The following is a 115,343-nucleotide window of genomic DNA, read 5'->3' as shown; positions in this document are numbered from 1 at the left end:
CGGAGCATATCTTCCGCTCTATGTCAACCACAAAATAAATTTTTCGCCTGAAATGAAACTTTTTAACGGTATAGAGCGTCCAATAAATTGGAAACATAAATAATGAACAGGAGGTTTTCTTATGAAAAAGAAATTCACTATGATGATACTTCTCACTGCCATTACCGCATCCCTGATCGCAGGCTGCGGAATCAAGGGATCCGGCAACGGTAATTCCGCTTCCCAGACCACCGGAAAGGAAGACGCGGAGGACGCTTCTGAATTTACCGGAACCCTGGACGAGGTAAAGGATTTCATGTTTGTCGTAACCGACGCTTCCGGCAGCTCCTACGCATTTACCTTCGAAAACGAAAAGCCGGAGGGCTTAGACAAGGTAAAGGTTGGAGATAAGGTCACCGTAACCTATACCGGAACCATCTCCGAGGTAGATCCCTTTATGGGCGAGGTGCTTTCCGTCACTGCAGCGGAATAAACGAAAAACATGGAAATGTAAAAGACCGTTTTAAGAACCAAACCGTCCTTAAAACGGTCTTTTACATTTCCATGTGTCTTCTCTTGTAAAACTAAAAAAGAAGGTATCAAATTCTGCGGAAATATGTTATGCTGAACAGGGATGAAAAAGGGATTTATGTAAAGGAAGGGATTTATGTTAGAACAGTTTCGCAGGAAATATATCGGAGACAGAAATTTTTATAAAAACTACATCGCACTGGCGTTGCCGATGATCCTACAAAACGCAGTTACAAACCTGGTTAGTTTTCTTGACAATATTATGGTTGGACAGCTTGGTACAGAGCAGATGTCCGGAGTAGCTATTGTCAATCAGCTGATCTTTGTATATAATCTGGCCATATTCGGGGCTGTATCGGCAGCCAGCATTTTCGGCGCCCAATATTTCGGAAAAGGAAATCACAAAGGGCATATGTATTCGTTCCGTTTTAAGCTATATGCGGCTTTAACGGTTACAGCACTTACCATTTTATTATTTGTAACGAAAGGAGAAAGCCTGATTTCTCTTTATCTCACAGATACTTCCGGAAGCGGTGCGACAGGTGCTGCATTGCAGTATGGATTAGAGTATCTGATCATTATGATAGCAGGCCTGATTCCCTTTGCTGTAAATCAGGCTTACGCGACCAATATCAAGGAGACCGGTCAGACCCTGATTCCTATGATCGCAAGCTTTGTAGCTGTCGGAAGTAATGCCATTTTGGACTATCTTCTGATTTTCGGTATCGGACCATTCCCGAAGCTTGGCGTACAGGGTGCAGCTCTGGCAACGGTTATCGCCCGTTACATAGAAGCCCTTATGATTATCATCTGGGCGCACAGGCACAGAGAGAAAAACCGGTATCTCAAAGGAGCGTATACCGGCTTTGGTATTCCCGCAGACGAATTAAAGGCTATCATCATCAAAGGATTACCGCTTATGATGAATGAAGTTCTGTGGGCTGCAGGAATGACAGCCGTAATACAGTGCTACTCGATCCGCGGCCTGGAAGTAGTTGCCGGACTTAACATTGCTACAACCATCACCAATCTGTTTAACATCATTTATCTCCAGCTTGGCGCCTGCATCAGCATTGTGGTTGGACAGTATCTGGGTGCCGGTAAACTGGAAAAAGCAAAGGATGCGGATAATAAAATGATTGTATTCAGTGTTTTTTGCTGTGTGATTGTAGCTGTATGTATGCTTTTTATCGGCAGATTTTTCCCACAGATTTACAATACCTCTGAGGAAATCCGCGCACTGGCAACCAAATTTATCGCAGTATCCGCAATCATCATGCCTTTCTGTTCCTTTAGCCATGCGTCCTATTTTACACTGCGCTCCGGCGGAAAAACAATGGTCACCTTCCTGTTTGATTCTGTTTTCACCTGGATTATCATTGTTCCAACTGCCTTTTTACTGGCGCACTTTACAGGACTTGGTATCGTAACTGTGTACTTCCTTGTTCAGGCAACCGAATTGATCAAGGTTGTAATCGGTTATTTTATGGTACGCAGTAATGTATGGCTGGTTCAGATGGTATAAAAAAGTGATTTTGTGAACAGGGTGGAAAAAGGGCGGCTTGCCGCCGCCCCCTACGTTAATATTCTGTACTCAACAAAAAATCTGCAATGTGCATACTCTTAATTCCCTGGTAATTGCCTCCGGCAAATTCATCGGTTCTCAAAACATACTTCGGATAGTTATCCCGAATTTCCAGCAGTCGTTCATATTCACGCTTTTCTGTTTTTTCGGATTTAATCTCCTGTGTGACCTGCACATATAACCGATCATTCTGCTTCTGCGCCACAAAATCGACTTCACCATCCGGCGTTTTCCCAATCGTCACGTCATATCCTCGTCTGCAAAGTTCCAGATATACCACATTTTCCAGACTGGAAGCGACACTATCCGGTGTATAGCCCAGCACACTGTAACGCAAAGCAGTATCGGCAAGATAAAACTTCTCCTGCGTTTTCAGAATCTCCTTTCCGCGCAGGTCGTAACGGGAGCAACGATGAAGAAGGTATGCTTTTTCCAGCTTTTCCAGATAACTGTACACTGTTTCATTGTCGATTGAACGATGCTCTGATTTCAGATAATCAGAAATTGATTTTGCTGAGAATGAATTTCCCACATTCGCAAATGTGTATCGAACCACCCGTTCCAGCTGGTCGATCTTACGAATCTGGTTTCTCTTTACGATATCTGAGAAAATTGTAGAATTATAGATATCCCGGACAATCGTATAAACCTCATCCTGTGAATACTCTCGCAGATGTGTTGCAGGAAAGCCGCCCAAGCGGATATAGTCTGCCAGCTCAGCATGGATATCCTTTATCTGTGTATACTGCTTTTTGAATTCCAGATATTCCCGAAAAGAAAGTGTATAGATACGGAAAGAAACATATCGTCCGGTCAGGTAAGTCGCTATTTCTGAAGACATCATTCTGGAATTAGAGCCTGTCACATAAAGGTCAACATCATAATCCGTTGCCAGGGAATTCACTACTTTCTCCCAGCCGCTAATTTCCTGAACTTCATCCAGAAAGAGATACGTTCTCCCATTCGGACTGAGCTTTTCCTTGACAGCTTTGAACATATCCTTCGCTGTCATATCCTCATACTCCATGGAATCAAAACGCATACTCACAATCTGTTCAGACGGAATATTCTGTTCCTTTTGCAGCTTTTCTATCATCATTTTAAGAATTGTAGATTTTCCGCAGCGACGAACACCCGTCAACACTTTTACAAAAGGTGTATCCGTGTATGCCATAATCATATCAACGTAAAGCGGTCTGTTTATCATAGGAATCACCTCCATGGTTCCATGATACCGCAGGCGCATCAAAAAATCAATAGGTTTTGCGATTACAAACCGCAATTTCTATTGATTTTCGTTTGTTTTTCGGATTATATCGAATTCTGTTCCTTGTGAACCTCACATGACTAAAGTCACGTGCTTCTCAGCCGCCTTAAGCGGCAAGACTTCATATCGGTGGATACGCCTGCGACTTAGAATCGGCGCGGTTACGCGCTTTTTCTGGCCGGATACGGTCAGTTTCCACATCTCAGGTAGCCCACTGTATATCTGCCTGTATCTATGCTGCCTTCTGGCTCGCCAGTTCTGCACTGAGCAGCCGTAAGTCTGCATAGACACATGAGGTTCTACGCTTTACTGAAGGAACTTTTGCCTCCAGTAAAGACCTTTCCGTTTCCGAAAAGGGTTTGAGTAATTCCCGTATAAAATATCTTGCTCCAATATTGTATGCCGCAGACAGATCGCAGTTATACTGTTTTCCTGTCTGAAAGATACAAAGACTGTGATTCTCCGGATTTCGAACTACCGGACCACTTCCATCATATGCCAGCCTGCTGGTGTTGCGGGCGCTGATCCTGGATACGCGGATTCCTTGCCGGTGCGCCTGATGCTCGCACTGCTTCTGGATATCCCGTTTTCTCCATAAATGAAGCCTCTGCTTTTTATTTCCGCTGATCTTGCCCTGCATTTCCAGATACTCAAAAACGATAACATCTGCATGATTTTCCGCAGCGTAGGCTGTAATGGCCGCCGCTGTCTTCCGGGCCAGCTCCATATTCAGCCGCTTTGCGTAAGCCCAGCGGCTCTGTGTCTGTCCAGAGCCATGCTGTCTCTGAAATCTGCGGATTCTGCCCAATACATGATGCAGCCGGTCTTTATCACTGGGGAAGTCGACAAACTTCCGTCCCAGGACAGTTCCGTCTGCCTGCATGATGGTGCAGACCGCGTCCGTGTTAATTCCCAGATCCACACTGCAAATGGTCTGTTCTTTGATATCTGTTTTGGTAAGGCTTACTTCTTCCGTATAAGAAAAGCGCAGAAAGTACTTGTGATGTCGTTTCTCCAGAGTAGGAGCAGAGGCCTTTTCCCCCACCCAGTTTTTTCGCAGATATTCCATATCCGTATGGAGCAGCTTTACCCGGAACCATTTCCAGTCATGGCCGTCATACAGCTTCAGATACGCCGCGTCCTCCTGCGGTTCTGCCTCCCGGTACATGACGTCACGGTAAAATACCGGCATGGCATGATTTTCCGAAACCAGCTTCGGTTTCCCGTAAGGAGTCCATTTTCCCATAAATCAAGTCTTGTTTCATAGGAAGCGACGCTTCCAAGCGCATGCTGTATCGCTGCCCTTCGCAGGTAAGATGGCATCTTCGGAAAATGCAGGTCGAAATCATACCTTGCATGGTTCTTTTTCGTCTCATGCACCAGATGTTCCGCTGCATTAAACCGCTTCTTTGCGTTATCAATCTGGGAAAGTCCTTCCCAGCTTTCCGCGTACACCTGAATCAGATAACTGACTGCAGAGCGGTAAATCCGCAGCGTATGGCGGATGGGAATATTCTGTTTTTTTATTTCCACGCCATAACTGGATGTAATCCGCATGATAAAACCTCATTTTCTAGTTTCTTCGCTTTTCTTTTTCTTTCTGCCCCTCCATGTATGCCAGTACCTGTTCCCTGCTCCCTGCTCCGATCACTGACTGTCACTGCGCAATAAGATGGATTCCACAGATGCCCGCCCCACAACTGCTGCTTTAATTCCGGATGTACAAGAAACATTTGTCTTGCCAGATTTCCTTTCATGATTTTTATCATATCAGAAATAAAAAACTGTGGTTTACAATCCACCAGCAAATGGATATGATCCGGCATAACCTCCATGGCCAGAATCTGAAAGCGGTATTCCTCTGCCAGCTTTTGCAGCATTTCCTTACATTCTGTATCAAGGCCATCTGTCAACACCTTTTTCCGGTATTTTGTACACCAGACGAGATGATATTGCAAAGAGTACACATAACCTCGACCATATGAAAGAGTGTTTTCTCTGATAGTAAATATATCTTTTCCCATATTTATATCTTACCATATGTAGCATAAAAAGTAAACATCAGTTCTGTTTTTTAGTCAAAAATTTGCACGCCTAACTCATCACTGAAGTAACGAGAATGCGACGTGCAGTTATTCAAAATGCTTGCATTTCAGATTGCTAATTTGATAATATTTTGATAAAATTAAGATAAAATATATGCCATGAAAGGAGTGCTTTTATATGATCCAGATTCGACCTGTCTCTGACCTACGAAACAAGTTCCCGGAAATTGAAAACCTTGTAAGTGACGGGAACCCGGTTTACCTGACCAAAAACGGCTACGGTGCCATGGTGGTTCTAAGTCTTGAACAGTACGCCAGTTTAACTGACAACATTGAAGCAAAGCTCGATGAAGCAGATTATCAGGCTTCCATAATAGAAGAACGCCTTTCCCATGAAACGGTCTTCCGCAATGCAAGGAGCGCAGTATAACGTCTGGATAATCCCCTCTCGTATGAGCCGTATCCCTCCACAAAGAAACGGAATTATCCATAATCAGAAAGGATACACCATGCCATCCTTTCCGATTATATTTTTTCTATTCAATTCTTCCCCTCTCCAGATACTCCGCCAGCTCCTCCCTGCTCCTTGTGATATACTCATACGTCACATACAGCGGCGCAATCCGCTCTACCAGCCCTTTTACGCCTGCCGCCGTAAAGGGTTCATGCTTATCGATCCGAAAAATGTGCTCATAAACCTTACAGAACCGCTCCATCGGATCAGGAGAAAGATCATGTGGCGTCTGAAGCCATTCTTTCACATAATCACCGGTCAGGGACTGCTGGAGATGTAAGCCTTTGATATAGGGAATCATATCTTTCTGCCGGTCCAGCATCCGATGCAGGGCTTCCACCGCTTCCTCCTGGGTCTGCAAATCCAGATCCGTATGGAGGTAATGTCCAGTATCCAGCATGAAGCCCTTTTTCTCATAATGCACCTGGCTAATCAACGCCCGGGTGTCCTCCGGATCTAAAAAGGTCAGGCCCGGCCACCAGAGGTTTTCCATCAGGAACCAGAAGGAATACTCCTGACCGTCCAAAAGCTCATTGATAAAAGCTGCCGCTGCGTCTATCACTTCCCGATCCGTATGCTTTCCCTGATAGGTAAAGCCCTCCTCATCGTCCACCTGCACCACATGAAAGACCACATACTCCGCGCCCACTCGCATAGCGTAGTCCAGATCCTTCCGATAATGCTGTATCAGTTCTTTCCTGTCCTGATTTACCCAATCCCCGACACAGCAGCAATGGATTCCGGTCACCATACCCGGCACAATCAGTGGACACTTTTTCGGCGGCAGATAGACATCCGGAGCTTCCGCCGTAGAATAAGGAAGCGGCATAAGCTCCAGCCCGTCGCAGCCATGTTCTGTATAAAATCTGTGCAAGTCCTCCGCCGATGTAAAACGAATTACATCGTCATAGGAGGTCGTAAAATTCATCTGAAATTTCATCGTCTATTTTTCCTCAATATATATTCGATACCCAGTATTTCGTACTAGTATAGCACATCTGATAAATCATTTTTTCTTTTACACGTTGATATTATTCTGAAAAATGTATATACTATAAGTAGGAATTTCCCTACTTTTCATGTTTTTCAGGAGGTGACATTATGACTTCAAACACTTTTATCGACAATGCAAAAGTTATGGCAAAGGGACAAATCACAATTCCAAAGGACGTCCGTGAAATTCTCGGAATTTCCAATGGGGATCGCGTTACCTTTGTTGTAGAAAATGGTAATGTCCGACTTATTAACTCTGCTGTATATGCCATGCAGATACTCCAGTCTAAGATGGTCGGTGAGGCTGAGGCTTCCGGCCTTACATCAGATGATGCAGTTATGGATTTAGTGAAAGAAATCCGTGCAGAAAGTGAGGCATAATGAAAGTTCTGATTGACAGTAACATTCTCATATCAGCAGCTTTAAATAGCAATGGCACACCTTACCAAGCTTACTTAAAAGCAGTTACTTTTCCTAACCATGGTCTTATATGTGAACAGAATATCGACGAATTACGGCGTATTTTTAATCGTAAATTTCCAAATCGTATAGCAGCGTTAGAACAATTTCTTTCCATCGCTTTAATGACCTTGGAACTTGTTCCTACTCCTATAGAGGAATACCATGCAGAGAATAAAATTCGCGATGTCAAGGATCGTCCTATTCTTCGTGCTGCTATTCACGCTAATGCAGATGTTCTTCTTACCGGAGATAAAGATTTTCTTGAATCAGGGCTTCATACTCCTAAAATTATGACTGCATCTGATTTTCTTACAGAGCTGTAATAAAATAGCACTGTAATATCTTATTACATCATTGTTCAAGCCCCGTGTACATTTCACTGCCGTACACGGGGCTCATTTTCCTTACAGATACTCCACCCGAATCCCGGCTGCCTTACCGTATTCCTCTCTCTTTTCCACATCCATTTTTTTCTCTGTCATTTTTCTCCATCTTCGATATACTCCGTTGTAAAGCCTGATTCCTGACAATAGGCATCCACCTTTGAACCCCGGTAGCACCGGATCCGCGCTGCCTTATTGATGATCCACTCCCCGATATATTCCGGGTCATGCCGGATCTCGAGGACCTGGAGACGGCTGCAGCCGTGGAAAACCCACTTTTCGATACGCCGGATATGCGTGGGTAAGCGCACCTCGGTAAGCTGCGTACACTTGAAAAATGCTTTCTCGTCCAGAATCTCCAGGGACTCCGGCAGCTCCAGGCTTTCCAGTCCGCAGAAATAAAAGGCCTCTTTTCCGATTCTTTTCAGTCCCTCCGGGAAACGGACCCTTTTCAGTTCTTTACAGCGGAAGAACGCCCTGTCGCCTATCTCGGTGACTGACGGCGGCAACAGGATAACCGGCAACAGTACACATTCGGAGAACGCGTCCTTCCCGATGCGTTCTACTTTACAGTTTTTGGTAAACAGAATCTTCTCAAGCCTCCGATCCTCCCGGAAGGCACTGTTCGGAATGGCCTGCAGATTCTGGGACATATAAGCCTCCCGAAGCTTCGGACAGTCCGCAAAGCAGCCCTCACCCAGCCGCTCCACCGAATGGGGCAGCCGCGCCTCTCTCAGCGCAATGCAATGGCGGAAGCTGTCCTTTCCAAGCACTTCCATCTTATTGCCCAGGAGCAGCCGCTCGATCCGGATATTGTCCTGAAACGCCCCTGCGCTGATCATCCGATAATGATCCGGCAGCTTCAGTTCTTCCTTCTTCCAGTAATTGTCCGCCAGCCTGCGGTTCATGATGTCTTTTTTATCAATTCCAGCTATCTGCTGTGTCCTGTTACCCAAAGATTTTCCCTCAAACTTCCTGTCTCAAAGGCGCACCAAAACCCACAGACAGTTTTCGGGCTGTCTGTGGGTTTGTGGCGCATTATGTAAACTTAATGTGCGGCTTACCAGTACTTCGGATAATTGTTGTTCTTCTTCATATCCTTTGCCTTCTGCCACCAGGTATTCTTGCCTGTATTGCCGGTGTTGCCGCCGATGTGGTTCAGCATATCCTCCCACAGCTTGTCGGAGGTGGGCTGGGCCTCAGTGTAGGCCGTCACCGTATAGGTCTTTGTCGTACCGTCCTCCGCAGTGACTGTATAAGTCTTCGAAGAAGACAGATCGACCTTCTCGCCGCTGACCGGGCTCACGCTGACTGCGCCCTTCAGGGTAATCGCAGGCTTCAGCGCCGTTAGATCCGTGCCGTAGGGCAAGGTGACGGTAATCGTGCCGGTTGTATCATTAATGGAGCCGCTCACGCCATTTACGATAAATGCGCTGATGGCCGGGCCATCTGTAGTCACAGTATCCGCATTCACGAAGGTACAGGACACACTGATATCGTAAGCAGGCATCTTGAACTGCTTCGTCTTGGTGTCAATCTTTACAACCTCATAAGGCGGTCCACTCTGGGAATACCGCAGTCCGTCCGGCTTGATCTGCTTTCCGGTATCCGGAGTCACGGTCACTGTGACCAGTTCTCCTTCCTTCGCCAGTTTCTTATCGACAGAAATAGTTCCGCCGGGAGACTGGGACGTCTCGATGGTATAGCCGGTCTTGTCCGGATCAAAATCCGGAATTGTGATCTTCAGCGAGTCGGAAATCTTCACGTCGTCCGCCTTGTCATCATTTTTTACCTTGATGTAGATGTCTTTGGCTCCCGCTGTTAAAGACTTTAAGGAAATGGTGACTGCCTTATTAGCTTTCACTGCGACACCGACACCGTCTGTGTTGATCTTCGGCTCCGCCGCGCCCTTCTCCACCACTGCGTAGTAATAAGAGCCTGCACTGCTGGACGTAAAGTTCACGGTTGCCTCCGTATCGCTGAGGCGGTTCACGGCTCCCGCGGTCAGAAGCGGTCTGTCATCGTAAAGGATCTTCACATTGTAATCCTGATGATAATCCGGATTCTGAGCGGTAATCCTAAAGGTTTTGGTAACTCCCACACTGATGGGATTGCTGATTCCTTCGGACCATTTATCATCGCCGTCTGTATCGCCATAGCCGCCGTCTATTTTAGCGGTCGCCTTGTCCGAATAGGTCAGACGCAGCTTATAGGCGTCGGAGCTTCCCAGCTTGAGCGCTTCGTCCTTGGTCATCTGCGCCGGAGTCAGCTGCACGGTAAATGTGGTAACACCGCCCACTTCATCCTTATCCGCCTGCTTCACCAGCTTATTGTCTGAAGTCAGCAGTTCTACTTTACTCAGTTTACACTCTTCACTCTGGTACTTTGGGTTCTCCTCAAATACCGCCTGAATCGTCATCTGACCACCTGATACCACCGGCATCTCAAAGGTCGTCTTCGCGCTTGTCGCGCTGGCAAAGTCCACCGTCACACCGGTTTCCGGTTTGGTCAGCTTCCATTCTTTGAAGAGATACTTTGCGGACTTCGGAACCGCTTTCAGGGTGATGGTCTGCCCGTCATAGAGGGTGGTTCCCGCTGTGATCTCTGTTTCGCCAATGCTTGCGGTAGCGCTTCCCATGGTACTGTCGTTGGATTCTACCGTCAATGTACATGCGGTCTTTGGTTCAAAGCTTGCGATAAAGGTCATGTCTTTGGCTACTGTCAAATCTACTGTCGGGCAGATGTAACGATTTCCCTTTGTATCTACCTCCTCGCTCCAGGTTACCCCAGCAAGTTCTACTGTTGTATCATACAGGTTCCCATTTTTATCCAACCAGCCCTTCAATGCATATGCTTCTGGATTATAGTTCTTTAAAACAATCTGATATGTAAAAGGATGATAATAATCCTCTGCCACACCGCCTTCTCCGTCATTTGTCAATGTAATATCGTTATAGCCTGTTCCAATTCCTCCGGCTGCTAACTGTATTGTGCCTCCATTTCGATGTGTTATACCCACCTTAAGCTTGGTGCCATCATGTACATAAACTGCAGTTACAGAAAGATCGCTTTCTGGCATTTCAAACATAATCGTATCAGATTTTTTCTGTTCTTCTGTAAGTTTCAATACATCAACGTTTTCCCAATGATCAAATCTGTAATCATGGAGTCTTTTATCGCTTCCTATTCCATCATTCTTTGCTGTTAATGTGATTTCCGTTCCCTTTTTTATACTTTCTGCAGTATCTTTTTCATTTGCTAATGCTACCACATAACAACCAGCTGCATTTTCTTTTGAATCTTTTACGGAAACCGCCGTTGTAATCTTAAACCGTGGCGATGTATCCTCCTTAAATTCCATCTTTGTAAGCTTTACTTTACTACGCGGCATTTTAAAAGAAAATCCATCTTTCGCTGCATTAATCGTTACCGGAACAACTTCTCCTTCTTTATCTTTCAAGCGAACCTCTACCTCTGACAATTCTTGTCCTTCTGGTAGATTTATCGAAACTTTAATGGTATCTCCAGCTTTTAATGTACTTGTTCGTTCTAGATTAACTCCCTTTTCTACGCCGTTATCATAGATTTTTGCAATTCTCTCTCTATTCTTATTAAATCCTTGATACTCAAATTCAAACGGCATATCTACTTTTAAAACATATTCTTTTATGCCACCCTCTCCATTTTTCACCTTAAAATGATATCCTTCTTCTGTTACCTGTTCTCCATTCGTAGTAAAGCTACCATCCTCATTTGCACCTACTCCTGATGCTCCATACGCATATCTTGGAGTAAATGTAAGATTTCCGGCTAATGAAGAATTGTAATTTTGTGTTTCCGGCTTTATGGTAATTACATTGTCGCCATCAAACAGTACTTCTTTTTTTCCAATTCCGGTCACTGCAACAAATCCTGTTGTACTAGAAGGACTAACCGTTTTTACAATATATTCATTGTTCGGAATTTTTATCTCATACGAATATTTAGCCAAGTAATAGTTATTGTTCTGATCAGTAAATCCTGCTCCAAACCAGTGAGTTTTACTTTTTATATAAAAACCTTTTTTTTTCACATATTGATAAAGATTCTCCGATGGCGTTAATGGTCGTATTCCTCCATTACTTGTATATAAATTGGTAGAATTTCCCGTAACCTTCAGTAAATCTGTGTACGCAGGCCCATTTATAGTTATGGGAAATGACATGTCATTCGTATCTCCACCTTCTTGAATTGTGACCACTACTTTGCCCGCATTTTCTGCCGTATATCTGTCAAACTTATTTGAAGTAATACCAACATGCTCCTTTTTAAAATCATCCGCCGTTAATTCCTTTGTTATAAGCTGCACTTTAGCTTTAAACGCACCGTCACTGCTTGTTAAACATCCATCATCGTCCACTTTGCTTGACAAATCCAAAGCAATGTTTATCTTATCGTCAGATGGTAGTTCTGCCTTTACCGAAAGTGATATGCTTGACACCATACAGATAAGCACCGCTGGGAGTACTATAATCTTTTTCTTCCACTCCATTTTATTCCCTCCTTCCTTCTACTCCTTTACTACCTGGTGATCCGTAATCGTATTATCCTCCTCCATCTGCTCCCAGAGCTGCTGGGAATGGGGCTTTTCCAGGGTTACGATCACAGTGTAGTACGACGTTTCCGTTCCATTGGTTACTGTATAGACTACCGGATTCCGCAGATCCACCACTTCTCCGGGAGCCGGGCTCACGGTGCAGCCGTTGCCCACGGTTACCTGAGATACCACATGGCTTACGTCGGTTCCCGCCGGAAGGGTCAGAAGAATAGTTCCCGCCCCATCGTCGATGACCGCATTCACTCCCAGGATACTGAATTTACTGATTTTCGCCGACTCGATGACCGGCGTGTCCGGGGTATCCGGCTTATCCGGCGTGCCGCTCTTGCCCGTGGGCCGCTTTCCATCCGCGTCCAAAATGTCCACGGAATAAACCTGGGTAGCCAAGCCGTTGCCAGATACGGTGTAGGTGACCGTCGAAGAGAAGTTCTGGGACACGCCCGACAGAGGACTGCACACATTGGTGCCCTCGCTCACGACGATCTCCGGAGCCAGGGAGGTCACGTCCGCGTCGGAAGGTACGCCCCGTACCTGAATGGTTCCCGCCTCATTGTCAATGACGCCCCGATACACCACGTCGTCGATGGTGACCGCAAAGCTCTCGATGGCCGCGCTCTCCTGAGCCTCCACCTTGATCCGGTATCGCTTTTCGTGTTCGCCGTCCTGGGCTTTCACCAGCACGGTCGTCCAGCCGCTTAAGTTTACTTTGGTCTTTCCGTTCAGAATATCCGCCGGCTCCGTAGCCGCTCCGTAAGAGATCGTACCCTTGATATAGAGATTCTCCGTATCCACACCCGGGCCCACGCTCAGCAGAATATCCGTAGCTACCGTATCCTCCGTCACCTTCCGGCCCGTGATCTCCACATCCCGCAGGATATTCGCGTCCTGAAGCTGCAGGCTGTCCGCATCCAGATTGGTTCCGGCCGCTTCCAGAGCATCGGAAAACTTTATGGTCACAAAGTATGACTTTCTCGTCTCGCCGTCCTCCGCCAGCACCGTAAAGGTCACCGGCGCATTCGCGGAAAAGGTCAACGGAAGATTCGGGGATTCCAGGCTCGCGTAATCTGACAAGGTCAGCTCCGGCGTCATATTGTTCAGAGGCGTACCCGTAGGCAGGGTCACTGTAATCTGATCACCTTCTATCACGCCCTCCTGTCCTTCCAGCACGAAGCTCTTGATATCCGCCTCCTTGCTTAAAGGTCTCGAGAAATTCTGCTGATGATAATAGAGGGAATAGGGATGTCCGGCTCCTCCGTTTTTCAGAAAGCCTAGATACCACTGTACCGTATAACAGCCCTGGTAGGTGGCCATGGCATTTTTCGGCACGCTCATGGTGTGGGCGAAATACTCGCCGTCCGCGTAAGCCAGGAAGGCCGTCAGGGCGCTGTTTCCCTTGCCGTCGCTGAAGCGGGGATCTGTGTGACAGTCTACGCCCGCCGCGCTCAGGGCACAGATGGCCTGGGCCGCGCTCTCACTGCTCTGATAGCCAAAGCCGCCGAAAGTGAAGTCTGGCTGCATGGGATCCACGGTGGCTGCCTTGCCCTGACCCAGGAAGAGGCCGATGCCTTCTTCCAGCTTGGCCTTTACCCGTTCCCCGTAGACCGGGTCGTCCTGATAGGGCGCGATGGACTGCATGAGCATACCCACCATATCCACGCCGAAGCCGTCACTGCCGTACTTGTGATCCAGAATCGTCTCCAGAAGCTTTTCTCTGGTCCAGACCACATTCTTCGGAATCGTATACTCGCCCATATCCAGAGCGATCAACGCGAAAATCGGTCCGTTGATGGTATAACCGCCGGAATAATTGTACAGACATGCCGTCAGATCGGTGATCACATTGCCCTTGGAATCTACAAAGGGATTGTCCTGCGTCGTGTACTCATCCAGTTTACTTGCATTGATTCCCATGGCGGTCAGCATCATAATCGTGCGGTCAAAATCGGTCATGGCCACGCTGGAGCTGGTGTCCAGCTTCCGCAGTCTGGCGTGCAGATCGAAGTTGGCCGGAAGCGCGTCCGGGGAAGCGCTGCTCACGATACCGCCCTTGGCGAAGCCCAGATTCATCCATTCCCAGTCATCCGACGCCGAGGTCGCATAGCGGGCTATGATGTTATTCCGCAGCTTCTCCATCTCTTTCTGATGTACATTTTGTCCGGTCGTTACCAGTTCTACGGTCACCCGATACTTATTGGTAACGCCGCTCTGGGATGTGACCGTATAGATCACCGGGTCGCTTCCGCTGAAATCCACGGCCTGTCCGGATTCCGGATAGACGCTGGCAAAGTCCGAGACTTTGACAGTCGGCGTCAGCTTCTTCAGGTTCGTACCGTCCGGTACCTGCAGCTTTATGGTTCCCCTGTCCTGATTAATCTCCGCCTGTATGCTTCCGTAGGAAAAGGAAAGCAATTCGTTCTCCTGGGAGACGGGCGTCTCTGTCAGTATCACCGTGTAAGCGCGGGTATCGCCGTTCTGGGCTGTCACCGTATAGGTCAGATTCTCCCCGAAGGCAAGGCTGTCCGGCTTCTGGGTCAGCTTCGCGTCCTCGGAGATCTGAATCTCCGGTTCTACTCCGGTCAAATCGGTACCGTAGGGAAGGGTCAGGGTAATCTTATCTCCGTTTATGATCGCTTTCTCTCCGTTAATGCTATAAGAGAGGATATCACACTCGGAGGAATCTCCGGTCACGGTGCGCAGGGTGTACTTCTCGCTGTACTGATCCAGACTCAACAGAATTTCCACCGGACTGCTCAAGTCCACCGTACTTCCCTCTGGCTGTCCGCCGATGGTCGCTCGGGCGGCTGTATGTCGTAACGTCGGAGTCAGAGCCGTCAGGTCTGTCCCCAACGGTAGTGTCAGATTTATCTCTTTTGTGTTCTCGTTGATCTGACCATGGAAGGTGTGTTCTCCTAGGGTGACACTCAGATCCTGAATCTGCAGAACCGGGTCGCCCCGCTTGATCTCTACAATCCAGGTTCTGCCCAGATCCTGATTGAACACATAGTTTCCCGTTCCATTATAGATTTCACCGGTCCAGGGAGCCGCCGGTGTCAATCGATAGAGCAGCTGTCCTTTAGTCAGGGAACCGGCAAAAAAGTTCGCCGATACCTCGCCCTCGGTATCGATCACTGCTCCCGATGGGTCGGGAAGATTGGCACCCTCCGGAACTGTCAGAGTCACATGGGCGGCTCCATCCACCACGCCCTTGTAATCGCCCAGCTGAAAGCCAGTCAGTTCCGGAGCGGCTATCCGCTCCTCCATCTGGTCGCAGAAGCTTTCCACGCAGCCCAGCCACGCTTTCATCTGCTCCGCATTCAGGAAACTACCTTTCCTGTGTTCGTTCTCCATATAGCTTTTCATCGCTTTCTGGAGCGTCTCTACTGTATAAAGCCCCTGGGATTGTCCATAGGCAGGAATCTCGTTTCCCGCTATAAAAAACCAGAAATCATAATTTCGCAGATAGTACATCATCGGCTGATAGGCTGTCTGATAACCGCCTATCTCCACCTGTCTGTCATCCACGGCCTGCTGGATTTTATCCAGTACGGCAATCATCCGATCCCGGCACGCAATGATATCCGGGGCCGTATCTAAAAATGCCTGTTTCTCCTTTTCCGACCAGTTCGAGATGTCACTGTCCCGCGCCGAACGTGCCATCAGCCAGCAATACCCTCTCTCCCCGCGATCAGAAGTCATCACATAGGGCACAGGCGAAGAAAAGTCCGCCTGTGCCTTCTGCTCCACCGGAGTATAGGTATATGTAATTCCCTTCTTTTCCATCTGGCAGCTTTCCAGCGGCATGACGGGGGATTCCCCGTCAGCCAGCTGAAATACATTGATAAAGTCTGTGGATGTGCTTACTACAAACTGATGGTTACGATAACTCATTCCTCTTGAAGAAACACCATTCCACAATGCCAGAGAAGTGATTGAATTCCCCAGGAAAAGACTGACAGCTAAAAGGAGTACGATTCCCTTTTTCCAAAGCTTTTTCATATTCGCCTATACTCCTTTCGCGTAGGTTTTACCAGGGATGTGTTGTATAATCTACTGCATAAAACCATGCAATCTTACTGTCCGCTGCCAGCTGATAGCTTGCAGCACCTATCGGAGCTGTGTACCATTTTTCCGGCTTAATACTGGAATCCGGATTATCGGTATACATCCATCCGCTCAGAGAGCCCACAGAGAACTCACCCAGGCCATTGATCTCTGCTACATAAGTTGTGCTCTCTCCCAAAGTTGTGTCTGTACTAATTAACCCATTGTCTACACACCACTGTAAAATAGTTTGAAGAACCTTCATATTAGTCGTTCCAACCGGGAACTCCTTCTGTGTATCTTCATCCTCGTAATACATACTTACTGCATCCTCAATTTCCTGTGCCTGCGCAAGGGCTGTTTCATCTGCATCCTTACTATTTCTCAATTCCTGGAAATCGATCCAGAAAGTACTTGGGGAAGCTACGAATACATCAGAAGCTACAAAGCTTGCTTTTACTGTATAAACATACTTTCCAATCGTTACTTTCGCTGTACCCTTGGATAAATCTACAGTTGCAGTACCGGTTGTTCCATTTTTTAATGTGTATGTGAGTGGCGTTGCTTTCGTATCAGTTGGCTTCTCTACATTATCTTTCTGAATATAATTCGTAATAGAAATCCAATCGATCAGGTTATCTTTATCCTGTGTATAATACGGATTTCCTGCACAGGGATCATCATTTACAAATCTGGTAATAGCAGCATCAATTTTATTGATCTTCGCAGAAACTACATATCCATCATTTGTCGGTACACTGGTACCTGCCTTTATATTGGCCGCTAAAATATAATCTTTAGCATTTTCACCGGTTCCAATAGTGATTGTATATGCTTTATTCCTCAAATCTAAATTCGCAGAATATACACCACTGTTATTTGTGAACTTTACATCTGTGTCTTTTGTAGCGACAGCAGCTCCTGTGATCTTCACCTCTACAGAACTTAAATCATCTAATTCTGTTTTATTCGCAAACTCTGTTCGAATAAATGTCAAGCCGCCATCATCATAAGTTTCTTTATATGTATCTTGATAAAACTTGGCTTCCTGACCTCCAATAGTAACTGCTACACCTGCCGGTGCTGTTACTTCTGTCTGTGCCTTTGGCTGTGGAATACTTGTTGCCGCTTTTGCGGTCATACTTGTCAGATTAAGCGAGAATACCATCGCTACTGCTAACATCATGCCTAACCATTTACTGATGTTTTTTCTGGCTTTGTTCATTTCAAAGCTCCTTTCGTAATTGTGTGGAATTTCTGTTACTTACTATGAAATTCCTGATTAATAGTTACTTCATATACCATTTACTTAGTGCAATGGCATCACCCCCTCCTTCCTTTTTGAATTTATATAAAATACTTTCATAGAACCCAAAGTATTTAATACACTTATCTACTCCACATCCAGCCGAAAGTAATAAGTCCTGCTCTGCTCCCCGGCCTCTATCACCACGCAGGCGTCCTCCACGGTCAGGTTGACTACCCACCGACCACCCAGGTCGGTCAGGATGCAGTTGCTGGCGTCGGATACCTTCGCGCCGTCGGAGAGCTCCAGATTCAAAGTGGTCTTCTCGAAGGGGAAGTCTATGGGCAGAGTGGCGCAGATCTCGTAGCGTTCCTCTCCGTCCTCCTCGACTTTCTCAATGGTTCCCTCGGTGTCGCCGATGATGACGGAGGTAATCTCCGGTTTCGCCTCGGCTTCTTTTTTCTTCCCGGCTCCCTTCGGAAGCAGGGTACTGATTCCATAAGCAGCCACGCAGAGGATCAGGATGACCAGAACGAGGATTGCTCCCCGGATCCTACGGTCAGTCTGGCCGGGCTGTGTATGTTTCTTTTTTTTCGTTGTTTTATTTCCCATAATTCTGCCCTCTTACTCGCTTCGAATCGCCTCGTTGGGGCTGATGTTCATGGCCTTGTGCGCCGGGATCCAGGCCGCGATCAGGGCTACCACGCCTGCGAACAGGACGCTGCCCAGGATCAGCCACCAGGTGAAGGCACAGCGGATCTCCATGCCTGCCAGGCTGGCCAGCACCCGCGGGATCAGCTGCTTCAGCAGGAAGCTCACCAGCAGGCCCGCCAGTCCGCCCATGAGGCCCACCAGAAAGGCCTCCGTCAGAAACATCCGGGCGATGTCGGAGAATTCCGTTCCCAGAACCTTCAGGATACCCACCTCCCGGGTCCGTTCATTGATGGACATCATCATGGTATTGGCCACACCGATGCCGGAAATCAGCAGGGATACCAGGCCCAGCGCACCCAGGACGCCCTGGAGCTGTCTGGACTGCTTCTTCACGGTCTCCAGCATATCGTTCTGGGAGTAGGTGTCGAAGCCCGCCTGCTTGATCAGGTTCGAGATCCGCTGAACATCGCTGACCTTTTCCGCCTTAACCCAGACCAGATCGTAGGCGTTCGCCAGGGCCGGATTGGTGCTGCCTCCCCGGGTACTGGTGGAGCTTCCTGTGCTGCTTCCCACGGCTGCCCGCTCCGTGTCTTTGCTGTTACCGCCGGACGACGTACCGCCCTGGGCTGCTGCGGTTCCGCTCTGGGTTCCTGTGCTGCCAGTGGGATTCGTGGTATTCGTGTTGGCTCCGGTACTGCCGTTCGCAGCCGCATTGCCGATGGCTGCCGTGCCGCTCTGGGCGCCTGTGCCGCTGGCTGCCGTGCCGGAGGCCGTTGTGCTTCCGCTACTGCTGTCTGTGGCTGTGCTGCTTCCTGCAGATCCGGCGCTGCTGCTCTTGTTCTTCTGCGCCGCCTGATCCTCCTGGATCTTCTTCCACTCCTGAAGTCTGGTGATATCCAGGAAGCCGGAGGTGGAATAGGTGTAATTCTGGCTCTCGCAGACGCCTACGATATCCAGGTTATAGAAGGTGCCCGTGGTGGTGGCCCGTCCCTCGCTGTCGCCCTTCTGGTTGCCGTTCAACTGGTCGTAATCGAAGGTCAGCTTGATGGGGGAATTCAGCACATCCACCAGGGGATTGCCGTCCGCGTCCACTGCGTCGGCCCAGTTGTTGTTCGGGTCGCCGAAGGACGCTCCCAGATCGTCTGTGACCATGAGCTCCGGATGGAGCCGCAGGCCTTCCGTGGGCGCTCTCCCTTCCGTCGGTGTGATCTGAAAACTTTCGGCGGTACTCAGGTCGATGCCGTACAGCTTAATCATACCGATATAGCTGCCGCTCTTTAAGTAACCGGTCAGCTGCTCCACCGGGGTCACGGCCTCCACGCCCTCCAGATTTTTCAGGCTGGTCACGGCCTTATCGTTCAGGATGGCTGTCTTCTGCTTGTCATCCACCTTCTGCACCGGGGTCACATCGATCTTGGTCAGGCTTCCCATACTCTCCACAGTCTCCTGATGAAGCTGTTCATAGCCGATACCGATGGAAATCAGCATCACGATACTGGCCACGCCGATGGTCATGGATACTGCTGTCAGGACGGTACGGGTTCTGCGCCGCCAGAGATTGATGCAGCCGGTCCGCAGGAGATCAGAGATCCTCATCCCTTGCCGCGTTTCTTGTCTCTTCATCATAGATTTCCTCTTCTTCGCCTTCTTCTCTGTCCCCATTCTGCTTCTTCTTATATACCAGGAAGTACCACAGGAGCAGTGCTGCCAGTACGATCAGCAGAAGAATCAGGAGCCAGATCCACCAATGGACGCCGCTCTTGTGCTTCGTCTGGGTATCGGTGCTCAGGGTTTCGGTGGAAACTGCGTCCGCCTCCGCCGCGTCCAGGGCCAGGGGTACGCTCTCAGTGAACTGCTCGCCGTCAGCGTCCTCATACTGGACTACCAGAGTTCCGGTGTAATTGCCGGATTTGTTCGGAATCACCTGGAAATCGGCGTTCAGGGTGCCTGCCGCCAGGATATCACCGCCGAAGTAGGCGTCCTGCATGGACACGCCGTCCATGCCCACGATACGCACATTGTAGGCGCGGGAGCGGCCCAGGTTCACGATGTTCAGGGATACCGCTACAGGCTCGTCCTGTACCGGGGTTCCATAAACCACCGGAGTATCAATCTGAAGATCCATCTCCTGCTTAATCGGAATCTGGATGGTGGAGGTGGCGTTTCCGGCTACGGCTCCCTCGTTTTCACTGGTCTCGTAGGTCAGGGTGATGGTCGCCGCGCTGGGACCCACTGCTGCGGAGGCCCGGGCGGAGATATGGTATTCGATCTCCGCAGTCTGGCCTGCCGGGATGCTGCGGACATAGGCTGCGTCCGCATAGCCCGCAGTCAGGATCAGGCTGTTGCTGTCAGAGAGCTTTAAGGTCGCTACGGTCTTGTAAATGGCGTTCTTCGCCGCGTTATTTTTCAGTGTGACCTTCAGAACCGCGTCGTTGCCTGCGGTCAGATTTGCCACTTCGTTGTCGTCCATGTAGAGGGCGTAGCTGTCTACCATCAGGGATGCCGCGGTATTCGGAGTGTAGCCGTTAGTAATATAGACATAGCCGGTGAAGGTACACTCGCCATAGACGCCGTTCTCCTCATAGGTGGCACGGAAGGTCACAACCTTGTTTCCGGTGGTGGCGTAGGGTGAGATCTTGAAGATCCAGTCTACCTGCTGGCGGTCGCCGTTGGACATATGTCCCAGCTCACGGCCATAGTTGATATCCTCCGCCACAAAGGGGAAGGTCTCCAGATCGCCGGTGACCACCGGAGATACGGTGACATTATCCAGGTTGCCGCCCTTGTTGACGATGGGCATGCTCATAACGATGGTCTCTCCCGGGCTCCCGGTGGGGGATGCGATGGCGGTATTCTCACGGCCTGCCACGTTCAGGGGCCCGATGGCGCTGGTGACGCCGGACATATCGCCGTTGTCGGTGACAGTCATGAATACGTTCAGGGTGAATTGCACGTCCTCGGTAATGTCGGAGCCGTTCACGCTGTCCTGTCTCCAGACAGTGGCGTTGACCTTAAAGTTAATGGGGTAGACGCCTTTCTTTGCGAATTGGGACACGGAAAAGTCGTACCAGACTTCGGCGGTGCTGTTGTAGCTCATGTCGTCTAGGTGACGGACGCGGCTTGCCTCTTTGACATCGAAGGGCCAGGTGTCCTTGGTGCTGTCCTTCGGAATATCCGGCTGGATGGTAATGTTGCGGAGCACATATTTCTCACTGGGGAGGTACTCTCGGTTCACGGCCAAGGTCAGGACTACCTGTACGGTCTGACCCGGTACAGCCTTGGGTGACTGGGCTCCGGCATCCATCAGGAGCAGGGCGTTGGCATTACTGGGGGTCACCTTGATATCGGTATTGGGCTTCTCGGTGGTGGTGCCACCGGAGGTGCCGCCGCCTTCTGTACCGCCGGTGGTATCCTGAGCGGCGGGCTTGGAAGCATTATCCTCTTCCTGGGTGGCCACCTCGCCCGCCGCGTCTTTTTGTTCCTCGGTCTGGGCACTTCCAGCGTTCTTCGTCTCTGCTGCGAAGGTGCTCATGCTGCTTCCGCAGGCCAGGCACAAAGCCAGGGCCAGGGGAAGCAGACGTCTTATGACTGGTGCTTTCATTCTCTACTTTTCCTCCCGTAAGATATTTTTCATTACAGTTTCTTTATGAAATCAAAATCTTTTCTATTTTTCCGTCCTTTAACCGGATTTCCCGGTCGGTGTAACGGATCATATCCTCGTCATGGCTGACCACCAGGAAGGTGGCTCCCCAGCGCCGGAACAGATCGGTCAGAAGCTCCATAACCTCCGTACCGGTCCGACTGTCCAGATTTCCTGTGGGCTCGTCGGCGAAGACGATGCCTGGCCTGGTGATAATCGCCCTTGCGATGCTGATACGCTGCTGCTGACCGCCGGACAGCTCCGTGGGCCGGTGCTCCGCGTGGTCGGCGAGGTCTACCATTTCCAGGGCTTCCATGGCTTTTTTCTTCCGCTCTTCCAATGGCACGCCCCGGATCTCCAAGGGGATGGCCACATTTTCCCAGGAATTAAACTGGGGGAGCAGGTTATAGGCCTGGAAGATAAAGCCAATGTGCTCCCGGCGGAAACGTCCCCGTTCCCGCTCGTTCATCTGTTCCAGATGTTCGCCCAGAAGTACTACTTCGCCATCCGTAGGGCTTTCCAGGCCTGCCAGCAGGCTTAAAAGTGTGGACTTGCCGGAACCGCTCCGGCCGCTGATGCAGACAAACTCGCCCTCCCGGACATTCAGATCCACGCCATCCACGGCGTGGACGCTGTTCTCGCCTACCTGGTAATGCTTCTGCAGGTTGTTGGTTTTGATTACACTCATAGGGTCTCTCCCTCCGGGGCTTTCGTGGAAGGCGGCAGCGTGTAACGCCTTACCTCTCCGGTCAGCCCAAATTTTTTCTTGATTCTCAAAAGCTTCCTGACCCAGGGCTCGCCCACAAGCCACAGCACCAGCGCCGTGCAGACGCCGTGGCTCAGGTCAAAGAAGAAGCTCGAGACGTAGGCGGCCCCGGCTGCCTTCCAGCTGAATGGCCGTACCCAGCCAATGATGTAGTACAGATTCATGATCCAGCCGTAGAGGAAGCCGCTTAAGAAGCCGTAGACGCACAATGCGATGGACCTTGGCCGCCTCCCTTTTGCATTGGCCTCCGTCTCTCCCACCGGGCCGAAGACGCCAAGCTTCCGAAGGACGCCTGCCAGAAATCCTAAGAGCCCCCAGCAAAACATCTGCCAGGGCGTCCAGGGTCCCTGCCCGAACAGGAAGTTACTTAAGATGGCCGCCAGGGCTCCGGTTAGGTAACCTGCCTCCGGACCAAAAGCCAGGGCCGTAATGATAATGATTGCGCTGACCGGCTTGAAATTCGGCAACGGAATCAGGGAAAAGGCGGCCCGGCCTACCACGCACAGGGCGGCCATCAGGGCAATGGGCGTCAGCTCCCTGGCTTTTACCTTCTTTCGGTCGAAGACCAGGTAGAACGGCAGAGCCGAAACAATCAGAAACACAAAGGACAGAAACAGATCGGAATTCTGAATCAGGGTGTCCTGAAGCGTCCATTCTGACTTGATATGTAAGGGCGGGCGGTGGTTCATGAACCAGGCGTAGGCCATCAGGAGTGCCGGGAGTACTACCGTAATCACCAGGGCAGCCTTGCGGGTGCCGGGGCTTACGAAGATGTCCCGAATGCGGCGTTTCTCTGCCTTCTGCTCCGCTGGTTCTAGGTCTTTCTGCTGTATGCTGCTTCGCATCCGGCGATCACCTCCCCGCATGTGATTGCTCCGGGAATGTATCCCTCGGCAATGAGACCCGCTGTAGTCGTGTAGAAGCGGTTGCCGGTGAAGAAGGCGTGGGGCTCTTCTTCGCTGGTAATGCGCCCGTCAAAAAGTAAAGCGCAGCGGTCGGCGTAGGAAGCCGCAAATTCCAGGTCGTGGGTAACCATCAACATCGTGATGCCTTCGGCTGTCAGCTTTTTCAGGATAGCCGCCAGCTCCTGCTTCAAGTAAGCGTCCAGGCCCTTTGTTGGTTCGTCCAGGAGCAGGATGTCTGCATCCTGGAGCAGTAGTTTCCCGATGGCGGCCCGCTGCAGTTCCCCACCGCTCAAGTCAAAGGGGTGGGAGGTGAGCTTGTCCGTCAGTTCCAGCTTTGCCGCCATGGCTTTGGCGCGGTCAGTAGCGTCTCCCTGACCTCCCTGCCTTGCCGCGTCCAGAAGGTCTTCCCAGACACTATCATAGGTAAAGAGGGCCTGGGGGCTCTGGGGAAGCATGGCCAGCCGTAAGGATTTATCCTTTTTCACCTTTCCCCGTAAGGGCTTCCTTAAGCCGCATAGGATACGGAGCAGAGTACTTTTACCCGCGCCGTTGCCGCCGAGCAGGGCCAGAAATTCGCCCCGCTCCAGGAATAAGCTTAAGCCCCTTAAGACGTCCTTTCCCTTTTCCTCGTACCGGAACCAGAGTTCGCTTGCCTCCAGGGCAGGGGCTTCCTTTTTTTCCCGGTGAGAAACTTTCGCGCCACCTGTAGCGCCTGTGGATGTACTCTGCATTCTTTCTATGTAGGTTCCCTTTTCCACTCCGCTGCCGGGTAAGAGCATGCCATTCTCTGCTTCCACATTTTCAAAAGGAAGCTCTAACTCCCGCAGGATGCGCCTGGCGTCCCGGATGCTTAGGGGCAGCTTTTTTCCCTTGGGACAGATGCCTTCTTTTTGCAGCTCTCCGAAGATCCTTGCTGCCCCGGGCAGTCCCAGATAGATACGGGAGGCTGCCGGATCCCTCTGCAGGGCAAAGGTCAGGTTTTCCGGCGTGTCATCAGCCAGAATTCCCCCCTGCTTCATCAACAGCACCCGGTCTGCCCTCTGAAAGACGTCTTCCAGCCGGTGCTCGCAGAGAAGCACCGCTACCCCCAGCTCCCGGTTGATCCGGGCTACGGTATCCAACAGGTTCCTGGCTGCCAGCGGATCCAGCATGGAGGTGGGCTCGTCCAGAATTAAAAGCTTCGGGTTCATGGCCATAATCGACGCCAGGTTTAACATCTGCTTCTGGCCGCCGGAGAGCTCCGAGGTTTTCTTCCGGAACCATTCCTCCATCCCGAAGAAGCTGGCCATCTCACTAACCTTCCGCTGAATCATATGGGTCGGAAGCGCCATGTTTTCCAGCCCGAAGGCCAACTCGTGCCAGACGTAATCTGTGACAATCTGGTTGTCCGGGTTCTGCTGTACATAGCCAATCTCCATGGCCGAGGTCAGCTCCGGGACTTCGCTCAGGGGCTGTTCCCGATAGTAGACGGTACCGCCCCGAGCCCCTGCCGGGGTCAGTTCCGGCTTAGCCTGCCGTAAAAGCGTTGTCTTACCACAGCCGGACTCACCGCAGACGACCAGGTATTCCCCCTCCTCCATGGAAAAAGAGACTTCATCTAAGGCCCGTCTTGCCGCGTCAGGGTACGCAAAGCTTACTTTTTCAAACCGTAAGAGCGCCATACAAGGGCCTCCTTTCCTTCTAAGATGGCTGGCAGGAAAGCCAGTACGCCGAACAGAAAATAGAGGACGATACCGCTTTCTCCTGTTATCACCGCATCCATACGCGGGTAAAATTCCATATGTCCGTGGCCAAAAGCCCTGGCTATCACGCAGACGCCGGAAAGCATCAGCACACCGCACAGGAACCGGAAATCCCTGGAATCAAAATGGAATAAATGAAAGGTCGTACGACGCTTCAGGCCATACCCTCTCGCTTTCATGGAATCCGTCTGCTCCACAGCCCCCTCCAGGCTCCAGCCCACCAGGGTCGAGGTATGCCGGATGGCTGTGCCCAGCTTGCCGGCAAAGTTCTTTTTCGCCGGGCGAAGCATTTCCTGACTCTCTTTGATCTCGGTAAGCTGACGGTTCAGCTTCGGGACAAGCTGCAGGGCCATGCTGATCAAAAGCGCGCTGGACGGCGCTATTTTCCCAAAGAGATATAAGAACTTCTCACTGGTCATGACCTCACTGTAGCAACCAAACCAGAGAATCAATGCCGCTAGGGACAGGCCCGCCGTGATACCGTAAGCGATGGCCTCCAGGGTAATCCACTGGTTCAGGAACATCCCGAGCAGGGTCACGCCGCGGTGGTTGATCAGCGGGTTCGCCACGGCCACCAGCAGGAACATGGGGATTACAAAACGAAACTGCTGCCCGGCTCCTTTCCCGCCTTTCAGACACAGGAGAAAGCTAAAGGCTCCCATCAGCGATACGACCATCATCACCGGGTGGAAGCAGACCAGGGTCAGGCCGATGACTGCCACGAAATAGATCAATATGCAGATGGGATGCAGGTTTTCAAAGTATCGCATATGAGGTTCCTTTTATCTCTATCAGTCGTGATTTTCTTTCCATTCTTTTCCATAACCGTAAGGATCGCCGTTTGGAAGGTCACAGCCCAGGTCGCAGGTGTAATTCCACTCAATAACATCGCCCGCGGATACGGTGTACTGACCGCAGCCATAGTTGGGATACCAGCTGTTCACACAGTACATCCAGCCCGACCAGCGTCCTCCATCAAATTCATAGAGATTATTGATCCCCTCGATATACTGCCCGCCGTTGGCTCCGCTGTATTCCATCTGGAGCTTGTAGGTGTCGCGAATGCGGCAGAGCAGGTCAAAGACTGTCTCGCCCTCCTCAAACTCCATGGTGATAACCGGAAGGATACAGCCGCTGGCCGGGACGATGCCAGCCCATTTAGGATCTTTCGCCATACCGTTTGCTACGGCAGTATCACAGCGGATCGTAAATGTCACGGTGTTTTTCTTTGTGGTATTCTGTTCCTTTCCGGAATTACTGTTGTTTTTTCCGCTGTTATCGTTACGATCCGGGAGCGGGATATCTACATTTCCACTTGTGTTGTCCTTCTTCGGAATCTCCACGGTGGACTGTCCGGAATTATCCGCTGCCTCACTGGTGCTTTCCTCATGGCTTGCCTTTTCGCTTTTTACGTCTGCGCTGTCAGAGGTTACGCCGTATAAATCCTGCACGGTGGTATTGTCCGTATACTGGGAGATATCCTCCCGGCCGTTGACGCCCGCTTTTTTCTTATCACCGCTCAGCTTCTGCTTCAGCCAGTCCATAGGGCTTTCTTTCTTGGCAGCCACCTCTTCCTCAGTGACTTCGCCGTCGCCGCCAACGTAGTCGATGTCCAGGGTCTGGGAGCTGCCACCCAGGCCGGAGCTGGATGAACCGCAGCCGGTAACCGGAAGCGCCAGGGCCAGTACAAGGAGCCAGAGACTCATGGTACGGACAAAGTGCCTTTTATTTCTATGTAAGTTCAGCTTCATTCTCATTTCCTCCCGTTGTTATTTTGGGTACATTTTGGGGGATCAAAAAAGGTAACAGAAACAAAACCCGTTCTGGATTTTTTTCTCTGTTACCTGATAGTTGTTTTATACGAACATGGCCACTTTTATATTTCATAGCCCTACCCTGTATCCCTGTCTTTCCCTGCTGACTATTACAGTACCGTATAAATGTTCGGGACATTACCCTTTTGAACAAAGACAGGACACCATATTCTATTTTATCTTTTTCTTTCCATCCCACCAAAAAAAATCTCCAATATGCCTTTTGGAAATCAAGGTATTTCTCGCAAATGCCGTATTCTGACTCGGAGCTTCCAGCCTACCGGCCGCCCTTCTCGGTTTCCCAATGGTTCTTGCGGCTTTCGTATCTCCACACAGCAGGGATTAACTGTCACGGATTCTAACCGTATTCCGGGAGCCGCTTTTGTCACTGCGTCTCCGCTCATTTGCTGAATGACTGTATTATTTGGTTTTTATCGGCCATAATAAAAATATATAAATATAGCCGTGTAGCTTTCTTAGATTATTTCAATCCAGGAAAACTCTACAGTGGTTATATTACCTGTTGTTCACAATTTTGTCAATCTTTTTCGGCATTTTTGTTAGTTTTACCTTGGCTTTTGGTTGGTTTTTCTGGTAAAGACATACAAAAGTGCTAATTTGCTTGTTTTTCCGCCGTCAGAAAAATAGGCAACTATTATATTAGGAGGAATACTTTATGCGAACCGGACCAAATATCTATAAACGTAAAGACGGCCGTTGGGAGGCACGTGTGCTGCTTGCACGTAAACCGGGTGGAAAATCCCGGTATAAATATCTATATGCCTCCACTTACCGGGAAGTAGCGCGGGCAAAAACCAACTACGAAAGCGCCCTGTCTGCTTCGATTAAAATCACGCCCATGAGCAGTCTCTCTTTTTCCGAAGCCTCAAAGGAATGGCTGGAAGCTTTTCAGAAGAAATGGAAACCAGCCACTTATAATAAATATGTGAATTGTCTGAAAAAATATATTTTACCGGAGTGGGAAGCTGTAGCTGCGGCAGGTATTACGCAGGAATGTTATGATGCACTTATTTTCCATCTGGAAGAAACTCTGTCCGGCAGTTCACTCAGAACTATAAATACGGTCATTATCGGCTGTCTGAAGCACAGCCTGAAATGTGTTCCGATTCTCTGTAAAACTCCGACCGAGAACCCGAAGAATACCAGATTGGTTACGCTTTCAGAACAGGAGGCTGCCAGATTGACAGAGGCGCTTTGTGTACGTTCAGATTTATCCGCCGTCGGAATACTACTAACACTCCATAGCGGCATACGAATTGGTGAGTTGTGTGCGCTTCGCTGGGAAGATATCTGTGTAGAACAGCAGATTCTCCATATTCGCCATACCCTACAGAGAATTCAGGTTCCGCACGCAGCCCCGAAACAACCGATGACCCGTCTGCAGCTTGGCTTGCCGAAGAATAAACGGGAACGAGAAATCCCTATGCATCCTGCTATTTTCCAACAGCTTCAGAATCTTAGCCGAATTTATCCACCGTCAACTTATCTACTGTCCGGAACAGAAAAACCGGTGGAACCGCGCACGATTGCAAACCGATTTAAACGGATTCTAAAAGATACCGGAATCCGGGATATTCACTTTCATGCACTCCGCCATACCTTCGCGACCCGCTGTGTAGAATCCAATATTAATATTCCGGCACTTAGCGAGATGTTGGGCCATTCTTCCATTAGAATTACGGTAGATCGGTATGTACATCTGTCGCGTAAATTCAAGCAGGAGCAAATTGAAGCGGTGTCGTTTACGGACATCGTTTCTAAGAATCCGCCTGGGAATTCCGGCCTGGTTTCAGAAGCGTCAAGCCGTCAAGAATCTCGTCAGGGAGCGAGCGGATGACCGGTATTTCAAGGGGAAAACGGGACTGCTTTCCTGGATTGAAATAATCTAAGATATTTTTTCCTATTAAATAATACGAATTCGTACTGAAAATGTCAAAAAAAAGAGTGCCTGAAAAGATTTTTCTTTCCATGCACTCTTTACTGGTTTTTATTGCTTTGTGTAAAGATTTATTTGCTTATCAATGTTGCGTCCGCCATACATCACACGCAGAATCTCAACTGTTTTCCTATATCATAAGCCATAATCCTTACGTATCGCATCAAATACCTCTTTTACATTTTTGGTGCGTCCCGCCTGCACATCTGCATATCCCTTTTCCAATTCTTCATGGAACTCTGCTTCCGATAATGTGCTGATATCAGCTGGTCTTGCAGATGGAATTTTTACTTCAAACGGAAGTCCTCTCTGTAAGATAATCTGTTTATAAAACATATTGATTGCATTAGAAGCCGGAATTCCAAGGGTAGATAAAATGCTTTCCGCCTGCTCTTTCACATCCGGTTCTATTCTCGCATATAAATTCGCTGATTTTGCTGCCATATAGAATGTCTCCTTTCTTATGCTGCATTTTCTTCTACCCTTATTATACGCAAATGTCCGCACAATAGCAAGTCATTTTTCGGCCTCACAAATCCCCGCCATCACATACTCCGCGCATGGCAGGGCAATGGAATTACCCAGGACCCGATACTACCAGCCCCTTACGGGGACTTTATAACACGAAAAGCGCCTCCGAAGAAGCGCTTTCCTTCGCCTGCTCCTGCTGGGTTAATGTATCTTTTCCGCTATCCTCACCTCCATCCCTTTACTTTAGTGTCCCATATGTTTTGCCACTCTTTCTCATTCACTATCGCATCAAACACAGGCTCAAGAAAAGTCTGGATTTCCGTAATAATGAACAATCCACCTTTGAGTATTAGCGTATCCTCACACCCAGATTTTGATAGCTTTCTCAAAAATTCTTCCTGCACAAAAAGCTGCAAGCATTGCTGATAGCTGATACCGGAAGCTTTTGCTTTATTTCTCAGCTTTGCCAGAACGGAAGCTGCAATATCTGCCATTACAACCACACTCCAATCAATTCTTTAACCTTTTTCTGCACACGCAGTTTTTTGGCATACATCATAAGGTTTGGTATATTCTTTTTCGGGTCATTAACATACCCTTGTATTGCTTTATTGAAAATTTCTTTATCCATTTTACTCATATTTTTCAGGACATCGCAAATTGTTCGGTCACGGTCATAAATTCGCACTTTTGTAAAATCAATCTCACCTGTTGTTTCACCAATCGTAACCAAATCGGACTCAAGGCGATATACTTTAATGAATGGATACTCTATATTGGTTCGTAATTTTGAAGCATTCCTGTCTATGGCAAAATTCCACTCAGCGGGGTTTCTATCGCTGTATTCATAATAGAATAGAGCAGTTTCCATACAAAGAACAGCATCGGGAAACAATCTATTAATGATAACTATTTCTTTGGCTTCGCAGTTTTCAATCCAGTGATAATAACCTCGTCTTATTCTTTCAATAAAACCCTCATCTAAAAGTTGTTTAATGTCTGCATAGTATAGCTTAGCTTCAAGAAGCTCGGCAGTAGTCATTACATAGTGATGCCGATTGAACAGCTTTCTCACATTTTTAATATCATTTTCACGAAGCATTTGTCCACCTCTATTTAATTGCCTCAATTTTTTTATTGGTTGGGTACTTTACTATATTGTATGCAATTTCCATATAGAAAATCAATAGTAAACTGCCCACTTAAAAATAAACAAGTGGGCAGTTTACTATAATAGAAATATGCGATATTTCCGATGCTTCTCTGGGGTAAAAAATAAGCGTACCACTATTTCTAATGATACGCTTATCGTATTTAACTGTTAATCAAGGTCTATGAATACCCTTACAGTGGTATCTCTCCACTAATTTTTCCTTACATACTGTCCGTTAGCCTTTCGATAGGCTGCTGCCTGCTCGAAACTAAGCGGCAATTCAAAGGAAAGAGAACTCCTACTTATTTGCGATCGCTGCCTGTGCTGCTGCCAGTCTTGCAATCGGTACACGGAACGGGGAGCAGGATACATAGTCCAGGCCAATCTTATGGCAGAACTCTACGGAAGACGGATCTCCGCCATGCTCGCCGCAGATACCTACATGCAGGTTCGGATTTACCGGCTTGCCAAGCTTGATAGCCAGCTCCATGAGCTTGCCTACGCCTGTCTGATCCAGCTTCGCGAACGGGTCGTTCTCCAGGATCTTTTTGTCGTAGTACGCGTTCAGGAACTTGCCTGCGTCGTCACGGGAGAAGCCGTAGGTCATCTGAGTCAGGTCGTTGGTACCGAAGCAGAAGAAGTCCGCATCCTTCGCGATAGCGTCTGCGGTCAAGGCTGCTCTCGGGATCTCGATCATGGTACCTACCTCATACTTCAGGTCGATGCCTGCTGCCGCGATCTCAGCGTCTGCAGTCTCTACTACTACCTTCTTTACAAACCTCAGCTCTTTCTCCTCACATACCAGCGGAATCATGATTTCCGGTTTTACATTCCAGTCAGCGTGTGCCTTCTTTACATTGATAGCCGCGCGGATGACAGCTCTGGTCTGCATCTTCGCGATCTCCGGATAGGTAACAGCCAGACGGCAGCCTCTGTGGCCCATCATCGGGTTGAACTCATGCAGGGATGCAATGATGTTCTTAATAGTCTCTACAGACTTGCCCTGTGCCTCTGCCAGCTTCTCGATGTCAGCTTCCTCAGTCGGAACAAACTCATGAAGGGGCGGATCCAGGAAACGGATGGTAACCGGGCAGCCCTCCAGAGCCTCGTACAGCTTCTCGAAGTCTCCCTGCTGATAGGGCAGGATCTTCTCCAGTGCTGCTTCTCTCTCTTCTGCGGTATCGGAGCAAATCATCTCACGGAATGCAGCGATTCTGTCTTCCTCGAAGAACATATGCTCGGTACGGCACAGACCGATACCCTCAGCGCCCAGCTCGCGTGCTTTCTTCGCATCCGCCGGTGTATCCGCATTAGTACGAACCTTCAGGGTTCTGAACTTGTCAGCCCATGCCATAACGCGGCCGAACTCGCCTGCGATCTTTGCGTCCGCGGTCGGGATCTGTCCATCGTAGATATTACCTGTAGTACCGTCGATGGAAATCCAGTCTCCCTCATGGTACTCCTTACCAGCCAGTGTAAACTTCTTATTCGCCTCGTCCATAGCGATATCGCCACAGCCGGATACACAGCAGGTTCCCATTCCACGGGCAACAACTGCTGCATGGGAGGTCATACCGCCACGAACGGTCAGGATACCCTGTGCGACCTTCATTCCTGTGATATCCTCCGGAGAGGTCTCCAGACGAACCAGAACAACCTTCTCGCCTCTCTCATCCCATTTTTCAGCATCCTCTGCGGTAAATACGATGCGTCCGCATGCTGCTCCCGGAGAAGCTCCCAGACCCTTGCCGGCCGGTGTAGCTGCCTTCAGCGCTGCAGCGTCGAACTGCGGATGAAGCAGAGTATCCAGGTTACGCGGGTCGATCATAGCTACAGCCTCTTCCTCTGTACGCATACCCTCGTCTACCAGGTCGCAGGCAATTTTCAGAGCTGCCTGTGCGGTTCTCTTACCGTTACGTGTCTGCAGCATGTACAGCTTGCCGTGCTCTACGGTAAACTCCATATCCTGCATATCTCTGTAATGATCCTCCAGGATCTTGCAAACCTTATTGAACTCCTCAAATGCCTCCGGGAACTTCTCGCCCATCTCAGAGATGTGCATCGGAGTACGAACGCCTGCTACTACGTCCTCGCCCTGTGCATTGGTCAGGAACTCACCGAACAGTCCCTTCTCACCGGTAGCCGGGTCACGGGTGAAGGCTACGCCGGTACCGCAGTCGTCGCCCATGTTACCGAATGCCATGGACTGTACGTTGACTGCCGTTCCCCAGGAATAGGGGATATCGTTGTCACGACGGTATACGTTCGCACGGGGGTTGTCCCAGGAACGGAATACAGCCTTGATTGCTCCCATCAGCTGCTCCTTCGGATCATCCGGGAAGTCTGCGCCGATCTTCTCTTTATATTCTGCCTTGAACTGGTTTGCCAGCTCCTTCAGGTCTTCTGCTGTCAGCTCTACGTCCTGCTTAACGCCCTTCTTCTCCTTCATAGCGTCAATCAGTTCTTCGAAGTACTTCTTTCCTACTTCCATTACAACGTCAGAGTACATCTGAATAAATCTCCGATAGCAGTCCCATGCCCAGCGGGGATTGCCGGATTTCTCTGCGATTGCGTTTACTACGGTCTCGTTCAGACCCAGGTTCAGAATGGTGTCCATCATACCCGGCATGGATGCACGAGCGCCGGAACGAACGGACACCAGCAGCGGATTCTCCGCGTCACCGAACTTCTTGCCGGTGATCTCTTCCATCTTGCCGATATACTCGTTGATCTGTCCCATGATCTCATCGTTGATTTCCTGTCCGTCCTCGTAGTACTGGGTGCAGGCTTCTGTCGTGATTGTGAAGCCCTGCGGTACGGGGAGTCCCAGGCCTGTCATCTCTGCCAGATTTGCTCCCTTTCCACCCAGAAGATTACGCATCTGCGCATTACCTTCTTTGAATAAATAAACCCATTTTGCCATTGCCCTGTTTTCCTCCTGTTAATTATGTTTAATCCCGGCTATCTATGCGTTCTCTCCCAATGCATAAAAATAGCGCGGGATCTGTGGTCAACGACCAAACCCTGCGCACATGTATAGTGTAACACACTCGTAATATTTGTCAAGCTTATTTCGTGGATTTATCATAAACTTTACCCGAATTGCGGAACTGTTTTTGTTTATTTTTTAACTATCTCACAGGAATCCACATATTTGGATTCGGCGGATTGTTCTTATCAGAAAAAGGAACCGTGAGTCTGACCTCACTGTAAGAATCAGAAGCAGGAAAAATGCACCTCTGGCTGACGTTAGTCAAGGGTGCATTTTTCCTGTTTCGTCCTATATGAAATTAGAATGTGAATTTATCAGCAAAGTACGCATCCAGCTCGTCGATCTTCACACGTACCTGCTCCATGGTGTCACGGTCACGGATGGTCACTGCGCCATCTGTCTCGGACTCGAAATCGTAGGTCACGCAGAACGGGGTACCGATCTCGTCCTGACGACGGTATCTCTTACCGATATTACCTCTGTCATCAAACTCGCAGTTATACTTCTTGCTAAGCTGTGCGAAGATCTTCTCCGCGCCCTCGTTCAGCTTCTTGGACAGGGGCAGCACGCCGATCTTCACCGGTGCCAGCGCCGGATGGAAATGAAGCACGGTACGCACGTCGCCGCCCTCCAGCTCCTCCTCGTCATAAGCAGCGCACAGGAACGCCAGAACCACACGGTCTGCGCCCAGAGACGGCTCGATAACGTAGGGGATGTATTTCTCCTTGGACTCATCGTCAAAGTAAGACATATCCTGTCCGGACACATTCTGATGCTGGGTCAGGTCATAATCGGTTCTGTCCGCAATACCCCACAGCTCGCCCCAGCCAAACGGGAACAGGAACTCAAGATCCGTAGTCGCCTTGCTGTAGAAGCACAGCTCCTCCGGAGAATGGTCGCGGGCGCGCATCTCGTCGTCCTTCATGCCGAGGGACTTCAGCCAGTCGATGCAGTACTGCTTCCAGTAAGCGAACCACTCCAGGTCGGTTCCCGGCTTGCAGAAGAATTCCAGCTCCATCTGCTCAAACTCTCTGGTACGGAAGGTGAAGTTACCCGGCGTAATCTCGTTACGGAAGGACTTACCGATCTGACCGATACCGAACGGAATCTTCTTTCTGGAGGTTCTCTGTACATTCTTAAAGTTTACGAAGATACCCTGCGCAGTCTCCGGACGGAGATATACGGTATTCTTCGCGTCCTCGGTTACGCCCTGGAAGGTCTTGAACATCAGGTTGAACTGACGGATATCGGTGAAATCATGCTTTCCGCAGGAGGGGCAGCAGATATTGTGCTCGTCCACATAAGCCTTCATCTCCTCCGGGGACCAAGCGTCCACGGAGCCCTCGATCTCGATGCCATTATCAGCCATGTAATCCTCGATGAGCTTATCAGCGCGGAAACGCTCCTTACAGCTCTTGCAGTCCATCAGCGGATCGGAGAAGCCACCCAGATGTCCGGAGGCTACCCAGGTCTGCGGGTTCATCAGGATAGCGCAGTCCACGCCTACGTTGTACGGATTCTCCTGTACGAACTTCTGCCACCACGCGCGCTTCACATTGTTCTTCAGCTCCACGCCCAGATTACCGTAATCCCAGGTGTTCGCCAGGCCGCCGTAAATCTCAGAACCCGGATATACAAAGCCTCTTGCCTTTGCCAGAGATACAATTTTGTCCATTGTCTTTTCCATTTGCTTTTCTCCTCTTCGCTTATTTATAAATGATATATGACAGTCCGCCGTCTGCGACAGCCGCCTGCTTTTTGCCTGTTACGCTTACATTGCCGCCTGCGGATACCGCAAGAATCGTGCCCGGCGTCTGTACCTGCACCGTCTCATCAGTCTCCAGAACCAGCACCTGCGCCTCGTCCGCGCTGTCCAGGGCGTCCAGTGAGGTCTGCGCCCCGTCCGCACCCAGCAGTTCTCCGGTCAGTTCATAGCCCTCAGCCCGGGCCTCCGCCACCGTTCCGGTGAACAGGGTCATCTCCATGTAATCTTCATAGTACTCGCTTCCGTCAAAGACCAGCTGCAGGGTCGCAGTCCCGTCCTTTACTTCGAACTTCTTAAGCGTCACATGGTCGGCGGCAAAGTTCTTATTGTACTCGGCCAGTTCCGACTCTATCTCGCTCTGAAGCTCCTCGGAATCGTAGAAATCCTTGTCAAATTTCTCCACAATCGTGTCGGTTATCTTTCCTTTTTTGTCCAGCGCAATCGTACTCTCCGCAGGGACAGACCCGCCGCATCCGGCCAGAACCGATAACATACAGATCAGGAGACAGAAACAGACTGATTTTCTCATCTATACTCCTCCCACTTCTCTTCTAAGGCTTTCACCTCAGGGAATCCCATATAGTATAGCGTCTTTTAACTGATTTTTCAACCGAAAATTCCATGGGAATTTCATATTGCACAGGAAACGCAGGCTTCCAGAATGTCAAGAGACTTGAAATGCCCCTCCATGTACTTCTCCCGGTACCGGTGCAGCACGAATCGCAATTCTCCCAGCACCTGCTCCGACACTCGGAAGGTGTAGAGCTTCTCGATGGAAGAGGCGGCGATATACTGTAGGGTGTACCGGGTGGATTCACAAATATCGAGCTCCTCAAAATCCGGCGGACACTCGCCGTTCACCACCAGTACCTTCAGTTCATATATGTAACGGATCAGTTCGTCGGGAACACTTGGTTTACATAAAGCCCGCAAGGATTGATACAGCAGCTTCAGCATCTGTATTTCGTCGTTGGCCTCCCTGGTATAATATTCCGCCAGCTCGCAGAAATAGAACCCGTAGCAGGCTCCTTCAAAATCCGCGCTGAGCTCGTGGAAGTAGTTGGAGGCCTTCGCCTGCATCAGATTGTAGGAGGTACGGCCCTCATAAACCGAGAATTCACCGAAGACAAAGGAATTGCAGACCGCCAGAAGGGGACTGTTCTGCCGCCTGGCCCCTCTGGCAAAGGCCGTGATTTTGCCCCGTTCCCGGGTCAGAAGGATGATGCGCTTGTCATAATCCCCCTGAGGGTAGGCCGCCAGCACCAGGCCGGTCACTGTGATCATCTGTCCCATAGTCTTCTGCCCTCCGGCTTTCTCCTTTCTCCCCGGCGGAATTTTCCGCCCGCTCCCGGGTAATCCCTTTGTATCTTAAGTAATCTTCCACCGTTCCGGTCAGTTCAAACTGTTCCCATGTCATCTGCTTCGCCCCTGTTCTAATGTAACTTGGAATCTATTCTTAATGTATCCAGATTCCCCACAGGTATGCCCGCAAATAAATGGTAACAGAAGGGTTCGTCATTCCTTACATTTCCAAATCTTTCTTATCATAACCGAAGTTCTTAATCAGGAAATCACTGTCCCTCCAGTCCTTCTTCACCTTGACCCAGAGCTGCAGATTTGTCCTCATCTCCAGCATATCCTCGATCTCATAGCGGGCCGCGCTGCCAATCTTTTTAAGCATACTGCCCTGCTTTCCGATGATGATGCCCTTGTGGGAATCCCGCTCACAGATAATCGTGGCGTCGATGTCCATCACCTTCCCGTTCGGCCGCTCCTTCATTTTGTCGATGGAGACCGCGATGCCATGGGGAATCTCTTCGTTCAGGCAGCGCAGGGCCTTTTCCCGAATAAGCTCCGCCACGATCTGTCGCATGGGCTGATCGGTCACCGTATCCTCATCGTAGAATTTCGGTCCGTAGGGCAGATATTTGAAAATCTGCTCGATGAGGGTGTCTGTGTTATCGCCGCTCAGGGCTGATACCGGTACGATCTCATCGAATTCGTGAAGCTTCCGATAAGTATCGATGACCGCCAGCAGTTCCTCCTTTTTCACGGTGTCGGTCTTATTGATGACCAGAATCACCGGCGTGCTCACCTTTTTCAGCTGCCCGGCGATATGCTGCTCGCCTGCGCCCACGAAGGTGGTGGGCTCCACCAGCCAGAGGATCACATCCACCTCTTTTAAGGTCCTCTCCGCTGCATTGACCATGTACTCCCCCAGCTTGTTCTTGGCCTTGTGAATACCCGGCGTGTCCAGGAATACGATCTGGCCCTCGTCGCAGGTATAGACCGTCTGAATCCGGTTCCGGGTGGTCTGGGGCTTATTGGATGTGATGGCGATTTTCTGTCCGATCAGTTTGTTCATCAGGGTGGATTTTCCCACATTGGGCCGGCCAATCAGGGTGGCAAAGCCGGATTTGCAATTCTTATTCTCCATATTTTTCCTCCTTAGTGGAACAGACTCTCCGTCACCTCAAAAAGTTGCTTCTGACCCTCCAACTTTTCCTCATTTCCAATGACGCAGATATGGTTCTGGGAAAGCATGGCCTTCAGGTAGGGGGCCAATGCGCGAATCTCTTCGACGCCGCAGCCCAGGACCTGGTCACGCTCCTTCTGTACCTGCTCTTCTGTTACGCCGGTCATCCAGGCACTTAAGGAACGCATGCCCTTCGCTCTGGCGTTCAGCGGCGTATCCATGGAGCTGATGGTTCCGATGATATACTTGGTCATATCGCGCTCGGACACATCGAAGTGTTCGGTGTAGTCCACGCTCTTTTCAAAGATCTCATTGGTCTTCAGAAGATTCGGGTCGCGGTAGGATACCAGATAGCCGTTGCCGGTGCGGGTGTAATTGTTCATGCAGCCGTAAGCGCCGCCCTTTACACGCACATTGTTCCAGAGGTAATCGTAGCTCATGATGATCCGCAGTACCTTTAAGGTGCCCGTGTAGGGAAGTCCTGCTGCCCGGAAGCTGCCGGCCCGGGCCACATACTGAATCTGGGCGGAGGTCTTCAGACCCTCGTTCTTATGCTCCGGAACCAGCGCCCACACCTTCTGCTCCGCGCCGGTGTTCGGATACAGCGCTTTTACAAGCTTTTCGACCTCCGCGTCCAGTCCCGCCAGGCTCTTCGTCCCACCAGTGTAGCTGACCAGCAGATTCTCCGGGCAGAACAGAATGTGTGTAAGCTTTGTAAGCTTCTCCGCTGCCATTTCCCATTTCTCTTCGAAGTCCGCGTCCAGCTCCTCGATGAAATGATAGAAATCCACGCCCTCCGTCATATCGGAAAATGCGGAGCTGGAGGAGAAGTAGGACATGGCGCGCAGGGCCGCCATGGAATGACCGGCGGTCTGGAAGGCCATCTGCTGCCGGGACTTGGTCTCCGCCAGGATTTCCTTCAGGCGCTTTTTATCGTGAAGCTTCGAGGTCAACAGCATTTCCTTTATCATGGCAAAAGCCACCGGGGTCTCCTCGTAAAGGGCCTTACTCTTCACCTCGAAAACTGCCGTGTAATCCTTAGGGTTCTGCACGCTGTCGTAGCTTCCCACGCTGCAGGAGATACCTCCCGTGTGCAGGTTCAGCTCGTTGGAGAACTCGCCGTAGGTGTAATGCTCCGTATCCACCTGGCCCAACGCTGCCTTCAGAAGACCCAGATAGGGAATCAGCTCCACCGGAATGCCGCCTGCCTTAAATACCAGATCCACATAGCCGATGCCATTGGTGAAGATGTCGTGGTAAAGCACATCGGTGTCTCCGGCCTTCCGAAGCTCGTTCTGGAAGGGCTGCGCCTTCTTGTCGATGTCGGCTCTGGCCAGCAGCGGAATTTTCGCCAGATCCTCCTGGGGCGACGGCTCGCTCTGATACTCCTTCAGATGCCTGGTAAATGACGCAATCTGCCGCTTCTCTTCCGCGCTCAGGCTGTTCTTGTAAGCCTCCAGCTTCTTTTTCAGCTTCTCGTCCTGCTCCGCGGTCAGGCCCTTCTTCGGGCGGATCAGCACCAGGGAACCGTGGGGGTTATCCAGCAGATAGGTCTTAATCAGGCCTTCAAAATAGCCCTTATCCGCCTGTTCCTTCAGAAATGCGAAACTGTCCAGGGCCTCCAGGTGCAGAAAGGCGCTGTCATCCTTGTAAAGCCAGCTGTCGAAGGCCTGCAGGCCGTACATCAGGCCCGCCGGATAGTTGCCAAAATCAGCCTCCCGGTAGCGGAATTCAAAATAGTTGATACCGGCGCGCAGGGCCTTTTCATCCAGGCCCTCATCCGCCAGCTTCTTTAAAGTGCTCTCGATTACTTCTACAAATGCGTCTTTTTGATCTTCATTCGCGTTTTTCGCGATAATTGAGAAAATAGGCTGTTTGACGCCATTGTCATAGGAGCTCATAATGTCGTGACCGATGCCGGCGTCCAGAAGCGCCTGCTTCAAAGGCGCGCCCGTAGCGGACAGCAGCACATATTCCAGCACCTGCATGGCCAGATAGAGCTTCGCGTCCAGGGTGTCGCCCACGGATTTATTGTAGGACAGATAGGTATTGTCTTCCTCGCTCTCCTCCGCGGAAATGGAATAATCCTTCACGATCTCCCGCATTTTCTCAAAGGGAGCCTGGGTCCGCACCTCGGAATCAATCTCCAGATAGTCATAGTGGCTCAGGTACTTTTCATCCAGCCACTGAAGCTTCTCGGCCATATCACAGTTTCCATACAGGAAAATATAGCTGTTGGAGGGGTGATAATAGCGGCCGTGGAAATCCAGGAATTGCTGCCAGGTCAGATCCGGAATGAACTCCGGGTCGCCGCCGGACTCATTGGCATAAGTGGTGTCCGGATAGAGGGAATTCAGGATCTCCCGCTCCAGTACGCCCTCCGGGGAGGAAAACGCGCCCTTCATCTCGTTATAGACTACGCCGTTCAGGGTCAGGTCACCGTCCTCGCTCTCCATCTCGTAATGCCAGCCCTCCTGGCGGAAAATTTCTTCTTTTTTATAAATATTCGGATAGAACACCGCATCCATGTATACATGAATCAGGTTCTGGAAGTCCTTGTCGTTGCAGCTGGCGATGGGATACACGGTCTTGTCCGGATAGGTCATGGCATTCAGAAAAGTATTTAAGGAACCTTTCGCCAGCTCCACAAAAGGATCCTTCACCGGAAACTCTCTGGAACCGCACAGCACGGAATGCTCCAGGATATGGGCCACGCCCGTATCGTCCGGCGCCGGGGTCCGGAAGCCGATATAGAATACCTTATTCTCATCGTCGTTGGATAAGAGGCACACCTTCGCCCCCGTCTTTTTATGCTTCAGGTAATAGCCCACGGAATGAAGCTCTTCGATCTCACGCTTCTCCACAAGCTCATAGCTCTGTAATTCTTCTATGGTCATGATCTTTCTCCTGTCTTTCTATTTGCCCCGCCGAAAGGCAGGCATTTGTTATTTAGTATATCACCTTTACACCTAATTTAAAAGTAGGGTTTGGGATAAAAAAACGCGGCACAGCCAAAACTGGCTATGCCGCGAAGCTTCTTTCTGAATTACAGGTTGGTCTCGAAGAAGGTCTTGATAGCGTCGAATGCTGCATCCTCATCCTCGCCGTCTACAGTAACGGTAACCTCTACGCCCTGCTTTACGCCCATGGACATAACAGCCATGATTCTTTTTGCGTCTGCCTTCTTAACGCCGCTGTCCAGAGTGATGGCACTCTTATACTTAGCAGCTTCCTTTACCAGAAGTCCTGCGGGTCTTGCGTGAAGTCCCAGTTCATCCTGTACTACATACTTAAACTCTTTCATGATAGATTCTCCTTTTAATTAGATAAATTTATAGCGGTAAACCGGACTGCCTCCGGCCGACTATCCTTATAAAGTATCCGGGACTTATTCTGCCTCGCGGATCTTCTTACGCAGCTCCAGGGTAAATACCGGAGATACGGACAGCTCGTCGATACCCATCTGGATAAAGCGGCGTGTCAGCTCCATATCTGCTCCCAGCTCTCCGCAGATACCACACCATGCGCCGTGTGCGTGAGCGCACTCGATGGTTCTCTGGATCATCCGAAGCACTGCCTCGTGATGCGGATCGTAGATATCGTCCAGAGACTGATTCTGACGGTCGATAGCCAGTGTATACTGGGTCAGGTCGTTGGTTCCGATGCTGAAGAAGTCTACTTCCGGCGCCAGCATATCCGCGATCATAACGGCTGCCGGTGTCTCCACCATGATACCAAGCTCCACATCGCCAAACGGGATGTCTGCCTGACGCAGCTCATTCTTTACTTCCTCTACGATCTCTTTGATCTTCTTAACCTCTGCCACAGAGATGATCATCGGGAACATGACGGAAGCGGTACCGTATGCGCTTGCGCGGTAGATAGCGCGCAGCTGGGTCTTGAATACTTCCGGTCTGTGCAGGCAGATACGGATCGCACGGAAGCCCATAGCCGGGTTCTCTTCCTTCGGAATCTGGAAATAATCAGCCTGCTTGTCTGCTCCGATGTCCAGGGTACGGATGATAACCTTCTTGCCGTTCATCTTGGAGATTACGTTCTTGTATACCTGGAACTGCTCCTCCTCGGTCGGGTAGGTGTCGCGGCCCAGATACAGGAACTCGCTGCGGAACAGGCCGATACCCTCGGAGTCATTCTCCAGTACAGAATCCACATCCTCTTCGCTTCCGATATTGGAATACAGATGGATGTGCTTGCCACTCTTGGTTACGGTCGGCAGACCCTTCAGGCTCTGAAGCAGAAGCTTACGCTCTTCCTCGCGCTTCTTCTTCTCTGCCATAACGGCTGCTGTCACTTCATCCGGCTCGATGTAAATCTTGCCTGTGAAGCCGTCCACGATACCGTTCTTGCCGGTCAGATCCGGATCCAGATCGATATCTGCAGTAACGATACAGGGGATATTCATCATACGCGCCAGGATAGCCGTATGAGAGTTTGCGGAACCCTTCTGGGTAACCAGCGCCAGAATCTTGTCCTTCTCAAACTGTACAGTCTCGCTGGGCGCCAGATCCTCTGCCATGATGATCACCGGCTCCGGCATCGCCTCAGCGCTTACCTGTGTGCCGCTTAAGATGGCGATCAGACGGTTGGAAATATCGTTGACATCTGCCGCGCGTCCGCGCATATAATCGTCGTCCATGCTCAGGAACAGCGCTGCACACTGCTCACCGGTCACGAATACGGCGTACTCTGCATTGACCTTATCATTCTCAATCATGCCTGTGATGCCTTCCACGAAGTCCAGGTCCTCCAGGAGCATCTGGTGAGCCTCGAAGATCTCAGCCTCTGCCTCTCCTACGTCCTTCATTGTCTTCTCTTTCAGCATCTCCAGCTGTTCTTTTGCTTTCTCCTTCGCAGCCATATAACGCGCTACTTCTGCTGCCGGATCCTCAATTGTCTTCTTATCTACAACCTGCTTTGCTTTTTTATACACAAAAAGCTTTCCTATTGCTACTCCGGAAAATACGCTCTTACCCTGACGAGTTTCCATGAAACAATTCCTCCCTGATTTCAATTTTCCCAAATACCCAACTTCCATACAGGCGAAAAAGAAGCCAAGTTTCACGGAAAATAACGGGTATCTTCTGTGCCCCTCATTTTCGCGAAACCCGGTCTTCTTTCAAATCACTTCCTGTATGGAATATGTGTTTTTTCTACATTCAAATATAACAGCTTGTAAATAAAAAGTCAATGCTGTTTATGACCGTTTCCATGGATAATTGTTCATACGCGTTGTTAATTATTTCCTTCCAGAATTCCGGCCCGGAGCAGTCTTCCGCGCACTGCGCTTCCCAGCAGCACCGCGATAACCATTTTTACCAGGTCACCCGGGATAAACGGGATCACGCCTGCCCACAGAGCTGCCTGGAAATCCATACCTGCGGAATAAGCCAGCCAGGCTGTACCGAGCGCATAGAGTACCATGGTTCCCAGCACCATGCCCAGCGCCGCGAACGCGATACTTTTCCATTTATTTTCTGTATAACGGCCCACGAAGGCTCCTGCAATCAGCGCCAGGAACAGATATCCTACCAGGTAGCCGCCGGTGGGTCCGAACAGCTTGGCCGCGCCCGCGCTGCCGCCCGAGAATACCGGAAGTCCCACCAGACCCAGAAGCAGGTAAATCAGGCAGCTTAAGGTACCCAGCTTCATGCCCAGTACGGTCACTGCCAGGTAAACTGCCATGCTGGCCAGGGAAATCGGCACCGGACTGATGGGAATGGCCATAGAAATGGGACCCAGCACGCAGATTACGGCTGCCATCACCGCCGTCAGGGTCAGCTGATAGGTTGTAAGCTTCTTCGTTCCGTTCTTTGATTCTGTATACATCTTTTTGTCTCCTTTTTCATTGGTTGTCTTTAGCAGTATACCGAATCAGTCTTTGATTGTCAACCATTTTATTTATCAGGTTTACAATTCATTTCTTCTGTGTTGCATGGGAGGGATCTCTTCCAGCTTTTCCAGACTGTCCATCTCACTTTCCAGTTCCTCTACCCAGCGCTCCTTTAGCTTCTCATAGGCCGGATCCGGAAGCAGCCCCTTCTTCTTTTTGATACGTCGCCGCATTATGTCACTCTCCGTCGCTATCTTATGACTTTTCTTTTATTATAGCATGTGCGATTCGTATTATCTATGTTTTTCATCGGTTTATTAAATCTTTTGCGTGTTGTTTTTATGGGATGCTCGGCATTTGGTGCTGTAACAGGGTGATACTAAAAAGATGATAAAGCATCACAAAAAGCCATTTGATTAGCAATATCAGCTAAATCAAATGGCTTTTTATCACGTTTTATAGCGTTATATTTGGCTATTTTGCCTAATTTTTTAGACTTACTTGTAATTTACAATCTTTCCGAAGTCCGGCTTCAGAGCTGCGCCGCCTACCAGGCCGCCGTCGATGTCTGCCTGTGCAAACAGCTCCGGTGCGGTAGCTGCGTTTACAGATCCGCCGTACTGGATACGGATAGCTGCTGCAGTTGCCTCATCGTAGATCTCTGCGATGCATGCACGGATGCCTGCGCAAACTTCCTGAGCCTGCTCTGTTGTAGCTGTCTTGCCGGTTCCGATAGCCCAGATCGGCTCGTAAGCGATTACTGCTTCCTTAGCCTGATCTGCGGTTACGCCCTGGAAACCAACCTTAACCTGCTGACGGATGAAGTCCATGGTTACGCCCTGCTCTCTCTGAGTCAGAGTCTCGCCACAGCACATAATCGGTGTAAGACCATGCTCAAATGCCTTCAGCATCTTCTTATTTACAGTCTCGCTGGTCTCTGCGAAGTACTCACGTCTCTCGGAATGTCCAAGGATTACGTACTTAACGCCTGCGTCTGTCAGCATGTTCGGGGAAATCTCGCCTGTGTAAGCGCCCTTCTCCTCGAAGTACATATTCTCAGCACCAACCTGGATGTTGGATCCCTTGGTAGCCTCTACTACCGGGATAATGTCGATAGCCGGTACGCAGAATACTACGTCTACGTCATCGTTTGCTACCAGCGGCTTTAAGGTGTTTACCAGTTCTACTGCCTCGCTGGGAGTCATGTTCATTTTCCAGTTACCAGCGATAATTTTCTTTCTTGCCATTGTTTTGTTCTCCTCTATCTTTTATATTTACCCCGCAGTGCTCATTCTGAGTAAGTTCACACTAAATTCAGGCTTCGCTTTCAGCTTGCCTTCATTAAGTGTTTACTTATCGTTAGCTGCTGCTACGCCCGGAAGCTCTTTGCCTTCCAGGAACTCCAAGGAAGCGCCGCCGCCTGTGGAGATATGAGTCATCTTGTCACCGAAGCCCAGTGTATTGACTGCTGCTGCGGAGTCACCGCCGCCGATGATGGTGGTTGCGTCTGTCTCAGCCAGGGACTTCGCTACTGCGATGGTACCCTTTGCAAGGATCGGGTTCTCAAATACGCCCATCGGTCCGTTCCATACTACAGTCTTTGCGGACTTCACTGCCTCTGCGTACAGCTCTGCTGTCTTGGTTCCGATATCCAGGCCCATCATGTCAGCCGGAATCTCGTTGGAAGGAACTACAGATACCTCGATCTCCGCGTCGATGGGGTTCGGGAACTCTTTCGCAATGGTGGTGTCTACCGGAAGAAGCAGCTTCTTGCCAAGCTTCTCAGCCTTCTCCATCATCTCCTTGCAGTAGTCGATCTTCTCGTCGTCTACCAGAGAGGTTCCTACCTCATAGCCCTTTGCCTTCAGGAAGGTGTAAGCCATTCCGCCGCCGATGATCAGAGTGTCGCACTTCTCAAGCAGGTTTGCGATAACATTCAGCTTGTCTGCAACCTTTGCGCCGCCCAGGATTGCTACGAAGGGACGCTCCGGATTGTTGACAGCGTTGCCAAGGAAGTTGATCTCCTTCTGCATCAGGTATCCTACTACAGAAGTCTTTACATACTGAGTTACGCCTACGTTGGAGCAGTGCGCACGGTGTGCGGTTCCGAACGCATCATTTACAAATACATCTGCCAGGGAAGCCAGCTCTTTGGAGAATGCCTCTCCGTTCTTGGTCTCCTCTGCACGATAACGGGTGTTCTCCAGAAGAACTACGTCGCCGTCCTGCATAGCCTCTACAGCTGCCTTTGCGTTCGGTCCTACAACCTCCGGATCAGCCGCGAACTTTACTTCCTGTCCCAGAAGCTCAGACAGTCTCTTTGCTACCGGCGCCAGAGACAGCTCCGGCTTCGGCTCTCCCTTCGGCTTGCCCAGATGGGAGCAGAGGATTACCTTTCCACCGTCAGCGATCAGCTTCTTGATAGTCGGAAGTGCTGCTACCAGACGGTTCTCGTCTGTGATCTTGCCATCCTTCAACGGTACGTTGAAGTCGCATCTTACCAGGACGCGCTGTCCTTTTACATTGATGTCATCTACAGATTTCTTATTTAACATCTCAATCTCTCCTTACTTGTCATGGATAAATAATAAAAAGAGATCCGGTCCATAAAGACCGGACCTCTTAATAGGTCTTGATTCAATACTGATTAAGCTAACTCAGCGAAGTACTTAATTGTACGAACCATCTGAGATACGTAGGAGTTCTCGTTGTCATACCAAGAAACAACCTGTACCTGAGATGTGCCGTTGCCAAGGTTTACAACCATGGTCTGTGTAGCGTCGAACAGAGAACCAAATCTCATTCCAACGATATCAGAAGATACGATCTCGTCTGTGTTGTATCCGAAGGACTCTGTAGCCTGAGCCTTCATAGCTGCGTTGATACCCTCAACAGTAGCCTCGCCCTTAACAACTGCGTTCAGGATAGTAGTAGAACCAGTCGGGGTCGGTACACGCTGTGCAGCGCCGATAAGCTTGCCGTTCAGCTCCGGAATAACAAGGCCGATTGCCTTAGCTGCTCCTGTGCTGTTCGGAACGATGTTGATTGCGCCTGCACGGCTTCTTCTCAGGTCACCCTTTCTCTGCGGTCCGTCAAGGATCATCTGGTCGCCTGTGTAAGCGTGGATGGTGCACATGATACCGGACTCGATCGGCATGTAGTCGTTCAGAGCCTTAGCCATCGGTGCAAGGCAGTTTGTTGTACAGGAAGCTGCGGAAATTACAGTATCCTCTTTTGTCAGTGTCTCATGGTTTACATTGTAAACGATGGTCGGAAGGTCATTTCCAGCCGGAGCGGAGATAACTACCTTCTTAGCGCCTGCTGTGATATGAGCAGAAGCCTTCTCTTTGGATGTATAGAATCCAGTACACTCCAGAACTACGTCTACGCCGATCTCTCCCCACGGAAGCTCTGCTGCGTTAGCCTTTGCGTAGATCTTGATCTCCTTACCATCAACGATGATGGAATCTTCTGTTGCAGATACGGTATCTGCCAGAGCATATTTACCCTGAGAAGAATCATATTTTAACAGGTGAGCAAGCATCTTCGGGCTTGTCAGGTCGTTGATTGCTACAACCTCATATCCCTCTGCGCCAAACATCTGTCTGAATGCAAGTCTGCCGATACGTCCGAAACCGTTAATCGCTACTTTTACTGCCATTTTAAATTTCCTCCTAAATATGAATTTAGATTATTCGCGGTTTTCCGCCCTTTTTCGGGACGGGCCCAACCTGCAATTATTGTACCCAATTCCATACAAAAAAGCAAGTCCAAATTCCGCAATTTCCCCGGCCTTGTGCAATTTTTGTCAAAACAGTGAATTTCCCGGCGATCTTCTTCTTGTCATTGTGTATTTTTTCAATTAAGATAGGGGTATATTCGTATCAGAGGTGAAAAACATGACCGCAGATTATCATTTACATTCCTGCTTTTCCGGGGACAGTGAAACGCCCACGGAAGATATGATAAAAAAAGGCCTGGTGCATGGGCTTTCTCTTATGTGCATGACGGAGCATCTGGATCTGGACTATCCCTATGAAGACGTGTCCTTTGACCTGGACGCGGAAGCCTATGTCCGGGAAATGCGCCGTCTGCAGGATGTCTACCGGAATCGGCTGGAGCTTCGCATCGGCGTGGAGATTGGGCTTCAGCCCCATCTGGGGGACGCTTACCGGACCTGGCTTTCGGACAAGTCCTTTGATTTTCTCATCGGTTCCACTCACCTGGTAGACCGTTTTGATCCCTATTATCCGGATTTCTGGAGCTCTTACGACGCCGCCTCCGGTGTGAACCGGTATCTGGACGTGACTCTTCAGAATATCCGGGCTTTCGATGATTTCGACGTGTACGGACACATCGATTATATCATCCGCTATGTACCGGATGGGGAGCGCATTTTCCCTTACACGCAGCACGCCGACCAGGTGGACGCGATTCTGAAGCTGCTTATCGAAAAGGGCAAGGGCATAGAGATCAACACCGGCGGCTACAAAGCCGGACTCTCCGAACCGAACCCCTGTCACGACGTGCTGCGACGCTACCGGGAACTGGGCGGGGAAATCATCACCATGGGCTCCGACGCCCACACCACAGAGTATGTGGCTTACCGGTTTGCGGACGCCAGAGAGGTTCTTAAGGAATGCGGATTTCGGTATTTTACGGTGTTCCGGGAGCGGAAGGCAGAGTTTGTTCCGCTGTAAATATGTTCTGTTATATAGGAAAAAGGCTGTTGCAAAATCGATGATTCCTCTATTTTGCAACGGCCTCTTTTTCTCATTCTTCGTAATGTCCCCTGCAGGCTGCTATCACAATAAATCCATCTTTTTCCCGATACACAATTCTTCCAAGAGTATCTTCATCCACTAATCCTCTATCAGTTCGTGCTCTGTAAGCTTTGCTTTTCCACTTTCAATATCCTCAATTACACGATCCAGATATCGCATATTTGCCTCTGAATAAAAGGATTCCGGCGTCCGCACGATGGTTCCGCCGCCCAGCACGTAGTCCCCGTCATAGAACACGACCGCCTGGCCCGGCGTCACGGCCCGGACCGGCTCCCGGAAGTCCACGCGGATGAGATCCGCTCCCTCCCGGTGAATGACGCATGGAGAACCCTTATGATTGTAGCGGATCTTGGCCAGCACCTCTTTTTCTTCAGGGAAATCAGGCTCGGACATATAATTCAGACGGTTAGCGTAAAGGGTAGTGGTAAATACGTCCTCCTGCTCGCCGATGACCACCTCGTTGGTTTCTGGGCGTATCTCCGTTACCACCACTCGGCGGCCCATGGCAAGGCCCAGACCTTTACGCTGGCCGATGGTATAGTGGATAATGCCCTTGTGGCGGCCCAGAACAGTGCCGTCGGCGGTTACGAAATTGCCCTCCTTCGAGGGTTCTCCGGTGGTCCGCTCTATAAAGCCCGCGTAATCCTGATCCGGCACAAAGCAGATCTCCTGGCTGTCCGGCTTATGGGCTACCCGGAAGCCCAGCTTCTCCGCCATTTCCCGAGTCTCCTCCTTGGAATAGGCTCCCACCGGCATCAACGTCCGGGAAAGCTGCTCCTGGGTCAGGTTATAGAGGGCGTAGGTCTGATCCTTCGCCGCCGTTACGGAATTGCGAATGGCGTAGCGGCCGTTCGGCAGCTGCTCCACCCTGGCGTAATGACCGGTGGCGATATAGTCCGCGCCGATGTCCAGGCTGCGCTTTAAAAGCGCCTCCCATTTTACATAACGGTTGCAGGCGATACAGGGATTGGGCGTCCGGCCCGCCAGATACTCCGCCACAAAATAGTCCATGACAGCTTCCTTGAAATCTGTCTTAAAATTCATCACATAATAGGGAATGTCCAGCTGGGCCGCCACTCTCCGGGCGTCGTCCACCGCGGACAGTCCGCAGCAACCGCCGTTTTCTTCCTGGGTGAACTCGTCCTCGTCCTGCCAGATCTGCATGGTGGCTCCGATAACCTCGTAGCCCTGTTCCTTCAGGAGATAGGCCGCCACGGAGGAGTCCACACCACCGGACATTCCTACTACTACTTTTTTCTTAGCCATATTTTTATAATTCCTTCTTACTGTTCTCCTTTGTCACATTGTGAAAAAGCGATTCCTAAACATCTGATTTTCCATTTGTAACAAAGTTCTGTATACAAAAATGTGCGTCACACAGGAAGAGACCTGTTCTCTTTCTGCGCAACACACATTTTCTATGCTAAGGCAGGATCGGTTTTAGTAGTCCTCGCCCTCTTCTTCCTCGCCCTCATGGATATCAGACTTCGGCTTCTTCAGACCCTCGATCTTGATACCGTGCTTCTCTGCGTAATCCCAGAGTGCTGCGTGAATGGCCTCCTCTGCAAGCAAAGAACAGTGAACTTTCACAGGGGGAAGTCCGTCCAGAGCTTCCATAACGGCCTTGTTGGTAACCTCCAGAGCCTGCTGGATGGTCTTGCCCTTTACCAGCTCGGTTGCCATGCTGCTGGTAGCCACTGCGGCGCCGCAACCGAAGGTCTTGAATTTACAATCCTGGATGACGCCGTTGTCGTCGATGTCCAGGTACATCCGCATGATGTCTCCGCATTTTGCATTGCCGACGGTGCCTACACCACTGGCGTTCTCTATCTCTCCTACGTTACGGGGATGCTGAAAATGGTCCATTACTTTTTCGCTGTACATACTTTATTTCTCCTCTATTATTTATTTTTCTTAACGAAGTCCTCATAAAGCGGTGACATGCTTCTCAGTCTGTCGATGATCCGCTTTAAGTTCTCCACTACGAAGTCCAGATCCTCTTTCGTAATCTCCTCGTTCAGGGTCAGACGCAGGGAACCATGAGCAATCTCATGGGGCAGGCCGATGGCCATCAGCACATGGGACGGATCCAGGGAGCCGGATGTGCAGGCGGAACCTGAGGAACCGCAGATACCTTCCATGTCAAGCATGATAAGCAGGGATTCGCCCTCGATGAACTGGAAACTGAAGTTCGCATTGTTCGGAAGACGGGTGGTTCTGTGACCGTTCAGTCTGGTGTACGGAATCTCCTTCAGAACGCGGTCAATCAGGTAATCACGCAGCTCGATTTCCTTATCGGTACGCTCCTTCATGGTAGCCATGGCGCGCTCAGTGGCCTTGCCCAGTCCTACGATACCCGGTACGTTCTCGGTGCCTGCACGCCGCTTGCGCTCCTGGGCTCCGCCATGGATAAAGGAACGAATCTTCACACCTTTTCGGATATACAGGAAGCCGATACCCTTGGGTCCGTTCAGCTTGTGGCCGCTGGCGCTCAGCATATCGATATGGTACTCATCTACGTTAATCGGAACCTGACCGAAGGCCTGTACCGCGTCGGTATGGAACAGAATGCCGTGCTCATGGGCAATTTCACCAATCTCTTTGATCGGCTGAATGGTTCCAATCTCATTATTTGCAAACATCACGGAAATCAGGATGGTCTCCGGACGGATGGCTTTCTTCAGCTCGTCGATCTTAACCACGCCATTTTCATCTACGGGCAGGTACGTAATCTCGTAGCCATGCTTCTCCAGCCACTCACAGGTGTGCAGAATCGCGTGATGCTCAATCTTCGTAGTAATAATGTGGTTTCCCTTGCTCTTATATGCCTCTGCAGTGGCCTTCAGCGCCCAGTTATCGGACTCACTGCCGCCTGCAGTGAAGTAGATCTCCTCGGTCTGCGCGCCTAAAGCGTTCGCAATAGTCTCTCTCGCTTCTGTGATGGCCTTTTTACTCTCGCCGCCCAGGCTGTATACGGTAGAGGGATTGCCGTAATGTTCTGTGAAGTATGGCAGCATCGCCTCTACGACTTCCGGCGCCGTCTTGGTAGTCGCCGCGTTATCCAGATAAATTAATTTCTTCATGGTGATATCTCCTTCTTTTTTAGATGCAGCAGGACGTATTTTCATCGATCCCGGCTTCTTCTTTCATGCTCCTGCTTTCTTCTACCAGCTGATCCAGCTTCATCTCGTCCACCGTCCGGTTAATGCTGTCATTAATCTTCTGCCAGACGTACTTGGTCACGCAGAACTCGGAGCCGTCGCAGGAGTTTTCCTCCTCCAGGCCCGGGCATTTCACCGCGTCCAGGCTTCCCTCCAGCGCCCGCAGGATGTCTCCCACAGAAATCTCAGACGCCGGTTTGGCCAGCTTGTAGCCGCCGCCCGCGCCCCTTACGCTCGTCACCAGTCCGGCTTTCCGCAGCTTCGCAATCAGCTGCTCCAGATAGCTCTCTGATATATTCTGTCTGGCGGAAATACTGGCGATGGAAACCGTCTCATTTTCACTGTACAGGGCTAAATCAATCAACGCGCGAAGTCCATATCTTCCTTTTGTTGACAATTTCATGTTGTCACCTCGCATTAAATTCCGAGCATTTTTGTCGGATTTCAGTTTTGATAATATCACTCAATAGGGGTTCTGTCAAGCAGGATTTTACCATATATTACTTATAATTTTCATTTGGGAGATCCACATGAAAAAAACGCTTCACCCGCTGATTTCAGGCACACTGCTCCTGACCGCCGCGGGCCTTACGACCCGTCTCATCGGCTTTTTCTATAAAATATTCTTAAGCCGCACCATCGGTGCCGAGGGCATCGGTATCTATCAGATGATTTTTCCCATCTACGGGGTCTGTTATGCGCTGACCACCTCCGGGGCCGAGATCGCCGTTTCCCGCTTCGTCTCCCGGGAAAATGGGGCCGGGCGGCGGCGAAGCGCCCGGCTTGTGCTGACGATTGGGCTTGGCCTCTCTCTTGGGCTTGCCATCCCCACTGCTTTCCTTCTCTATGCAAATGCAGCCTTTCTGGCGCGACACATTTTACAGGAAACGCAGACGGTGCAGCTTCTTCAGATTATGGCGCTCACGATTCCCTTCGGAGCCTGCCATTCCTGCATCTGCGGCTATTATTACGGCTGTAAAAAGCCGGCGGTTCCGGCGGCGGCCCAGCTTTTTGAGCAGTTATCCCGGGTGAGCGCCGTGTTTCTCATTTACCGGGTGTCCAGTGAGCAGGGGCGAAGTTTGTCTCCGCTAACTGCCGTTGTCGGGCTGGTCATCGGAGAGTTCGCGTCCATGCTCTTCTGTGTCTTTTTTGTCTCCGGCGAGTACGCTTCCCCCGGAAAATGGGCGGACGGCCCCGCCGCTCCCTCGCCCCTTTCCCTGGCCCGGCAGATGTGTTCCCTGGCTCTCCCGGTCACCGGCAATCGGCTCTGCATGAATCTGCTGGCCAGTGCCGAATCCATCCTGCTGCCCCTCTGCCTCCAGCAATATGGCCTGTCCGCGGAACAGGCCTTAAGCGTCTATGGGACTCTGTCCGGTATGGCGCTGTCCTTTATCCTCTTTCCCAGCGTCTTGACCGGGGCGCTGTCAGTCATGCTGCTGCCCTCCGTGTCCGAGTCCCAGGCCGCCGGGGAGAACGCCAAGCTCTCCCGCACAGTCCGAAAGACCGTATCCTTCTGCCTACCCCTCGGCATCTGCTTTACAGTCCTTTTTCTTCTGTTCGGGCGCTTTCTCGGCAGCTTTTTCTTTCGGAGCTCCCTGGCCGGGGATTTCATCATCACCCTGGCCTGGATCTGTCCGTTCCTGTATCTGAATCATACTCTTCACAGTATCCTTAACGGTCTTGGACGCACCGGAACCGGGTTTTTCAATAATCTGATTGGGATTTTGATTCGTATTCTCTTCGTATTGGGGTGCGTGCCGCGGTTTGGAATACAGGGATATCTGTGGGGATTACTGACTGGGCAGCTTATCGTCTGTGGGATGAATCTGGAGGCTTTAAAGGAATACCTACATAATTAATGTAAATTTTTCGTGACTTTTAAGACTCCTTGTATTATGATATAAACAGTTCGGCGCGCAGCAGAGTGCAAAGACAGGCATGGGCAAATTCATTTGACCATGGCTGTGTTTGCACTCTGATATGGACAGAACGCCTATACAGCCACAGACAGGAGCTGTGTCAGCAGCGGATAGCTCGCTTGCGAGCGGGTCCGCGGCCTGCCCGCCGAACGTCCGTCATCACAATATCTACAAACGAGGAGTTATGAAAAATGGCATTCGATTTCAAACAAAAGCTGCCCACCCCCCAGGAAATCCGTGAACTCTATCCGGTTCCTGCTCATGTGGCACAGATAAAGAAAGAGAGAGACGAAGAAATCCGTAAAATTTTCACCGGCGAATCCGACCGATTTATCGCCATCATCGGGCCCTGCTCCGCAGATAACGAAGAGTCTGTCTGCGACTATGTGCGCCGTCTGGTCCGGGTTCAGGAAAAGATCAAGGACAAAGTCTTAATCATCCCCCGGATCTACACCAACAAGCCCCGTACCACCGGCGACGGCTACAAGGGTATCATGCATCAACCGGATCCGGAAAAGAAGCCGGACCCGCTGGCAGGCATCATCGCCCTGCGCCATATGCACATCCGTGCCATCGAGGAGACCGGAATGACCGCTGCCGATGAAATGCTGTACCCGGAGAACCTTCCCTATGTAGAGGACTTCCTTTCCTATATCGCCATCGGCGCCCGCTCCGTGGAGAACCAGCAGCACCGTCTGGTATCCAGCGGCATCGACATTCCGGTAGGCATGAAGAACCCCACCAGCGGAGACTTTTCTGTTATGCTGAATTCCGTCCATGCGGCGCAGAATGGCCATTCCTTTATCTACCACGGCTGGGACGTCCAGACAGACGGAAATGACCTGGCTCATGTGGTTCTGCGGGGCGCTGTCAACGAGCGCGGCGTATCCCTGCCCAACTACCATTACGAGAACCTGCGGAACCTCTGCAATCTCTACGCCCAGAGAGAGCTGAAGAATCCGGCCTGCATCGTAGACGCCAACCACAACAACTCCAACAAGCAGTTCAAGGAGCAGATCCGTATCGTCAAGGAAGTGCTGCACAGCCGTACCTGCGCCGACGATATTCGAAAGCTGGTGAAGGGCGTTATGATCGAAAGCTATATCGAGGAAGGCAACCAGGGTATCCACGATCACATCTACGGCAAGTCCATCACCGACGCCTGCCTGGGTTGGGAGGATTCTGAAAGACTGCTCTATGAGATCGCGGAGCGGTGCTGATTTTAAAATGATTTTTCTGAGAGGAGACGTATTTTGCGGGCTCCTCTTTCCTATAGAGCAAAAAAGAGATTCCTGTGATATATTTTCCAGGAATCTCTCATCATTTATTCTATATTATCCTCTCGGATGCGCCTTCGCGTATATCTCTCTTGCCCGGGCTGCGTACATCATGGTCGTGGAAATATCGGAATGCCCCAGCATCTCCTGTACCATATGCAGATCCGCGCCGTTCTCCACCAGATGTGCCGCAAAGGAATGGCGAAGGGTATGGGGCGTAATCTCCATCTCGATACCCGCCTGCTTCACATACTGCTTCAGGAGCTTCCAGAAGCCCTGACGGCTCATGCCCTCGCCAGAACAGTTTGGAAACAACATTTCACACTTCTTATCGCCCAGCAGCTGGCCCCGTGCTTCCTTCAGATAGCGCTCCAGCGCCTTTTTGGCCTTGGGTCCGAAGGGAATCATTCGCTCCTTGTTCCGATCCCGGCATACGATATAATCTAGCTTCCAGTTCACATCGCTCAGCTTCAGGGAAATCAGCTCCGTCACCCGGATTCCCGTGGCATAAAGCAGCTCCAGCATGGCCGAATCCCGCAGTCCCTTAGCCGTCCGATCCCCCGGCTGCTCCAGCAGACGCTCCATCTCTTCCACAGACATAATCTCCGGAAGCTTCTTTTCCACCTTCGGGGCCTTCAGCTTCTCCGCCGGATCGGAACTGATGCTTCCTTCTTTCCAGAGATACAGATAAAAGCCCTTCATGGACGCGATATTTCTCGATACCGTCGCCGCAGACATTCCATTTTTTTCCAAGTCCAGAATATAGGAATTCAAGGCTGTCTCTGTCACCTCATTTGCCTCCTCCACCTTCTGCTTCTGGAGGAAATGCATCATTTTCATCAGATCCCTCTGATAAGAAAGCTCCGTATTCCGGGACGTCTTTTTCACATTATGTAAATAAGACATGAATCCTTTAATCTCTTGTTCCATATATCTGCGTGCCCCTCAGCTTCTGCTTACCCTGTCGTAATCCGCCCATTCCGCCTTTTGGGCGATGGGCTTGTAAAGTACATTATAGTAAGAAATCGCCAGAAAAGCAATGATCTTTTTTTCGAAAAATGCCGTAAATTCAAGGGTTTTTACGTTTCCTCCACAATATCTGGTTTTCTTTTCCCGCCATTCCACCAAATCTTGTAAAGATTACGTAAAATAATTTTAAATATTTTTCAAAACCGCCCTCAAAAACAGGGGATTTACATAACTTTCGAGCAGGGAACCCAAGAAAAACAGGAAAAATCCCAGCAACCAGACCAACAGATAAGAAAGCAGCTGTCCCCTGCCGCCGCTGTATCGACTGCATCTCCTCCACTCCCGGTTCTCCGACATTTCCGATATTTTGCGGAAGATCCAGGCCGCAGCCGGTACATACAGGACCAGCTGTGGGAGACCGGAGGCCAGGCAAATCAGAATACCAGAGAAGCCCAGTTTCATGGCGGCCGTAGTCATCGTAATTCCCAGGGATATGCCCACCCAGGCCAGAGCCAGCAACGAGGCTGCGGTTCCGAAGAAGGTAAAACCCGTCAGCCACAGCAGAGTGAAGGCACTCATGCGAGATTTCAGGATATACAGAAAAAGTTCTCCGGAGGCGAATTCTACCTGCTGGTACTTGGAAAAAAAGTAACGGCTGAGCAGGGTTGTCTCATGGACTACCGGCCGGCCAAACAGAGCCATATAGAGAACGCCCGCCGCAAATCCCGTCAAAAAAACCGGCAGAAATTTTCCCCGGATACCTGATAACTGCTTCCACATAAAACCAAACCTCCCATATACTAATCAGTGTATGAGAGGTCTGTCTGATTCATACGAGCTTATTTACGCGCTTTTTTCTACTTGATTCCCTCGGACTTCTCGTAGCAGGCCTCACAGGCCTTCAGAATCGCGCCCCGAAAACCTGCGCTCTCCAGCGCCGCCACACCTGCGATGGTGGTGCCGCCCGGAGAGCACACCTTATCCTTCAATGCAGCCGGATGCTCGCCGGTCTCCAGCACCATCTTCGCCGCTCCGGCCACCGCCTGGGCTGCGAAAGCATACGCCTGGGCTCTCGGGAGGCCAAACTGCACCGCGCCATCCGCCAGTGCCTCAATGAACTGGTACACATAGGCCGGAGAGCTTCCGCTGGCGCAGACCACCGCGCTCATGAGCCGCTCCTCCACGTCCGCGTACTTTCCCACTGCCCCGAAGATCCGGTGTACCATATCAATTTCGTCCTGGCTGAACTCCTCCGCGTCGTAGGACAATCCGGTCATTCCCTCACCGATCAGGGCCGGCGTGTTGGGCATAGCCCGCACGATTCTCCGGTCGGAGCCAAGGGTTTCCTTCAGGCTCGCGATGGTGATACCCGGTGCCAGGGAAATGATCACGTGATCCGGCGTCACTGCATAGCGGATCTGCTTTAATACGGTGGGATAATACTGGGGCTTCACCGCCAGCACCACATATTTACAGTTATTGGCGCACTCGGCGTTGGACTCGGCATATACCACCTGCGTCTCCGCGTGAACCCGGAGCTTGGTCTCCGAAGTCTTCGCCGTAAAAATCAGCTTTTCAGCAGGGAATTCTTTCAGTACGCCTTTCAAGAGAGCGTAACCCATATTTCCCATTCCGATGAATCCTATCTCTGCCATATGTAACTGCCTCCTTTTTCATCAACTTCTGTTCAAAATCTGACCGGAATCCGAGTGAAATTCATTCCCAGCCCACTTGAAATTCCATCGAAAAAGGATGCCGCTTCGCAACATCCTTCGTCTTTTTATTTTGCGTAATCTGTTACTCTGCTTTCGCGGATAACATTTACCTTGATCTGACCCGGATATTCCAACTCAGCCTCTATTTGCTTGGAAATATCTCTTGCCAGCAGTACCATGCTGGCGTCATCTACCTGATCCGGAACTACCATTACACGAATCTCTCTACCTGCCTGAATTGCAAAAGACTTGTCTACGCCCTTAAAACCATTGGCGATATCCTCTAACTGTTTTAACCGATTTGTATACGTCTCCAACGTCTCTCTGCGGGCACCCGGACGGGCTGCGGAAATGGTATCTGCCGCCTGTACCAGACATGCAATCAGAGATGTCGGTTCTGTATCACCATGATGTGATTCTACCGCATTGATAACAATCGGTGATTCCTTGTACTTTCTGCACAAGTCAGCACCAATCTGAATATGAGATCCTTCTACCTCATGGTCAATGGATTTACCGATATCATGAAGCAGTCCGGCACGCTTCGCCATGCGGACATCCACACCGACCTCGCCGGCCAGAAGGCCTGCCAGATGGGCTACTTCGATGGAATGCTTCAATGCATTCTGACCATAGCTGGTACGGAACTTCATTCTTCCCAGAAGCTTTATCAGCTCGGGGTGAATTCCATGGACGCCAACCTCGAGAACGGCTGCCTCGCCTTCCTCGCGGATCATGGTTTCCACTTCCTTCTGCGCCTTCTCTACCATCTCTTCGATGCGGGCCGGATGGATACGTCCGTCCACGATAAGCTTTTCCAGCGCAATCCTTGCCACTTCGCGGCGAATGGGGTCAAAGCCTGACAGAATGACTGCCTCCGGAGTATCGTCGATGATCAGATCGATCCCAGTCAATGTCTCAAGGGTACGGATATTCCGTCCCTCCCGACCGATGATTCTTCCCTTCATTTCGTCATTCGGAAGCTGTACCACGGAGATCGTCGTCTCTGCCACATGGTCTGCAGCACACTTCTGAATCGCCGTTACTACATATTCCTTTGCCTTCTTGTCAGCTTCTTCTTTTGCTCTGCTCTCCATTTCTTTGACGAGCATCGCGGTTTCATGTTTTACTTCGTCTTCAACAGTCTTTAATAAATAATCTTTTGCCTGTTCGGAGGTAAGGCCAGAGATTCTTTCCAGTTCCTGTACTCTTTTTTCCTGAAGCTTATTGACCTCAGCAACCTGCTTTGCCAGCTTCTCTTCCTTGGCCGCATAGCTCTGCTCACGGCGTTCCAGGGCGTCAGACTTCTTGTCCAGAGTTTCCTCTTTGGCAAGCACTCTGCGCTCATAACGCTGCAGCTCCGCTCTGCGTTCCTTTGTTTCTTTTTCCAGCTCGTTCTTTGTCTTCAGTGATTCTTCCTTCGCCTCCAGCAAAGCCTCTCGCTTGGATCGTTCTGCGACCTTCAGTGCGTCATCAATGATCTCTCTTGCCTTTTCTTCCGCATTGCCTACCTTCTTCTCGATGGTATTCTTGCGTACGGCAGAGGTCACAAGAGCCGTCACTACGATGCACACAACCGCAACGATTATAAGAACATAAAACGGCACAGGAGCACCTCCTTATTTAATTTTCATTGTACAAATATAACCTGTTTGACACGCTTATTTTTATAAGTTTTGCCGATTAGGAATAGCATACAACATTTAAATTTTATACTTAATTTAACGTTCTGTCAAGTAATAGTTCGGTCAGGATATCCGAACTGCGAAAGCCACGGCGCATCAGGAACTGATAGAAGCGCCTCAGCTCGCTCTGATCCGCTGCCGCCGGATCGATATGCTTTTTTTCCATCCAACGTCGGATCTGCTCCCGCTCGTCCTGGGGTTCCGCTTCCTCCCGGGCCGCTTCCAGTACTGCCTTGGAGACGCCTTTCTTATAGAGCAACTCCTGCTCCACCTGGCGGCTGCTCCTGACCTTTCCCCGGCTGTTCAGGTAATTGACAGCGTAACGGTGATCGTCGATATAGTGATAGCTCTTCACATACTCCACCGCCGCATCCACCACCTCGGGCAGATAATTCTTCGCTAACTTGTCCCTCAGCTCCTGCTCGGTACGATCAGAGCGCTCCAGAATATGAAGCACTCTGCGTTTGGCCCGGTTCAGATCGCCGGATTTCTCTGGCTTCTTGTCATACTCTTCCCCGTGATTCTCTTCTGTATGTTCCCGGTAATTACTTCTCTGCTGTCTCTGCCGCATTCTTCTTTCCTGCCGCCTCTGTCTTTTCCTTCTTTACCTGCTCAGCCTTCTCCCCGTCGGTCTCGGTGCTGTCCAGGCCGAAGCCCTCGCGGACTCTCTCCTCGATCTCATGGCAGATCTCCGGATTCTGCTTCAGGAACTGCTTGGCGTTCTCACGGCCCTGGCCGATCTTGTCGCCTTCGTATGCGTACCATGCGCCGCTCTTATTCACCACTCCGGTATTCGCTGCCAGATCCAGGATGTCACCCTCCCGGGAGATACCCTCGCCGAACATGATATCAAACTCTGCCTCTTTGAAAGGCGGAGCGATCTTATTCTTCACCACGCGGATACGGGTCCGGTTACCCACCATCTCGCCGCCCTGCTTCAGGGTCTCGATACGCCGTACATCCAGACGGATGGAGGAGTAAAACTTCAGCGCCCGTCCGCCGGTGGTCACCTCCGGATTGCCGAACATAACGCCCACCTTCTCACGCAGCTGGTTGATGAAGATCACGGTACAGTTGGACTTGCTGATTACCGCGGTCAGCTTCCGAAGGGCCTGGGACATCAGGCGGGCCTGCAGACCCACATGGGAATCTCCCATATCGCCTTCGATCTCAGCCTTGGGAACCAGTGCCGCTACAGAGTCCACGATGATGATATCCACTGCGCCGGAACGAACCATGGTCTCCGCGATCTCCAGGGCCTGCTCGCCGTTATCCGGCTGGGAAATGTAAAGATTGTCAATGTCTACGCCGATATTCTTCGCGTATACCGGATCCAGGGCGTGCTCCGCGTCAATGAAGCCCGCGATACCGCCGCGCTTCTGTACCTCCGCTACCATATGAAGAGCCACGGTAGTCTTACCACTGGACTCAGGACCGTATACCTCGATGATACGTCCCTTCGGGATACCGCCCAGTCCCAGAGCCAGATCCAGGCTCAGACAGCCGGTGGGGATGGTCTCGATCTGCATATTCGCTCCCTTGTCTCCCAGCTTCATGACAGAACCCTTTCCGAACTGCTTCTCAATCTGCGCCAGTGCCGCGTCCAATGCTTTCTGCTTTTCTTCCTTTACCATATCTTCTCCTTTATTCCGTACCTGCTCTATTTCAATATTCCAAACGTTTGTTTTCGAATATTTGTTCGCTTTTCAGGTACTATCTTATTATACTTTTCTTCTTCTGTCAAGATAAAATATTTTCTTTCGTAAAAAGGGAAATGCGGAGAGAGCTTCTCCGTGACAGCGGATGTCCGCTGTCTGAAGCATAGCACAACTTTCCCCTCCCCGTCAATGCCTTTTCTGTAGATACCCACAGCAACTTGTTCCGCGGAATCATGCCTGCGGGCAGTGACCGGCAGTGCGCCTCTCTTCCTACTTCTGGAAATGCTGATAATCCTGCATACTCTTCCACCTGCCGCCCCAAGTGAAGCCGTGGGCGTCAAAGAGCTTCAGGCACAAATCGCCGTCCCCTCCTATCTTATAGGGGAACTCGGCGCTCCGGTCCGCGTAGGGCTCGCTTCCGGCCGGAGAGCTGTGCTTTACGCCGTCCGGGTAGGTCACGTAAGGATTATAGAAGGGATTGATGTCGATGGCCATGCCCAGGGCGTGCCTGGACAGCTTCGTGCTTCCGGCCACCACCCGGTAGTTGAAGCAGGATGTGTTATTGTCGGCCACGGCCAGATCATCGTCACCGCCGTATTCGTCGATCAACAGCATCTTCTCGATGGGATACTGATTTTCGTAAAGTTCCTGAAAAATCTCCAGGATCTCATCCGCGATGGCCCCATTCGTGATCAATTCGCCCACATGGGTCTCGTCGTCGAAACCATAGTAAAGCAGGCGCAGATACCGCAGGTCTTCGCGGCCGATATTGTCATTTTCCACATAGGAAATGCCATCGATACGGTCGAAGACTTCATCAGGAATGGGCCCGGCTGTGAACAGTTCGTCGATCTCCGCCTCGCTCAGCGCCTTATCCACAACCGTGCCAGACGGGCAGGTGTGGTAATCCACCGTGAAACTGTCTTCTGTCTCCGCTATTGCCTCATCTTCCGAAGCGTTCTCATTTTCCATATTCTGCTCTGCATCGGACATATCCTGTCCCTTACATCCGCCGCATAACAGGCAAATGGCCATTCCTGCGGCAGAAATGACCATTTTTACACCTTTTTTATTCATTTTCATAAATCTTATTTCGCTGTGATAAAGCCCTGTGCCTTCAGAAGCTCTGCGCACAGAACGGCTCCGCCTGCTGCGCCGCGGACGGTGTTGTGGGACAGGCCCACAAACTTCCAGTCGTATACGCTGTCCTCGCGGATTCTTCCGATGGAGACCCCCATGCCTCTCTCATAGTCCACGTCCAGCTTCACCTGGGGACGGTTGTCCTCGGTCATATAGCGGATAAACTGCTTCGGAGCGCTGGGAAGTTCCAGCTCCTGGGGCGCGCCCCTGAAGCTCTCCAGCTTCTCGATGAGCTGCTCCTTCGTCGGCTTCTTGCGGAACTTTACGAATACCGCTGCGGTGTGGCCGTTCAGAACCGGCACACGGATACACTGGCAGGTAATCACCGGCTCCTTCGCCAGCTTGATCTCGCCATCCTCATATTTTCCAAGGACACGAAGGGGCTCCTTCTCACTCTTCTCTTCCTCGCCTCCGATGTAGGGAATGATGTTCTCCACCATCTCAGGCCAGTCCTTGAAGGTCTTGCCTGCGCCGGAAATCGCCTGGTATGTGGTAGCGACTACCTCGTAGGGCTCGAACTCCTCCCACGCTTTCAGGGCCGGGGTATAAGACTGGATCGAGCAGTTCGGCTTTACGGCGATGAAACCGCGTCTGGTACCAAGACGCTCCTTCTGCTTTGCGATAATCTGTACGTGATCGGCGTTGATCTCCGGGATGATCATCGGAACATCCGGTGTCCAACGATGAGCACTGTTGTTGGAGACTACCGGAGTCTCTGTCTTCGCGTAAGCTTCCTCTATGGCACGAATCTCGTCCTTGGTCATGTCAACCGCGCTGAACACGAAGTCCACGCCGGCCGCTACTTTCTCGACCTCATTGACATTCATAACAATGATATCCTTTACGGCCTCCGGCATCGGAGTATCCATCTTCCAGCGACCTCCCACTGCGTCCTCGTAACGCTTTCCTGCGCTACGCTCACTGGCTGCGATGGTCACTACCTCGAACCACGGATGATTCTCAAGCAAAGAAATAAATCTCTGTCCTACCATTCCGGTACCGCCCAGGATACCTACCTTAAGCTTCTTACTCATTTTTCATATTCTCCTCTTTATAAATGTCTTTTTTCTGCGGACATTTGTATGTCTTTCAAAAGACTACCGCAATTTTTTCGAAATTGCAAGCCTTTTTTCGCTTTCTTTCAGCCTTTTTTACCGCTTAATCCGAAAGGAGATCCGTAGCCTGTGCCGCAGCTTCCCCAAGCATTTCGCAAAAGCCCTCCGGATCGGTCATATTTTTGCCCTTTCCGGCGTCGATAAGCGCTGTCAGTTCTCCGAAGACCGCTCCGCCATAGGCGTCACCCAGCATCCCAGCCAGACGTCTCGAAGACTCAATGAGGCGTAAGGGACCGTACATTTGTGGTTCCCCGGGCAGGCCCGCCGCACTGGTGATCATGTAGATCAGCAGATCCTGCAGTTCTTTCTTATTGAAATGCTCTGCCTTGGAATTGCGGCTTTCTGCAAGCGTTGCCGTCTTCAGAGCTTTTTCCGCCGTACTCGGACTGTCTGTCTCCTTTTCCGGCTTCTTGTCTGCTGCTTCTTCTGCCTGTCCCTCCCAGGCATTCCAGAACAGCACCTCCTCCATGGGTTTCCGCTTCGGCGTTCTGGGTTCTCCCTCCGGCCAGCCCAGAGAAATCAGGATCTCCAGCCGCATAGTATCCGGCAAGTTCAAAAGCTTGTGTACCGCTTTATCATTATAGCTTTTGATGGCGCATGTACCAAGCCCCAAATCCGCCGCCTTCAGCATCAGATTTTCCGCCGCCATGGACGCGTCCATCATCAGGCCGTAGACCAGGCTGTTCTTGCTGCCCCGGCGCTCCACCTCGGCCAGGTCGCTGGCGATGGCAATGATCACCGGAGGCTTGCCGGACAGCCCCGGGCTAAAGGAGTCGATGTCCCGCACCAGCTTCGGATCATCCGCCACAAAGAAACGCCAGGCCTGTAGATTGCTGGCGGTGGGAGCCAAGGCCGCGGCTTTTATGAGTTCTTCCAAAATCCCCCTGGAAACCGGTTTGTCCGAGAATTTCCGGATACTTCTTCGTTTTTCGATTACTTCTGTCAGTTGCATATGATTTTCCTCCTATATACAAGCGCTTCCATCTTCGCGTGTGCGCCTGGATGAGGCGCTTTCTTTCTCTGTGTATGTGGTATGCTTTTACCGAAACAGCGCCGAGGTCAGAAACAGCAGCGGAATCGTCACCATACAGCAGATGGTCGTCACAAAGACCGCCGTGGAAGCATAGTCCTCATCCAGCCCGTACTGGCCCGCTATCATACAGCTGGTGGTCATGGAGGGCGCGCCCGCTATCAGCATCAACACCACCCGCTCGGTCTCGGGCAGAATCGGCCCGGTCAGAATGTAAATCAGAAGCGGCACTGCGAAAAGCTTGGTCAGCGCCAGCATCCACAGAGTTTTCAGGCAGTGCAGGCTTCCTTTTTTCAGGAAGCAGATGGTGCAGCCCACATAGATAAGTCCCAGGCTGTAGCTAATATTGCCCACGTTCGTACAGACCTCCAGCACCGAACCCGGCAGGGTCACCGACAGGGAATTCAGGGTCAGAATCAGCACGATGGACACCAGGATCGGGTTAAACAGCCGTTTCGCCAGAATCCGGTACCAAGGCTCGCCGTCCTTCTCGACACCCCGGGTAAAGAAATAGAGTCCCAGGGTCCAGACCATCATGGTGTCAATGGCTGAGCAGATGGGAATGTACTGTTGTCCGTTCTCCGGCGTGTACAGAGCCATCAGGATCGGGATAACCACAAAGCCGTAATTGCCGCCGATCATACAGCCCACATGCACATTCGAAGTGGTGGGCCGGATTTCGGCCAGCCTGACGCACAGAAGACCCACTGCGGCCAGCAGCACATATCCGGCCATCTGACAGAGCACGATGCCATGGAAGCCCGCCAGATCGCCCCAGGTGGTTCCCCTCTGACACAGAAGCGATATGGTCAGACAGGGCAGCACCACTTTAATCAGAAAGGCCGACAGGGAGGGCAGGCAGCTTTTGGGGAAAATTCCCAGTTTTGAAATGGTAAAGCCTAATGCAATCAGCAGAAAAAAGCTGATGAGCTTGGGTGCAATAATAATAAAATAATCCATGCCTTATTTCCTCGCAGAAATCTCTGAAATATCATAAAAAAGAGAACCCCGTCCGACAGACGGACCAGATTCCCTTTTTCTATAGATTCAGGCTTTTTTATTATGTAACGCCTATCAGTCTTTCTTTCCTACCAGTCCCAGAGTAGCGGTGAAGAAGCTGTAGATAGCAGCTCCTGCCAGTGCGCCTGCACCCAGGATGTTGAGGGTCTGCTCGTTCTCTTTGTTGGCACGGACAGCAACCAGACGGATAATCAGACCAGCTGCGATGGTCAGGCCGTTGATGATATTACCTACCAGAAGTCCGGTAGCGAACAGGATACCCAGCTGACGCTTTCCGCCAAGGAGCTGAATGATAGCGCCCGGGATAGCCCAGATAAGAAGCCATTTTGCGATTTCTCCGCTTGCTCCCGCGTCAATGGTAGCTACGAAGGTATTGGATACTGCTACAAACAGTCCCTGTCCGAAGTACTTATTTGCGAAGAAAGCAACCATTACAAACGCTACGGCAAAGCCCATGAGCTCTGCAAAGAACTGCTGCTTACGTCCCTCTTTCTCAAGCTCCGGATTTGCTCCTCTTCCTCTTAAAATGTAGCCGCACTTTAAGTCGTACGCCATATCAGAGAAGCAGGGGCCGGTGGCTGCAGTAAAGCCTACCAGCAGGCCAAGCGCCAGCTTCGGGAAGCCAAGAAGCATGCCGACAATCAGGAAAATCAGGGCTGTCGCAAATCCCGGGAACCATCCGGAATACATGGCGGAGATACCTACGATCAGCTCGGATGCCTCAGCAGCGAATGCTGCGAAGATCAGCCAGAGGATGAACTGCGGTACGCTCATCTTGGTGATGATGCCGCCTACGACTGCAAGGAACAGAGCGATGACCAGGTATGCGCCGAAGCCCACGCCCAGGGTCTTCTTCATATGCTCGTTGCTTACCACATTGGTGGTATCCACTGTCTTGGTACCCTTGCTCTTCTTGAACAGGGCGATACCGCACTGTACCAGGGAAATGATACCGGCGCCGATCATAACACCGTGCGCCATATACTGCAGTGAAAGGTGATCTGTATATACAAAGCCCTCGCCAAATGCATTGGTTACGAAATTAAACGCGTGTCCGAAGATAGAGAAGGAGAAGCCGTTTACCTTCAGGACGCCGATAACCAGGGAACCTGCTGCCAGAGCGGCCATGGCTCCGAAATCACCAAACCAGGATACTCCCAGAAGATCCATGGGAAGTCCTGCGATCTTACCTACCCAGCCAAGGCCAATACCAACCAGAAGAAGGACGGCCTTTTTACCTTTCTCGATAACTGCCAGGATGGAATCTGCCGCTGCCACTCCGGGCGGCCATGCGCCCTCTGCCGGGAACATCTCAGATCCGAAGCAGTTGTAAAGGATGGTCGCGTCTACACAGGTAGCCAGCATCACGCCGATCAGCATGGGGAACATCAGCTCCGGATATCCCATGATAACCGGAATACCAATCGGAAGAATCATACAGTTCGCAGCGGAGAATGTAGCTGCGGAAATGGATGTCTGCAGCAGATTCTGTCTGTGGATACTGCGGTATTTTCTTAAAAATGCCACCGGAATTCTGGAAAGAAGAATGGCAAACAGTGCTCCGATGATGGAGGTGTTCGGGGTTACTCCTGTACGGACAATCAGCTCCAGGCCGATGATACATCCTACGACTGCCAGCGGAAGTCCCAGAATCATTACCTGGGGATCCCACGCCTTCGGATGCTCGGCTGCTGAAATTGACTGCTGTTTTTTCAGTTCAGGATTTTCATTTGTCATATTATCAGCTTCCTTTCTAAAAAAAGCTATGACGCAGGCATCCCGTTCCTATGCCCGTTCATAGCTCGTGATATTTTTATCATACTCCCACTTTCCAGCTGTGTCAAGCTAAAGTATTAATGTTTCTTAAACTTTCTTAATTTTTCATAAATTTTCAGGAAACTTATCTTTCTTTCCAAATCAGTTGCTTTTCCATAGAAAATGAGGTATGATCTATCTGAATATAAATCACTTTAGGAGGAAACACCATGCTTATTAAACAGATTATGGAAGTGTTTGACGTACTTGACAGCAGTACGGTAGACGGCGCAGCCGTTAAAAAATATCTGCAGTCCGTAAATCCTGAGGCCAACGTGGAAGTCTATCCGCTGGAAGGACCGAAGGGCAGCACTGACATGGTAAAGGTCCGCATCCCGGGTACCAACGGTAAGTCCAAGGGCGGCTCTGCTCCGACCATCGGTCTTCTGGGACGTCTGGGCGGTATCGGCGCGCGTCCGGAGATGATCGGCTTCGTATCCGACGGCGACGGCGCGCTCTGCGCTCTGGCTGTAGCAGCCAAGCTTCTGGATATGCAGACCAAAGGCGATTACCTGGAGGGCGACGTATTTGTCTCCACACAGATCTGCCCCCACGCTCCGACTGCTCCCCACAAGCCGGTTCCCTTCATGGGATCCCCAGTGGAGATGTCCCAGGTCAATAAGGAAGAAGTCAGCCCCGAGCTGGACGCTATCCTGACCGTAGACACCACCAAGGGCAACCGTGTCATCAATACCAGAGGCTTCGCTATCTCCAACACCGTAAAAGAGGGCTGGATTCTTCGCGTATCCGAGGATCTGCTGGAGATCATGCAGCGTACTACCGGTCAGCTGCCCTATGTATTCCCGCTGAGCATGCAGGATATCACACCTTACGGCAATGACGTATACCATCTGAACAGCATTCTGCAGCCCTGCACCGCTACCAAGGCGCCGGTCGTAGGCGTGGCTATCACCACCGAGACCATGGTTCCGGGCTGTGCTACAGGCTCCAGCCACTTTGCAGACGTGGAAGAGGCTGCACGCTACATGATGGAGGTTGCCAAGTCCTTCGGCCGCGGCGAGGCAAGCTTCTATGATGAAAAGGAATACGAACGTCTGGTGAAGCTGTACGGCAGAATGGATCAGCTTCAGACTCTCGGAAACGAATAAATTATTTTGTACACGAGGAGGCGGCCGCATACTCTGCGGCTGCCTTTGTTCTGTAATAGAGAATTTCCCTGGAATCTCCTGTTACAGAACCATTTATCACATTTTATTTAGGAAGGATGATCTTATGAAAATCGGAGCAATCACCATCGGACAGGCCCCCAGAGTGGACGTGACCTGTGACATCATGGATATCTTCGGTGGCAAGATTGAGCTGCTGCAGCGGGGCGGCCTGGATGGTCTGACCCGTGAAGAAATTGAGAAGTTCAAACCGGAGGGCGACGACTATGTACTGGTATCCAGACTTACAGACGGCTCTTCCGTCACCTTCGCCGAAAAGTACATTCTCGGCAATCTTCAGAAGGGCATCGATGCGCTGGAGGCCGCAGGCGTGAAGCTCATCATGGTATTCTGTACCGGAAGCTTTCCGGAAAGTCTGACCTCCCATGTCCCCATGGTCTTCCCCTGTGACATTCTGCATAAAGTCGTGCCTCTTCTGACCCGCACCTCCCATATCGCCGCTGTCACACCGTCTCCGCTCCAGTTAGAGCAGAATAACCAGAAATGGAGCGGCTATGTGAAAGAGTGTACCAGTGTGGCTGCTTCCCCCTACGGTGAGTGGTCGGATCTGGAAAAGGCAGCCGAGGAAATCAGCCACATGGACGACGTGGACCTGGTGGTTCTGGACTGCATCGGCTTCACCCAGAAGATGAAAGAGATGTTCGCGGAAAAAACCGGCAAGACCGTGGTTCTGCCCCGTACGCTGCTGGCCCGGGTGATTTCCGAAGTAACCGACGTCTAAAACATGATTTTCTATGTCATACCATTTATAATAGGTAATTACACAAAGGAGTATCTGAAATGGAACTGAAAGAAATCGCAAAAAATGTCATGGTATCCTGCCTGGCTGTAAAGCCCACCGAGGATGTACTGATTATCACCGACGACAGCCGCCTCACCATCGGCACCGCGCTCTACGAGGGAGCCAAGGAGCTGGGCTGCGAGGCTCTGCTGATGGTTATGAAGGAGCGCGAGCTCTCCGGCGAGGAGCCGCCCCGTACCGTAGCGGAGGCCATGAAGGCCGCAGACGTGGTGATCTGCCCCACCGCCAAGTCCCTGACCCACACCAACGCAAAGATCGAAGCTCAGAAGACCGGCACCCGCGTGGCTACCATGCCCGGCATCACCGAGGAGATGTTCGGCGCAGGCGCCATGACTGCGGATTACGACGAGGTCCTGAAGCTCACCGGCAAGGTAACTGAACTCCTCACGAAAGCAAAGAAGGCTGTCATCCAGAAGGACGGCTGCACCCTGACCCTGAACTTGGATGGCCGTGACGGCGTGCCCAGCCCGGGCGTATACCGGGAAGCCGGCCAGTGCGGCAATCTGCCCTCCGGCGAGGCTTACATTGCTCCCCTGGAGGACGGCGTCAACGGTGAAATGATCGTGGACGGCTCCATGGTCGGCATCGGCAAGCTGGACGCTCCCCTGAAGTTCGTGATCAAAGACGGCAAGCTTCAGTCCATCACTGGCGAGAAGAGCGAGATGTTAGATGTCCTTCTGGCCAATGAGAACAACAGCACCGTAGCGGAGCTGGGTATCGGCACCAATGAGGCTGCTATCCTGAACGGCATTATCCTGGAGGATGAGAAGGTGTACGGCACCGTGCATGTGGCCTTCGGTACCAATACTTCCTTCGGCGGCGTCAACAAGGCAGACTGCCATATGGACGGCATCATTCTGAAGCCGACCCTGTATCTGGACGATACACTGGTCATTAAAGATGGAGAATTCCAGATCTGAGAAAGACAATGAGGTGATTCGTATGGAAAAGAAACCATTTCGGGTCGGCCTGATCCGTGTGCTGACCTCTGACGATCCGCATTTCGTAGATATGCACGGCCAGATTATCATGGACCATTTTCCGGGCATCCAGGTAGAAAGCCGCTGTATCCCGGACCAGTGGGAGGGCATCCACAGCCATGAGCTGGAGCTGATTGCCGTTCCGAAAATTGTAGAGCTGGCAAAAACCTTCCAGGACAAGGATATGATTATTGTGAGCTGCGCCGATGATCCGGGCGTAGCAGAGATCCGCGAGGCTCTTCCGCATATGTCCGTAACCGGCGGCGGCGAAACCACCGTTGCCCTGGCAGGCAAATACGGTGAGAAAATCGGCCTCCTGGGTATTACCGACTACGCGCCGAGAGCTTACCGCAAACTGCCCAAAGACCGTCTGGTAGCCGTGGAGAAACCGGAGGGCGTAAACAGCACGCTGGATCTGATGACCGACGAAGGCCGGAAGAACTGCGTAGCCTGCGCACGGAAAATCAAGGATATGGGCGCGGACGTCATCGCCCTGGGCTGCACCGGTCTTACCACCATCGGCATCGCAAAGCTGCTGGAGCAGGAAGTGGGACTTCCGGTCATCGACCCGGTACTGGCGGAAGGTACCTTTGCCTTCTTCGAATCTATCCGCAAATAAAACGACATCCACAGAAAGGGAACAACTATGATTTATCTGACAAAAGAATTGTGTGAACAGGCCCTGATGGGCGGCCTTCTTCTGGGAGGCGGCGGAGGCGGTACCCTTACAGCCGGAAGAGAAGCTCTGGAAGAGACCTTCAAGCACACAGACAAACTTACCATGTTGGACGTCAGCGAACTGAAGCCCGACGATGTGATAGTGAATGTCTCCACTCTGGGCGCGCCCTCTGCCATGGGCGTTCATCTGAGCGCCGAGCACTGGATGACTGCCCTGAAGAATTTTGAACTGAACTACGGCAAAAAAATCGCAGGCTTTACCTCCTGCGAAAACGGAGCCATCTCCACAGCCAACGGCTGGGTTATCTCCGCTCTCACCGGCATTCCTCTGGTGGACGCGCCCAGCAACGGACGGGCCCATCCCACCGGAACCATGGGAAGCATCGGACTGAATCTGCTGCCGGATTATCAGACTACCCAGTCTGCCTGCGGCGGAACCGGAGCCCGCTACCTGGAAACCGTTGCAAAGGGAGCCTTAAATTCCACCTCCCATGTAATCCGCCAGAGCGCTGTAGCCGACGGCGGTATGGTAGGCGTTCTCCGGAATCCGGTTACTGTGGAATATCTAAAGAAGAACGCCGCGGTAGGCGCTATTTCCCAGGCTCTGGATATCGGAAAAGCCTTCAGCCAGTGTAAAAACGGCGCTGAGTTTGTAGCCTTCCTGGAGGAGCACTACGACGCGAAGGTTCTGGCCAAAGGCAAGATCACAAACTACGAGCTGAAGATGGACGGCGGCTACGATATCGGACATCTGGACGTAACCGGCGAGGAGGGCAGCGTAAGCTTCACCTTCTGGAACGAATACATGCTGGCAGAGCAGAACGGACAGCGCGCCGCTACCTTCCCGGATCTCATCTGTACCCTGGACGCCGCTACCGGAGAGGCCATCTCCACAGCCGAGGCAAAGGACGGCATGGACGCCTACGCCATCGTGATTCCCAAAGAGAAGCTGATTCTGGGCGCAGGCATGCACCAGAGAGAGCTGTTCCAGGAAGTGGAGGATCTCCTTCACAAGGACATGGTCGCATGCAATGACGGCTTGTTTGTATAGTATATAATTTCCAATTTTTAAATCAATACGGGCAGATTTCCAAAATTCAGATAGAATATGGAAATCTGCCCGTATTATTTTTTCAACAACTTTCTTATTCGTTCAGCATAACCGCTTTCACCGCATGCGCTTTATCCGTCAGGAATTCCATGATACCCTCCGGCGCCTTTTCCAGCGGGAAGGTATGGGTAATGAGCGGTTTTACATCTACGATTCCCGCCTTCACCAGATCCAGGCAATGGGGGAAATAGAGAGCCGGAATCGCGTTGGATCCCCGGATCTGCAGCTTGTTCAGATGAACAATATTGGAATCAAAGGTTACCATAGCGCCGGGGCCGTAGCTGATACCCAGAAACGCCACAATGCCGCCCACGTTTGCCACCTTTACCGCTTCGGCTATGGTGACGGGCGGCGTGGTAACCAGCACCCGGTCTACGCCTCCCCGGGGGAACGGATAATCCGTCAGCTCCATCTCATCGGTGAGAATCACATCGGTGGCCCCGAATTGTTTTGCCAGCTCTATCTTCTTCTGGTTTGCCTTATGCTCTGCCACATAGATATTTCTTGCGCCGGAGGCTTTCGCCATCTGCAGGGCCATCAGGCCGATGGCTCCGCAGCCCATCAGCAATACGTCCTGTCCCAGATGGATATCCGCAGTCAGAATCAGGTCTGCCGCCACGCCCATGGGCTCCAGGAAGCAGGCTTCCCGATCCTCCAGATCCGTAAAGGGCACGCAGAGAATCGCCGGGACAATGGTCTTCTCCGCAAAGCCCATTCCCGTATGCTCCATGGTCATATAGTTGGGGCCCTCGGTATCCAACTCCGGATGTCCGTTCCGCGCGTAATCCGAAATGGGATCAAAGATGGAGGTCTCCACTACCACACGGTCTCCCACCTTTACATTCTTTACGCCATGTCCGACCTTTTCTACCACGCCGGCAAATTCATGTCCGAAGGGCTGCCATTCTTCTCCGGCATAGCCCGCCAGAATCTTGTCGTGTCCGCAGAATCCGCAGGCCTTTACTCCCACAAGTACTTCTCCGGCCTCCGGCTCCCGCACCTCTACCTCGCGGATTTCAAATTGATTTTTTGCTTTCAGATACGCAGCTTTCATGTTTCCCTCTCCTTTATGTCTTTTCTATTTTGCCTATAAATTTCTCTCTTTTTGTTTCCTTTTTATCCCAATATGTCGTAACCCCCCTTGCTTCGGCTATGGGGATATAAGACACGTCCATCGAATTTACGCAAGTAATTGAGATGGACAACTTTCTTTTTCTTCTATATATTTTTTAGTTAAATGAAAAACTAAATTCCACTTAAAATCCTACTTAAAATCCTCGACTTCCCTACGCAAATGTGTTACTATATATTTAGAACATTTGTTCTTGATGCATGAATGTACAACAGGTGGTCTCATGGTCAAAGGCGTAAAACTCCGGGCTTACCCGACTAAAGAACAGCAAAACCTCATAAATCGTACCTTTGGGTGCAGCCGATTGATTTACAACAAAGGACTGGCCATGCGGGACGCTGCCTACAAAGCCGGCGAAAAGATTGGCTATAACCAGACTTCCGCCATGCTGACCGGGCTTAAAAAGCAGGAGGACTATGCCTTTCTGAAGGAAGTAGATTCCATTGCACTGCAGCAGTCCCTTCGGGATCTGGATCGTGGTTTTAAAAACTTCTTTGCCAAACGTGCAGCCCATCCGCAGCTTAAAAGCAAGCATGACCACCACCAGACCTACCGGACCATGAACCAGACCAACAGCATCCGGATTTCCGGCAGGTATATCAAGCTTCCGAAACTCGGATATGTCAAGATCCGCCAGTCCATGGAAATCGGCCACATCAACCATGCCACCATTGAGCGGACGGCTTCCGGAAAATACTTCGTCGTCCTCAACGTGGATTTCGAGCCGGAACCCCGACCCAATGCCGGTGGACAGGTTGGCCTTGACGTCGGCATTAAGGCATTCTACTCCGATAGCAACGGCAATACGGTCTCCAATCCGAAGTATCTGGAGAAGTCCGCCAGGAAACTTGTCCGGGAACAGCGGAAGCTTTCACGCAAACAGAAAGGCTCCGGCAACCGTAATAAACAGCGGATAAAGGTAGCCCTCGTCCATGAAAAGATCACAAATCAGCGGAATGATTTTCTTCAGAAGCAGTCAACCATGCTGGTGCGCGATAACCAAACCATCTGCATTGAAGACCTGCGCATAAAGGGAATGCTCCGCAATCACAAGCTGGCCAGAGCGCTTTCCAGTGTATCCTGGGCAAGTTTCTTTTCCATGCTCGAATACAAGGCTTCCTGGTACGGTAGTGAAATCATCAAAGTACCTACCATGTATCCAAGCAGTCAGCTCTGCTCATGCTGCGGATATCAGAATCCCCTTGTAAAAAATCTGGCTGTCCGCCGTTGGGAATGTCCCGTCTGCCATGCCGTACATGACAGGGATATTAATGCAGGACTTAATATCCTGAACAAAGGGCTGCAGATGCAGTCAGCCTAAATAATAAATACAGACTGCACCGTAGGGCATACGGGAACAGTATAATCTAGCTTGTGGACACTGTGTAAGACATTGAAATACCGCATGGTATCATCCAATGCAGTAGTGGTTGAAGCAAGAATCCCCCTGCTTTAGCTGTGGGGAGTGTCAACACTTTTGTACAATTATAACATAAATTCCTTTGTACTGCAATTTTGGGTTATAGGACAAAACGTGTTGATGGCTAATCCCAGCCATCAAACGTTCTATCTATTTTATGCAAATCACTCCAAACAATTGCATCACCCCAGATAGAGAGACTCTTTTCCAATCGGTTCTTCTCATTCATCCTCTGATATATAGCTGCTATGCTCTGCTCTGTGGGCATCACTTTTACGATTTCAGATAATGGAAGTGGTTCTGGCGAGTGCATGTAGCACCACCAGTAAACCGCTTTTATTCTTCTTTCAATCGACAGACCTCTATGGTTTCTCAACATTTCTCTGAGTCTCGAATTAACGCCACCTTCAATTCGATTATTCGTAGATGGTGCTGAAAAATCATCTTTCAATTCTTCATCAAGGTATGTAAAGAGTGTTCGTTCTCTAATTAACTTATGCAGCGCTCTTTCTGCTTTCAGTAGCCGCTCATGTGTAGGCCTTTTCTTACCATTTTCATCAATCGTCATCTCTTCCAGAAATTTTTGATATGTTTGAATCCATTCAAAAAAGTGTTCAATCCACATCTTGGATTCCTTTTTATTTTTGATTCTAAGAAGTTCTTTCGCAAGCATATATAACTCTGCGCCAGCCGCTGTATTAGGCCTGGATGTTGTATATCGTTTCACTTGGCAAAACACATGAAATACGCACCGTTGATGCTTTGCTTTTGGCCATATTTTTTTGAGAGCTTTTGCAAATCCGGTTCCACCATCCGATACAACCATTCTTGGTTCCGCTATACGTTTCATTAACGCAATCCATGCTTCCGCATGTTCATAACGGCATAAATACCATCCCAACACATGCTTTTCATCACAGCAAATCAGAACGCAGGCTTTCCGACTAAGATATATGCCATCAAGAAATAAGACATCTCTGATTCCTTCTACCTTTGGCGGCATAGCCCATATATTCCAAAACTTTACTGTCTTTCTTCGAAAGGTTCTTCCTTCTCCAGGCATCATTGCTTGAGATTCTTTTCCAAACAACCAATTTAAAAAGAACTGCAATTCCTTAGATTCATTATTTATTTTATGTGTCGACGATGTTTTGCAGCTCTTGCAAAGCCAACATTGCGAACCGGCTTTTGTCTTTCCTGATTTAACACATTTTTTACCACAAATAGGACAATTTACTTGATTCATTTAACCTTCCCTCCATGGTTCTAATTTTAAGGAAGATTAAATGCCTGCAAACCCTTTATTTTCAAGAGCTCACAGTACTTTCTATCAACACGTTTTGTCCTATAAGTCGCAATTTTCTTTTTGTAAATAAGGATCAAAAAAAGGAATCATGCAATACATGATTCCTTTTCACAAGAGCGATAGACGGGGCTCGAACCCGCGGTCTCGACCTTGGCAAGGTCGCGCGTTACCAACTACGCCACTATCGCATTTGTATTTGCTTCTTACTAAAGCAGCAACAAAACATATTATATGGGATGATGAGCGGTTTGTCAACCCATTTTGTGAATTTTTTTGTATTTTTTCATTTTCCGAAACATTTCTGTTTTTCTATGCGTTTCTCATCTTTTTCATTCTCACAGAAATAATTTCTGTTCAGCAGGTTCCTGTCTTGCCGCGGCCTCCTGCTGTGCCCGGCGCTCCCGCATGGAGAACACACAGCCGCAGTAATCCTGCCGGTAGAGGCCGTATTCCCTGGACAACTCTGTGGAGCGCTTGTAACCGTTCCGTTTTTTGAAATCGCTGTAGAGATAGTCCACGCCATAATCCTTCGCCAGCTGACCGCCGATCTCATTGAGCTTCTCCGCGTTCTTTAAGGGGCTGATGGACAGCGTCGTGGTAAAGTAATCGTATTTTCCGGCGCGGGCCATCTCCGCAGTCTCCGAAAGACGCAGATGGTAACACTTAAAGCAGCGTTCCCCTCCCTCGGGAATTTGCTCCAGTCCCCGGGCCATCTCATAGAAGCGCTCCGGCTCGTAAGGCCCGTCCAGGAAGGAGATGGGATGCTCTGCGGGAAGCTGGGCAATCAGGCGCTTCTGCTCCTCCACACGTTTTCCGAATTCCTCCGGCGGATAGATGTTCGGATTGTAATAAAAGACGGTGATTTCAAAATACCGGGACAGGTATTCCAGCACGTAGCTGCTGCAGGGCGCGCAGCAGCTGTGGAGCAGAAGACGGGGCACCCGGCCCTGATGCTGCAATACTTCGATTACTTTATCCAGTTCTTTTTGATAATTTATTTTGTTCATCGTTCCTGCTTCCTTTTACTTCTCGCCCAGATATTCCTCCAGGCAGATTCCCTGCTCCATGATTTCCCTGGCAGCCTCTTTTCCCACATACCGGTAATGCCAGGGTTCGAAGATAATCCCCGTTTCCCCGGTCTTATCCGTGGGATAGCGCAGAATAAAACCGTAGCGCCAGCAGTTTTCCTCGAGCCATTTAGCCTCCGGCGTCTCTGCCTGCTTATCGTCCAGAAGCTGATAATCCTTTGCCACAATATCTGCCGCCAGTCCCAGGTTATGCTCGCTGGTTCCGGGGTAGGCCACGACGGTTCCCGCCTGACGATAGGCTTCCTCATAGCTTAAGCCCTCGGCCTGCAGGCGGCTCACCTTATTGTTATAAAGGTCCGTCTGCTTCTCGATAGTCCGGTAGGCCGAGCAGATCCAGAAGTCCAGTCCCTGCTTCCTTCCGTCTGCCAGCATCTGCTGCAGCTCTCCCACCGCCCGGCTATCAAAATAGTAATTATTCTCGATTTCCGACACCCGGGGACGATAGCCCTCCGCCATGGGGTGCGTAGCGTTGACCAGGGTCAGCTTCCAGTCCCCGGCGCTTTCTTCCCCGTCCAGGTTATCGGCTGTCCCGCTGTCATGCTCAGCCGCCTGTACCCTATCATTTTCGGATTCTTCTGCCGCCGGTTCCGCCCCTGCTCTCGCCAGCAGGCCCGTCTCCTTCGCAAATACAAGCTTCCCGCAAAGCAATCCCAACACAAAGGCCATCAGCCAGATGGCTGCAAGAATCCGATAAAACTGCCTCTGCCGGCGGCGACGGCGGGATTCGGAACGCCCCGGTCTCTCATATACATGCTCACGCTGCATGTTCCTCACCTCTTGAAGCTCAGTATAGGTGAGGAATGTATCCGGCTTGTATCATTTTAAAATTCTTTCAGCATTTCTCCAGCAGCACCTCTATGACGCCGCCGCAGACCATGCCCTCTTTCTCCGCGTCGCAGGCTGTCATGCTCACAGAAATCAGCTCCTGCCGCTTTTCCTTATCCTGCATAAGCCAGCGGGCTTTTTCTTTCACGCCCGCTTCCACACAGCCGCCGCCGATGGTTCCGGATACAGCGCCGTCCTCCAGCACCAGCATTTTGGTACCGACGCTTCTTGGAGCCGATCCCCGGCGGGCTACGATGGTACACAGTACCTTCGCCCGTGTGTCTGTCTCATCCTGCAAAATCGCCATCTGCTCCTCCGAGAATCCGCAGGTCTTTTTTTCCTGATTTTTGACGGAAATGATTTCACCCAGAATCGACACCGCGATCTCCTCCGGTGTCTCCGCGTGAATGGTCAGGCCGATGGGGGCGTGAAGCCCTTCCACCTGCTCCCTCGGAACGCCCTGCTCCAGCAGCTTTTTTCTGACCAGTGCGGAACGTCCTTTGCTTCCCATCATGCCCAGATAGGCGTAGGTTTTCTTTACAATTTTTTCCAGGCACTCCAGGTCGTAGCGATGTCCGCGGCTCATGACCACAAAATAAGTATCCTCGTCGCTGTCCACTACGTCCAGCCCCTGTTGGAAGCTGTCGCAGATCACCCGTTTCGCGCCGGCCCGTCTGGCCGCGTCAGCGAAGGACGGGCGATCCTCCAGAACCGTCGTGTCGAAGCCCAGCATCAGCGCCATCCGAAGCAGCGCCACTCCCACATGGCCCGCGCCGCAGATGACCAGCTTCTTCTTATCACCCAGGCAGTCGCAGAAAATAGTCTCACCCAGAAGCTCCTGCTGGCCGCTGGTACGAATTTTCTCCGCTGCTTCCCTTTGTTCGGTGAAAAAGCCGTTTTCCGGATGCTGCCAGAGAAGCCCTTCTTCGGCAAAGAAGGCTTTTGCACCGGTATGCGGGCCCTTTATGACGGTCAGCACGCGCTTTTCCTTTCGATTCTTATGTTCCTGTAATGTATTGTATAAACTGCTCATAATTTTCTTACTTTTATCTGGTTTTATTACTTACATGATTGCAAAATGAAACTTAGGTATTCTATTATTGAATTCTGCTTATATCTGCCTTTTATCCACATTGACTTTTATGATTCAGTGCGGATATCCACATCCTGGAGTTCCTTTTCCCCACATTCCACCAGACGCACATGTTCCTGATACTTTTTGATAATCTGGCGGCCGCCTGCGTCGCCGGTCAGGGAGAGCAGGTCGCTCATGTAGCAGGTGTCCCAGAGTACCGGGTTGCCGCGCCGTCCTTCGTGAGAGGCGCAGACGACAGCCTGCGGATGGGCCAGGCCTTCCTCCAGCATCCGTTCCATAGTCTCCGCGCGCAGATAAGGCTGGTCGCAGACCATAAAAAGGACGCCCCGCAGGTAGGGATTGCGTTCCAGGCAAGCCAGCAGGCCTAAGTGCAGGGAATGGCTGATGCCAAGCTCCGGCACGCCGTTTCTCACGACCACCATACCGCGCTGCTTTGCGGCGGCTTCGATCTCGTCGAAGCGGGTGACGACCACGCAAATGCAGTCTGAGAACCGGCTCAGCTTATCCAAGGTTACTTCATATAAGGGTTCTTCCGAAATACGCTCCTCCAGCAGTTTATTCCCACCGTAGCGCCTGGACAGCCCTGCTGCCAGCACCACGATGCCGAACTGCCTCTGTAGCAGTGTCCGGATAGTCTCGACACAGCCTCTGCCTATCTTATGGGATTTATCGGAAATGAGATAAACCAGGCTTTCGTCCTTTCTCGGATCCACGTCCCCGATTTTCATGCCCTTCTTTACCGGCACGTCTGTCTGCAGCATGCCCCGGATCACGCCGTCGATCTGCGCGTACACCGGTTCGTCGCCCGTATAGGCCAGAAGGCCGCCCTTCTCTACGATATCGCCGATGGCTGCCACCGGCTCCATCAGGCCGTCTCCGGAAGCCTTGATCAGGCGCTCCATGGCGTAGCCGCCCACCATGCCCGGCACGCCCGTATTGGGAATGGCGCTGCCCTTATAGATCGGGCGTCCCAGATTTTCGCCGCGCATGGTCTCGATGACCGCGTGGCAGTCTTTCCCCGCTGTGAAGCCGGGCCCCAGGGCCAGCACCAGCGGCGCGTCCGTAAGCGTTGTGCCAATATTTTTCTTCGCCATGATGGCGTCGATGACCACCTCCGGCTGCCAGAGCTCCCGCACCCGGGCTTCCGGATCCACCAGCACGCTGATGACGCCCTGTTCCGAGAGAGCTATGGCTTCCTCCGCTGATCCGGCCAGCACGCCGATCACGCCCTCTACTTCCGCCCGTCCCTCATAGACCGCCCGGGAATAAGCCACCTGGCGGCGTACCGTCAGCGGTACGGCAATTTCTGTCATGATAATCCGGTGTCCCTCCCGGAAAAGCTCCCAGGCCACGCCGGTGGCCAGATCCCCGGCTCCCTTAATCAATATCTTCACTTTGCTTCTCCTGTTATCTGCGGATTCCAGGGCGGCATTAAGTGAGAGGCTGTGAAAATCACGCTCTCTCCCCATTCCGCACTTCCTGATTTCTCTCTCATTTCTCTATCTGAAAACTGTTTTTTCGCTAAACTTTTTTCAACTTCTCCCATTGGATTTCTCTTAAAGGTTTCTTTGAAATGTTTTGCGTTTATCAGTTTCTTTTCCAATGTTCGTATTTGTCGGGCGGCCTCCCATGCTGCTGCCTCGCGCTCCGGCGTATCCGCCTTATTGAACAGCACCACATAGCGCATGCCAGGCCGCACACCCTTTCGGCCCCCCTGTAGACTGATTGCCAGTTTTGCCAGATCCGCGGCGGTCAGCCGGGCGGTCTCCTGCTTTTCCAGAATGGCGCAGACCTGCTCCACACGGCAGCAGACCTCTTTGATAGGCTGCCCCACAGCGTCCAGTCCATACACGCAGAGCACAAGCCCCGTCTCCGGCAGCAACACCGGTTCGCCCTCTCTGGGCGCTTTGACCGGCTTCTCTCTGGCTCCGTCTGCCTCCAGCAAAAGCCAGATCCCATCCACCAGAAGTTCCCGGTAAAACAAATCCGGCAGTGCTTTACATTTCCAGTCGGAAACAGGCTCTCCCATCCAGAGAGTGCCTGTTTTTTTGAGGATTTCCCGGGCCGCGTCCATGTCCGGACGATCCAGAAAAGATTCATTTCTTTCATATTGGATATGGGTGGTGGTGCCTGCGGCCGCTGAGATTCCCAGTTTTTTACATTCCAACTGGAGACGGCGCAGGCAGGTGGTTTTTCCGCCTGCGCCCACAATCGAAACAACGCAACTATTTCTATCTGCCTCCGCGCTGTCTTTCTTTGACATCCTTGTCGTAATTTTTATCAAACCTAATGCTTCTAAGAGAGAACTGCATTCCACCCATTTCCCATTTTCAAACCGTTTTAACATATTTCCTATCGTATTCAGTCTGTCCCCAGCGCAATCTTCTCGCTGGTAATCGGCAGGTTCCGATGCCATACGCCCGTCGCGTTATAGATGGCATGGGCCAGGGCCGGAGCCGGAGTGTTAATCACGATCTCACCGATGGATTTCACGCCGAAGGGACCGGTAGGCTCGAAGCTCGGCTTAAATTCCACCCGGAAATGTCCCATATCCTGACGGGTCGGGATCTTGTACTGCATCAGGGAGCTGTTGCGAAGCTTACCCTTCTCTGTGTACTGGATATTCTCGTAGAGAGTCATTCCGATTCCCTGACCTAAACCTCCCTCCACCTGAACGGTCGCCAGGTTCGGGTTCACAACCGTACCACAGTCTACCACCGCCGCATAGTCCAGAATCTCCACATGGCCCGTCTCCTTATCCAGCTCGATTTCCACCGCGCCTGCCATATAGGGAGGCGGCGATACCGGGGAGCTGTGGCTTTCTGTCACCTGTAGCGCGATTTCGTTGCAGACCTGGGCCTTGTAGCCGATCTCCTCGCTGGTAACGGATTTTCCGGTTTTCACATCGGTGGCTTTTCTGCCGTCGAACTCCACGTCCTCCGGGTCGCATTCCAGCATGCCTGCCGCTACCTGGCAGATCCGTTTTTCCAGCTCTGTGGCCGCCTTGACCACGGCCTGACCGGTAATATAGGTGGTACTGGATGCGTAGGATCCGGAATCATAGGGGGAGCTGTCTGTGTCCGCGCCGGAGACGAAGATCTCGTCGGTGGTCACATGCAGACATTCCGCCGCCATCTGGGCCAGAATGGTATCGCAGCCGGTTCCCATATCCGCCGCCGCGATGGCCAGCTTATAGGTACCGTCCTCGTTGAGCATGATCGTCGCGGATCCCACGTCCACGTTGGAGATACAGGAGCCCTGCATGGCCATACCCACGCCTACGGCGCGTACCTTGCCATTTCCTATATCCCGGGCAGGGTATTTTTCCTTCCAGCCAATCATTTCGCAGGCCCGGACCAGACACTCGTCCAGACGGCAGCTCTCTGCCACCTCGCCGAAATAAGCCGGCATAAGCATCTTTTCCCGCACCACATTTTTCAGGCGGAGCTCTACCGGATCCATGTGAAGAACGGTCGCCAGCTCATTTACGATGGATTCCAGGGCAAAGATTCCCTGGGTGGCTCCATACCCCCGGTACGCGCCTGTGGCAAGCTGATTCGTGTAGACTACATCAAATACATGACGGAAGGCCTCCAGGTTAGCTGTATACAGGGGAATCGCCTTGTGTCCCGTCAGTCCCGCCGTAGTGGGGCCGTGGTCGCCGTAAGCGCCTGTATTGGACAGGTTGTAAAGGTCGATGGCCCGGATCGTTCCGTCCCGGTCTGCGCCGATGCTGACCCGGACGTCCATCTCATGGCGGGGAGATCCGGCAATCTGGCTTTCTTTTCTGGTGTAAATAATCTTGGACGGCTTCTTTGTCATCCAGGTAACAAAGGCCGGATATATCTCCGTCACCACCGTCTGCTTGGCGCCGAAGCCGCCGCCAATCCGGGGCTTCATGGCCCGCACTTTTGCCCTGGGAATCCCGAGGGCCGTGGATACAATCCGTCTTACATGGAATACGATCTGGGTCGAGCTTACGACCACCAGTCTTCCGTAGGTATCGATATAGCAATAGGTCCGGAAGGTCTCCATCATGGCCTGGTTGACCGCCGGGACATGGTAGGTGCGGGTAAGCTTTACCTCACAGTCCTCAAGGACCGCCTCCACATCTCCGTCGCCGTCTTCCATATGGGCGCAGAGATTCCGCCTGTTGTCGGCTCCCACCGGGAATCGGGATTCCCAGTTGTCCTCCGGATGCACCAGGATTTCATTGTCGATGGCCTCATGATAATCCAGCAGCGCCGGAAGCACCTGGTATTTCACCCGGATCACCCGCAGGGCCTTATCCACACATTCTTCATTCTCGCCTGCTACAATCGCTACCGGATCGCCCACGAAGCGCACATGCTGATCGAGAATCAGATGGTCGTAGGGGCTCCACTCCGGATAGGTCTGTCCCGCTGTGGCAAACCGGTTCTTCGGCACGTCCTTCCAGGTATATACCGCCTCGATACCCGGAATCTTCAGGGCCGCCGCGTAGTTTACGTCCTCCACGATGGCATTGGCGTGGGGGCTGCGAAGAAGCTTTACCACCAGACATTCCTTCGGGGCGAGGTCATCTACATAGACCGGCTGTCCGGTCACCAGCGCTATGGCGTCCTTCTTGCGTTCCCGTTTTCCTACTTCCCGCATGCGGCACCTCCGTTCTTCTTATACTCGATAAAGGCGTGCATTCCACGCAGCTGTCCCTCATAGCCGGAGCAGCGGCACAGGTTGCCTGCCAGATACTGCTTGATTTTCTCGTCGGTGGGCTCCGGGTTCTCCCGGAACAGGGCGATGGCGTTCATAATCATGCCCGGATTGCAGAAGCCGCACTGCTCCGCGCCCTGATCGGCGATAAAGGAGCCAAATTCCTCTGCTTCCTTCTGCAGTCCCTCCAGGGTCTCCACCCGGCGTCCCTCTGCCCGCGCCGCGAGCATGGCGCAGGAAAGCACCGGGGTACCGTCCAGAAATACGGTACAGAGTCCGCAGTTGGTAGTCTCACAGCCGCATTTTACACTGTAGCAGCCATGCTTCCGGACAAAGTCAAAGAGTGTCATATCCGCGGCAATCTCATCTGTTATCTTTTTTCCGTTTAAGATCATCGTTACGATCATGTCAGCCTCACTCCTTTCCCTGAATCTCTGCGAAGGCACGCCCAAGCAGCACGCCCGCCAGATGACGGCGGAAGGTGTCGGAGGCGCGCATATTGCTCTGGAACGGGGTTTCATCTGCCAGACGCTTTGCCGTCTCCCCGTCCATGCGCTCGATCTCATACAGCTTCGCGATACCCGGTCTTGCGCCGATCACGGCCTTCTTTACGCCGCCGCAGTCGGATACGGCCACGGTCAGCACCGGAAAATCGGTCCGTGTGTTCCGGTGGGACAGATACGCAAAATGACCCGGACATTTCTTTACAATGACCCGCACCAGAATGTCATTGTCACGTTTCATTTTTACAAATTCTGACATTGGGACAATGCCGCCCTTATAGAGCTCCACGTAGGAATCCAGAGCCAGAAACGCCGTCATCACATCGGAGAAGCCGAAGCGTCCGAAGATACTGCCGCCTACCGTAGCCAGGTTTCGGAACTGGGTGCCAACGATATCGCAGACCGCGTCATGCACCAGTCCCTCGCACAGGGCGTTCAGTCCCTCATGCAGCTCGATCTGACGTAAGGTCGCCATACAGCCGATGAAAAATGCTTCCTCTGTCTCCTCGATCTGATCAAGCCCCAGGCCTGACAGATCGATGGCCTTCTGCACGTTCCGGTTGCCTAGGCGGAGCCACAGCATACCGCCCAGGATCTTGTTGGTGCGCTTCTGGTTCAGCTCCCAGGCCTCCTCCAGACTTTCCACCTTTACCAATTCTCTTATTTTTATCATGCTATTCCTCCTTTGGGAGAACAATATTCAGGATAATCGCTACCAGGGCAGCCGGTACGATACCGGAACCGCCGAAGATGAGCTGTACGCTCTGGGGCAGTCCCGCCAGCACGCCGCTGTTGGCGCCCAGACCATAGCCCAGACCCAGCGCTACAGATACAATCGTCGTGTTGCGGACGGTCATTTTCTCCTTGGTAATCAGGCCGATACCGCTGACTACGATGGAAGAGAACATCATAACTGCCGCGCCGCCCAGAACACTCTGGGGCATAATGGAAATCAGTGCGGACAGCTTGGGGAACAGGCCGCAGAGAATCAGGAACACGGCTCCGGTCGCCAGGGCAAACCGGTTTACCACCTTGGTCATGGTGACCAGACCTACGTTCTGGCTGAAGGAGGTGTTCGGAAGCACGCCGAACAGGGAAGCCAGGGAGGATCCCACGCCGTCGCAGACTACGCCGCCGGACAGCTCAGAATCGGTCGCCTCCCGAGCCATACCGCCCTCAATGACGCCGGAGATATCTCCTACAGTCTCCACCGCGGTTACCACGAACATAATCAGCACCGGAACAATGGCTCTGGGATCGAAGACCAGCTTCACCGGCATCAGGGCCGGAACCGCGAACCATTTTGCCTTGGCTACCTTGTCCCAATTCAGAACCCAGGCCTTGGTATACTCCACACCCTCCGCGGTTACTCCGGTGGTGGGCAGAACCAGCGCCATGATCGCCGCCACAATATAGCCTACAATAATTCCAATCAAAATCGAAGAAACACTGGTCATTCCCTTCGTGCCATGCTTCAGCGCAATGATGACCACCAGCACCAGGTTTCCCAGAAGCAGGTTTTCCATGGAGCCGTAATCCTTCGCGGAGCTTCCGCCGCCGAAGGATCCCACGCCTACGGAAATCAGGGACAGACCGATGGAAAGCACCACGGTACCGGTCACAACTGCCGGGAAGAAGCGGCGCAGGGGCTTCAGCATAAAGCCCAGAACCGTCTCAAAGAGGCCGCCAATCAGGGAAGCTCCCAGAATCGCGCCGTACGCCAGGATACCGCCGCCCATGACGCCTGCCACACTGTTGAATACGCCGATAAAGCCGGAGCTGGTACCCATGATAATCGGCACCTTTCCGCCCACCGGTCCGATGGCGTACAGCTGAATCAGGGTTACAATTCCCGCCACCAGCATGGCGTTCTGCAGAAGCGCTACCTGCACCTCCGCAAATTCCGTACCGGAGCCGATTCCGCAGGCTCCTGTGATAATCAGAATCGGGGTCAGATTTCCCACGAACATGGCCAGCACGTGCTGGAGTCCCAGGGGAAATGCTTTTCGAAAAGGCATTTTGCCATAAAAATCATAGGCTGCTTTCTTGTTTTCTGCTTCATTCATACATGTTTCTCCTCATTTGCGATAGATAAATTCTTACATATTTTTCATAGTTCCAGGGTATACATACCCTCCCACCGGATAGCTACCCCAAGCATCGCCTGCTGCAGCAGCTCCTTCTCTGTGGGCTTCGCCTTCCAGGCCATCCCGCAGCCTGCGGTAATCTCCCGGGGAATGGGAATCAATCTGCCGGGAAGCCCCTCCTTTTCACAATGCCGTTCCATTTTCATGGCCTCGGTGGTGGTTCCAAAGGAGATCACCAGCGCTTCTGTTTTTTTCCGCATTGCCTTACTCCTCCGCCAGCTCCCGGACGGCTGCCGCCGCCTCGTCTGCCTCTGCCTCCGTATTGAAATAAGAAAAGCTGAACCGGACCGCCCCCTGCTCCCGGGTTCCCAGCGCCTCGTGCATAAGCGGCGCGCAGTGGGCTCCTCCCCGGACGGCGATCCCGTAATCCTCATAGAGCCAGTCCGCCACCCTTGCGGAATCATAATCCCGGATATTCAGGGACTGGATTCCCGTCCGCCGGTCCAGATCCGGATTTCCGTAGAGGGTTACGCCCTCCACCTCCTTCACGCCGTCCACAAACCGCCGAAGAAGCGCCTGCTCCCGGGCGCGAATCTGCTCTACGCCGGTCTCCAGAAGCCAACGGGCCGCCGCGCCCAGGCCCGCGATTCCATGGCCGTTCAGGGTGCCCGCCTCCAGCGCCGCCGGCATCTCCGACGGGTGTTCCCGGTCGAAGCTGTGAATTCCGCTTCCGCCCACCTTCAGCGGCCGGATCGAAAGGCCGGGACGGACGCAGAGGCCGCCGGTTCCCTGGGGGCCGTAAAGTCCCTTGTGGCCCGTAAAGCACAGGACGTCGATCCCCATACGTTCCATATCCATGGGGACTGTGCCCGCCGTCTGCGCAGCGTCTACGATAAGCAAAAGGCTGTGCTTTTTTGTGAAGGCTGCCGCGCGTTCCAGATCGGTGATGTTGCCCGTCAGGTTGGAGGCGTGGGTGATGATCAGGGCTTTTGTGTTCGGACGGAGCAGGGATTCCAACTCATCGTAAGCCAGGATGCCAATATATCGCCCATCTTTTGAGTCAACTGCCGCCTTTACAGGAAGCACCGACAGCTCCACGCCCTGCAGCCGGTACAGGGGCCGCAGCACGGAATTGTGCTCGCAGACGGTGGTAATCACATGATCCCCCGGCCCGAACAGGCCGCCAAGCACCAGGTTCAGGCTCTCGGTGGCATTGGCCGTAAAAGCCACCTGCTCCGGAGCCGCCGCGCCCAGAAGCTCTGCCAGACTTTCTCTGGCCCGGTAGATGGTTCGCCCCGCGTAAAGGGACGCGTCATGGACGCCCCTTCCGGAATTTCCCATGGAAGCCATGGCTTCCAGAAGGGCCTCCTTTACACACTCGGGCTTTCTAAGGGTGGTCGCCCCGTTATCCAGATAAATCATGGCTTAACGATTTTCGCCGCGCCCGCCATGGTCTCGGCGATGACATACATATTGGTGACCTCGCCCACCTTTAAGCTGTCTGTCAGCCCGTAATGGTTCAGGCAGGTGCCACAGGTGAGAATCTGTACGCCCTGGGCCTCCAGGGACTTCAAATCCTCCAGAGACGCGGAACCCTCGCAGGTGAGGGCGGCGCCTCCATTGTAAAAGAGCAGGGTCTTCGGCAGGGTATCCAGCTGTGTCAGCGCATAGATGTACCCCTTCATCAGAAGTCGTCCAAGCTCCGGATCTCCCTCGCCCATGGTGGCGGAGGCTATCACGACCACCGTATTCTCCCTGGCGTCGGGAATACATGCTTCCGGAGCCGCTGCTACTTCCGGAGCCTTGGCAGTCTCTCCCCCGCCAATCTCCATGGTTACCTGATACTGTCTGTCCGAAAGCTTTTTGGAGCTGACCTTGTAGCCCTTCTGATTGGCCATCTTGGTCAGGTTCTGGACTGCAATCTCATTGTCTACCAGCGTCTCCACCACGCCGCTTCCGCCCAGCTCCTTAATGGCATTTTTAGTCTTTACTACGGGAATCGGGCAGGCGTCGCCCAGTGCGTTTACCTGAATCATGTTTCTTTCCCTCCTGTTCCTTTCTCATTTTTATGAAAATTTCTTTCTATAAAAATAACTTCCTTCTTTCTACTAAATAATTACCTATGAGTCTCCTTCGACTACCAGAATCTCCGGCTCCGTGCGCTTCACAATCTCGCCCACGATCTCCGCCGGAAGTCCCGCCGCGCGAAGCTCATTTCTCAGATCCTCTGCCTCGTCCGCGCCTACCGCCATCAGCAGTCCGCCGGAGGTCTGCGGATCAAAGAGCAGTTCCTCCATGGCAAATGGGATGTTTTTGAATTTTACATATTTTTCCACATGATTCCGATTCTTCTGTCCGGCCGCCGTCAGCAGAAATTCCTCTGCATGATGCAGCGCTTCCTCGATGCGCGGCACCTTCTCCGCCTGTATCCGACAGGACAGCTTTCCGTCCATCATCTCATGGAGATGACCCAGGAAGCCAAAGCCCGTCACATCGGTACAAGCGTGAATGTGGTATCTTCTTCCTATCTCAGAGGCTGTTTTATTCAGCGTAATCATGGACGCAATCGCCTCTGCCATCGCCTCTTCGGTAGCCTCGCCCACCCGGTTCGCCGTGCAGACGATACCGACGCCCAGCTTTTTCGTGAAAATCAACCTGTCGCCGGGACAGCCGCCATTGTTGGACCAGATGCGATCCGGGTGTACCAGGCCCATGACTGACAGTCCATATTTTACATCCGTATCGTTGATGGAATGGCCTCCCGCCAGGATGCCTCCGGCCTCCAGCACCTTTTCCGATCCGCCCCGCATGATTTCTCCCAGGATATTCAGATCCGAAGACTCCGGAAAGCAGACGATATTGAGCGCGGTTTTCACGTCGCCACCCATGGCGTAGATATCGCTTAAGGCGTTGGCTGCCGCTATTTTCCCGAAAGTATAGGGGTCGTCCACCATCGGTGGAAAGAAGTCCAGGGTCTGAACCACCGCTGTGTCGTCGCTGATGCGGTAAACCGCCGCGTCGTCCTTGCTGTCGTAGCCCACCAGAAGATCCGGATTTTCCAGCCCCCTGGGCAGCTTTTCCAGGACATGGCTTAAAACGCCGGCTCCCAGTTTTGCTGTACAGCCGCCGCCCTTACAGAATACGATTTTTTCACTCATAGTTTTTCTTCTAATCCAATCTTTATTCCACTTCACTCTGATCGCGGAATTTCACATTTCCGGTTGCTGCGTCCATGCTCTCTACGATGGCCAGGGATTCCAGCTGATAGCCGAGGTTCCGGATCATCCGTCCGCCGGACTGGAAGCCCTTCTCTACGGCGATTCCGATACCTTCCACGGTGCCACCTGCCTGTGCCACGATGGAAATCAGGCCTTGGAGCGCGCAGCCATTTGCCAGGAAATCGTCGATGATCAGTACGTGATCCTCCGGCCCTAAGAAGCGTTTGGATACGATGACCTGATTTTTGTTCTTGTGTGTGAAGGACTCTACCTCTGCCACGTAGACGTCTCCGTCAATGTTGATGCTCTGGCTTTTTTTTGCAAATACCACCGGCACGTCGAAATAGCTAGCTACCACACAGGCAATGCCGATACCGGAGGCTTCAATGGTCATGATTTTATTGATATTCTTGTCCGCGAAGCGCCGCTTAAACTCTTCGCCCATCTGCTTAAACAGGTTGATGTCCATCTGATGATTCAGAAAGCTGTCTACTTTCAGGACGTTGCCTTCTTTTACGATGCCGTCTTTTAAAATTCTTTCTTCCAGGAAATTCATGGTTTTTCTCCTTTTTGTCGTTTCTTTCTACTAATGTTATCTTTAAAAATAGCATAGATATCGACATTTTTCAAGGAAGTTTGCGCTATAGGGCAAAATAAATGGCAAGACCGGAGGAACCGAGGCGGAGATAGTAATTGACTTCTCCCTTGTCTCCCTCACGGTAAACAACCTGAGCCGTCCGGGAACCGTCCGGATTCATATCGCTGATACCCCATTCCTCGCTTACCAGCCTTCTGGCCTCTTCTTCGGTATAGCCCTTCTTTTCGTAAAGGCGCACCTGATTGTCATAGTCCGTCTTATCTCCATCGGAAAGTATGGCATCTGCCAGCTCCCAGCTCTGCGTAACGCGCTCTGTTGTCAGGCCCAGATAGGAGCCGAATTTTTGAGCCCGATCTGTCACGTCTGAATCTGTCACGTCTGAATCCGTCACGTCTGAATCCGTCACGTCCGAATCGGTCGCCGCCGCGCCGAAACGGATTCCATTCCCATACCCCTCGTTCCACTCCTGAATGCCCAGCACCAGAAGCTTACCGGTCTCGTCATCCAGGGCAGCTTCCAGAATCCATCTGCCCTTCTCCGTGTCGATTAGGGAATTCAGCCTCCAGATAATCATGGATTTTTCCCCGCTGGGGTCGATATAGAAAATCAGATCCGCACTCTGTTCTGTCATTTCGGCTGTGCGGAAGGTTTCGTCCAGTACGCCCATTTCGCATAAGATGGCAAGCTCTTCCTCCGCTTTCGCAAGGCTTCCGGTCACGTCGTAATTTTTCCCTTTTTCCAATACCGTGGTGCTCGCGTCGGCGCTTTGAAACAGCTCCGCCTTTTCTACCATACTAAGCTCTGTCTGGGACGTAATCCGCACCTCCGGCGCTTCCTCCGTCTCCACCACAGACAGACGCCTGTCGTCCTGCCATTTCCTTAAAAGCAGGGGAACGCCAAAGCCCACGGACGCCGCCAGAAGCAGCGCTCCCACGGTCAGAAGCCAGCTTTTGCGGGATCTGCAGTTTTTTCTTCTCATGTTTTTTCTTCTCATGCTTTCTCCTCCCCGGCCTGTTCCGGCAGCCATACCCTTACCAGGGTTCCTTTTCCTTCCTCGCTCTGAAAATCCAGTCTGCCTCCATGACGCTTTACGATTTCCGCACAGATGGACAGTCCCAGACCCGCTCCGCCCTGCTTCCGGGAGCGGGATTTATCCACCATGTAAAAGGCTTCCGTGATCCGGCTAAGCTCTGCCTCCGGCACGCCCTTTCCCTTGTCGCACACATAAAAGGCATAACCTCCCTGCTCCGGACGCCCCAGCAGCGTCAGCCTCTTTTCCCGGTCGCTGCCCTCCATGGCCTTCCGGCCATTGTCCAGAAGATTCATCAGCACCGTTTTCATCAGATCCGGCTCCAGCTCCACCTGCCTGTCCTCTACCGACACCCAAAGACGGATCTCCTGCTTTTCCAGGGCAGGCTCCAGGATCCCCCGGATTTCCTCCGCCAGCCACTCGGTGGACACGCGTCTTTTCGCAAGCTCCTGATGGCGGAGTACCATCAGATCCAGAAGCTTAAAGGACAGGGCCTCCAGCCGCTTTCCTTCTTTAAAAATATAATTGGCCGCGTCCATCCGTTCCTCTTCCGTCATCTCTCGGCTCCGCAGCATATCCGCGTAGCCAATCATCGAGGTCAGCGGAGTCTTCAGCTCATGGGCAAAGCTTCCGATAAAATCCTCCTGCCGTCTGGCCGTATCCTGAAGCTCCGTAAACTGCTGCTCCAGGTGGTCTGCCATCCGGTTGAAATCCCGGGTAAGCCTTCCCACCTCGTCCTCGGATTCCACTCGGGCCCGCACCTCCATGTCGCCGCTCGCAATCCGTCTGGCGGCCCGGGAGAGACGGTGCAGGGGCTTCAGAAGCCATACGGTCATCAAATAGCACACCGAAAGCTCTAAAAACAGAACCACCAGCATCCACCGGCGGTAAATCCGGTACTGATCGGCCCGGTCGTTAAAAAGGGGTGTCACGTCCCGGTCGCTTTCCAGATAGAGCGTCCGCTTCTCTCCCAGCTGAATGCTGCTCATGGTGGCCAGCTCGTATGTGCCGTTTTCCTCGCGGAGCTCCCGGGCGCGGGTTTCCCCGGATGCGGCCTTGATGAGCTTTTGGATGTCTTTTTCCTTCTCCTGATCGTAGGAGATTTGTTTTTCCATGTAGAGAGGCTGGCCATCCCCGTCATAGATGCGGAAGGTCAGGCCGCTGTCCGTCATTCCCTGGGACATGGCCTCCGCTGTTTTCTGAATTTCTTCATCTGTAAAATTCTGCCATTCCTGTACCGTGGTATTCCAGTAGGCCACGAAGGAATAGGCCAGCATTCGGTTTTCCTCCGCCGCGTTCCGGGTCTCCCGCTGCCAGGACGACGAAAACAAAGCGTCTAAAAGTGCATAGCCGCCCAGTCCCATCACCAGCATACTGATGACCAGCATGGAAATACTGATTTTCCAGGAAAATTTCATCCGTTATCCTCTTTTCATTTTTATACTCTGCGTTCTGCCTCCGAACAGTCTATATTCTAAACCAGTTGCCGCAGATAGCTTTATTCCCCGTACTGATTACGGACAATAGCGGTATCCTACTCTGTACACGGTCTGAATCTGCTCCTCCAGGCCCGCTTTTTTCCGCATCCGCTGCACATGCAGATCCACGGTCCGGCTGTCGCCCATGTATTCGCCGCCCCAGATGCGCTCGTAGATGGTCTCCCGGTAAAGGGCGATATTTTTATTACGTACAAAGAGCAGGAGCAGATCAAATTCCTTTTTCGTAAGGCTGATGGTCTCGCCCTTCTTTGTGACCGTCCGGGAGGCTGTATCGACGACCAGGTCGCCCTCAGTCAGCACCTGTTCGGTCTTGTGGTAGCGCCGCAGCACCGATTCCACCCGGGCCAGAAGCTCGATAATTTCAAAGGGCTTGGTCAGGTAATCGTCCGCCCCCATGCGGAGTCCCTTCACCCGATCCGCCACGCTCGCTTTCGCCGTCAGAAAAATCACCGGGATCTCCAGGGGCGCGATATAATCCATGATCTCGTAGCCGTCTGCCCCGGGCAGCATGATATCCAGAAGCACCAGATCGTAGGGCTTTTTATCCAGCATATCCACCGCCGCCAGCCCGTCGTAGGCGCAGTCGCAGGCATACCCGGCCCTGGTCAGATTGATCTTTATCAGATTGGAAATGGATTGTTCGTCCTCCACCACTAAGATTTGCAGCATTTTACTCTCTCCTTCTATATGATAGAGTGTATCATATCTGCATCATATTTGCATCATGGTTGAGCTTTGATCAACCATGATGTATATGCACAGAAATCATGCCTGCGCATGATTTCGCGCTGCCATACTCGGGATATCATCCCGGATAGTTCTTCCTTGTTTCAGTCACACCCTTCTTTATTTTTCCATAAACTAACTATATAGTATCAGGAGGCTTGCCTATGAATCCGCTGCTTACGCTGGAGCATGTCGGCTTCGCCTACCATCAGGCGGAGGGCGAAACTCCGGCTCTTTCCGATATTTCTTTTACACTTGAGGCCGGGCATTTTCTGGCCATCGTGGGACCCAGCGGCTGTGGAAAATCCACGCTGCTCTCGCTGATTTCCGGCCTCCTTCTGCCGGAGGAGGGACGTATCCTGCTCCACGGCCTGCCGGTCCGGGAGGCCCGGGCCAACATCGGCTATATGCTTCAGAGGGATCACCTCTTTGAGTGGCGTACTGTCTACACCAATGTGCTGCTGGGCCTGGAAATTCAGCATCAAAAGACGCCCGAAAAGCTTCAAAAAGTCGATCACATGCTGGACTCCTACGGCCTGTCCGGTTTTCGGAACGCCCGCCCTTCCCAACTCTCCGGCGGTATGCGGCAAAGAGCGGCGCTGATCCGTACCCTGGCGCTGGAGCCGGATCTGCTGCTTCTGGATGAACCCTTTTCAGCGCTGGATTATCAGACCCGGCTGACGGTCTGCGACGATATCTATGAGATTATTAAAAAGGAGGAGAAGACGGCGGTTCTTGTGACCCACGATCTGTCGGAGGCCATCAGTATGGCCGACGAGGTGCTGGTGCTCTCCGCGCGGCCCGGGTGCATCCGGAAACGGGTGCCTGTCAAGTTTGATTTGGCTAACCGCACGCCCATGCGTTCCCGCAGCGCGCCGGAATTCAAGGATTATTTCAACACCATCTGGAAGGAGCTGAACGACCATGCCTGATCTTACAAATTGCTCCCTGGCTCAGCAGAATTTTCTGAAAAACCAGACCCGGCTCCGGAACCGGGTGCGGCTGGCAAGGCTTCTCATTTTCCTTGGCTTTCTGGTTTTATGGGAGGCCAGCACGAGGATGCACCTCATCGACGCCTTTATTTTCAGCAGTCCCACCCGGGTGGTCCGCACTTTTCTCTCCATGGGACGGGACGGCTCCATATTTCTCCATGTGGGCGTGACTCTTCTGGAGACGCTGGTGAGCTTTCTGCTGGTCTTTCTCTTAAGTCTTCTGACCGCCGTGCTGCTCTGGCTGTCGCCGGGGCTGTCCCGCACTCTGGAGCCTTATCTGGTGGTCTTAAACAGTCTGCCCAAATCCGCCCTGGCCCCGCTTCTCATCGTCTGGCTGGGTGCCAATATACGAACCATCATTGTGGCCGGAATCTCCGTGGCAGTCTTTGGCAGCATTCTGACTCTGTACACAGGCTTTCAGCAGATTTCAGCGGAGAAAATCAAGCTTATCTATACCCTGGGCGGAGATCGGGGCGACGTGCTCTGGAAGGTGGTGCTGCCCGGCTCCGTGCCCATTTTTCTGAATACTATGAAGGTCAATATCGGGCTCTGCCTGGTGGGCGTCATCATCGGGGAATTTATCGGGAGCCGCCGAGGGCTTGGGTATCTGATTATCTATGGCAGCCAGGTGTTTCAGCTGGATCTGGTGCTGATGTCTATCGTCATCCTGTGCGGGCTGGCCATGGGGCTGTATCAGGGGTTGAATGTGGCGGAGCGGAGGTTGACACGACGGTAACAACGAGATAACATACGCTTTGCGAATTTTACTCGTTATCGCGGCATCTACGTTCCACTTCGGTCAGTGCTGAACAAGTGCCACTGGCGCTTAGCACCGTCAAGGTCTCGTGCAAGCACGGACTTTGACTCGTTGCTCACGTAAAAACAGGAGATGCATATACGCACCTCCTGCTACATATTTCCTATTTTTCTGTCCTTATATTTCCGCAATCTACGCTTCTGGGTTTACACGTTCTCTGATTTTCCTGCCAGATAATTGATAAACTGCTGGGCCGTTCTGCCGGAGATACCGCCGTGGCTCAGCTCCCACTTGTTGGCCTCGGCGCAGAGCTGTTCGTCGGTCAGGGTAATCTCCGGATAACGCTTTGCCAGCTCTGTCACAATCTGGAAATACTCCTTCTGGGTAGGCTTGGAGAAATTGATGGTCACACCAAAACGGGCCACCAGGGACAGCTTCTCCTGCATGGTGTCGGAACGGTGCATACCCTCGTCCTGCTCCATGTCACTCCGGTCTCCCCAGGTCTCCCGGATCAAATGACGGCGGTTGGAGGTCGCATAAATCAGCACATTATCCGGCTTGGTTTCCATACCTCCCTCGATGACCGCCTTCAGGAACTTATACTCGATCTCAAACTCCTCGAAGGACAGATCGTCCATGTAGATAATGAAGCGGTAGTTCCGGTTCTTAATCTGGGCAATGACGGAAGACAAATCCTGAAACTGGTGCTTGTAAATCTCAATCATTCGCAGACCCTGATCGTAATACTCGTTCAGAATCGCCTTGATACTGGTAGATTTTCCGGTGCCGGCGTCGCCGAAAAGCAGCACGTTGTTGGCCGGAAGTCCCTTCACAAAGGCTTCCGTATTGTCCACCAGCTTTTTCTTCTGAATTTCATAGCCTACCAGATCTTTTAAGAGCACCTGCTCCGTGTTATTGACCGGAAGGAATTCCACGCCGTTCGCCACCGCCTTGATGCGGAAGGCCTTATTCAGACCGAACATGCCCACACCGTAGGCTTTGTAAAAATCTGTAATTATTGTAAAGATTTCATTTTCATCCTTCGCCTGTTCAATCTGGCGGCTCACGGCCTGGACTTTCTCGCTGACGTTCTTATTGTACATGCGCTCCTTCTTGCCGATGGCCTTATAGTGGCAGACGGTGCTGAAGCAGTCGATCTCCAGATCCCGCTCGATGGCGCTGAAATCGTAATCAAACAGGTTCTTGAACACCTTGAAATCCGCCTTTGCGAAATGGTTGACGGTTCCGTCGTTGGCTCCCACCTTCTCGCTGGTCATACTGAAGGAATTCTCATTGGTTAAGAGAATGAAGGTCAGGTAATTGTGCCAGAGATTTTCGTCAAAGCCATACACGGTGGACAGATCAAGCAAAGCTTTCATCTGTTCGTAGATCCGCGTGGTCAGCTCCGCCGCACTGCAGTTATCCTTTTCATAATCCTCGAAAATACCGGCCAGCTTCCGGAGAATGCTGTTTTCTCCCAGATCCCGGTATAATATTAATTTTGCGACTTCCTTGTACATATTTTTTCGCTCCTCGTTGGTTTCTGTTACCGTTTCTGTCCGCTAACATTTTTCATCCGCTCCGCGCCGGCTCCAAACCTGAGACGCAGAGTGCTGTTATGCTGTATTATAACGCAGGGAACGATGTCTGTACAGTTGATTTTATCTATTCCAGCCTGCATTTTCCTTTGGTTTTTATCTGTCCTGTTCCCTTCCGGCTCGCTTGACAGTTCCATGGATTCCTTTTATAATTGGACTAACATATGAATTTTCCGGGAGGTATCATTTTATGAAACAATGCATGGATTCAGAAAATCTGCACCGCAGATTGAAAAAGATCATCGGCCAGGTTCAGGCCATCGACCGCATGATCGATGAGGATATCCCCTGCGAAGACATCCTGTCCCAAATCAACGCCGCCAAGTCGGCCCTGCACAAGGCCGGTCAGGTGGTTCTGGAAGGCCACATCCAGCACTGCGTCCGGGACGGCATCCAGCATGGAGATGCAGATAAGACTATCGAGAGCTTCACCAAGGCGATGGAGCGGTTCGCGAATATGAAATAGAAACAGAAAATGAAAGTCCCATTGTCCGGTATGCAAAACACCTTATAATGGGACTCTATTTTTATAAAATTATTGCATTTTCAGTTTACATTGTATACCAGATATTTTCCGAGCCGCAGCTTGCAAGCAGTCTCTGACCAAAGCCGCCCACTACCAGACCGCCGCAGAAAATCCCAATGGTCTTTACCACCGTGCCCGCGTGCTTCAACAAAAAAGGATCCTGCCACAGGATCCTTTTTTGTTGCCATTCTGTATTCTGTTTTCACAGCGTCTTCACTATCTCCGCCACCTGCTTTTCTGCTATTCCGCGTGGAACGGCTTTACATCCTTTACCGCTTCTTTTACGCTGATTTCCTTGTCGTTCTCATCAATATCCAGCAGATGATACTTGTCATTTCCCATACCCAGCTCTTTCATGTAGGTGAGCTGGCGCAGGCCGTGGCGGGTTTCCATGCGCTCTACCAGGGCGTGATGGTCATGCTCGCTCAGGGCGTATACCAGATCTACGGAAGCCTGATCCACGGCCAGGATGTCGGTGGAGGCTACAATACCGATGTTCGGAGTGACTACCGGCTCTGCTGCCACGCCTTCGCAGTCGCAGGATACGGACATGTTGCGAAGGACGTTGATGTATACGATCTTATCGCCGAAATGATCGAAGACGGATTTGGTGGACTCGGTCATGCGCTCCATGAATTCTTCTTCGGCGATGCTCCACTGGTTGTCGGATCCTTCTACGGTGTGAATCCTTTTTTTCCCGATGCGGCCGTCTGCGCAGCCGATGCCGATGTTTTTATTGGATCCGCCGAAGCCACCCATGGTATGTCCCTTAAAATGAGTCAGGGCCAGGAAGGAATCGTAATTGGCCAGGTTCTTTCCTACGGACATTTCATGAAACCATTTTCCGCCCTTGATGGGGAATAAGGCGGTGCCGTCCTCGTCCATAATGTCTACGGGGCAGAAGGTCCATCCGTTGACCTTCAGGGTTTCCCGGTGCGCTTCGGTGGTGTAGCGGTCGCCTTCGTAGTAGGTGTTAGTCTCGACGATATTGCCGTTCGGGATATCGTTTTTGATGAGGGCCTCTACCCACGGACGCGGAATGATGTTCGGGCCGTGCTTTTCGCCGGTGTGCAGCTTGACGGCTACTTTTCCAGTCAGGTGGCCGCCTACTTTCTGGAATATGTTATGCAGTCCTTCTGCAGAGAGGTCTTTGGTGAAGTATACGGTGGATTCGCCGCCGGTGCGCTCCCCGTACGGTACATAATGTTCCCCGCCGGTGCCGGGTGTTTTCTGATCTGACATGTTGAAATTCTCCTTTATAAGTGCTTTTAATCGATATTGCTGTAGGGTAGATATGCCCTGGTTTGGCTTTATTTTATACCTTAAAGTATAGTTTAAGTCAAGAGGTTTTCTTATTTTAACCGGTAAAATGAAATAGTAAATTCGTGATTCACCATTTAAATTCGTGTCTGCCGATTTTAGTCTTACACGAAATGTGATATGCTTACTTTGGTTAGTGGATTTCTCCATCAAAGGAGGATTATTTATGCCTAAGAAAAAAACATATGATCAGAAGCACCTTACTACCAGTCAGCGTATCCACATTGAAAAAGGATTGAATGATGGATTGTCTTTCGCTGCCATTGCCAGAAAACTGGGCAAACATCCCATCACCATCGCAAAGGAAGTTAAAAAATATCGTACTTTTCAACCCCGTGATGAGAATCCGAAAAAGCCTCTTCGATGTGCTCTTTTTAAGGAATGTACCATGCGTTTCCTTTGTGATGAAAAGGACTGTGTGAAAATGTGTAAGTCCTGCTTCAACGTAAGACTTCAGGTTTCCAAATGCAGCTATCTCTGTCCGGAATATCGTGAACCACAGTGCGACTTTATTTCCAAAGCCCCTATGTCTGCAATCACTGTGCACGGCAGCGTACCTGCAATAAAAACAAGGCCTATTACATTGCTCAGTATGTAGACAGATCCTATCATGAACTTCTTGTTTCGTGCAGACAGGGGATCAATCAGAATGCAGCCGACATCGCTCTGCTTGACGACCTTATTTCTCCATTGCTTGCCCAGGGACAGTCATTAGCACATATCTATGCGTTTCATGGACATGAGATCCCATGCTCCAGAAAAACACTTTATAACTACATCGAACAGGGAATATTCACTGCCAGAAATATGGATCTGCGCCGAAAAGTCCGATATAAATGCAAGCCAAGAAAAACCGGAACAAGAATAAGTCTGGCTGCCAGGGAGTTCCGTATAGGCCGTACTTATGACGATTTTCAGAAGTTTATTCAGGCAAATCCGGATGTCCCCGTTGTTGAAATGGATACCGTGGAAGGTGGACGTGATAATAGTAACCAGGTTTTTCTGACCCTCTTTTTCCGTAACTGCTCTCTCATGCTCATTTTTGTACTGCAAGGAAAAACACAGGAGCAGATCATAAAGGTGTTTGATTATCTGACAGAAAAGCTTACCATTAAAGTTTTTCGTGAACTCTTTCCTGTGATCCTGACGGATAATGGTACGGAATTTCAATTTCCAGAACGGATAGAATGTGATAAAAATGGAGGAATCCGTACCAGGGTCTTTTATTGTAATCCTAACTCTTCCTGGCAGAAGGGACGGATTGAAAAGAATCATGAATATATCCGGTATGTAATTCCCAAAGGCCAGAGTCTGGATAATTATACCCAGCGGGATGCCTGTATCTTAATGAACCATATCAACAGCGAAGCGAGAGACAGCCTGAATGGTTGCACCCCATTCAGGCTGTCAAAGATGCTTTTGAATAACAGACTTCACAGACTATTATGTCTTCAGGAAATACCTGCTGACCAGGTCAATTTAAAGCCATCGTTACTCAAAAAATAAAGCTGTAAGCAAGATGGAATCCACTGCCGAATTTAATCCTACAAAAATCTGGCATGTGGAATTTAGTCTTGCACGTTCATCCAGATGCCCATTTTTCATGCCTGCACACATGAAAACTAGCTTCTGTAAGCTCATTATAGCGCTATTTTTGTCACTCGTAAACTAATATAAGGTGAATTAAGTCTTATAAAAACAATATTTTATATGAATCAAGAATTCACTTTGAATTTTAACCTTCTTATTTTAATGTTTCGTATTTTCGTGTTTTGAATTTCCCCACCCTTTTTATCGCAAAAAGAGTTGCCATGGAACAGATTTTTGATTTTCCTCTGTTTCACGGCAACTCTCTTTATAATCCTTTTTTATCTTATAAAACACCCAGCAATGCCAACGCGCCAATGACTACGATGATTCCCGCCAAAACCATATTCGGATTCACTTTTTTCTTTAAAAGCTTATATACAAGCAATGTTGCGCCCAACGGTAAAATACCTAACATAATTTTGTCGAAAACCGCTGTCTGAATAGCCAGGTCTCCACCATTTAAATGTAATACCAATGGCGTTGACAGTGAGATACAGGAAGCTGCCAGTGCGCCAATTACAATACTGCCAAGAGTCTGTGCAAACGTCATCACCTTCGTCAGACTCTGCCCCTGAAGAATGGACACAATTCCTTCTCTTCCCTTACTGTAACCCAAATTGATCAAGGTATATCCCACACTCAGCATAATTCCTATATGTAAAGCAGAGAATGCAACCGGTCCCAATACGATATTTCCTTCCTGTCCGAATGGTAATGTCAGGGACAGAAGAATCGGCAGCAATGTTCCCTGCCACAATGTATCGCCAATTCCCGCCATCGGTCCCATCAATCCATTTTTTACGCCTGTAATCATCTCATCCGGAATCGCTTCATCATTTTTACTTTTTTCTTCCTCCAGCGCGACTACCAGACCAATGACCGAGCAGCCGAAGTTACACTCGATATTGAAGAACTGCATATGTCTCTTCAGCGCTTTTACCATTCTCTCCTTATCATCTCCATAAAATTTTTTAAGGACCGGAGTAAGCGTGTAAATCAATCCTGTAGCAAAATAGCGTTCATAATTAAAGTTTGATGCAATAAACATCTCCCAATGCAGCCATATGCTTCTTAAATCTTTTTTGGTAACCAGACCATTTTCCTTTAATTCGCTACTCATACGTTATCTTCCCCCTTCTCTTTAACTGTCAGCTGCATATACAGAAATGCAATGATGGCTGCAAACAGTGAAATTGCAACAATTGAAATTCCAGAATAAATAGAAATCAGATATCCCAGTAAGAAAAATACCAATACCGTCTTTGTATTAATTGCGCGTAAATTCATTGCAATTCCCAATACAGGTAATACTCCTCCAATCATCTCCAATGCGTGCAGCAGTCCTTCCGGCAAAGATGTTAAAAGTCCACTGATGGCGTCCGTGCCGAAAAATACAATCAACATAACAGGAATTACCGAAATCAGGAACAGAAATCCCTGGGGCAAAATCATATTATACCAAACGCCAATTTTGTGGATATCTCCCTTTTCTGCTGCATCATCTGCCATATGCGCAAAAATAATGTCCACTGTCAGATGTAAAATCCAAATCACATTTCCCAGCAATCCGATTGCTATCGCCATGGTCATCGCCGCGCTTGCACTGATTCCGGATGCAAGCGCAAATGTTGTTCCGAGGGTGCCTGCCAGTCCCTGATCCACAGACTGCGCTCCTCCTGCCGCATTCCATGCAATATAAGGCAGGTTAATAGCCGCTCCGATTGTACACCCTGCTACCGGATCGCCCAGAATAAGTCCCACCAGCGTTCCACACACCATCGGACGCATCAGACTTGTCGAACCTAACATCGTAAGCCACGGTGTTCCATTGATTCCCAGATAATATACCAGACCGATTAAAAATGCCTGAATCAGATTTATTTGCATATCATTCTCCTCCTAACATCTGTTTTAAATTCGTTTCCATATCATTCGGGACAACCTGCACAACCACATTGATTCCCGATGCCTGTAGTTCCTTTAATTGCGTCAACTCTTCTTTCGATGCATAGATGCTCTTGTATAAACGCTCTCTTCCTGCAATGGAGCTCATTCCTCCCAGTATCACTTTTTCCGGCTTTATCGCTCCTGATTCTACCATTTTCACCAGAGGCTCCGGTTTTTTTACAAGAATCACAACTCTGTCATCCGCTTTTTCCAATACATTCTTTGCGTCCTCAACTGTTGTAATGTCTACCTTTAAATTTCCCGGCACCGCCGCGCTCAGAATCATTTTCAAAAATGGATCTTTTGCCGTTGCATCATCCACAATTATGATATGATGGCTGTTTGCGTACTGTATCCACGCCGACATAACCTGTCCGTGAATCAGGCGTTCGTCAATTCTGACCAGTGCAATTTCAAACATACTAATCACCTTCCTAATACTGACGTCAATGAAATAGCTTTCTCATCCGGAACAATCTGAATATAAATATTGACTCCCATCTCCATTATTTTCTTTAATATCTGCCTTTCATATTCCGAAATGGCTATGTTCTTATACAGTTTTGTACGGTTCTTAGCCGCTACCATTCCGCCCAGATTAATTTTTCCTATTTCAATTCCTTTTTGAAGCATCCGATAAAATGTAACAGGACTTTTTGCAAGTAACAACAGATTTCTCTTTTCTGTGTTTTTCAGGAACTCCACTCCGCCGTCTATATCATAAATTGACACATTAATGCTCTTCGATGTGGAAATCAATATAATGGATTTTGTAAATTCATCACTGTAAAGTTCATCGTCTACTATGATAATCTCTTTACTTCCTACATATCCCAGCCAGGAAGACATTACCTGTCCATGTATCAATCTGTCATCTATCCTTGCCAATCCTATTTTATCCATTTTACACCTCTGTTACTTCAAAGCATTTCTTATTTGTTCTGCTGCTTTGCGGCAATTTTCAGCTTTCGTAATATAACTTCCGACAATCACGATTCCCGGTTCCAGTTTTTTTATCTCCCGACACTTTTCCGGGGTAACAGAACCTGCTATTGCACAGATTTTATTGCCCAGTCTGTCACTTATTTTCTGTAATACCGGAGCCCCGCTCTTTTCATGGGAACCGTCTGTAGCCATATGTACACATATATAATCCACGCCAAGCTTTTTTATCTCTTCCGCCCGTTTCAGGCTTTCTTTTACTCCGCAAAGATCTGCCATTACTTTTATCTTCTTCTCTCTGGCTGCTTTCACTGCCAGCATAATCGTTTCATCCTCTGCGGCAGCCAGAACAGTTACGATATCCGCACCGCATTCAGCCTGCTGTTCTGTGAATATATAACCTCCATCCATAATCTTCTGATCACATAAAATCGTTTTTTCCGGATATCTTTCCCGCAATGCTTTTAATCCGGCATATCCGTTTGGAATCAGAGCTCCTGTTCCATATTCTATAATATCGACCAGATCTGCTGTCTCCTCCAGAACACGCAGGTTCTCATTCATATCCGAAAAATCCAATGCCAACTGAAGTTTCATTTCCTTCCTCCTTAAGAAACCGATAAACTCTGTCCATATTCACCCATAAAATTATGAATTCCCTCTTTTCCGTTCTCCACGGCCTCTGCAACGATTTCTGAAATGTCCTTTCCCATCGCCCTCAGATTCACCGCTTCAATCAGCATCGGCAGGTTCACTCCGGAAACCACATAATATTTATCATCCTTTCCGATATTCCTGTAACCCAATACCGCCTGGTTATATGGACTTGCAAGAAATAAATCTGTAAACACAATGACTCCGGATAAATCATCCATTTCTTTTACTGTGTCACTTAATATTCTTCCATATTCTGTAACATCCATAGAACGCTCCAAAGATAAGGTTCTGATATTATCTTTCATACCAGTAATAAGTTCCAGACTATCCAGAAGTCCTTCCGCCAGCTTACCATGAGTTGCTATTATAATACTTACCATAAATCCTCCTTATCGATCGATACCGCGCGCTGTGATGTCATTATTGCGTTTTCTGTGTCTTTTGTCAATACTGTCACTCTTTTCACACTCTCTCCTTTTGTGTCAATATGCTTTTGTGCATTTTTTTTGTTTTTCGCCTCTTTTTTTATGCATTTCTACCAATCGCTTTATCGTTTTTTGTTTCGTCAATTATACATTGTTTTTTTCTCCTTTGATTCTTTCACACATTTTTTCTTAATTACACTCTTATCTGTCTGTTGTCCTTGTCTATTCCTTTCTGTGCTTATAATTGCCCTATAAATACACTATTTTTTACGGTTGAATTAAATAATTTGCAGAATTATAATGGAATCAGATGTAACTACAACAGTACTGGGCAGGTGACTATTTATGAAATCAAATAAGGAAGAACTCATTTTATCATTCATTTTTCAGAATACCGAATTTCTTCTGAAGGACTCTTCTTACGACATTTCGCACGCAGATGCTTTTTCCATAAGTATTGACTTTTCTATGGAACGATCCAATGTTTCCAGGATTCTGAATTCACACTGGAAACAAAATACACTCATTAAACTGAAAGGGCGTCCTACTTTATATTTAAGCCGTGAAGTGCTCGAAAAATATTACCCTGACAGATATATCCCTTCTACTATTTCAAAAGATAAATCTATCTGGGATTATCTCGACATCAGACAAAATAAGGAGCCTTTTTCCTCGCTGCTGAAATATCCCGGTTTTTCTGAAAATGAAACCCTGTATGATTTCTGGACCACTGTTTTACACAGGCTGAAAACGCCCTTATCCAACCCTGTTACTTTGGTTCATTCAAAGTCCGGTGTATCGCTGGAGCTGCTCTATAGCATACTTGATAAACAGTTCACGGCACAGCTAAATCTGAATTATATAAAATTGTCTGCCGAAGACTTTATTTTACAGTTTCAGACCTATCAGAATCTGATTACACGGATACATGAAAAGCATCTTAACTCCAATCCCGTTACCTGTATCCTGGATGCATGTCAATGGCTTTGTAATGATGCCCAAATGCAGCTGCAGTTTGTTGCCTTTATCCGTTATCTGCTCCGTGATTCGTACCGGAATCATTTTGCGCTCTCACTTATTTTGTTATGGCACTCTGCAGATTCTCAGGATATTCCCGCTGATTTTAAGCCCTACTCCATCGCGATTCCTGAGTATCCTGCTCTGACTTATAAAGAGAAAATGGAATGGATTCTTTTTTTATCCCAGAGAGAATGTAATTTTCTTCAAAAAAATCTGGAATTTCCGGTATATCTGTTGGAATATTTCTGCGCCTATCAGGCTAATACCTTAGATGATGTGTACGCTGAATTACGGCAATGTATTTCCAACTGTCAGCTCCAGCACTCTGACCTGTTATCTATTAATTTACATTGCCTGTCTGCAAATTTTTTAAACAGCTTAGACGGTTGCACCGACTCCTTTACCTGTATAAAAAATATTTCCCAGCTCATAAAAGAAAAGAGCCTCTTTTTTATACCAGGAACAGAAAATGATTATTACTTGCGTTTACTGGAAAATAAAATTGATACCAATGGATTTTTATTGCAATCAGAGCCTTCCGAAAATACCGACGTATCTTCTGAATGTTCTGTCCTTCCCATCCTTTTAGCCAGCTACGGTGAAAGCATTGCGGAAAAACACGCTATTTATATTAACAGCTTCAAATACTCCATTTCCTGTTTTTATATTGATTTTCCCAAGGCTGTCGATGAAGAGGCCATGCTCTCTCTTCTGTATCAAAAGGCACGGGAAATAGATTCCGGAAACGGTATTCTTTTAATTGTTGATGATACCTTTCCATTTGACATAGTTGCACGGGTTAGAAAAGAGGCCGCCGATTATATCACCATTCTCTTTCCGCTGTCTCTTCCTCTTATTTTTCATGTTATAGAGCAGATGGAGTCTTCTTCTTTCCATGTGGATATGGTGCAATCTACAGAATTATCCAGCAAAGCGAATCCTGTGAATTCTTTCCAGGATAAGGAAATCATGGAGGTTCTTTCCAATTCCCTGGTTTTTCTGGATTGCCATAAAGCTGTTGAAAATATTTATCCCAGCCTGGTATCCATCTGCCAGCAATTGGAACTACCTATTTCCTACTCTCTTTTAATTAAGTATTTATTTCATTGTGCTTTTATGATTGAACGTGTTATTCGTAATGAACCTCTTGCATATAAGAAACTGGCCTCTATGAGTAATTTACAGGAGCACATTTTTGCAATTGTTGAAAAAAATATTCAATCTTTTAACAATACTTTTTCTATCGCAATTCCAGCTTCTGAGACTGCTCGATTAAGCGAGATCTTTGAAGAATATCTGTTAAACGTGGAAAATGAGGAAGCTTTCTAGTGGGGTTCGTATTTAGGATGGACGGAAGCGAGGGGCCGGACACTAACGTGTAAGCAAACCTCCGGCCCCTCGCTTCCTGATCTTGGAAATGGGAATTTTTCAAATGTACATTTTTTATTTTTGGTATTGACTTTATACCCCTATGGGTATAGTATGTTTTTAGAGTTTTTATACTTATAGGGGTATATGTAGTTTGTATGGGAGGAGTTTGATTGATTATGAATACGATAATTGATAAGTTGGAAGCTTTTCTGGAGCTTGGGGGGGACGAGGAAGGATATTACGTTTCTGGTTATCTCGGCTCTGTCTCTGGTAGCAAGCCTCTCAGGCTTACTGCCGGGGCTGACGTTTGATCCGGCGTGGATCGCGATTTTGCTTTGCGGGGTACCGATTATCTTAGAGGCAGTAATCGGGCTTGTGACTGCTTTTGATATTAAAGCGGATGTGCTGGTGTCGCTGGCGCTGATTGCTTCTGTCTGCATTGGCGAGACTTTCGCGGCGGGCGAGGTGGCTGTGATTATGCAGCTGGGCAGCCTTCTGGAGGAGCTGACGGTGGCCCGGGCGCGGGCCGGGATTGAGCGTCTGGTGCATCTGACGCCGCAGACGGCCCGGGTTCTGTCTGATGATGGAAATAAGATGATTCCGGCGGATCAGGTGAAGGTGGGCGACCGGATCCGTGTGCTTCCCGGCGAGACAATTCCGGTGGACGGCGTCATTCTGACTGGCCAGACTTCAATCAATCAGGCGGTCATGACCGGAGAGTCGCTTCCTGTCGATAAAGCCGCAGGCGACGAAGTGTCCAGCGGTACGGTGAATCAATTTGGTACGTTTGAAATGAAGGCTACGAAGGTGGGCAGCGACAGTTCTATCCAGCGCATGATCCGTCTGGTGCAGTCTGCCGACGCTGGCAAGGCGAAAATCGTAGGGCTGGCTGACCGCTGGGCTACCTGGATTGTCGTTATCGCCCTGTCTGCCGCCGCTATTACCTGGCTGGTCACCGGTCAGGTGATCCGTGCTGTGACGATTCTGGTTGTCTTTTGTCCCTGCGCGTTGGTTCTGGCTACGCCGACTGCTATTATGGCCGCCATCGGCAATGCCACGAAGCACGGTTTTCTGGTGCGGGAGGGCGACGCTCTGGAGCGGCTGGCTTCTGTGAAGCGTATCGCTTTTGACAAGACCGGCACTCTGACCCAGGGAACTCCGCAGGTTACGGCTGTCCGTTCCCTCTCTTCCGGTTGGACCGAACAGGGGCTTTACTCTCTGGCTGCAGCTGCGGAGCAGTATTCGGAGCATCCTCTGGGCAAGGCTGTTCTGGCGGATTTCCGGAAGAATGATAAGGCGATTCTGCTTCCTGCAGAGGATTTCCGCATGATCCCAGGCCACGGCGTATCTGCCCGGGTCAAGGGCTATACGGTCCAGGCCGGTAACCGGAAAATGCTGGAGGAGACCTGCCCCGATTCCGCGGCTATCCTGGCTGATTCTGAAACGTATCTGCAAAAGGGCTGCACAATAATCTACCTGATTGTCAATGGCAAGGCCGCAGGCTATCTGGCTCTGTCCGATACCCTGCGCGAAGAAAGCAAGGATATGATCGCCGCCACCCAAAGTCTCGGCGTCACTCCCGTTCTGCTGACCGGCGATAACCTGAGCGCCGCCCGGGAAGTTGCCCGGGGTCTCGGTATCCGGGAAGTCCGCGCGAACTGTCTGCCCGAGGATAAGATGAATATCATCGACGCTTCCCAGAAAAATCAGGAACCCATCTGCATGATCGGCGACGGCGTCAACGACGCCCCCGCCCTGAAAAAAGCGGACGTAGGGATAGCCATGGGCGGTGTCGGCAGCGGCATCGCCGTAGACGCCGCAGACATCGCCCTGGTAGACGACCAGGTGCAGGAGATTCCGCATCTTCTGGCCCTCTCCAAGCGCATGATGGTTACCATCAAAAGCAACCTGACTTTTTCCATAGCTCTGAATTTTCTGGCCATTGTCCTGGCCATCACAGGCCTCATGGGACCCATAACCGGAGCTCTGGTGCATAACGCCGGTTCTGTATTAGTCATTCTTAACTCTGCATTGCTACTGAATTGGAGGTAAAACACATGGGGCTCTTCTATATGATTCCTTTCCTTATCGTCATTCTGGGTACAGATGTCTGTTACCTGGCCCGGGAGAACGATCTGGAATCCCGTAAAATCTATATTGTGACACTAATCATAGGTTTTCTTATTCTGCTCTCTGTTCTTTTTAAACTTTTCTTCTAACCCAGATTCTTTTTCCAGACATCGGAAAAGGCGGAAAATGTCATACATTTTCCGCCTTTTCATCTATCTCGGCTGTCCCACAAAAAATACTGCCAACGTTCCCGGCCCGGAATGGGCTCCAATGGTCGGTCCCACGTAATTTACCAGGAACTCTGAGATTCCGGTTTTCTCCTGTATCAGCTTTTTCAGATACTCCACATCCTCAATGCAGTCCCCATGGCTGATAAATACCACATCATTTTCCGCCTCAAAGCCCTTCAGCTGCTCTGCCATGCGATCCACCAGAGCCGAAATCGATTTCTTTCTTCCGCGCACCTTGCCAACCGCAATCAGATGTCCTTCATCGTCCACGTGCAGCACCGGCTTCACATTCATCATGGTTCCCAGAATCGCCGTAGCTTTCGACACCCGGCCGCCTCTGTGCAGATGGAACAGATCATCCACTGTAAAATTGTGGCAGATACGAAGCTTATTCTGCTCTACCCAGTCTGCCACCTCGTCGAAGGATTTTCCTGCTTCCTTCAGCATCACAGCCTTATGTACCAGCAGACCCTCGCCCAGCGACGCGCTCAGAGAATCTGCCACTACGACCTTCCGCTCCGGGAACAGGCCTTCCTCCGCGATCTCCTCCGCCGCAATCCGGCCACTGTTATACGTGCCGCTTAAGCCCGAAGAAAAGGCGATGTACAGCACATCCAGCCCCTTTTCCAGGCAGGCGCACATGGCAGCCTTCGCCTGCTCCGGGTTTACCTGGGACGTGGTCGGCATGGAGCCGCTCCGCATCTTCGCGTAAAACTCCTTCACATCCAGCGGATGCTCCCGATCGTAGGTTTCTCCCTCCAAAATATAACTCAAAGAAAGGATAGAAAGCCCATGCTCCCTGATGTAGCTCTCGGGTAAGTCAGTTGTTGTATCCGTCATAATTACATACGGGTTCATACTAATTCCTCCTTCTAAAGCATCTCTAAAAAATTTAGTAATTACCAAGAATTTTCATATTCAAAGCTTCCTCCCGGATACCGCGCAGCGCATTCTTCACTGCGCTGTCGTTAAGATTTCCCTCGAAATCCACGAAGAAATGATACTCCCAGTTCCGCTCCGGAATCGGCCGGGACTCGATCCGGCACATGTTCAGATTATTGTAAATGAAATGGGACAGCACATTGTACAGGCAGCCACTCTCATGGGTTACCTCAAAGCAGATGCTGACTTTCTTCGCGTCCTTGCAGAATATGGGCTGGTTTGTCACAATCAGAAACCGGGTGGAATTATTTTCACTGCGATTGATGCCACGATCCAGCACCTTCAGCCCCTGCTGCTTCGCCGCCAGCGTACTGGCGATAGCCGCCTGGGTCTTATCCTTCTCGTCCGCCACCTTCTTGGCCGCCACCGCCGTGTTCAGCACACTGATCTGCTGCCAGTCCCGATGCTCGTCCAGATATTTCGCGCACTGCATCAGCCCCTGGGGATGGGAATATACCGTCCGGATATCGGAAATCTCCGCATCCGGCGTACCCAGCAGAGCATGCTGAATGGAAATAATCTGCTCGCCCACGATATAATTGTCATATTCTTCCAGCAGGTCGTAGCTGTCATTGACGATACCCGCCGTCGAATTCTCGATAGGCAGCACCGCGTAGTCCGCCATGCCCTCCGCAATGGCATCCATGGCGTCCCGCCACCGCTCCACATGGAAATGATTTACTTTCTCGCCAAAGAACGCGAACATGGCCTGCTGGGCGTAAGCGCCCTCCACGCCCTGATAGACCACCCGGACATCTTTCTTCTCCAGTTCATTTACCATAATAAAGGGCAGGCGTCCCAAAGCCTTCTCCTCCATCAGCTGATACTGCAGCTTCCGGCTGATGCCCATGATCTGCTTATAGAGCTCCTCTATGCCATGGCTGTTAAAATCATCGTGGGTCAGGGCCTTTACCGCCTCGAGCTTCTGATTTTCCCGTTCCTTATCCAGAATCTTTTTCCCTGTGGCAATCTTATACTCCGCCACCTCTTTGGAGATGCCCATGCGCTCCTCAAAAAGCGCCACCATCTCCCGGTCAATCCGGTCTATTTCCACTCTCAGTTCTTTTAAATCTCTCATCTTCCGTCCTCTTTCTATTGGTCCTGCACCCGGATTTCCCGTATCAAATCGCCCAGATATGACAGAGAGCCAAAGGCCAGAATCATATCCTCCCCGCCTGCATAAGCCCGCGCCCGATGTACCGCGTCCTTTAAGCTGTCTGCCGACTCCACCTTCGGATTATATTTCTTCACATCCTCGGCCAGCTTATCCGCAGCCAGCGCCCGGGGATTGTCCGGCGTCATCACCGTGATGACCCGGTCAGCCAGCGGCGTCAGCTGGCTCATCACATAGTCGTATTCCTTATCTGCCAGCACTCCGGCGATGAATAGTTTCCGTTTTTCCGGGAAATAAAGCTCCAGGGTTTCCTTAAGGCGATCGGCTGCATCACGGTTGTGCGCGCCGTCTACAATGAAGAGCGGATGTCGGCTCACCGTCGTGAAGCGCCCCTGCCATACGGTCTCCGTCAGCCCCTTTCGAAGCGCCTCATCGGAAATGTTCCATCCGCAGTCTCGAAGAGCCCGAACTGCTTCCACCGCCAACGCCGCATTATCAATCTGCCAGCTTCCGGTGAGTCCGGGCTTCAGCTTCATCTCTTCCTTATAAGTAAATGTCTGATTTTCAAATACGTATCTTACATCTTTGATATCGGATTTTCGAATCTCACGATATTCCGTGTCCTTTTCCGCACAGGTCTTTTGCAGCACCGCACTGACCTCCGGTCGCTGCGCAGCGCTGACCGCTATCGTACCCGGCTTAATGATTCCGGCCTTGACCCCGGCGATCTCTTCCACTGTGTTGCCGAGAAAGCCCATATGATCCATGCCAATCTCCGCGAATACGGAAACCACTGTGGTTTTCACCACATTCGTGGCGTCGGTCAGGCCGCCCATGCCGCATTCCAGCACCACCAGATCGCAGTTCATTTCCTTAAAATAGAGGAAGGCCATGGCCGTCTCCACTTCAAAGGCCGTAGGATGATGCAGCCCTTCCGCCAGCATGGCCTGTCCTGCTGCCTCCACCATTTCTGCCAGTCTGGCTACTGCTTCCTTTGCAATATATTTCTCATTCACCTGAATGCGTTCCCGATAATCAAAAATCGTCGGAGAGATATACCTCCCCACTTTATAACCGGCCTCTTTCAGAATCGTTGAGATATATGCCAGTGTCGATCCCTTTCCATTCGTTCCCGCGATATGCACAAATTTCAGGTCATCCTGCGGATTGCCAAGCCTGCGAAGCAGCTCCCGCTCCGTATCCAGCCCCAGCACATACCCGTATTTCGCCGTATCATTAATAAAAGCTCTCGCTTCCTCATAAGTCATAATTTACGCCTCGGTTTCCTTAAATTATGTCTTATTATACTTTACCGCGGTGGTGATTGCAAGTGTTCCACTTATGTCGTTTATGCTTTTAACGCCAGTTCTTTCACACTCAATTCCGGATTTTCCTGCACAAGACGATAAAACGGCGCAAGATATTCTTCCGATTCATCCAGTTCTTCCGCAATCTGCGATAAGCTTTTTCCTTTCAGCATCTTCTTTTTCACAAAACTGAACACAGTTTCTCTCATTCCACGCTCCACTCCACGGCTTAATCCTCGTTCAATTCCCTGTTCTATACCTTGTTCTATACCTTTCTCCCATACCCCTTTACTCAAATTACACATCTCTTCAACTCCTCCTTCCAGCTCTTCTGTCATCGGCATTTTAAATTCTTTCTCCAGAATCCATTTCTTTTCTTCCACTTGAATTTCATCTGAAAATAACACTTCCAACATTCTTAATAACTGTTTCTCCCCAAGCTCCTCTTTTGTATCTTTCCTCTTTGCCCCCAAGCACACCATAACTGCCGTCAGTAAATCGTAATTTTTCTCGTTCTCCCGAACTTTTCCTACCACATCCTCTTCCTGAATCCGGTACCGTGTAATCGTGCCTCTCCTCTTTTTCGGCGGATTCATACAAATCCAGATACTGTAGACCTTCTTCAACTTTCCATACTGACCTCTTGAAAATTCTGTTCCATATTGCGATGAAATCATCCTGCAGCAATAATACAACGCCCTCTTTACCAACGAATAACCCGGATAAAAGTCATTCTGGCCTTCAATATTAATGAGCATTTCTACAGCGTCACTGCTTCCCGGTATCATTGCACGAAAGCGTACATCATACGTAACACGTCCCTCATTTAACGAAGTGTCCTCCGTATTTTCGTTATGAATCCTGTAAACCTTCTTCTCTCCCGGATACAGCGGCATTATTCCCACACTCGGTGTCCCTACAATATACTTCTCTGCAATCTCCTCCATCGAGAACTCCCTATACTCTGGAATACACCACTTCATAATCCAGGCCACAACTACTTTTTCAGCCAGCAATCGCTTACAACACGCATCAAACTGTACTTCCAAATCCGTCTGCCGAATTCCTTCCGCCAACGAGCTCTCCACCGTCGCTGCCTTCCCGTATCCTCTGTCTTCTCTTAACAGCCACTCCCATGGCCGCAAAATAACCTTCTCGTACCGATACGCCTTCCCCGTCTGCATACTATTCCCCTTCTGCTCCATATTCTATTCATTTTTAGCCATACCTTTCAGGCGAATCTCTCCGCCTGCTTCTGTGGATTTCTCACTTCGATACTGAAGTCCGTGATTTTATCTTTCGTAGAATGTAAATAAATGTAATAAAAACAGTGTCGACCACGCCGTCAGCATTCTCCCTGCTGCGACCTCTGTCGACACTGTTATTCTACCAATCTGTGGTAAATTCGTCAAGAAGTGATTTTCGTGTTCAGTTCCCGGAACCGCTTCGGGGACAATTTATAAAAATCCATAAAATTCTGATAAAAAGACGTCACGCTCCCGAAGCCGCAGGAGAACGCGATATAGGAAATCTGTTCTTCCGTGGTGGTCAGTTCTATGGCCGCGGCCTCCAGGCGCTTCCGGTTCAGGTACTGCTTAAAGGAGATCCCCATATTCTTCTTAAAACAATGCGAAAAATAGCTGGAATTTAAGCCTGCCGCTTCGGCCACATCCCGGATCTTGATAGCCTCCCTGCAGTTTGCCTCGATGTACTCCATACTCCGGCACAGAACACCGTTAATTCTCTGGATATCCTTGTTCTCCTTTTTCACCATCCACTGAATCAGCGCGATGGAGATATCCACAATCCGGTTGTGAATCAGCCCGTCCACGGCGATATATCCCTTCTCCGGTATAGAAAAGATCTCTTCTAAGATTTCTGTAATATGCATCCGGTCGCAATCTACTTTTTTCAATAGAATATACGGGTACATATTGCTGTATAAAATCCGTAAAAATGAATCATACGCCTTACAGTATGTCCCCACCTCCAGCATCTCCGGATAAAATCCCATATTTCTCCGGATGCTCTTTTCCTCTGCCTCGCAGGCATGGGGAATATGGGAATTAATCAGCAAAATATCCCCTTCTTCCAGCCAAATCTGCTGCTCGTCGATCCTATAAGCTATTTTTCCCTTGAGATTCTGAGTGATCTGGCAATGGGGATGAATATGACACACTGGCTCCATATCTTCCACCTCGCACTTCTGCAGTGAGTACGGAAAGGGCGTCGATTCGTGAAATAATTTTTCCATGATAATTCTTTTTGTCATAAATGTTCTCCATCTAAAATTTCTGTAATTACTTATAAAATATCCGAAAGAAATTTATCTCTGCCTCTGCTAGAATAAATCTATCAAATCAATTCGGAGGTACGAAATAAAATGACAATTCAAGAACGTTTAAAATGTGTAACTCCCGCGCTTGCCACCCCACTCAAAAAGGACGGCACCTTTGATCCGGAAGGCATGACAAAACTCGTAAAATACGTAATGTCCAAAGGCATGACCAATATCTTTGTACTTGGTTATGCCGGAGAAGTGCTGGCATTTTCCCGGGAGGAGCGAAAAGCCATTATTAAAACCGCCAGAGAGGCAGCCGGTCCGGACGCCCTTCTGATTGCAGGCGTCATGGACGACAGCACCCGCTTGATTCTTCAGCACATGGAGGACGCCAAAGAAAGCGGAGCTGATGTGGCGCTCACCACACCCACCGACTTTGTACACTGTACAGAATCGGAGCTGGAATCCTGCTTTTTACGCCTAGCAGACGAGGCGGCGCTTCCCTTCATCATCTACAACTGCCCGGAAAATCAGCATTACATCGAGCCGGAACTGATGAACAAGCTGCTGAAAAAGGATAAGATCGTAGGTTTTAAAGAGACCTCCAACGCAGCCAAGATTCAGCAGATGCTTCTGAACCTGGACAAGGACACCGATTTCATCATGATGTCCGGCGAAGAGTTCGTCTACTATCCGGCCATGGCGCTTGGCGTGGATGCCTTCATCATGGGCGGACCCGGCAATATCCTTCCCGCTCAGTCTATCGAGATCTGGGAGGACTACAAGGCCGGAAAGCACCTGGAGGCAAGGGACAAATATATGAACATGATCGCCTTCTTAAGTGAACTGTATTTCGGTCTTCCCTATCCGACCATGATGCCTCAGATCAAAGCTGTTCTGGAGCTCTGGGGAATCTGCGGACGCTGGATGACCCATCCCACCGCTGCGGTTTCCGATGAACATATGGAAGTCATCCAGAAGCTGCTTGATAAATATCAGATTACTCCTTAATCATTTGTTATATTCTACCCTTTTGAAAATCCCTCTGTTTTCCAACAGAGGGATTCAGACTGTAGACAAAACGCTTTTGGTCAGCACTCCAGAAGCGTTTTTCTTGTTTTGGGTTCAAAAAGTGTGTACTTGATCAATAATAAACACT

General features: G+C 50.6%; 101 protein-coding genes, 1 tRNA gene, 3 pseudogenes and 1 riboswitch. Of the genes and pseudogenes, 23 read left to right on the top strand and 82 right to left on the bottom strand.

Going from position 1 to position 115,343, the window contains the following annotated elements:
* Positions 1-121 precede the first annotated feature (121 nt).
* Together OCV63_RS08435 and OCV63_RS08430 are read left to right on the top strand one after the other, a co-directional pair.
* A complete protein-coding gene (locus OCV63_RS08435) occupies positions 122-472 on the top strand; it encodes a hypothetical protein (protein ID WP_158363399.1) in 351 nt (116 codons plus the stop codon).
* A gap of 174 nt (positions 473-646) precedes the next feature.
* Positions 647-2,035: an MATE family efflux transporter gene (locus OCV63_RS08430; RefSeq protein WP_158363398.1), complete on the top strand. Its 1,389-nt coding sequence runs from the start codon at positions 647-649 to the stop codon at positions 2,033-2,035.
* 55 nt (positions 2,036-2,090) lie between these two features.
* Here OCV63_RS08430 and OCV63_RS08425 read toward each other — a convergent pair whose 3' ends face one another.
* From OCV63_RS08425 to tnpA, 4 genes and pseudogenes are all read right to left on the bottom strand, one after another.
* Positions 2,091-3,302 carry an ATP-binding protein gene (locus OCV63_RS08425; protein ID WP_158363397.1) on the bottom strand — a complete coding sequence of 404 codons (1,212 nt, stop codon included), beginning with the start codon at positions 3,300-3,302 and terminating at the stop codon, positions 2,091-2,093.
* Between the two features lie 292 nt (positions 3,303-3,594).
* Positions 3,595-4,554, bottom strand: coding sequence for an IS200/IS605 family accessory protein TnpB-related protein (locus OCV63_RS08420; RefSeq protein ID WP_262670729.1), 960 nt, complete (start codon positions 4,552-4,554; stop codon positions 3,595-3,597).
* Positions 4,488-4,919, bottom strand: a complete 432-nt coding sequence (locus tag OCV63_RS08415) for a hypothetical protein (protein WP_262670728.1) — start codon at positions 4,917-4,919, stop codon at positions 4,488-4,490. The genes OCV63_RS08420 and OCV63_RS08415 overlap by 67 nt, the downstream gene beginning before the upstream one ends.
* Before the next feature lie 74 nt (positions 4,920-4,993).
* A pseudogene (gene tnpA, locus OCV63_RS08410) lies at positions 4,994-5,386 on the bottom strand (IS200/IS605 family transposase); the annotation flags it as partial.
* A 199-nt stretch (positions 5,387-5,585) separates the two neighbouring features.
* On the opposite strand from tnpA, the gene OCV63_RS08405 reads away from it, so the two are divergent.
* Positions 5,586-5,837: a type II toxin-antitoxin system Phd/YefM family antitoxin gene (locus OCV63_RS08405; protein ID WP_158363396.1), complete on the top strand. Its 252-nt coding sequence runs from the start codon at positions 5,586-5,588 to the stop codon at positions 5,835-5,837.
* 106 nt (positions 5,838-5,943) lie between these two features.
* On the opposite strand, the gene OCV63_RS08400 is transcribed toward OCV63_RS08405, so the two are convergent.
* Positions 5,944-6,861, bottom strand: coding sequence for a sugar phosphate isomerase/epimerase family protein (locus OCV63_RS08400; RefSeq protein WP_158363395.1), 918 nt, complete (start codon positions 6,859-6,861; stop codon positions 5,944-5,946).
* Between the two features lie 161 nt (positions 6,862-7,022).
* On the opposite strand from OCV63_RS08400, the gene OCV63_RS08395 reads away from it, so the two are divergent.
* Both OCV63_RS08395 and OCV63_RS08390 read left to right on the top strand, forming a co-directional pair.
* Positions 7,023-7,295, top strand: a complete 273-nt coding sequence (locus OCV63_RS08395; RefSeq protein ID WP_158363394.1) for an AbrB/MazE/SpoVT family DNA-binding domain-containing protein — start codon at positions 7,023-7,025, stop codon at positions 7,293-7,295.
* Complete coding sequence (locus OCV63_RS08390; protein ID WP_158363393.1) at positions 7,295-7,699, top strand: putative toxin-antitoxin system toxin component, PIN family; 405 nt, start codon at positions 7,295-7,297, stop codon at positions 7,697-7,699. The genes OCV63_RS08395 and OCV63_RS08390 overlap by 1 nt, the downstream gene beginning before the upstream one ends.
* Positions 7,700-7,854: 155 nt before the next feature.
* On the opposite strand, the gene OCV63_RS08385 is transcribed toward OCV63_RS08390, so the two are convergent.
* The 12 genes from OCV63_RS08385 to OCV63_RS08330 form a co-directional block, all read right to left on the bottom strand.
* Positions 7,855-8,715 carry a leucine-rich repeat domain-containing protein gene (locus tag OCV63_RS08385; protein WP_158363392.1) on the bottom strand — a complete coding sequence of 287 codons (861 nt, stop codon included), beginning with the start codon at positions 8,713-8,715 and terminating at the stop codon, positions 7,855-7,857.
* A 104-nt stretch (positions 8,716-8,819) separates the two neighbouring features.
* Complete coding sequence (locus OCV63_RS08380) at positions 8,820-11,219, bottom strand: InlB B-repeat-containing protein (protein ID WP_158363391.1); 2,400 nt, start codon at positions 11,217-11,219, stop codon at positions 8,820-8,822.
* Positions 11,220-12,308: 1,089 nt separating this feature from the next.
* Positions 12,309-16,244 (bottom strand): DUF5018 domain-containing protein, encoded by a 3,936-nt coding sequence (locus OCV63_RS08375; RefSeq protein WP_158363390.1) that lies wholly within the window; start codon positions 16,242-16,244, stop codon positions 12,309-12,311.
* Between the two features lie 136 nt (positions 16,245-16,380).
* Positions 16,381-17,622 carry a DUF4430 domain-containing protein gene (locus OCV63_RS08370; RefSeq protein WP_158363389.1) on the bottom strand — a complete coding sequence of 414 codons (1,242 nt, stop codon included), beginning with the start codon at positions 17,620-17,622 and terminating at the stop codon, positions 16,381-16,383.
* A gap of 168 nt (positions 17,623-17,790) precedes the next feature.
* Positions 17,791-18,255: a hypothetical protein gene (locus tag OCV63_RS08365; protein WP_158363388.1), complete on the bottom strand. Its 465-nt coding sequence runs from the start codon at positions 18,253-18,255 to the stop codon at positions 17,791-17,793.
* Positions 18,256-18,267: 12 nt separating this feature from the next.
* Positions 18,268-19,923, bottom strand: coding sequence for an ABC transporter permease (locus tag OCV63_RS08360; RefSeq protein WP_262670727.1), 1,656 nt, complete (start codon positions 19,921-19,923; stop codon positions 18,268-18,270).
* Positions 19,880-21,898, bottom strand: coding sequence for a COG1361 S-layer family protein (locus tag OCV63_RS08355; protein WP_158363386.1), 2,019 nt, complete (start codon positions 21,896-21,898; stop codon positions 19,880-19,882). The genes OCV63_RS08360 and OCV63_RS08355 overlap by 44 nt, the downstream gene beginning before the upstream one ends.
* Positions 21,899-21,941: 43 nt before the next feature.
* On the bottom strand, positions 21,942-22,625 hold the full coding sequence (locus OCV63_RS08350) for an ABC transporter ATP-binding protein (protein WP_158363385.1): 684 nt from the start codon (positions 22,623-22,625) through the stop codon (positions 21,942-21,944).
* On the bottom strand, positions 22,622-23,548 hold the full coding sequence (locus OCV63_RS08345; protein ID WP_262670726.1) for an ECF transporter S component: 927 nt from the start codon (positions 23,546-23,548) through the stop codon (positions 22,622-22,624). The genes OCV63_RS08350 and OCV63_RS08345 overlap by 4 nt, the downstream gene beginning before the upstream one ends.
* Positions 23,518-25,269, bottom strand: a complete 1,752-nt coding sequence (locus OCV63_RS08340; RefSeq protein WP_158363384.1) for an ABC transporter ATP-binding protein — start codon at positions 25,267-25,269, stop codon at positions 23,518-23,520. Before OCV63_RS08340 ends, OCV63_RS08345 begins: the two co-directional genes overlap by 31 nt.
* Positions 25,242-26,120, bottom strand: coding sequence for an energy-coupling factor transporter transmembrane component T (locus OCV63_RS08335; RefSeq protein ID WP_158363383.1), 879 nt, complete (start codon positions 26,118-26,120; stop codon positions 25,242-25,244). The genes OCV63_RS08340 and OCV63_RS08335 overlap by 28 nt, the downstream gene beginning before the upstream one ends.
* A 21-nt stretch (positions 26,121-26,141) precedes the next feature.
* Positions 26,142-27,101, bottom strand: coding sequence for a DUF4430 domain-containing protein (locus OCV63_RS08330; RefSeq protein WP_262670724.1), 960 nt, complete (start codon positions 27,099-27,101; stop codon positions 26,142-26,144).
* A gap of 295 nt (positions 27,102-27,396) precedes the next feature.
* Positions 27,397-27,585: riboswitch (cobalamin riboswitch) on the bottom strand.
* A 255-nt stretch (positions 27,586-27,840) separates the two neighbouring features.
* Here OCV63_RS08330 and OCV63_RS08325 point away from each other — a divergent pair.
* A complete protein-coding gene (locus tag OCV63_RS08325; protein WP_158363382.1) occupies positions 27,841-29,022 on the top strand; it encodes a tyrosine-type recombinase/integrase in 1,182 nt (393 codons plus the stop codon).
* A 234-nt stretch (positions 29,023-29,256) separates the two neighbouring features.
* Here the strand turns inward: OCV63_RS08325 and OCV63_RS08320 are convergent, their stop codons facing one another.
* The 16 genes and pseudogenes from OCV63_RS08320 to gap form a co-directional block, all read right to left on the bottom strand.
* Complete coding sequence (locus OCV63_RS08320) at positions 29,257-29,565, bottom strand: type II toxin-antitoxin system RelB/DinJ family antitoxin (protein ID WP_158363381.1); 309 nt, start codon at positions 29,563-29,565, stop codon at positions 29,257-29,259.
* A gap of 347 nt (positions 29,566-29,912) precedes the next feature.
* Positions 29,913-30,086, bottom strand: a pseudogene (locus OCV63_RS17625) (nucleotidyl transferase AbiEii/AbiGii toxin family protein); the annotation flags it as partial.
* Positions 30,086-30,694: a type IV toxin-antitoxin system AbiEi family antitoxin domain-containing protein gene (locus OCV63_RS08310; protein ID WP_158363380.1), complete on the bottom strand. Its 609-nt coding sequence runs from the start codon at positions 30,692-30,694 to the stop codon at positions 30,086-30,088. The gene OCV63_RS08310 and the pseudogene OCV63_RS17625, both read right to left, overlap by 1 nt.
* A gap of 349 nt (positions 30,695-31,043) precedes the next feature.
* Entirely contained in the window at positions 31,044-33,668 is a 2,625-nt protein-coding gene (ppdK, locus tag OCV63_RS08305) for a pyruvate, phosphate dikinase (protein ID WP_158363379.1), read from the bottom strand.
* A gap of 367 nt (positions 33,669-34,035) precedes the next feature.
* Positions 34,036-35,424, bottom strand: a complete 1,389-nt coding sequence (locus OCV63_RS08300) for a glycine--tRNA ligase (RefSeq protein ID WP_158363378.1) — start codon at positions 35,422-35,424, stop codon at positions 34,036-34,038.
* Between the two features lie 19 nt (positions 35,425-35,443).
* Positions 35,444-36,031 carry a hypothetical protein gene (locus OCV63_RS08295; protein ID WP_158363377.1) on the bottom strand — a complete coding sequence of 196 codons (588 nt, stop codon included), beginning with the start codon at positions 36,029-36,031 and terminating at the stop codon, positions 35,444-35,446.
* A gap of 101 nt (positions 36,032-36,132) precedes the next feature.
* On the bottom strand, positions 36,133-36,795 hold the full coding sequence (gene recO / locus OCV63_RS08290; RefSeq protein ID WP_158363376.1) for a DNA repair protein RecO: 663 nt from the start codon (positions 36,793-36,795) through the stop codon (positions 36,133-36,135).
* A 229-nt stretch (positions 36,796-37,024) separates the two neighbouring features.
* A complete protein-coding gene (gene era, locus OCV63_RS08285) occupies positions 37,025-37,939 on the bottom strand; it encodes a GTPase Era (protein WP_158363375.1) in 915 nt (304 codons plus the stop codon).
* An 11-nt stretch (positions 37,940-37,950) separates the two neighbouring features.
* Positions 37,951-40,875, bottom strand: a complete 2,925-nt coding sequence (locus tag OCV63_RS08280) for an insulinase family protein (RefSeq protein WP_158363374.1) — start codon at positions 40,873-40,875, stop codon at positions 37,951-37,953.
* A gap of 149 nt (positions 40,876-41,024) precedes the next feature.
* On the bottom strand, positions 41,025-41,282 hold the full coding sequence (locus OCV63_RS08275; RefSeq protein ID WP_158363373.1) for an HPr family phosphocarrier protein: 258 nt from the start codon (positions 41,280-41,282) through the stop codon (positions 41,025-41,027).
* 84 nt (positions 41,283-41,366) lie between these two features.
* Positions 41,367-42,986 (bottom strand): phosphoenolpyruvate--protein phosphotransferase, encoded by a 1,620-nt coding sequence (gene ptsP, locus OCV63_RS08270; RefSeq protein WP_158363372.1) that lies wholly within the window; start codon positions 42,984-42,986, stop codon positions 41,367-41,369.
* A gap of 245 nt (positions 42,987-43,231) precedes the next feature.
* A complete protein-coding gene (locus tag OCV63_RS08265; protein WP_158363371.1) occupies positions 43,232-43,825 on the bottom strand; it encodes a biotin transporter BioY in 594 nt (197 codons plus the stop codon).
* Between the two features lie 81 nt (positions 43,826-43,906).
* A complete protein-coding gene (locus OCV63_RS08260) occupies positions 43,907-44,062 on the bottom strand; it encodes a hypothetical protein (protein ID WP_262670723.1) in 156 nt (51 codons plus the stop codon).
* Positions 44,063-44,326: 264 nt separating this feature from the next.
* Positions 44,327-45,076 carry a triose-phosphate isomerase gene (gene tpiA, locus OCV63_RS08255; RefSeq protein ID WP_158363370.1) on the bottom strand — a complete coding sequence of 250 codons (750 nt, stop codon included), beginning with the start codon at positions 45,074-45,076 and terminating at the stop codon, positions 44,327-44,329.
* A 102-nt stretch (positions 45,077-45,178) separates the two neighbouring features.
* Positions 45,179-46,384: a phosphoglycerate kinase gene (locus tag OCV63_RS08250; protein WP_158363369.1), complete on the bottom strand. Its 1,206-nt coding sequence runs from the start codon at positions 46,382-46,384 to the stop codon at positions 45,179-45,181.
* Positions 46,385-46,476: 92 nt separating this feature from the next.
* On the bottom strand, positions 46,477-47,490 hold the full coding sequence (gene gap / locus OCV63_RS08245; RefSeq protein ID WP_158363368.1) for a type I glyceraldehyde-3-phosphate dehydrogenase: 1,014 nt from the start codon (positions 47,488-47,490) through the stop codon (positions 46,477-46,479).
* 238 nt (positions 47,491-47,728) lie between these two features.
* Here gap and OCV63_RS08240 point away from each other — a divergent pair, with 238 nt between their 5' ends.
* A complete protein-coding gene (locus tag OCV63_RS08240; RefSeq protein WP_158363367.1) occupies positions 47,729-48,529 on the top strand; it encodes a histidinol-phosphatase HisJ family protein in 801 nt (266 codons plus the stop codon).
* A gap of 162 nt (positions 48,530-48,691) precedes the next feature.
* Here the strand turns inward: OCV63_RS08240 and mnmA are convergent.
* The 4 genes and pseudogenes from mnmA to OCV63_RS08220 form a co-directional block, all read right to left on the bottom strand.
* Positions 48,692-49,888, bottom strand: a pseudogene (gene mnmA / locus OCV63_RS08235) (tRNA 2-thiouridine(34) synthase MnmA); the annotation flags it as partial.
* A gap of 165 nt (positions 49,889-50,053) precedes the next feature.
* Complete coding sequence (nifU, locus tag OCV63_RS08230; protein WP_158363365.1) at positions 50,054-50,497, bottom strand: Fe-S cluster assembly scaffold protein NifU; 444 nt, start codon at positions 50,495-50,497, stop codon at positions 50,054-50,056.
* 17 nt (positions 50,498-50,514) lie between these two features.
* Positions 50,515-51,696: a cysteine desulfurase NifS gene (nifS, locus tag OCV63_RS08225; protein WP_158363364.1), complete on the bottom strand. Its 1,182-nt coding sequence runs from the start codon at positions 51,694-51,696 to the stop codon at positions 50,515-50,517.
* 19 nt (positions 51,697-51,715) lie between these two features.
* Positions 51,716-52,177: an RrF2 family transcriptional regulator gene (locus OCV63_RS08220; RefSeq protein ID WP_158363363.1), complete on the bottom strand. Its 462-nt coding sequence runs from the start codon at positions 52,175-52,177 to the stop codon at positions 51,716-51,718.
* A 127-nt stretch (positions 52,178-52,304) separates the two neighbouring features.
* Between OCV63_RS08220 and OCV63_RS08215 the strand changes: the two genes are divergently transcribed.
* Positions 52,305-53,633 (top strand): putative polysaccharide biosynthesis protein, encoded by a 1,329-nt coding sequence (locus OCV63_RS08215; protein ID WP_262670721.1) that lies wholly within the window; start codon positions 52,305-52,307, stop codon positions 53,631-53,633.
* Between the two features lie 251 nt (positions 53,634-53,884).
* A complete protein-coding gene (locus OCV63_RS08210) occupies positions 53,885-54,913 on the top strand; it encodes a 3-deoxy-7-phosphoheptulonate synthase (protein ID WP_158363361.1) in 1,029 nt (342 codons plus the stop codon).
* Positions 54,914-55,027: 114 nt separating this feature from the next.
* On the opposite strand, the gene xerD is transcribed toward OCV63_RS08210, so the two are convergent.
* The 11 genes from xerD to OCV63_RS08155 all read right to left on the bottom strand — a co-directional run bounded on the left by xerD (position 55,028) and on the right by OCV63_RS08155 (position 67,039).
* Positions 55,028-55,900 (bottom strand): site-specific tyrosine recombinase XerD, encoded by an 873-nt coding sequence (gene xerD, locus OCV63_RS08205; RefSeq protein ID WP_158363360.1) that lies wholly within the window; start codon positions 55,898-55,900, stop codon positions 55,028-55,030.
* A gap of 225 nt (positions 55,901-56,125) precedes the next feature.
* Positions 56,126-56,719, bottom strand: a complete 594-nt coding sequence (locus OCV63_RS08200) for a stage II sporulation protein M (RefSeq protein WP_158363359.1) — start codon at positions 56,717-56,719, stop codon at positions 56,126-56,128.
* Between the two features lie 77 nt (positions 56,720-56,796).
* Positions 56,797-57,594, bottom strand: a complete 798-nt coding sequence (proC, locus tag OCV63_RS08195) for a pyrroline-5-carboxylate reductase (protein WP_158363358.1) — start codon at positions 57,592-57,594, stop codon at positions 56,797-56,799.
* 125 nt (positions 57,595-57,719) lie between these two features.
* On the bottom strand, positions 57,720-59,228 hold the full coding sequence (gene rny / locus OCV63_RS08190) for a ribonuclease Y (protein WP_470365368.1): 1,509 nt from the start codon (positions 59,226-59,228) through the stop codon (positions 57,720-57,722).
* Between the two features lie 142 nt (positions 59,229-59,370).
* Positions 59,371-59,910: a regulatory protein RecX gene (locus tag OCV63_RS08185; protein ID WP_158363356.1), complete on the bottom strand. Its 540-nt coding sequence runs from the start codon at positions 59,908-59,910 to the stop codon at positions 59,371-59,373.
* Positions 59,885-60,973, bottom strand: a complete 1,089-nt coding sequence (recA, locus tag OCV63_RS08180) for a recombinase RecA (protein WP_158363355.1) — start codon at positions 60,971-60,973, stop codon at positions 59,885-59,887. Before recA ends, OCV63_RS08185 begins: the two co-directional genes overlap by 26 nt.
* A gap of 294 nt (positions 60,974-61,267) precedes the next feature.
* Positions 61,268-62,074 carry a M15 family metallopeptidase gene (locus OCV63_RS08175; RefSeq protein ID WP_262670720.1) on the bottom strand — a complete coding sequence of 269 codons (807 nt, stop codon included), beginning with the start codon at positions 62,072-62,074 and terminating at the stop codon, positions 61,268-61,270.
* Between the two features lie 11 nt (positions 62,075-62,085).
* On the bottom strand, positions 62,086-63,171 hold the full coding sequence (asd, locus tag OCV63_RS08170; RefSeq protein ID WP_158363354.1) for an aspartate-semialdehyde dehydrogenase: 1,086 nt from the start codon (positions 63,169-63,171) through the stop codon (positions 62,086-62,088).
* A gap of 124 nt (positions 63,172-63,295) precedes the next feature.
* Entirely contained in the window at positions 63,296-64,204 is a 909-nt protein-coding gene (locus OCV63_RS08165) for a DUF6092 family protein (RefSeq protein ID WP_158363353.1), read from the bottom strand.
* A gap of 87 nt (positions 64,205-64,291) precedes the next feature.
* Entirely contained in the window at positions 64,292-65,242 is a 951-nt protein-coding gene (locus OCV63_RS08160; protein ID WP_158363352.1) for an AEC family transporter, read from the bottom strand.
* A gap of 114 nt (positions 65,243-65,356) precedes the next feature.
* Positions 65,357-67,039, bottom strand: a complete 1,683-nt coding sequence (locus tag OCV63_RS08155; RefSeq protein WP_158363351.1) for an OPT/YSL family transporter — start codon at positions 67,037-67,039, stop codon at positions 65,357-65,359.
* Positions 67,040-67,287: 248 nt separating this feature from the next.
* Between OCV63_RS08155 and OCV63_RS08150 the strand changes: the two genes are divergently transcribed.
* From OCV63_RS08150 to OCV63_RS08130, 5 genes are all read left to right on the top strand, one after another.
* Positions 67,288-68,226: a DUF1177 domain-containing protein gene (locus tag OCV63_RS08150; RefSeq protein ID WP_158363350.1), complete on the top strand. Its 939-nt coding sequence runs from the start codon at positions 67,288-67,290 to the stop codon at positions 68,224-68,226.
* A 124-nt stretch (positions 68,227-68,350) separates the two neighbouring features.
* Positions 68,351-69,025, top strand: a complete 675-nt coding sequence (locus OCV63_RS08145; RefSeq protein WP_158363349.1) for an AroM family protein — start codon at positions 68,351-68,353, stop codon at positions 69,023-69,025.
* Between the two features lie 59 nt (positions 69,026-69,084).
* Positions 69,085-70,026 carry an aminopeptidase gene (locus OCV63_RS08140; protein WP_158363348.1) on the top strand — a complete coding sequence of 314 codons (942 nt, stop codon included), beginning with the start codon at positions 69,085-69,087 and terminating at the stop codon, positions 70,024-70,026.
* Between the two features lie 22 nt (positions 70,027-70,048).
* Positions 70,049-70,705, top strand: coding sequence for an aspartate/glutamate racemase family protein (locus OCV63_RS08135; RefSeq protein ID WP_158363347.1), 657 nt, complete (start codon positions 70,049-70,051; stop codon positions 70,703-70,705).
* Between the two features lie 27 nt (positions 70,706-70,732).
* Entirely contained in the window at positions 70,733-71,815 is a 1,083-nt protein-coding gene (locus OCV63_RS08130; protein ID WP_158363346.1) for a DUF917 domain-containing protein, read from the top strand.
* 94 nt (positions 71,816-71,909) lie between these two features.
* On the opposite strand, the gene OCV63_RS08125 is transcribed toward OCV63_RS08130, so the two are convergent.
* A complete protein-coding gene (locus OCV63_RS08125; RefSeq protein WP_158363345.1) occupies positions 71,910-72,929 on the bottom strand; it encodes a zinc-dependent alcohol dehydrogenase in 1,020 nt (339 codons plus the stop codon).
* 301 nt (positions 72,930-73,230) lie between these two features.
* Here OCV63_RS08125 and tnpB point away from each other — a divergent pair, with 301 nt between their 5' ends.
* A complete protein-coding gene (gene tnpB / locus OCV63_RS08120) occupies positions 73,231-74,328 on the top strand; it encodes an IS200/IS605 family element RNA-guided endonuclease TnpB (RefSeq protein WP_158363344.1) in 1,098 nt (365 codons plus the stop codon).
* 223 nt (positions 74,329-74,551) lie between these two features.
* Here the strand turns inward: tnpB and OCV63_RS08115 are convergent, their stop codons facing one another.
* The 19 genes from OCV63_RS08115 to OCV63_RS08025 all read right to left on the bottom strand — a co-directional run bounded on the left by OCV63_RS08115 (position 74,552) and on the right by OCV63_RS08025 (position 93,038).
* Positions 74,552-75,673 carry an IS1249 family transposase gene (locus OCV63_RS08115; protein ID WP_158363343.1) on the bottom strand — a complete coding sequence of 374 codons (1,122 nt, stop codon included), beginning with the start codon at positions 75,671-75,673 and terminating at the stop codon, positions 74,552-74,554.
* Positions 75,674-75,848: 175 nt separating this feature from the next.
* A tRNA-Gly gene (locus OCV63_RS08110) sits at positions 75,849-75,921 on the bottom strand.
* Positions 75,922-76,068: 147 nt separating this feature from the next.
* Positions 76,069-76,740 carry an epoxyqueuosine reductase QueH gene (locus OCV63_RS08105; protein WP_158363342.1) on the bottom strand — a complete coding sequence of 224 codons (672 nt, stop codon included), beginning with the start codon at positions 76,738-76,740 and terminating at the stop codon, positions 76,069-76,071.
* 15 nt (positions 76,741-76,755) lie between these two features.
* A complete protein-coding gene (locus OCV63_RS08100; protein WP_158363341.1) occupies positions 76,756-77,586 on the bottom strand; it encodes a M15 family metallopeptidase in 831 nt (276 codons plus the stop codon).
* 67 nt (positions 77,587-77,653) lie between these two features.
* Positions 77,654-78,679 (bottom strand): XdhC family protein, encoded by a 1,026-nt coding sequence (locus OCV63_RS08095; protein WP_158363340.1) that lies wholly within the window; start codon positions 78,677-78,679, stop codon positions 77,654-77,656.
* A gap of 107 nt (positions 78,680-78,786) precedes the next feature.
* On the bottom strand, positions 78,787-80,136 hold the full coding sequence (gene yqeB, locus OCV63_RS08090) for a selenium-dependent molybdenum cofactor biosynthesis protein YqeB (RefSeq protein WP_158363339.1): 1,350 nt from the start codon (positions 80,134-80,136) through the stop codon (positions 78,787-78,789).
* The gene (yqeC, locus tag OCV63_RS08085) at positions 80,133-81,026 is read right to left on the bottom strand and encodes a selenium cofactor biosynthesis protein YqeC (RefSeq protein WP_262670718.1); all 894 of its coding nucleotides are present in this window, start codon (positions 81,024-81,026) and stop codon (positions 80,133-80,135) included. The genes yqeB and yqeC overlap by 4 nt, the downstream gene beginning before the upstream one ends.
* A 77-nt stretch (positions 81,027-81,103) precedes the next feature.
* The gene (locus OCV63_RS08080; protein WP_158363337.1) at positions 81,104-83,377 is read right to left on the bottom strand and encodes a xanthine dehydrogenase family protein molybdopterin-binding subunit; all 2,274 of its coding nucleotides are present in this window, start codon (positions 83,375-83,377) and stop codon (positions 81,104-81,106) included.
* On the bottom strand, positions 83,365-83,841 hold the full coding sequence (locus OCV63_RS08075) for a (2Fe-2S)-binding protein (protein ID WP_158363336.1): 477 nt from the start codon (positions 83,839-83,841) through the stop codon (positions 83,365-83,367). Before OCV63_RS08075 ends, OCV63_RS08080 begins: the two co-directional genes overlap by 13 nt.
* A 7-nt stretch (positions 83,842-83,848) precedes the next feature.
* A complete protein-coding gene (locus OCV63_RS08070; RefSeq protein ID WP_158363335.1) occupies positions 83,849-84,610 on the bottom strand; it encodes an FAD binding domain-containing protein in 762 nt (253 codons plus the stop codon).
* A 1-nt stretch (position 84,611) separates the two neighbouring features.
* On the bottom strand, positions 84,612-86,003 hold the full coding sequence (locus OCV63_RS08065; RefSeq protein WP_158363334.1) for a uracil-xanthine permease family protein: 1,392 nt from the start codon (positions 86,001-86,003) through the stop codon (positions 84,612-84,614).
* Positions 86,004-86,047: 44 nt separating this feature from the next.
* The gene (locus OCV63_RS08060) at positions 86,048-86,284 is read right to left on the bottom strand and encodes a putative Se/S carrier protein (protein ID WP_158363333.1); all 237 of its coding nucleotides are present in this window, start codon (positions 86,282-86,284) and stop codon (positions 86,048-86,050) included.
* Positions 86,285-86,288: 4 nt separating this feature from the next.
* The gene (locus OCV63_RS08055; RefSeq protein ID WP_158363332.1) at positions 86,289-87,446 is read right to left on the bottom strand and encodes an aminotransferase class V-fold PLP-dependent enzyme; all 1,158 of its coding nucleotides are present in this window, start codon (positions 87,444-87,446) and stop codon (positions 86,289-86,291) included.
* Positions 87,443-88,060, bottom strand: coding sequence for a sulfurtransferase-like selenium metabolism protein YedF (gene yedF, locus OCV63_RS08050; RefSeq protein ID WP_158363331.1), 618 nt, complete (start codon positions 88,058-88,060; stop codon positions 87,443-87,445). Before yedF ends, OCV63_RS08055 begins: the two co-directional genes overlap by 4 nt.
* Before the next feature lie 84 nt (positions 88,061-88,144).
* Complete coding sequence (gene selD, locus OCV63_RS08045) at positions 88,145-89,182, bottom strand: selenide, water dikinase SelD (RefSeq protein ID WP_158363330.1); 1,038 nt, start codon at positions 89,180-89,182, stop codon at positions 88,145-88,147.
* Between the two features lie 22 nt (positions 89,183-89,204).
* A complete protein-coding gene (locus tag OCV63_RS08040; protein ID WP_158363329.1) occupies positions 89,205-89,798 on the bottom strand; it encodes a xanthine phosphoribosyltransferase in 594 nt (197 codons plus the stop codon).
* A gap of 85 nt (positions 89,799-89,883) precedes the next feature.
* Positions 89,884-90,834 (bottom strand): hypothetical protein, encoded by a 951-nt coding sequence (locus tag OCV63_RS08035; protein ID WP_158363328.1) that lies wholly within the window; start codon positions 90,832-90,834, stop codon positions 89,884-89,886.
* Complete coding sequence (locus tag OCV63_RS08030; protein WP_158363327.1) at positions 90,831-92,288, bottom strand: sensor histidine kinase; 1,458 nt, start codon at positions 92,286-92,288, stop codon at positions 90,831-90,833. Before OCV63_RS08030 ends, OCV63_RS08035 begins: the two co-directional genes overlap by 4 nt.
* A gap of 96 nt (positions 92,289-92,384) precedes the next feature.
* Positions 92,385-93,038 carry a response regulator transcription factor gene (locus tag OCV63_RS08025; RefSeq protein WP_158363326.1) on the bottom strand — a complete coding sequence of 218 codons (654 nt, stop codon included), beginning with the start codon at positions 93,036-93,038 and terminating at the stop codon, positions 92,385-92,387.
* A gap of 221 nt (positions 93,039-93,259) precedes the next feature.
* Between OCV63_RS08025 and OCV63_RS08020 the strand changes: the two genes are divergently transcribed.
* Positions 93,260-94,027 carry an ABC transporter ATP-binding protein gene (locus tag OCV63_RS08020; RefSeq protein WP_158363325.1) on the top strand — a complete coding sequence of 256 codons (768 nt, stop codon included), beginning with the start codon at positions 93,260-93,262 and terminating at the stop codon, positions 94,025-94,027.
* Positions 94,020-94,823 (top strand): ABC transporter permease, encoded by an 804-nt coding sequence (locus OCV63_RS08015; RefSeq protein ID WP_158363324.1) that lies wholly within the window; start codon positions 94,020-94,022, stop codon positions 94,821-94,823. Before OCV63_RS08020 ends, OCV63_RS08015 begins: the two co-directional genes overlap by 8 nt.
* Positions 94,824-95,050: 227 nt before the next feature.
* On the opposite strand, the gene OCV63_RS08010 is transcribed toward OCV63_RS08015, so the two are convergent.
* Complete coding sequence (locus OCV63_RS08010; RefSeq protein WP_158363323.1) at positions 95,051-96,364, bottom strand: ATP-binding protein; 1,314 nt, start codon at positions 96,362-96,364, stop codon at positions 95,051-95,053.
* Positions 96,365-96,632: 268 nt separating this feature from the next.
* Here OCV63_RS08010 and OCV63_RS08005 point away from each other — a divergent pair, with 268 nt between their 5' ends.
* Positions 96,633-96,908, top strand: coding sequence for a metal-sensing transcriptional repressor (locus OCV63_RS08005; protein WP_158363322.1), 276 nt, complete (start codon positions 96,633-96,635; stop codon positions 96,906-96,908).
* Positions 96,909-96,993: 85 nt separating this feature from the next.
* On the opposite strand, the gene OCV63_RS08000 is transcribed toward OCV63_RS08005, so the two are convergent.
* Both OCV63_RS08000 and OCV63_RS07995 read right to left on the bottom strand, forming a co-directional pair.
* Positions 96,994-97,119: a hypothetical protein gene (locus OCV63_RS08000; RefSeq protein ID WP_262670716.1), complete on the bottom strand. Its 126-nt coding sequence runs from the start codon at positions 97,117-97,119 to the stop codon at positions 96,994-96,996.
* Between the two features lie 89 nt (positions 97,120-97,208).
* On the bottom strand, positions 97,209-98,210 hold the full coding sequence (locus OCV63_RS07995; RefSeq protein WP_158363321.1) for a DUF362 domain-containing protein: 1,002 nt from the start codon (positions 98,208-98,210) through the stop codon (positions 97,209-97,211).
* A 244-nt stretch (positions 98,211-98,454) separates the two neighbouring features.
* On the opposite strand from OCV63_RS07995, the gene OCV63_RS07990 reads away from it, so the two are divergent.
* Together OCV63_RS07990 and OCV63_RS07985 are read left to right on the top strand one after the other, a co-directional pair.
* Positions 98,455-98,886, top strand: coding sequence for a helix-turn-helix domain-containing protein (locus tag OCV63_RS07990; protein WP_262670715.1), 432 nt, complete (start codon positions 98,455-98,457; stop codon positions 98,884-98,886).
* Positions 98,790-99,794, top strand: a complete 1,005-nt coding sequence (locus tag OCV63_RS07985; protein ID WP_262670714.1) for an IS30 family transposase — start codon at positions 98,790-98,792, stop codon at positions 99,792-99,794. The genes OCV63_RS07990 and OCV63_RS07985 overlap by 97 nt, the downstream gene beginning before the upstream one ends.
* Before the next feature lie 367 nt (positions 99,795-100,161).
* Here OCV63_RS07985 and OCV63_RS07980 read toward each other — a convergent pair whose 3' ends face one another.
* From OCV63_RS07980 to OCV63_RS07955, 6 genes are read right to left on the bottom strand one after another with little or no spacing between them, the layout of a single operon-like run.
* A complete protein-coding gene (locus tag OCV63_RS07980; protein WP_158363320.1) occupies positions 100,162-100,998 on the bottom strand; it encodes a PTS system mannose/fructose/sorbose family transporter subunit IID in 837 nt (278 codons plus the stop codon).
* Positions 100,995-101,765, bottom strand: a complete 771-nt coding sequence (locus OCV63_RS07975) for a PTS mannose/fructose/sorbose/N-acetylgalactosamine transporter subunit IIC (protein ID WP_158363319.1) — start codon at positions 101,763-101,765, stop codon at positions 100,995-100,997. Before OCV63_RS07975 ends, OCV63_RS07980 begins: the two co-directional genes overlap by 4 nt.
* A gap of 1 nt (position 101,766) precedes the next feature.
* On the bottom strand, positions 101,767-102,246 hold the full coding sequence (locus OCV63_RS07970) for a PTS sugar transporter subunit IIB (protein WP_158363318.1): 480 nt from the start codon (positions 102,244-102,246) through the stop codon (positions 101,767-101,769).
* A 5-nt stretch (positions 102,247-102,251) separates the two neighbouring features.
* A complete protein-coding gene (locus tag OCV63_RS07965) occupies positions 102,252-102,728 on the bottom strand; it encodes a PTS sugar transporter subunit IIB (protein ID WP_158363317.1) in 477 nt (158 codons plus the stop codon).
* A gap of 12 nt (positions 102,729-102,740) precedes the next feature.
* Positions 102,741-103,364: an orotidine 5'-phosphate decarboxylase / HUMPS family protein gene (locus OCV63_RS07960; RefSeq protein WP_158363316.1), complete on the bottom strand. Its 624-nt coding sequence runs from the start codon at positions 103,362-103,364 to the stop codon at positions 102,741-102,743.
* Positions 103,365-103,375: 11 nt separating this feature from the next.
* Complete coding sequence (locus OCV63_RS07955; protein WP_158363315.1) at positions 103,376-103,804, bottom strand: PTS sugar transporter subunit IIA; 429 nt, start codon at positions 103,802-103,804, stop codon at positions 103,376-103,378.
* A 390-nt stretch (positions 103,805-104,194) separates the two neighbouring features.
* On the opposite strand from OCV63_RS07955, the gene OCV63_RS07950 reads away from it, so the two are divergent.
* Both OCV63_RS07950 and OCV63_RS07945 read left to right on the top strand, forming a co-directional pair.
* The gene (locus OCV63_RS07950; RefSeq protein ID WP_158363314.1) at positions 104,195-106,198 is read left to right on the top strand and encodes a PRD domain-containing protein; all 2,004 of its coding nucleotides are present in this window, start codon (positions 104,195-104,197) and stop codon (positions 106,196-106,198) included.
* Positions 106,199-106,456: 258 nt separating this feature from the next.
* Positions 106,457-108,292 carry a heavy metal translocating P-type ATPase gene (locus tag OCV63_RS07945; RefSeq protein WP_331485528.1) on the top strand — a complete coding sequence of 612 codons (1,836 nt, stop codon included), beginning with the start codon at positions 106,457-106,459 and terminating at the stop codon, positions 108,290-108,292.
* A gap of 230 nt (positions 108,293-108,522) precedes the next feature.
* Here the strand turns inward: OCV63_RS07945 and OCV63_RS07940 are convergent, their stop codons facing one another.
* The 5 genes from OCV63_RS07940 to OCV63_RS07920 all read right to left on the bottom strand — a co-directional run bounded on the left by OCV63_RS07940 (position 108,523) and on the right by OCV63_RS07920 (position 114,175).
* The gene (locus OCV63_RS07940) at positions 108,523-109,398 is read right to left on the bottom strand and encodes a DegV family protein (RefSeq protein ID WP_158363312.1); all 876 of its coding nucleotides are present in this window, start codon (positions 109,396-109,398) and stop codon (positions 108,523-108,525) included.
* Between the two features lie 34 nt (positions 109,399-109,432).
* Entirely contained in the window at positions 109,433-110,560 is a 1,128-nt protein-coding gene (gene pheA / locus OCV63_RS07935; protein ID WP_158363311.1) for a prephenate dehydratase, read from the bottom strand.
* 14 nt (positions 110,561-110,574) lie between these two features.
* Positions 110,575-111,864, bottom strand: coding sequence for a bifunctional folylpolyglutamate synthase/dihydrofolate synthase (locus OCV63_RS07930; protein ID WP_158363310.1), 1,290 nt, complete (start codon positions 111,862-111,864; stop codon positions 110,575-110,577).
* An 80-nt stretch (positions 111,865-111,944) separates the two neighbouring features.
* Positions 111,945-113,087, bottom strand: coding sequence for a hypothetical protein (locus tag OCV63_RS07925; protein WP_262670713.1), 1,143 nt, complete (start codon positions 113,085-113,087; stop codon positions 111,945-111,947).
* Between the two features lie 224 nt (positions 113,088-113,311).
* On the bottom strand, positions 113,312-114,175 hold the full coding sequence (locus tag OCV63_RS07920; RefSeq protein ID WP_158363308.1) for an AraC family transcriptional regulator: 864 nt from the start codon (positions 114,173-114,175) through the stop codon (positions 113,312-113,314).
* 111 nt (positions 114,176-114,286) lie between these two features.
* Between OCV63_RS07920 and OCV63_RS07915 the strand changes: the two genes are divergently transcribed.
* Positions 114,287-115,195, top strand: coding sequence for a dihydrodipicolinate synthase family protein (locus OCV63_RS07915; protein ID WP_158363307.1), 909 nt, complete (start codon positions 114,287-114,289; stop codon positions 115,193-115,195).
* The last annotated feature ends 148 nt before the right edge of the window (positions 115,196-115,343 follow it).

The sequence above is a fragment of the Laedolimicola ammoniilytica genome (genome assembly GCF_025567165.1).
Classification (GTDB): Bacteria; Bacillota; Clostridia; order Lachnospirales; family Lachnospiraceae; genus Laedolimicola; species Laedolimicola ammoniilytica.
This window is presented reverse-complemented; position numbering and strand designations above follow the sequence as displayed.

Bases quoted from the DNA above. Each gene is read 5' to 3' on its own strand.
- OCV63_RS08075 (WP_158363336.1), bottom strand. From the start codon at position 83,841: ATGATCGTAACGATGATCTTAAACGGAAAAAAGATAACAGATGAGATT.
- OCV63_RS08215 (WP_262670721.1), top strand. From the start codon at position 52,305: ATGAAAAAAACGCTTCACCCGCTGATTTCAGGCACACTGCTCCTGACC.
- OCV63_RS08355 (WP_158363386.1), bottom strand. From the start codon at position 21,898: ATGAAAGCACCAGTCATAAGACGTCTGCTTCCCCTGGCCCTGGCTTTG.
- OCV63_RS08010 (WP_158363323.1), bottom strand. From the start codon at position 96,364: ATGTACAAGGAAGTCGCAAAATTAATATTATACCGGGATCTGGGAGAA.
- OCV63_RS07925 (WP_262670713.1), bottom strand. From the start codon at position 113,087: ATGCAGACGGGGAAGGCGTATCGGTACGAGAAGGTTATTTTGCGGCCA.
- nifS (WP_158363364.1), bottom strand. From the start codon at position 51,696: ATGAAGAAATTAATTTATCTGGATAACGCGGCGACTACCAAGACGGCG.
- OCV63_RS08125 (WP_158363345.1), bottom strand. From the start codon at position 72,929: ATGAAAGCTGCGTATCTGAAAGCAAAAAATCAATTTGAAATCCGCGAG.
- OCV63_RS07980 (WP_158363320.1), bottom strand. From the start codon at position 100,998: ATGAGTAGCGAATTAAAGGAAAATGGTCTGGTTACCAAAAAAGATTTA.
- nifU (WP_158363365.1), bottom strand. From the start codon at position 50,497: ATGTACAGCGAAAAAGTAATGGACCATTTTCAGCATCCCCGTAACGTA.
- OCV63_RS08025 (WP_158363326.1), bottom strand. From the start codon at position 93,038: ATGCTGCAAATCTTAGTGGTGGAGGACGAACAATCCATTTCCAATCTG.
- OCV63_RS08280 (WP_158363374.1), bottom strand. From the start codon at position 40,875: ATGACCATAGAAGAATTACAGAGCTATGAGCTTGTGGAGAAGCGTGAG.
- OCV63_RS08275 (WP_158363373.1), bottom strand. From the start codon at position 41,282: ATGAAAGAGTTTAAGTATGTAGTACAGGATGAACTGGGACTTCACGCA.
- OCV63_RS08400 (WP_158363395.1), bottom strand. From the start codon at position 6,861: ATGAAATTTCAGATGAATTTTACGACCTCCTATGACGATGTAATTCGT.
- OCV63_RS08335 (WP_158363383.1), bottom strand. From the start codon at position 26,120: ATGCGATACTTTGAAAACCTGCATCCCATCTGCATATTGATCTATTTC.
- OCV63_RS08070 (WP_158363335.1), bottom strand. From the start codon at position 84,610: ATGATAAAAATAAGAGAATTGGTAAAGGTGGAAAGTCTGGAGGAGGCC.
- OCV63_RS08055 (WP_158363332.1), bottom strand. From the start codon at position 87,446: ATGATTTATCTGGATAACGGGGCGACCACCCTTAGAAAGCCCGAGTGT.
- OCV63_RS07990 (WP_262670715.1), top strand. From the start codon at position 98,455: ATGCCTAAGAAAAAAACATATGATCAGAAGCACCTTACTACCAGTCAG.
- OCV63_RS07975 (WP_158363319.1), bottom strand. From the start codon at position 101,765: ATGCAAATAAATCTGATTCAGGCATTTTTAATCGGTCTGGTATATTAT.
- OCV63_RS08020 (WP_158363325.1), top strand. From the start codon at position 93,260: ATGAATCCGCTGCTTACGCTGGAGCATGTCGGCTTCGCCTACCATCAG.
- OCV63_RS07940 (WP_158363312.1), bottom strand. From the start codon at position 109,398: ATGAACCCGTATGTAATTATGACGGATACAACAACTGACTTACCCGAG.
- OCV63_RS08320 (WP_158363381.1), bottom strand. From the start codon at position 29,565: ATGGCAGCAAAATCAGCGAATTTATATGCGAGAATAGAACCGGATGTG.
- OCV63_RS08415 (WP_262670728.1), bottom strand. From the start codon at position 4,919: ATGCGGATTACATCCAGTTATGGCGTGGAAATAAAAAAACAGAATATT.
- OCV63_RS08330 (WP_262670724.1), bottom strand. From the start codon at position 27,101: ATGAAGCTGAACTTACATAGAAATAAAAGGCACTTTGTCCGTACCATG.
- OCV63_RS08430 (WP_158363398.1), top strand. From the start codon at position 647: ATGTTAGAACAGTTTCGCAGGAAATATATCGGAGACAGAAATTTTTAT.
- OCV63_RS08345 (WP_262670726.1), bottom strand. From the start codon at position 23,548: ATGCGAAGCAGCATACAGCAGAAAGACCTAGAACCAGCGGAGCAGAAG.
- OCV63_RS08035 (WP_158363328.1), bottom strand. From the start codon at position 90,834: ATGAGAAGAAAAAACATGAGAAGAAAAAACTGCAGATCCCGCAAAAGC.
- OCV63_RS08095 (WP_158363340.1), bottom strand. From the start codon at position 78,679: ATGAGCAGTTTATACAATACATTACAGGAACATAAGAATCGAAAGGAA.
- OCV63_RS08185 (WP_158363356.1), bottom strand. From the start codon at position 59,910: ATGCGGCAGAGACAGCAGAGAAGTAATTACCGGGAACATACAGAAGAG.
- pheA (WP_158363311.1), bottom strand. From the start codon at position 110,560: ATGAGAGATTTAAAAGAACTGAGAGTGGAAATAGACCGGATTGACCGG.
- OCV63_RS08145 (WP_158363349.1), top strand. From the start codon at position 68,351: ATGAAAATCGGAGCAATCACCATCGGACAGGCCCCCAGAGTGGACGTG.
- yedF (WP_158363331.1), bottom strand. From the start codon at position 88,060: ATGATTCAGGTAAACGCACTGGGCGACGCCTGCCCGATTCCCGTAGTA.
- OCV63_RS08310 (WP_158363380.1), bottom strand. From the start codon at position 30,694: ATGCTTCGTGAAAATGATATTAAAAATGTGAGAAAGCTGTTCAATCGG.
- OCV63_RS08295 (WP_158363377.1), bottom strand. From the start codon at position 36,031: ATGAGAAAATCAGTCTGTTTCTGTCTCCTGATCTGTATGTTATCGGTT.
- proC (WP_158363358.1), bottom strand. From the start codon at position 57,594: ATGGCAGAGATAGGATTCATCGGAATGGGAAATATGGGTTACGCTCTC.
- OCV63_RS07930 (WP_158363310.1), bottom strand. From the start codon at position 111,864: ATGACTTATGAGGAAGCGAGAGCTTTTATTAATGATACGGCGAAATAC.
- OCV63_RS08155 (WP_158363351.1), bottom strand. From the start codon at position 67,039: ATGACAAATGAAAATCCTGAACTGAAAAAACAGCAGTCAATTTCAGCA.
- OCV63_RS08030 (WP_158363327.1), bottom strand. From the start codon at position 92,288: ATGAAATTTTCCTGGAAAATCAGTATTTCCATGCTGGTCATCAGTATG.
- OCV63_RS08105 (WP_158363342.1), bottom strand. From the start codon at position 76,740: ATGAACAAAATAAATTATCAAAAAGAACTGGATAAAGTAATCGAAGTA.
- OCV63_RS08395 (WP_158363394.1), top strand. From the start codon at position 7,023: ATGACTTCAAACACTTTTATCGACAATGCAAAAGTTATGGCAAAGGGA.
- OCV63_RS07965 (WP_158363317.1), bottom strand. From the start codon at position 102,728: ATGGATAAAATAGGATTGGCAAGGATAGATGACAGATTGATACATGGA.
- OCV63_RS08420 (WP_262670729.1), bottom strand. From the start codon at position 4,554: ATGCCGGTATTTTACCGTGACGTCATGTACCGGGAGGCAGAACCGCAG.
- OCV63_RS08080 (WP_158363337.1), bottom strand. From the start codon at position 83,377: ATGCGGGAAGTAGGAAAACGGGAACGCAAGAAGGACGCCATAGCGCTG.
- asd (WP_158363354.1), bottom strand. From the start codon at position 63,171: ATGAGTAAGAAGCTTAAGGTAGGTATCCTGGGCGGTACCGGAATGGTA.
- OCV63_RS08375 (WP_158363390.1), bottom strand. From the start codon at position 16,244: ATGAGTTATCGTAACCATCAGTTTGTAGTAAGCACATCCACAGACTTT.
- gap (WP_158363368.1), bottom strand. From the start codon at position 47,490: ATGGCAGTAAAAGTAGCGATTAACGGTTTCGGACGTATCGGCAGACTT.
- OCV63_RS08065 (WP_158363334.1), bottom strand. From the start codon at position 86,003: ATGAATGAAGCAGAAAACAAGAAAGCAGCCTATGATTTTTATGGCAAA.
- OCV63_RS08100 (WP_158363341.1), bottom strand. From the start codon at position 77,586: ATGCAGCGTGAGCATGTATATGAGAGACCGGGGCGTTCCGAATCCCGC.
- OCV63_RS08265 (WP_158363371.1), bottom strand. From the start codon at position 43,825: ATGTATACAGAATCAAAGAACGGAACGAAGAAGCTTACAACCTATCAG.
- recO (WP_158363376.1), bottom strand. From the start codon at position 36,795: ATGGGACAGATGATCACAGTGACCGGCCTGGTGCTGGCGGCCTACCCT.
- OCV63_RS08210 (WP_158363361.1), top strand. From the start codon at position 53,885: ATGGCATTCGATTTCAAACAAAAGCTGCCCACCCCCCAGGAAATCCGT.
- OCV63_RS08200 (WP_158363359.1), bottom strand. From the start codon at position 56,719: ATGTGGAAGCAGTTATCAGGTATCCGGGGAAAATTTCTGCCGGTTTTT.
- OCV63_RS08425 (WP_158363397.1), bottom strand. From the start codon at position 3,302: ATGATAAACAGACCGCTTTACGTTGATATGATTATGGCATACACGGAT.
- OCV63_RS08405 (WP_158363396.1), top strand. From the start codon at position 5,586: ATGATCCAGATTCGACCTGTCTCTGACCTACGAAACAAGTTCCCGGAA.
- OCV63_RS08240 (WP_158363367.1), top strand. From the start codon at position 47,729: ATGACCGCAGATTATCATTTACATTCCTGCTTTTCCGGGGACAGTGAA.
- recA (WP_158363355.1), bottom strand. From the start codon at position 60,973: ATGGTAAAGGAAGAAAAGCAGAAAGCATTGGACGCGGCACTGGCGCAG.
- OCV63_RS07915 (WP_158363307.1), top strand. From the start codon at position 114,287: ATGACAATTCAAGAACGTTTAAAATGTGTAACTCCCGCGCTTGCCACC.
- OCV63_RS08165 (WP_158363353.1), bottom strand. From the start codon at position 64,204: ATGCAACTGACAGAAGTAATCGAAAAACGAAGAAGTATCCGGAAATTC.
- OCV63_RS08365 (WP_158363388.1), bottom strand. From the start codon at position 18,255: ATGGGAAATAAAACAACGAAAAAAAAGAAACATACACAGCCCGGCCAG.
- OCV63_RS08130 (WP_158363346.1), top strand. From the start codon at position 70,733: ATGATTTATCTGACAAAAGAATTGTGTGAACAGGCCCTGATGGGCGGC.
- OCV63_RS07970 (WP_158363318.1), bottom strand. From the start codon at position 102,246: ATGTTTGAAATTGCACTGGTCAGAATTGACGAACGCCTGATTCACGGA.
- ptsP (WP_158363372.1), bottom strand. From the start codon at position 42,986: ATGGAAACTCGTCAGGGTAAGAGCGTATTTTCCGGAGTAGCAATAGGA.
- OCV63_RS08350 (WP_158363385.1), bottom strand. From the start codon at position 22,625: ATGAGTGTAATCAAAACCAACAACCTGCAGAAGCATTACCAGGTAGGC.
- OCV63_RS07950 (WP_158363314.1), top strand. From the start codon at position 104,195: ATGAAATCAAATAAGGAAGAACTCATTTTATCATTCATTTTTCAGAAT.
- OCV63_RS07995 (WP_158363321.1), bottom strand. From the start codon at position 98,210: ATGTCAGATCAGAAAACACCCGGCACCGGCGGGGAACATTATGTACCG.
- OCV63_RS08325 (WP_158363382.1), top strand. From the start codon at position 27,841: ATGCGAACCGGACCAAATATCTATAAACGTAAAGACGGCCGTTGGGAG.
- OCV63_RS07960 (WP_158363316.1), bottom strand. From the start codon at position 103,364: ATGAAACTTCAGTTGGCATTGGATTTTTCGGATATGAATGAGAACCTG.
- OCV63_RS08160 (WP_158363352.1), bottom strand. From the start codon at position 65,242: ATGGATTATTTTATTATTATTGCACCCAAGCTCATCAGCTTTTTTCTG.
- OCV63_RS08135 (WP_158363347.1), top strand. From the start codon at position 70,049: ATGGAAAAGAAACCATTTCGGGTCGGCCTGATCCGTGTGCTGACCTCT.
- OCV63_RS08250 (WP_158363369.1), bottom strand. From the start codon at position 46,384: ATGTTAAATAAGAAATCTGTAGATGACATCAATGTAAAAGGACAGCGC.
- OCV63_RS08150 (WP_158363350.1), top strand. From the start codon at position 67,288: ATGCTTATTAAACAGATTATGGAAGTGTTTGACGTACTTGACAGCAGT.
- tpiA (WP_158363370.1), bottom strand. From the start codon at position 45,076: ATGGCAAGAAAGAAAATTATCGCTGGTAACTGGAAAATGAACATGACT.
- OCV63_RS08370 (WP_158363389.1), bottom strand. From the start codon at position 17,622: ATGAACAAAGCCAGAAAAAACATCAGTAAATGGTTAGGCATGATGTTA.
- OCV63_RS08300 (WP_158363378.1), bottom strand. From the start codon at position 35,424: ATGGAAAAGACAATGGACAAAATTGTATCTCTGGCAAAGGCAAGAGGC.
- OCV63_RS07920 (WP_158363308.1), bottom strand. From the start codon at position 114,175: ATGACAAAAAGAATTATCATGGAAAAATTATTTCACGAATCGACGCCC.
- xerD (WP_158363360.1), bottom strand. From the start codon at position 55,900: ATGGAACAAGAGATTAAAGGATTCATGTCTTATTTACATAATGTGAAA.
- OCV63_RS08175 (WP_262670720.1), bottom strand. From the start codon at position 62,074: ATGAATAAAAAAGGTGTAAAAATGGTCATTTCTGCCGCAGGAATGGCC.
- OCV63_RS08360 (WP_262670727.1), bottom strand. From the start codon at position 19,923: ATGATGAAGAGACAAGAAACGCGGCAAGGGATGAGGATCTCTGATCTC.
- OCV63_RS08140 (WP_158363348.1), top strand. From the start codon at position 69,085: ATGGAACTGAAAGAAATCGCAAAAAATGTCATGGTATCCTGCCTGGCT.
- OCV63_RS08005 (WP_158363322.1), top strand. From the start codon at position 96,633: ATGAAACAATGCATGGATTCAGAAAATCTGCACCGCAGATTGAAAAAG.
- OCV63_RS08115 (WP_158363343.1), bottom strand. From the start codon at position 75,673: ATGAATCAAGTAAATTGTCCTATTTGTGGTAAAAAATGTGTTAAATCA.
- ppdK (WP_158363379.1), bottom strand. From the start codon at position 33,668: ATGGCAAAATGGGTTTATTTATTCAAAGAAGGTAATGCGCAGATGCGT.
- OCV63_RS08015 (WP_158363324.1), top strand. From the start codon at position 94,020: ATGCCTGATCTTACAAATTGCTCCCTGGCTCAGCAGAATTTTCTGAAA.
- OCV63_RS08060 (WP_158363333.1), bottom strand. From the start codon at position 86,284: ATGCGGAAAAAAACAGAAGCGCTGGTGATCTCCTTTGGAACCACCACC.
- OCV63_RS08390 (WP_158363393.1), top strand. From the start codon at position 7,295: ATGAAAGTTCTGATTGACAGTAACATTCTCATATCAGCAGCTTTAAAT.
- OCV63_RS08435 (WP_158363399.1), top strand. From the start codon at position 122: ATGAAAAAGAAATTCACTATGATGATACTTCTCACTGCCATTACCGCA.
- OCV63_RS07955 (WP_158363315.1), bottom strand. From the start codon at position 103,804: ATGGTAAGTATTATAATAGCAACTCATGGTAAGCTGGCGGAAGGACTT.
- OCV63_RS08260 (WP_262670723.1), bottom strand. From the start codon at position 44,062: ATGCGGCGACGTATCAAAAAGAAGAAGGGGCTGCTTCCGGATCCGGCC.
- OCV63_RS08040 (WP_158363329.1), bottom strand. From the start codon at position 89,798: ATGAATTTCCTGGAAGAAAGAATTTTAAAAGACGGCATCGTAAAAGAA.
- OCV63_RS08340 (WP_158363384.1), bottom strand. From the start codon at position 25,269: ATGGCGCTCTTACGGTTTGAAAAAGTAAGCTTTGCGTACCCTGACGCG.
- OCV63_RS08220 (WP_158363363.1), bottom strand. From the start codon at position 52,177: ATGAAATTGTCAACAAAAGGAAGATATGGACTTCGCGCGTTGATTGAT.
- era (WP_158363375.1), bottom strand. From the start codon at position 37,939: ATGGAGAATAAGAATTGCAAATCCGGCTTTGCCACCCTGATTGGCCGG.
- tnpB (WP_158363344.1), top strand. From the start codon at position 73,231: ATGGTCAAAGGCGTAAAACTCCGGGCTTACCCGACTAAAGAACAGCAA.
- selD (WP_158363330.1), bottom strand. From the start codon at position 89,182: ATGAGTGAAAAAATCGTATTCTGTAAGGGCGGCGGCTGTACAGCAAAA.